Here is a 113,882-nt window from a genome sequence, read left to right as displayed (position 1 = left end):
GTCCAGATAGGAAATCATCACATCCGCGCCCTCGCGGGCAAAGGCCAGCGCGACGGCACGGCCGATGCCACTGTCGGCACCGGTAATCAGCGCAGCCTTACCTGTCAGCTTGCCGGATCCCTGGTAGCTGTCTTCGCCGTGGTCAGGCTTTGGCTCCATCTGATCCGTATCGCCGGGCAGGTTTTGAGGCTGTTCGGGGAATGGCGGTTTCGGGTGGTTCATCTCGGACCTCCTGACGTGGTTGGGTTGTTGAAGGAGCCACTCAGACAGGGGGCGTGTTCCCGACAGAGGCAGTCGCGCCGCTCCTGTGCGCCGGGTGTGAGCGGTTCATAGCGCAAGCTGTCCCTGAAACGGGCAGGCCATCGCCTACGCGCGATGTCCCATCGATTGGGGTGCGGTCGTGACGGGCAGAAAGGGGTGCGGATCACCGCACCCCTTGCGCCTGGCGGGATGTATTCCCGATCATTGGATCGACGATCTTAACTCTCGTCCCAAGCTTTCATCGATTCCAGTTGCTCCTCGGTGGCGTTCACATAGGCCCGCAGGTCATCGCCGCCAACGCGGACAATTTCGACCTGGCTAGGCTTTATGGCCACGGCTTTTTCGCCAATCCCGAGGAAGCCACCGACGTCAAGAATGATGGCGTCCATCTTGCCATCTTCGCTCAGGGACAGGTCGCTGACTTCGCCGACCCACTCCTCGTTGGACCCATAGGCGGCTGCGCCGAGCAGCTCATCCGTGGTCAACTGCGCCAGCTCGACGTCGCGGGTCTGGCTGGTGCGCTCTTCTTCCCACATCCGGGCCTCTTCGGTTTCGCTTGCGCGGCGCCAACCTTCGTCCCGGGCGCGGGCTTCGTCAAAGGTCTCGGACTGACCGAAGGTGGATTTGTCACCGGAGTAAACCAAGACGAATTCGCCTTCATCGTCAGAATCCTCAACGAAGCGGATCTGGTTTATCGAAATCTGTTTTTCGGTCTCTCCCATGCCCAAGAAACCCCCGGCGTCGACGATCAGACCCTGGACCTCACCGTCGCGGCTCAGCAGGACATCATCGACCTCACCGACCATCTGCCAGTCGTCCTGAACATCAGAGACGGCACCGATGTGCCCGGCAACAGTGGTATCTTGGCTGCGGTGCTCGATGGTTTCGCCGTCGGTGGCCGTGTTGGACGCGGTATCGGTTGGCAGATTGGTGCCGTAGTCCGCGGTGTCATTGTCAGACATTGCGCCTGCGGAGTCAGAGTGTGGCATGTAGATCTGGTGATCCAGAAGGTTGCTTACCTTGATCTCCATTTGTTGCATCTGTTCATAGCCATTGGTCTCTGCCGTGGACATCGTGTCCTGTGCGGCCACGGGCAGTGCGATCATCGTGGCGAGAGCGGTGGTTGTGAAAAGATGTTTCATAAGTGTCTCCTCGTATAGAGTTACTCGGATACAGGGCGTGCGCCTGTCGATAGGCCAACGCATCAATCCGTCTCCTGTTTCATCGCGACGAAATTTTTTTGCCTCTCCAGCACAACTACCTGAATCCTTTCATCTATTTTCCTTTGTGAAACCTGTCGCCGCATCCCTGATTGCGTCCAGGCGTGACGTTTTTCGGATTGAGACGCAGGACTACTCAACGAAATATGGTTGGAGACTTATTTTCATCCCGCTCTCGGCGCGTGGCATCGCCAGGGCCGCTTTGACGGCGTTCCGGGTGGCACGCTGGATCGACGGGCAAGGCATTGCCGCCGTTGCAACCGAAAGAGGGGGCGGGGAAGCGCCACGGCGGACGGCCAGCGGCTCATCAGCATCATCCAGCCGCGGGCCGGATTGCGACGGGCAAAAAATGTGGAACCTTTTAGGACCAGCGGCGTTTTCACACATGTGCCCTTCTGTGTCGGCAGGGGGAACCCGTTGTTTCGAACATGGAGCCGATTTGCGCAGTCGTTTTCTCCCCCTTCTGGCGCTTGCAGGCTGCGGCCGTGCGCAATCCTCTCTGAACATTGCCGGGGAGGATGCGGCCGCGATTGGGCAGCTGTTCCTGGTCATGCTTGTCGGAGCCTGTGTGCTTTGGCTCCTGCTCAATGGTGCGTTTTTCTATGTGTCTCGCGTTGCGCCAGGGCGCTTTGGTGCTCATCTCGCCCGGCCACTGCTGATCGGGGGCGGGATTGTTCTGCCTTCAATCATCCTGACTGTGCTTCTCATATGGGGGCTGTCGCTTCTACCCGATCCGCGCCAGCCGGGCGATGGGTTGGTGGTGCATGTCACCGGCGAGCAATGGTGGTGGCGGGTGGAATACTGGCCCGAAGGGGCTGAGACACCTATCGTCTCGGCCAATGAGATACGCCTGGCTGCCGTTTCTAGTCGCATTTGTCGTCGCAGCGCTGACCGCCTGCAGTTATCTCGAACTGGTCACCAAATATCCCAAGGCAGCAGGGGCCGCACTCTATACGCAAAAGGCCTTTGGTCTTCATTTCGTGACCTTCCTGGTGGCTTTTGCGGTGATGGCCTCGGGGTTGACCTCGTCCTCGACCGCGGCGCGGGCCTTTGCGGAGAACCTCTCAACTGGTTTCGCACTGGAGCTCGGGAGTTGGGCCATTACCCTGATCGGCCTCGGTTTTGTTGCGATAATTGCATTGATCAACATGCGCGGTGTCGGGGAAAGCGTTCTTGTCAACGCCGTCTTCACCTGCATCGAGCTGACCGGCCTGATCATCATTCTCGGCATCGGCTTGTTGTTGTTTGGCGCTGGCGAGGCCGACATCGGTCGGGCCTTCACCTTTGACAGCAGCGATGGCGGCACATTCTGGCCCGTCATTGCCGGGACAACGCTGGCATTCTTCGCCATGGTCGGGTTCGAAGACTCCGTGAACATGGCCGAAGAAACCACAAATCCAAGCCGCAACTTCCCCAAGATGCTCTTTGCCGGCCTGGGCATCGCCGCAGTGCTTTATGTGCTGGTCTCGATCGTCGCGATCTCCATCGTTCCGGTTGAAGAACTCGCCGAGGGTGACACCCCGCTGCTGAAGGTCGTGGAGGCAGGCGCGCCTGGATTTCCCTCGTGGATCTTCGGGCTGATCACGATGATCGCCGTCGGCAACTCTGCTTTGATCAACCTCTTGATGGCAAGCCGGCTGGTTTACGGCATGAGCCAGGAAGCTGTGCTGCCCTCCGTGCTTGGAAAGGTCAACCGCCGTCGGCAGACGCCGGTAACCGCGATCCTGTTCACCACTGCGCTGGCCGCAGGTCTGATCACCTTTGTCGGAGCTGTTCCACAACTTGGCGGCACCACGGCGTTGTTGCTTCTGGCGGTTTTCGCCGTGGTCAACATCGCGGCCCTTGTCCTGAAGAAAGACAAGGTCGAGCACATACATTTTCGCACGCCGGTCTGGGTGGCTGTGGCCGGTGCGGCGACCTGCGCCTTCCTGGTGGGGCCGTGGACAGGCCGCGATCCGGCTCAGTACGGGATTGCCACGGCACTGATCGGCATTGGCCTTCTGCTCTGGATCGTGACGCGGATCTGGATGCGATCTGAATAGCCTTTGCCACCGTGCGCGCGATGACACGCAAAAGGCGGGGACCACCGGATGGCCCCCGCCCGCGCGCCGCAAAGTCCCGGCTGTTTCTGCTCGGGCAACGCCCATGCGATCACGATGACCTTTGCACCGCTGTTGAACCGGTAGAACAACTGATACTGTTGGAAGAATTTCGCCCGGAACCAGTGCTTGCGGTGATCGCCGAGTGTGCCGCCTTGCCGGAAGGTCGCGGCACCCGGATCCGCCGGTATGGCCTCGGTCACCAGCTTGAAGAGACCGGCCAGCCGTTTTGTGCAATTTTTGTTGCGCCAGGTCTTGGGGTCGCGCACCTTACGTGCCTCGACCTCCAGGGTCAGCCCTTCGAACTGGTCCAGAAAGAGTGGATGCCCATAAATCGACCATCCATTCACGACGAGTGACGCTGGGGTGGGCGCGGGATCGCCAGTCATTCATCCTCAAGCGTAAGCGGCGCATCGAGATCGACGTCAACGTCACCGACCAGTGCTGCAAGACGGTCATGCAATGCCCCGTCGAACGCCCGAATACGGTTCGGATGCGCCTTGATACCGATCTGTGAGTTTCGATGCATCTTGTGCGACCGCTGTCATGGCAGTCTCCTGATAGAGAAGGGTCTTTGCTGGCTGCTTATTTTCACTGCCCTGTCAAAATTGGCCGCGAGATCTGCTGTCGCAGGACCGAGTCACACCCGGCGCCCTAGAGCGGGAACGATGAACCTTTCCAGTCGAGGCGGGCGCTTTTAGCGGTTTGGTGGGCGAAGCGCCACGGCAGCGGAAAGACGCTCCGTGAAAGCCTGTTTTGTGCGGACCGCGTTGGTACACCCACAGGCCGGAGGGGCGGAGAGCGGGAATTTCTGCGATCCGCGTGAAGGTCCGCTTTGCGGATGAAACAGGGGGGTATCTCAAACGTATGGGTCTCAGCTTTCAACATCAGCGTTGCGACTGCGGCTGTTTGGACGCTGATCATCCACTGTGATTTGAGAGCTGCAACAATCAGGTTACTGCGGCAGGGCGGCCAATCGACGCTCCAAAAAAAGTGCCTCCGCCTGCCCCGGGGCCGTCGCTATGGCATGTCGATAGGCGGCGGCAGATTGCGTGTATCGGCCCGTCTTGGCGAGCAATGCTGCGCGTGTGGCGTGCCATGGTTGAAAATTTGATAGCTGATCGGCAAGGCTTTCGACCCAATCAAGCGCATGCTCTGCCTGCCCTGCTTCCGCCATTGCAACCGCCGAATTGAGAGCGACGACAGAGGTCGGTTCATACTGCCAAAGCGCGCGATAAAGGGCCGCTATTTGCGGCCAGTCAGGAGCGGGGTCGACCATTTGGCAATCGGCGATTGCGGCCTTGATCTGAAAAGGCCCTACGTTGCGCCTCTTTGCTGCGCGCGCCAGTAGAGCGCGGCCTTCAGTGATCCGCGCGCTATCCCAAAGAGTGCGATCTTGTTCCGTCGGCGGCAGGCTTGCACCATCGTCGCCGATACGCGCCGCTCGACGCGCTGCCGTCAACAGCATCATGGCCATCGCCCCCTCGATCTCGGCGTCATCGGGGTGTAGCTGATCGATCAATCGCATTAGATATTCGGCTTCAAGACACAAATCGCGCGGCTCATTGGGTCCTGCGATGTATCCGGTGGTGAAAATCAAATAGACGGTCGTCAACACAGCATCTAGGCGGGCTGGCCAAATTTCGGGGTCCGGTACGGCAAAAGGGATACCTGCCGCCGAGATCTTTGCTTTGGCTCGGCTCAATCGTTGGCCCATCGTCGTGTCATTGTCCAAAAAGGCGCAGCCGATTTCGACTGTGGTCAGACCGCAAACGGTGCGAAGGGTCAATGCGACACGCGATTTGGGCTCCAATGCAGGGTGACAGCAGGCGAAGATCAAGCGCAACCGGTGATCGGGAATAACGTCAGCATCAGGGGCGGTCCCACCCTCAGTCAAAATCGCCAGCGCTTCAGTTTGAAGCTTACTGCGTTTCGCACTGCGCAGTCGGTCGATGGCCTTGCGCCGCGCCACCTGCAGCAGCCAGCCTTGCGGCGATCTGGGCAAACCTGATCGCCCCCAATGCTTAAGCGCCGAAACGGCAGCCTCTTGCAAGACATCTTCGGCAAGACTGAGGTCGCGCAAGCCTGCCGCCAGCGCCGCTATCAACCGTCCCCGATCCAGCCGCATCACGCGGTCGAGCTCTTTTGACACCGCGATGGTACGGCTTGTGGAACCGGGGACGGTGTTGGTCATCAATCGCCTGCCGGATTGTAGTCCATCATAGGCCGCACTTCGACCGTGCCATAGAGCGCTGCGGGCACCATGGCCGCATAGGTCAGCGCCGTATCCAGATCAGGCACGTTAATTATATAGTATCCGCCCAGATGCTCGCGGGTTTCGGCAAAGGGACCGTCCATGGTTTCCACACGACCGGCACGCACGCGCAGCGACGTCGCCGTTTCGACGCCTTGTAAGCCTTCGCCACCTTTCAAGACACCATCGGTCTTAAGTCTCGCGCTCAGCGTGGCATATCCCGACATCATCTCGTCAAATTCAGGCGTCCCGTATGCGGGTTCTTTCATCGGATCACCGTAGAGAAGTAGCATATAGTCCATTGGGTTAGTCCTTTTTGAGAAAGCTGTGTTGGCCTATTGGCCGAGGATTTGATGACAGATACATAACAACGCAGTGAGAGCGGCAAGGATGTTGGTGCCGTTGCCGACATAGCGCAGCGGATGACTTACCGTGTCCGGCGTCAGTCCAAAGGGATGCACGATGCGGCCAACCAGCAGCAGCGCGCCTGAGATGTGCAGCCAGACTGCGGGCGTTCCCATGCCTTCGGCCAGGATCATCATGATCAGCACAAAAGCCGACCATTCCGCGCAATTGCTGTGCTGCCGGATGCGCTGCAACAGCATCGGATTGCCGCCATCGCCAAAGGACACGCCAGTGCTGCCACGTGCTGCCGAAACGCGAAACCATAAGACAAGATAAATCACGGCCACCGGCAGTGCGTAGAGGGGGGTAATAGCAAAAACCATTCTTGCTCCTTCGAGTTTGAAGTTTGATACCCCAAGGACGCTTCACGTTTGCAGTTTTCGACATTTCCAAAAATTATTTTGGTAGTCAGCCTGATCTTTTTGCACAGCCGCAAAACACCACGTCTGATGCTTCCACAGCTTCCGTTCAAATTCCCAGGAGTTGTTAGGAGGTTTGGCATCGCACGGCCAAGCGGACATTTGGGTATCACAGCGCTGTGCGAAAGCCTCCGCGCCTCAATGCGCACTCCGTGGCAGTCTGTGGGGCAGAGTGATAGCCTAGCTTTTGCGGCTACACAGATCAAAGTCTCGTAAGATAGATTATGTTAATTATTGACGGATGACGCTCCTGTTCTGAGAGGACCTCTCCAAACAGGATGCTGGTGAGCCCCCCTCGAGCTTGTCCGCAGGGAACACAAACTGCGCGGAAAGATGGTCGATATGGACGGATTTCACCCCACTGCCTGAATAGGCCCCGGACAGTTCGGCGACGAAATCATCCGAAACCGCCGTCGCGCGCAGAGTTCCATTGGGTGTCGCGCCACCGCAAGACGCCCGCCCGTGAGGCCATCAAATCCGTGTCGCACTCCGAGGTTGGTATTGACAGGTCTCATGATCGATACTTAATTATACTACAATTACTGAGGAATCATCGTGCAGATAACCAGGATCTCGGCGATCGTCTGCAATGCCGAAATGCGCAACTGGGTGTTTATCCGAGTTGAAACAGACGTGCCCGGTCTGATCGGCTGGGGGGAAGCCACGCTGGAATGGAAAACACGTGCGGTGACCGGAGCCATTGCGGATATCGAGCCACTGCTTATCGGGCAGGACCCACGCGATATTGAACAGTGCTACCAGATCATGACCCGCCATGGATTCTGGCGCATGGGTGTGATCGGGATGTCCGCGATCAGTGGGATCGAGATCGCGCTTTGGGACATCCTCGGCAAATCTCTGGACACGCCGGTCTGGCGATTGCTTGGGGGTAAAGTGCGCAACCATCTGCGCACTTACACGCATCTTGGCATGGGCAACATGACCTCAGTTTACGAAACGGATGGCGCGCAGGAACTGGCAGAGCGCGGCCGCGCCGTTGTTCAGGCCGGGTATGACGCGGTCAAGGTCGTCTCGATCCCCTATGTGCACTATATCGCTCCGAACCGCGCCATCGACCGTGTGGGCGAGGCTGTCGATACCTTGCGCGCCGAAGTTGGGCCGGAGGTCGACATAATGGTCGATTTTCATGGCCGCCCCAGCTCCGCCTCTCTCGCACGCGAATTCCTCAAGGTTCTTGAACCCGCCCGGATCCTCTTTGCCGAAGAACCTGTGCCGCCAGAAAATACCGCTGCAATGGCCGACCTTACGCGGTCATCGCCGGTGACCATCGCGGGGGGCGAACGGCTCATTGGTCGGGCAGATTTTGATGCGGCGCTCAGGGCTGGGGCCTTTCACATCGCGCAGCCGGATATCGTGCATGTCGGCGGTCTGTGGGAGGCAAAGAAGATCGCGGCCATGTGCGAAACCGCAGGGGTCGGGGTGGCGCCGCATAATCCGCTGGGACCCATCGCCGGGGTCGCGGCACTGCACTTCGGGGTGTCGACCCCCAACCATATCATCCAGGAAGAAATGGTTGGCGCGGTGCCCTGGTATGACAGCGTCGTCAAATGGCCCATCGATAAAGTCGCCGGGCGCTGGGAGCTGCCGGAGAAACCGGGCTTGGGGCTGGAGGTCGACGAGGCGGAAGTCGCCGGCCACCCTTTTCAGCAGGAAGTGCTTCATACCCGCAACGCGGTGTTGCCTGACGGCACCGTCGTGGATTGGTGAGCGTCATGACGGGACGCTTGCAGGACAAGATCGCCATCGTCACCGGGGCTGGCCGGGGCATCGGCGCGGCAATCGCCCGGGCCTTCGTCTCCGAAGGGGCACAGGTCGTGGTCGCCGAACTGGACGCGGCGACAGGGACAGCCGTCGCCACAGAGGTCGGCGGGTACTTTTGCCGCTGTGACGTGACAGTGCAGACGGATGTCGACAGGACGATCCGCGAGACTCTGGATCGCTTCGGACGGATCGACGTGCTTGTGAACAACGCCGGGGCCAACGTGTTTCACCGCCCCCACGAAATGCCGCGGTCCGAATGGGCGCGGTGCATGGCTCTGGATCTCGAAGCTTGCTGGGCCATGGCAGAGGCAGTGCTGCCCGACATGCGCAGCCGCCGCGCGGGGGCGATCATCAACATCGCCAGCACCCACGGCTTCAAGATCATCCCCCACACCTTCCCCTATCCGGTGGCCAAACACGGGCTGATTGGGCTGACCCGGTCGCTGGGGATCGAATACGCCGCAGAGGGGCTGCGCGTGAACGCGATTGCCCCGGGCTATGTCGATACCGAAATCGCCCGAAACTATTGGGCGGGTTTCGCCGATCCCGCCGCCGAACGACAGCGCGCCGAGGATCTGCATCCGCCACGCCGGATCGGCCGACCAGAGGAGGTCGCCATGACAGCCGTGTTCCTGGCGTCAGACGAAGCCCCATTCATCAACGCCGAGACAATCACAATCGACGGAGGCCGCTCGGCGTTGTTCCACGACTGAACCACACTTTCATTGGGAGGAGAAACCATGAAACACCTGAAATTGACCGCTGCCTGCATTGCCGGGCTGATCGGTCCGCTTGGAGGCGCTGCGCAGGCAGAGGCCCTCAAGATCGGCTACATCAACAAGATGGGCGATCACCCCTGGTTTGTGGCCGAGGTTTCGGGCGCGGCTGAGGCCGCCGAGGCAGGCGGCGCAGAGTTCGTCAGCCAGGACGTTCAATTCAACGCCGACCTTGCGATCACCACGCTGGATACCATGATCGGTGACGGTGTCGACGGCATCGCCATCGTGGTGCCCGACCGGGCGCTTGGCCCGGTGGTCGCCGCGCGCGCCGCAGAGGCCGGCGTTCCGCTGATCGCGGTGGATGACGACATCCAGGACCAAGACGGCAACCCAGTGCCCTATGTTGGCCTCAACGCCTTTGCCATCGGGGAACGCGTCGGCGAAAACCTTGCGAAGTTCTACGAGGACAGCGGCTGGGACAAGGGCTCGGTCGGGATTGTGTCGATCGAGGACCGCAAGGCCGACACCTGCATGCAGCGCAACGGCGGGGCCGAGAAGGCGCTGCTGGCGCAGTCGGACCTGACGGAAGAGCAAATCGTGCGCGCAGCCTATGACAACACCATGGTCAACGCCATCGACGTGATGACCACCACTCTGACCGCAAACCCGCAGTACGATCACTGGATTTTCTTTGCCTGCAACGATGACGGGGTGCTGGGAGCGGCTCGGGCGATGGAGAACTCAGGCTATGCGGCAGAGGCCGGCATTGGCATCGGCATCGACGGCAGCCGCGCCTGCGACGCCTTCGGCAATGCGCGCAGCTCGGCGTTCAGGGGGACCATGTGGCTGAACTCCGCGAACCACGGGCGCGACGCGGTAAACCTGCTCCTGGCGTCGATCAAGGACGGCACGCCGCTGCCGATGGCGACCTATTCCGATCCGGAATTTGTCACCCTGTCCAACTTCGACGACTACTCTGACCGGCTCTGCAACTGACCGGCGCGGGCGGGCGGCCTTGCGCCGCCCGCAACGACCTGACCCTGAAGGAGAGCCTCATGACGACCCCCTTTTTGCGGATCGACGGGCTGAGCCGGCATTTTGACCCGGTGCAGGCCCTCACCGACATCACCCTTGAGTTTCATCTCGGCGAAGTCCTGGCGCTGGTGGGCGAGAACGGCGCCGGTAAATCCACCATGATGCGCCTGCTTGAAGGCGTGTTCCCTCCGACCCGTGGCAGCATCCATATCGACGGGCGCCCGGTCAGCTTTACACAGCCCCGCGAGGCCCATGCGGCCGGGATCCGGGTGATCCATCAGGAGCCCGAGATCGTGCCCGATCTGACCGTGGCCGAGAACATTTTTGCCGGCGACTTGCCGCGTAAGGGCCGCCATTTCCTTGACTGGTCCCGGCTCTATGCGGACACCGAGGCGCGGCTCACGTCCTTTGGTATGGCAAAGGAACTCCGCCCCCGGCAGCTCTGCGCCGGTCTCGGCCCTGCCCAGCGTCAGATGATCGAAATCATGCGCGCGGTGCAGGCGGGCGGCAAGTTGATCGCCTTTGACGAGCCGACGTCTTCGTTGACCGACGAAGAGACCGGCCGCCTGTTCACCCTGATCCGGCGCCTGCGCCGGGAAGGCGTCGCGGTGATCTATATCTCGCATCGGTTGGCAGAGATTACCGAACTGGCCGACCGTGTGGCGGTGCTGCGGGACGGCAGATTGGTCGACGACCTGTCGGCTGATGGGATCACGGAGGCGCAGATCACCCGGCTGATGGTCGGGCGGCCTCTGTCGGATATGTTCCCTGCCCGCGCCCCCGCGACCGGCGATGTCATTCTCGATGTTGCGGGCATGAGCACCGACCACGTCTCTGATGTCACCCTGCAACTGCGCGCGGGTGAGGTCCTGGGCATTGGCGGGCTGATCGGAGCCGGGCGGTCCGAACTGGCCAAGGGTATCTTTGGCTTTCACCGCCGCACTGCCGGGGCGGTCCGCGTTGGCGGCAAAGATCTGCCCGCGGGCGATACCGCAGCGGCCATCGCCGCCGGTATCGGTTTTGCCCCCGAGGACCGCAAAGAAGAAGCCCTGCTGCTGATGCAGACCATCCTTGAAAACGCCGTGCTTTGCGTACCAAAAAAGGTATCAACCGGTGGCTTCTTCAGTCGGGCCAAGGCGCTGTAGCTGATTTCCGGTATCTCGAAACAGATGCGGCTCAAGGCGTCATCACTGGACGCCCCGATCACCTCGCTGTCGGGCGGCAACCAGCAGAAGGTGGTCCTGACCCGCTGGCTGGCGAGCGATCTCAAAGTGCTGATCCTGGATGAGCCGACCCGAGGCATCGACGTGGGCGCGCGGTCTGAAATCTATGACCTGATCCGCAGCCTGACCGACACTCAGGGGCTGGGCGTCATCGTCATTTCGTCAGAACTGCCGGAACTGCTCGGCCTTTCCGACCGCGTGCTCGTGATGGCCGAGGGCGGCATTCGTGCGGCATTCGACCGCAGCCAAGCGACCGAACAAAACATCATGGCCGCGGCCATCCCCCTTGGGCAGCGCACTGCCGGGGCACAACTCGAAGGAGCGGACCAATGACCGACCACACCACCAACACCCCAAACGAAGGGATCAGCATGCACCGTGTCATTGAACGTATCGGCATCCACAACATCAGCCTGCTGGTGGCTCTTGTCGGGCTTCTGGTCATCTTTGGCGTGCTGCGCGGCGATGTTTTCTTTTCGACGCGCAACCTCTTGAACATCGGCATGGGCGTGGCGATCCTTGGCGTTCTGGCGATCTCGCAGACCGGGGTGATCGTTTCCGGCGGACTTGATATCTCGGTCGGTTCGATCGTCGGCTTGACGACCGTCGCCACCGCGATGACGATCCAGGCGACCGATATGGCGGGGCTGGGCCTGTTGGCGGGCATCGTGATCGGCGGACTGGCCGGTCTGGTGAACGGGCTGCTGATTACCTACGGGCGGATCAACGCGGTCATCGTGACGCTGGGCACCATGGCGATCTTTCGCGGCGTCGCTTTCATCCTGTCGAACGGCCAGTCGATCTCGATCTTCAACGACTCGTTCCGCTGGATCGGAACCGGTCGCATCCTTGGCCTGCCTGCTCCGATCTGGGTCCTGATCGCGGTTGCCATCGGGTTTTATACCTTCATGCACAAGAGCATCGTCGGCCGGAACTACTATGCCATCGGCGGCAACCCCATCGTGGCGCGTCTGTCCGGCCTGAAGATCCCAAATTACCGCGTTGCCATCTACGTCGTGTCAGGCGTCATGGCGGGCGTGGGTGGCATCCTGCTGGCCGCGCGCACCGGGTCGGGCCAGCCGATTTCCGGTTCCGACGGCCTGGAACTGGAGGCAATCACGGCAGCGTTCCTTGGTGGATGCGCGATGCAGGGCGGCCGGGGGACCGTGGTCGGTGCGCTGCTTGGGGTTGCCATCATCGGCGTTCTCAACAATGGCATGATCCTGACTGCGGTTCCCACCTTCTACCAGATGCTGGCAAAGGGAACGCTTCTCATCCTTGCCGTTTTTCTGGCAGAGTACCGTTTGAACAAGAACTGAGGACGCATGGCGATCAACAAGGCGAAACCTGCCCCCCCGCGCCAACGCGAAATGGTGACCAGTACGCTGGCGCAAAGGATCCTGTCGGGCGAGTTTTCGCCCGGCAGTCGGTTGCCGACTGAAGCAGAGATGAGCGAGGAGATGGCCGTCAGCCGCACGGCGCTGCGCGAAAGCGTGCGGACCCTGGCCGGCAAGGGCCTGATCGAGAGCCGTCCCCGCATCGGCACTGTCGTCCTGCCGTCAGAGCAGTGGAACCACCTGGACAGCGACATCCTTGCCTGGCGCGAACGATTGCCACCAGACGTCAATTTCATCCGCGCGCTGACCGAGGCCCGGCAAGTCATCGAACCGGCCGCCGCAGAAATGGCCGCGCTACGGGCGGACGGGACCGACCTTGGCCGGATCCAGACCGCCTATGACCGCATGTGTGCCGGCCAGACCGACGACATCGAGAGCACGGTCGAAGCGGACGAAGATTTTCACCTGTCCATTCTCATGGCCTCCAAGAACGAGATTTTCGCCAACTTTGGCGCGGTGATCGGCTCCGCCTTGCGCATGAGCTTTCGCCTAACCACCCCCTCGGCGCAGAACTTTTCGGCGTCTCTGGACACGCACGGTGCTGTGCTCGAAGCGATCCGGATGCGCGACAGCGCCAAGTCGCGCGACCTTATGGCCGGGTTGATCGCCCTCGCCGCCCGTGAATTAAATACTCTTGCTGCCCGCACCACATCGGCGCCGAAACCCGACCCATGAGACCGGCAGCGGCGCGGCTCTGGAACAGTCAGGACATGAGCCAATCCGGGTCGAAAACCAGTCAAGACTTTCGGTGAATTCAGAACTGATCGGCCACCTCAGAGCGGCTTGGGCTGGCTCCCCAAAAGTCTGATCCAGTATTTATGAAACGTTTCATATTGACAGGATGTGAGCTTCATGGTCACGTTCAGCATGCTTTGAGGGCGGGTTGATTCCCGCAGGGAAGCTGAATTCTTGGGAGGAAAACATGAAATTTTACAATATCGTAGCCTCGGCTGCGACCGCTCTTTCTTTGCTTGCCGCACCGGCAATTGCTGAGGACAAGCCGGTCGTTGGGCTGGTCATGAAATCACTGGCGAATGAATTTTTCCAAAACATGCTGGAGGGTGCAGAAGCTCATGCAGCGGAACGGGGTGATTACGAGCTGCGCGCCGTTGGGATGCAGAATGAAACCGACTTTGAAAGCCAGATCAACGCAGTCGAAAACTTTATCACCCAAGGCGTTGATGCCATCGTGATCGCGCCCGCAGATTCCAAGGCAATGGTGCGACCGATCAAAAAGGCCATCGCCGCCGGGATCACAGTTGTGAACTTCGACGTCTCACTGGATGCGGATGCAAAAAAGGAACAGGGGCTTGAGCTGGCCTTTGTTGGTCCTGACAATCGCGGAGGGGCAAAGATGGCCGGCGATGCGTTGGCTCAGGCATTGGGCGAAGGTGCCAAGGTGGTCATCATCGAAGGCAACCCCGGGGCGGATAACGCAACCCAGCGCCGACTTGGATTTGAGGATTCTGTCGCAGAATACAAACTCGATTTGCTGGATAGCCGCACGGCCCATTGGGAAACCGAAGAGGCAAATCAGGTGTTTTCCACGATGCTGACCGCCCACCCCGATCTTCAGGGCGTGATGGCTGCCAATGATTCCATGGCCATCGGTGTGGTCAAAGCGCTGGAAAATGCGGGACGTGACGACATTCTGGTTGTCGGGTTCGACAATGTGCCTGCCGTTGGTCCGATGATTGAAGATGGCCGGATGTTGGCCACAGTGGACCAGTTCGGTCAGAAAATGGCGGCAGATGCAATTGATCTGGCGCTTGAAGTGGTTGCAGGCGGACCCGAGCTGGAAGGCTGGGTGAAGACCAACATCGAGCTGGTCACTAAGAAGTAGATCGTCGTGCAAGGGGCGTGATCGCCGCTCGTGCGGTCACGCCCAATCGCAGCACCTTCGGAAAATCAGCAAAGTGATACCTAAAATGAACGCAGCCCAGAAAGCAGCGCCGGAGAGGCCGATGCCACAGAATATCCTGACGGTCAGTGAGCTGAAAAAGCACTTTGGCGGGGTGCGGGCATTGGATGGGGTCAGTTTTTCGCTGACGCGCGGGGAAACACACGCACTTGTCGGTGAGAACGGCGCGGGCAAATCGACATTGATCAAGACACTGTCTGGCGCGTTTCCCTTCGATTCAGGTGACATTGTTTTGGACGATGCGCCCTACCGCCCCGATAGCCCGCATGAGGCAAAAGCCCGTGGGCTCCAAGTGGTGCATCAAGAATTTAATCTGCTGAACCATTTGAGTGTCGCAGAAAATATCTCAATCGAGGCGATGCCCCGCACCCGTTTTGGCATATTGGACCGCGCCGAGATGAATCGTCGCGCCCGTGCTGCGCTGGATGCGATCGGTCTGGGCGACATTGATGTCCGCGCCACGGTGCAGTCATTGGGAATTGCACATCGGCAATTGGTCGAAATCGCCCGCGCATTGCAATCGGACAGTTCAATTCTGATCCTGGACGAACCGACAGCGACCTTGACCGAACGGGAAACCAAGCGGCTGTTTGACATCGTCGCCGATATCAAAAGCCGGGGTGTCACGGTGGTTTTTGTCACCCACCATCTGAATGAAGTCTTTGCCATTTGTGACCGGGTGACGATCTTTCGCAATGGAAAGACGATCGCGACCGAAGTGATCGCCGAGACCACCCCCGCCGCCGTCGTCCGTCATATGGTGGGCCGTGAACTGGCCACAGAGCGCAACACCTATCAGAACAGGGACATCAGCGGTAAATGTGCACTGTCGACGCACAACCTGAAGGTCGCCAGCAACCCACATCCGGAGGGGCTGGATATTGCTGTCCACTATGGCGAAATCGTCGGGATCGCCGGTCTGGTCGGCGCCGGGCGGACTGAATTTCTACGCGGCATTTTTGCCGCCGATCCGATTGTGTCAGGCCACCTGGCTCGCAACGGGACTCCCATGGTGTTCCGGTCGCCACGCGACGCCATCTCCGCGGGCATCGCCTTTGTCACGGAGGACCGTAAAGAAGAAGGCTTGATCCTGGATATGCCGATATCGGCAAATGTCTCGCTCGCCAATATGGCATCGGTGTCCGGGCACGGGCTGATGCGTTTTGGACTGGAACGGCAACGGGCCGAGGATCATCGGGCCAAGCTACAGATCAAGTGCGGCAGTGTCTCCGACGCCGCTAGCAGCATGTCGGGCGGCAATCAGCAAAAGGTCGTTCTTGCCAAATGGCTGGCCCGAACCCCCGAGGTGTTGATCCTTGACGAACCCACCCGCGGCGTCGACGTCGGAGCCAAAGCAGAGATCTACGGCATCCTGCGCAAGCTCGCGCAGGAGGGTGCCGGGTTGCTGATCGTGTCGTCGGAATTGCCCGAACTGATGACCCTATGTGACAGGATTCTCGTCATGGCAAACCACCGGATCGTCGGCAGCGTTTCAAGGGACGATTTCACAGAAGAACATATTCTCAAGCTGGCGTATGGCCAGAATGGAACCGAAGAAGGAACAATCGCATGACCACCGAAACCCGGATGCTTTCAGCCCCGTCGCGCCGCGCGGTCTCGGTGCGCGCAATCATCAATAACGCCGGGATCGGACTGGCATTGTTGGCGCTGATACTGTTCTTCTCGCTCGCGTCAGAGTTCTTTTTGACGGCCAATAATATTACCAACATCCTGACCCAGATTACGATCAACCTGATCCTCGCAGTGGGTATGACCTTTGTGATCCTGATCGGAGGCATTGATCTGTCGGTTGGTTCGGTCATGGCTTTTGCGGCCGTGGTCGCGGGCAAGGCCATCACATTGCCCGGGTTGGGTGTTGTCGAATTGATCGCGCTGGCCTGTGTGGCGGGATTGCTGACCGGCCTGATATCCGGGCTGCTGAACGGGGTTATCAGCGCCTATTGGGGGTTGCCGTCCTTCATCATCACGCTGGGAATGCTGAACATCGCCCGCGGGGCAGCGCTGCATGTGTCGGATGCCCAGACAATCTATTCCTTTCCCTTTGCCTTCGAAGAATTCGGGTCGGCGCTGATCTACGGTGTGCCGGTGGTGTTCCTGGTGGCACTGCTGATTACCCTGCTGGCGTGGTTTGTCCTGAACTGGACGGTATTTGGCCGGCTTTTGTATGGGATCGGCAACAACGAAGAAGCCGTACGACTGGCGGGGCATCATGTGTTCTGGCTAAAGGTCGCCGCGTTTACGATCTGTGGTTTCACAGCGGGCATTGCTGCCATCATCTATATGGCGCGGCTGAGCATCTCGAGCCCCATTGCCGGGATCGGATTTGAGCTGAACGCGATTGCTGCTGTCATCATCGGCGGCACCAGCCTTGCCGGTGGGCGTGGGTCGGTGATCGGGACGCTGTTGGGAGCCTTTATCATTGGCGTGCTGGCCAATGGTCTGATCCTGATCGGATTGAACGATTTCATGCGCCAAATGATCACCGGTGTGGTTATTATCGTGGCCGTTATCCTGGACCACTACCGTGCAAAGTATTCGGCGACATGAAACGTACACCTTTGTTGAACCGTCACCTGAGCGCGTTGATTGCCTCATTGGGGCATCTGGATGAAATCGTGATAGCGGATGCCGGGCTGCCAACTCCCAGGGATGTCCCTGTCATTGATCTGGCACTGGTCGCCGGGACGCCCGGGTTCCTGGATGTCCTGCGGGCCCTGAAACACGAACTGTGTGTCGAGGGGGCCATATTGGCGCAAGAGGCGGCGCCCGCACTGGTGGCCGAAGTGCAGTCGGAAATGGACGGTTGGGGCGGACCGACCCCAATTGCGATCAGCCGCCTACCGCATGCCGCCTTCAAGGCCCGAACCCCCACGGCCCGGGCCATCATCCGCAGCGGCGAGACCACGCCTTATGCCAATATTATCCTGATTTGCGGAGTGGCTTTTTGACCGTCGTTGTCGTGGGCAGTATCAACATTGACCTGACAATGTATCTGGATCGCTGGCCCGGGATCGGCGAGACGCTGACAGCGCGTGACAGTGCCGTTTCGCTGGGCGGCAAGGGGGCCAATCAATGTGTCGCGGCGACGCGGCTTGGTGCGCAAACGGCGATGCTTGGCGCGATTGGTGACGACAGCTATGGACGCGAAGCCGTGGCGGCGCTGCAGCGCGCCCATATTACCCTTGGTCTGAAAACTGTCACTGAGAGTGCGACAGGCATGGCCTGTATCGACGTCGGCCCGGAGGGGGACAATATGATCCGGCTGGCTGCGGGGGCAAATGCGACGCTAAGCTCCGCAGATGTGAGGGAGCAGGCCGCTCTTTTTAAGGACGCGCGGGTGGTGTTGCTGCAAAACGAAACCCCGCTGAACGCCGCCTTGGAGGCCGCTCGTCTTGGCCGCGAAGCTGGGGCCTGCGTGATCATGGACCCGGCACCGGTGCCTGTTCCGGTCTGGGAGACATCCGTCTTCGCTGCTTTTGATATCTTGACCCCGAACGCGGCCGAGGCCGAACACATCCTGCAAACCCCACTGAGAAGTACACAGGCCGCTTTGACGGGCGCACGGGCGTTGGCGGCCTTTGCACGCCGTGGGGCCATCCTCACCATGGGCGGCGCGGGTGTTGCATGGTGCGTGGATGGCAGCACCGGCTATTTGCCTGCTGCGGCGGTCAAGGTTGTGGATACCGTTGCCGCCGGTGACTGTTTTAATGGTGCGCTGGCATCTGGTCTGGCCCAAGGCTGGGATGTGGCCACGGCGATTGGTTTTGCGGTGCGGGCGGCAGCGCTGTCGGCCAGCCGAAAGGGCGCGCAGATATCCCTGCCCTCTCGCGCTGAAGTCGAGGCCTTCGGCACGGTGGCACTTGCGAGCGAAAATAACTCGACAGTATAAGGATCGGCACGCAGTACGGACTATCTTGGCAGGGGCCGAACATGTCGACGATCAAAGATGTGGCGAAACTCGCCGAGGTTTCGGTGGGCACGGTCTCAAAAGTGATCTCCCGCGACCCCACTGTAAAGGCTGCCTTGCGCGAAAGGGTCTTGGCCGCGATCGAGACCCTTGGGTACCGGCCAAACCATTCCGCGCGCGCCCTGCGCACCAATCGCATTGATGTGATTGGCCTCGTCGTGCCTGATATCACAAACCCGTTTTTTGCCCAGCTTGCCAAATGTATCGAAGCCGAGGCCGCGATGCGCAACCTGACCGTGATGCTGGCCAACTCCCACGACGATGAAGCCACTGAGCGGCGGCAATTGTCCACGCTGCTTGACCGCGCCCCGCGCGGCGTGATCATCGTCGCCTCGTCAGAAAGTGGCAGGTTAGAATATCAAACCGACATTCCCATTGTGTCGGTGGACCGGCGATTTCAGACCTATCCATTGATTTCGACCCACCACGCGGAGGGATCGGCGCAATTGGCAAAACACCTGATTGGCTTGGGTCATCGGCGGATCGCTTACATTGCCGGTCCGCAAAACACTCGGGTGGGGCGGGCGCGAAAAGAAGGCTTTGCGACTTTTTTCACCCGCGAGCTGGCCGCCGATCCCAACGCGTCGTTGCGTTTTTATGACGGGCATTATGACTATCAGTCGGGAGAGGATATCGGCCGTGAGATATTGGCAGAGGACCCGGCTGTGCGCCCAACCGCCATTGCCGCTGCCAGCGACCAGATCGCGATTGGGGTGATGCGTGCCGCGCGCGATCTGGATATTTCGATACCTGATCAACTGTCAGTTACGGGGTTTGACGATATTGATCTTGCCGCGTTGATCGTGCCACGGCTGACGACGCTGAAACAGCCAACGGCCGAGATTGGCGCCGCGGCGGTGTCTGTCTTGATCGCTGAGGACGAAAGTGCCGAGGATATCAAACTGCGCGGTGAAATCGTCGTGCGCGGGTCGACCGGACCGGTGAATGCTCTGCTGACCGGAAAATCTCAACGCGTCTGACATTCGCGTATCTATCCCCTCATCAAAGACCAGAAATTTCCCCCTGACTAGGGCCAGGATGGCCTTGGTGAGATATCGTTGCAGCCCCCTGAGCGGTATAGATTCACATGTCGAAACCATGCGGGTGGACGGGACAGTTGCGCAAGCCCGCCCCTGCCCGCGACCGTCCGACGAATTGGTCCAGCTACAACAATGCACTTTGAAAGCGCGGATCGCGTCTGATCTGGCTGGACAAAGAGATTACCTGGCTCGCGCTGCATGTTGGCCGCCTCGGTCGCTGACGACGAACCGAAGCATGTTCCCAAAGAGCTTCATCCAGACCCCGCTGGACGCGATCTGATCGACTGAGCCAACGCAGTCATGAGCCTGGATGTATAGCGTCGTTGATGATGTGCTGGACCGGGCCCACCGTGCCCTTCTGGATGTGCAGGCATATGGCGCTGTGGTGCGAGGCGAGGTGTGACTTGGCGAGGGCGGGCGCGTCTGGTAGCTCTGCGCCATGGACAGCAGCACTCCGAATCGTCAGGCATCTCGGTCGCGTGATCCGGAGCGCACCAAGGGAGAGATCCTGGCGGCCGCGCTGGCGGTCTTTGCGGAGAATGGCTACGACGGGGCCAGGATTCAGCAAATCTCGCACCGCGCTGGATGCAATCCCCGGCTGATCTACCATTATTTTGGCAGCAAGGACGACCTCTACCTCGCTGCGCTACGCAAGATCTATGCGGAGATCCGCTCTCGGGAGGAGGACCTCAATCTTGCGGCCCTCGCGCCGCGGGAGGCCATACTTCGGCTGGCCGAATTCACCTTCGATTTCTTTGATGGAAATGCACCATTTGTGTCCATCACCCGCAGCGAAAACCTGCTCGGTGGGCAGTACATTCGCCAGTTGCCTGAAATCAATCGGCTGTCGAATCCGCTGATTGAGAAGATTGCGGAGGTGCTGAAGCGGGGCGAGGGTACGGGAGAGATCCGGCCCGGGATCGACCCGATGCAGCTGTACATCAGCATCGTCGCACTGAGCGCTCATCACATCAACGCCGCGCATACGCTTTCAGCGACCTTCGGAACGGATCTGACAGACCCGAAGTGGCGGCAGACTCGGCGCGCCCATGTCGTGACGCTGGTCGCCGCAGCCGTGTCGAAAGAGAAATCGCAAAGTTAGCGCAGCGAAAGCGCGCAGTCTGTGCTGTGGCATATGGGGAGGTTGCATGCATTTGCCCCATTTCCTGCACAAAAAACGTGCACCTTCAATTATAATTCAACGAGCGTTTACTTATTTGTTTCGGAGGACATGCGCTGTCGCGCAAAGCTGTCTCCATGAACATGACATCCAATATTCCCGCACCGACCTTGCCCATCGCGACACCGGAAACGACCCCGGCCTCCGTCCGAGCCAGGTCGGCGATCGAGCTTCAGGCCGCCTCTGTTGTCTTTGGCACCGGTGAGACGGCCGTCACCGCGCTCTCCCCGACCACGCTCAAGATGGCATCCGGCGAATTCCTCGCCCTTGTCGGGCCATCGGGCTGCGGCAAATCGACGATCCTCAAGCTGGTCAGCAACCTGATCCGACCCTCTGCGGGCGTCGTGCTTGTCGGAGGACGGGAGGCCGCGGCCCGCAAGCTGCGGATCGGCATGGCGTTCCAGAACCCGACCATGCTGCCCTGGCTGACCATCGAGCAGAACGTCATGATGCCGCTCAAGATCGTCGAGCCGTTCAAGCGCAGCTACCGGCAGGACAAGAAAGGGGCCTTCCGCGACCGGGTGCACGCATTGCTAAAGCAGGTGGGTCTGGGTGACTTCGCCAATCACTTTCCGTGGCAGCTCTCGGGCGGCATGTTGCAACGCTCCAACCTGTGCCGTGCGCTGATCCATGAGCCGGACCTGCTGCTGCTCGACGAGCCCTTCGGAGCGCTCGACCAGTTCACCCGCGAGGAACTCTGGCAGATCATGCAGGATCTCTACCTCGACCGCGCGCCGACCGTGTTGCTTGTCACCCACGACCTGCGCGAGGCGGGTTTCCTTGCCAGCCGCATCTGCGTGATGAGCGCACGGCCCGGGCGGGTGATCTCTGACGAGCCGGTAACGCTGCCACAGCCGCGCGATATCGCCACGATCTATAGCCCTGAATTCGTCGAAATGACCCAGAACCTGCGCGAGATGATCGCGCAAGCCCGTAGCTCCTGAGGGCCGCCCAATGTCAGATAACCTACGCACCCGCTTCCTCTCCACCTCTCTCATCGTCGGGTTTTTCCTGCTGTGGGAGGTGCTTTGCATCATCCTCAATGTCTCGGACCTCGTTTTGCCGCGTCCGTCCGAGATCCTCGTCACGATGTACAACCGCTTCCCGGTCCTGTGGCCGCATATCCTGCAAACGCTCTCCACGACGTTGATCGGTTTCGCATTCGGCGTGACCATCGGTGTCGCGCTTGGGGTGATCGTCGGCACCTCCAAGGTGGCCTACGCCGTGGCGTATCCGCTGCTGGTGGGTTTCTCTTCGATCCCCAAGGTCGCTGTCGTGCCCATTTTTGTGCTGTGGTTCGGCTCCGGAACGACGCCGGCGATCCTGACGGCCATGGTGATCTGCGTCTTCCCGATCGTGGTGAACATCGCGACCGGCTTGGCCACGACCGAGCCCGAGCTTGAGGACGTGCTCAAAACCATGGGTGCCTCCCGGTCCGAGATCCTGTGGAACGTCGGGCTGCCACGCGCGATGCCCTATTTTTTCGCGTCGCTGAAGGTGGCGATTACGCTCTCCTTTGTCGGGGCGGTCCTGTCGGAAACCGTGGCCTCCAATATGGGGATCGGCTTCGTGATGATGACGGCCTCGTCAAATTTCCAGGTCTCCCTGGTCTTTGCCGGGCTGATCCTGCTCGCGCTGATGGGGGTCATTCTTTACGCGATATTTTCGCTGCTCGAACGCCGGATCACCGGTTGGGCCACCCGTGGCAACGACATCGCGATCACCTGACCCAGAGAACCGTCGGGGACAAGGCCCCCCGAGCGGAACTGCAACTGAAAACAACCAAAAAGGGATGACAATTATGAAACATACAATGATCTCGGCCGTGCTTGGCGTCATGCTCAGTGCCGTCCCGGCTTTCGCCGAGATGACGGACATCCGGTTCACGCTGGGCTGGAAGACGCAAGGCTCCGACGCGCCCTTTCTCGTGGCGCTCAACAAGGGCTATTTCGAAGAAGAAGGCCTCAACGTTACAATCGACCAGGGCGAAGGCTCTGCCGCGACAATCACACGCATCATGGGTGGGGCCTATGACGCGGGCTTTGGCGATATTAACGCGATCATCCAAAATGCCGCCGCCCGCCCGGGGGAGGCACCGGTCATGGTCTTCCAGATGTGGAACCGCCCCCCCTTCGCCATTGCCGTTTCCAAAGAAAGCGGCATCACCAAGCCGAAAGATCTGGAAGGCCTGACGCTGGGCGGTGCGCAGGGCACGCCGACGACCCGGCTCTTCCCGGTCTTCGCGCGCCTGAATGACATCGACATTGATACCGTCGCCTACGAATCCCTCGCGCCGAACCTGCAAGAACCTATGCTGATCCGCGGCGACATCGACGGTGCCTATACCTTCACCGTGTCGAGCTGGTTCAACCTGATTGCCAACCGCAAGGACCCGGCCAAGGACTTCACCTGGCTGAACTACGAAGATTACGGGATGGATCTTTATTCCAACGGTATGATGGTCTCGCGCGCGCTTCTGACGGAGAATCCTGACGCTGTTGCCGGCCTTGTGCGCGCAGTGACCAAGGCGACGATGGAAATCACCAAGGACCAGGACGTGGCGGTCGAGGCGATCGTGGCTTTTGATAATCTCGTGGATCCCGAACTTGAGCGCGCCCGTCTTGAGTTCGCCCTGACCAAGCTGATGAACCACAGCGAAACCGCCGAGACCGGTATCGGCGGCCTCGTGGAGGCCCGTCTGGCGCGCTCGATCGACCTGATCGTCGAGGGTTATGGCCTCGAGGCGACGCCTGCCGCTTCCGAGATCTTTGACGGCTCGTTCCTGCCGCCGGTGGCCGAGCGCACGCTCGACGTCGCACTCAACTGATCCTGCCTGAACCGGGAGATGAATGCGCGCCGGACCTGTCCGGGGCGCATTTTGCTCTCTGTCGCCCGCCGAAAGGAAAGACACTATGGACATCCGCACCGATTCCGCAGCCGCAGCCAAGGCCCTCGTCGAGGCCTATCTCGAACGCTCGATGGTTCCCGATCCCGAAGGGGCCGCGCAATATACGGCCGCCGACCTCAGCATAACCTTCACCGGAGGTCGGCGGTTTTCCGCACCTGCCGAATGCACCGCTTTCAACGCCAAGCGCTATGCCTGGGTGAAGAAGAAATTCCTGCGCACCGATGCGGCGCTAGACGCCGAGACCGGTGACGTGCATGTTTACAACACCGGCTACCTCTACGGGGAGTGGAAGGATGGCAGCGCTTTTGAGACCAACCGCTACATTGACATCTTCGTCGTGCGCGACGGCAAGATCGTCAGCACACAGGTCTGGAACGACAGCGCAGAAATCCTGCTCGACAAGGCCGGTATTGCGGAGGCCCCTCTTTGATGCAACTGAAGACACATGGACGCTATGACTACAGCGCCATAACAAAGCGCCCGGTCTATGATTGGCCGGGCGGCAAGCGCCTGGCGGTCTACATTGGGCTCAACCTTGAGCATTTCGCTTTTGGCGAGGGACTTGGGGCGGAGCTGGCTCCGGGCGGGCCGCAGCCCGATGTGCTCAACTATGCGTGGCGCGACTACGGCAACCGGGTCGGCGCATGGCGGCTGCTGGAGATGTTCGACGCGCTGGACATGCCCGTCAGCGTGCTTACCAATTCCGTTATGTACGACTATGCTCCGGCGCTGATGGACGCACACCGGGCGCGCGGCGACGAGATCGTCGGCCATGGCCGCACCAATTCCGAACGTCAAAGCGTGTTGTCGGAGGCGGAAGAGGCCGCACTGATCGCTGAAGCAACCGATGTCCTGACCCGTGCGGAAGGCGTCGCGCCGCGCGGCTGGCTCTCTCCCTGGATCGCGGAAAGCCCCGTGACGCCGGACCTGCTGAAGGCGGCAGGCTATGACTACACCCTCAATTGGGCGATGGACGACCAGCCGGTTTGGATGCGCACGGCGCATGGCCCGCTGTTGTCGATCCCCTATCCGCAGGAAGCCAACGACATCCCCTCCATCGTCGGGCGCAAGGACGGGGCGGATGCTTTTGCTCAAATAGTGCAGGAGAATTTCGACGAGATGCGCGCGCAATCGGTTGCGCAGCCACTCGTCATGGGCATCGCCCTGCACCCCTATCTTGTCGGTCAACCCTTCCGCCTGCGCGCCCTGCGCCGCGTGTTGCAGCATATCTGCGCGCATCGCGACGAGATCTGGCTGACCCGCGCCGGCGACATCTTCGACTTCTGCCAAACCTGTGACGCAATCCCCAGGCCTGAGTGAGACTGCAACGCACAGGCCGTCCGCCTGCTCAGGGCACTTCTTGCGCTCGACCATGGTATGCAACTGACCCCAACACGGGGCCATGCGCTGTTATGTCCTGACGATCTCGGCAACGGTGAAAGCGGTCAGACGCGCTTCGAAGACCTGGCGCGCCGCGTGAAGTGCGTCGTTTGTTGCGCTGTTTGCCGCCCGCGCCAGCAGGCAACTGGGTTGGCCCTCATCGGGAGAGATCGCAAAGAGCTCCGGCGAGCCGAGCGCCCTGTACAGATCCAGCAGAGATATGTCCTCTAACGGCCGCGACAGGCTCCACCCGCCGCCATGCCCCTTGGTGGAGCTGAGCAGCCCAGCATTTCGTAACCCGGCAAGCGTGCGCCGCACCACTGTGGCATTTGTCTCCAGCATGCCGGCGATCTCCTCCGATGTCGCGGGACGATCCATTTCCGCCAAATGCAACAACGCGTGCAAAACGCGGGGAAGTCGGCTGTCGGTTCGCATGGCACCTCTCATGATACTTTTGATGATACGAGAGTTGACCTCTCGTCCTTATACGTGTCATATGATGTTACGAAAGATTCGCCCCAAATACCAGAGTTTCCAGATGACCGTGACCGTTTCTCGGACCCGATGGCTTGCCATGGGTTTCCTTTGCCTTGGCAGTTTTATGAATCTGCTAGATGTGACCATTGTCACTGTCGCCCTGCCGCGCATCCAGACCGATTTGGGCGCGACGCCGACCCAGTTGGAATGGGTGGCTGTGATCTATGTTCTGGCGCTGGCGGTCGGGCTGTTGCCGATGGGCCGGTTCGGGGACAGTTGGGGGCGCAAGCCTCTGTTCATCTGGGGGATGCTCGGCTTTACTCTCGCCTCCGCGGCCTGCGCCGGGGCCACGAGCATCACCATGCTGATCGGTGCACGCTTGGTGCAGGGTCTGTCTGCGGCCCTGATGGTGCCGCAGGTGCTGGCGATCTTGCACGTCACCTTTCCGCCCGAAGAAAAGACCCGAATTATCGGCCTGTTTGCCGCGCTGTCGAGCCTCGCCGCGGTTGCCGGGCCGGTTGTCGGAGGCGGATTGATCGCCCTCGACCCCTGGGGGCTGCATTGGCGGGTGATCTTCCTTGTCAATGTGCCATTGGGGGCCGTGGCCATCATTGGCGCAGGGCTTACGGTTCCGGCCGACAGGGGTGTTTCGCGTCAGGTCGATTGGGTCGGCACACTGCTGTTTGCGCTGACGACGGTCTGCCTCGTGCTGCCGTTGATCGAGGGGCGCGCCTTGGATTGGCCGTGGCAGATGATGGCGCTTCTGGTCGCCGCGATACCGCTGGCGGGACTGACGGTCAGCCATATGCTGCGCCGGGGGCGCCACGGTGCGGCCGTCCTCATCCCCACCAGTCTGTTGCGCAATTCGGCGTTTTTGCAGGGCCTGGTCCGGGTCGTATTTGTCTTTTCCGGGATCCCGGGCTTCTTTCTCGTGTTGAGCGTTTACCTCCAATCGGGTCTCGGTCTGACACCACTGCAAAGCGGCCTTGCGACGGCAGCGTTTCCGGTTGGGGTCATGGTGGCCTCGATGAATGCCGCCCGCCTGGGCGATTGGCCCCTGTCCGGGCGGATTGGTCTTGGCACGGGGGCGCTGGCGACAGGCCTGGCGCTGACGGCGCTGGTGCTCTGGCAGGCCGGCGCGGGCATCGCGTCATGGCACCTGACGGCGCCGCTGCTGATCTGTGGACTCGGCATGGGAACGGTGGTGGTGGCGCTGTTCCAGTCGGTGATGGCCACCGCCCCGGCGGCGGAATCCGGTGCCGCTTCGGGCGCGGTGCAGGCCTTCCAGCAAATCGGCGCCGCACTTGGCATCGCCATCGTTGGCAGCGTCTACTTCGGCTTTTTGACAACCGCAGCGCCGCTGTTGGCCTTGATGGCGGCCTGCATCTATCCGTTCACCCTCTTTACCCTTCTCGGCCTTGGCAGCCTGCTCAACCACAGAAAGGAAACCGCATGAGACCTCCTGTCCTCGACACCGACACCCCTGAAAGTTTCTGGGATCGCCATTGGACCGGGATGACCCGGCCCAGCAGCGGCACGCCCACCGCCGTGCTGGCGCGTCTGGTCGCGGGGCGTCTTGCCGGTCGGGCCGTGGATCTTGGCTGCGGGCGCGGCGACGATGTGGTCTGGCTTGCCCGGCAAGGGTGGCAGGGGGTCGCCGTCGATGTCTCGCCCGCCGCCCTGAAGGCAGTGGAGCAAAATGCCCAGGCCGCTGGCGTCGCGGAGAAAATCACCTGCGCGCGCCATGACCTGTCCCAAAGCCTGCCCGATGGTGCCTTCGACCTTGTCCTGTCGATGTTCACCCACTCGCCACTGGATTTCGACCGCGCCGCCGTGCTGCGTGCTGCTGCAACCCTCGTCGCGCCAGGTGGACTGCTGCTGATCGCGGGACATGGAAGCCTTGCCCCCTGGGCCTGGACCGATCCGGAGATCCAGATTCCGACGGCGCAGGACGTGGCTGACGCTCTTGCCCTGCACGATTGGAAGGTGGTTGAAATCGCCGACTACCCCCGCGAGGTGCGTGGGCCCGACGGGCAAATGGTGGAGGTGCTCGACTGTGTTACCGCTTTGGAACGACCCGGAGACTAAGCGCACCGGATCCGGTCGGCGGGCTTGCGGAGGGGTTCGCAGTGGAAATCACGCTGTCGCGCTGAACAATGTCCTGCAGGGGGCGCTGGTCTCTTTCGTCAATCCTCCATGAAATTGACTGCGGCCTTCGCACCACCCCTTTATTTGTACGTAATATTGTACATCTTGTGCGTATGCTATACGTATAGAGGGGCAAAGGAGAGTCGACATGGATGTTGTGACCTATTCAGACGCGCGCGCTCAACTGAAGAGCGTCATGGATCGGGCGATCCACGACAAACAAGAAGTCGTGGTGACGCGCAAAAAAGGTGAATCGGTGGTGGTCGTATCCTTGGAAACCTGGAACGCCGTCAACGAGACGCTGCATCTGTTGTCGACACCGAACAACGCATCTCGGTTGCGCGCGTCGATCGCGCAACTTGATGCTGGTACAGGCGAAGAGCGTGAGCTGCCCGAGTGAAGCTGGTTTTTTCTGATCAGGCCTGGGAAGACTATCAGTACTGGGTCAGCACCAACGACAAGGTGCGTGAGCGGATCAACGAGCTGATCAAGCAATGCAAGCGGACCCCTTTTAAAGGAACCGGCAAGCCGGAACCTTTGAAGGGCGACCTGACCGGCTGGTGGTCCCGGCGCATTTCGCAGCAAGATCGCATGGTTTACCGGGTCACCGGGACCGGCGACAGCCAAAGGCTGGAGATTGCACAACTGCGGTTCCATTACTGAATTTCCGGCCTGTTGCTCCCTTGAACAGGTTGCCCATTCCAGAAGTCGTCGCCAGTTCAGCGGACTTTGCTTCATGTTTGCGGGCCTCTGAAACACGGCCGCGATCTCGTAGATGCGTGGCCAAGTCGATCTCAATTGAATAGCTTAAGGCGGTCGCCCCCAGGCGTTCCGCCTCGTTGCAGAGCACGGCAAGCTCTTCTGGGGCGGCCTCCCCGGTCAACAGTCGAACCAAAAGGCGCTCGCGCGCCACAGCCAGCAGGCCAGGCCTATGGCGGGTTGCTTCGAAACCTTTCTGCGCGTGCTCCAGCGCTTGCAGGATTGTTGAGATCGGTCGGAGTGCATTTCGCGCTTTTTGAGCCGCCACGATCCAGGTGTCGGCTCCAAGGTGGGGGAACCCGGCAAGGCGGGCAAAGTGGGCGCTGCGTTCGGCGCAGGCCAGGACCTCAGATGTGGTGGTGGCGGTTGCCGCAAGCCAACGTTCGGCGGTCGCCGCGCGATACGGCGACACAACGGCCAGGTCAGGGATGAGGGACTGAAGTTCTGACCGCGCCGCCTGTGGCGGGATCATCCAAGTCATGCCAGCCAGCAATTCAACACGTAGGAAAAGGACCCGCAGAACGATGGAGTCAGAGATGCCGCTGGTCATGAGGGCGCCAGCATGCGCGCGGGCTTGGGCGACATCACCCGTCGATTGGGCCTCAAGGCCAATCAGCTGCATTCGAAAGAGCTGTTTCTCGGACGGATCGGCGGCAACGAGACTGGCCCGTTCGAGCATGTGCCGAGCGGCGTTGAAGTCCCCCTGTTCGAGCTTCAGGCGCGCCAGCCATTCATATTCTGCGGGGGAGAGCCCCTCAGGAAGTTCGCTCAGCCAGGCAGCCAGGTAGTCACCGCATGAAACTGCCGATTTGAGTTGTTCTAACGTGTCCAATGTCCCAACATCTGATGCACCAGGCTAAGTCTTTGCGACGTCGAAAACCCGCGCCAAATTCGGACGGCGGATCGAGTGCAGAACGGCCAGGCGCGCGACATCACGAAGGCCATGGTCAGCACTTCTACTTTCTAATCCAGGCAAATTCTCAAATCTATGCTGCAAAGCGCGTGTTGGGGGAAACGGCGGTTGGCGGGCCAGGGTCCCCTGTTCGGGCCGTCAGGCACTGCTGGCAACGTCGATCCCGGCGATCAATGCGGTGTTGCGGATGTGTTCGCGCATCGCTTCTGCGGCCGCTTCGCCCTCGCGGCGCTGCAGGGCTGACAGGATCGACCGGTGTTCCTTGATCGACGCTTCCATTCGGGCGACTTCGGTTCTGGGGATGGGGGCGCGTTGGCTTTCGGTCAGGACATCGTTGATTGATTTGTAAAACCCGCGCAGCATCCCATTCGGGCAGGCCTCGGCGATCAACGCGTGAAAGGTCAGGTCCGCCTGGACATGGGTTATCAGGTCTCCGCTGCGCCAGGAGGTTTCAAAGGCCTGACAGGCCTCACTGAGCTCTGCCAGTTGGGCGCCGTTCAGAACCGGCGTCGCAAGTCGGCACAGTTCGGATTCCACCAGCATCCGGGTTTCGAAAACCTCCGACAGGGAGAAACTGCCATCAAACCGCCAGGCCAGCGGCGGCTTTGCTTCGGCGCGGGAGCTGTCGACAACAAAGGTGCCGCGCGCAGGCAGGGTGCGCAACAGGCCCAGCGTTTCCAGGGTCATCAGCGCCTCACGCAAGGAGGCGCGCGACACGCCGAGCTGTTCTGCCAGCAGGCGCTGCGACGGAAGTTTGGTGTCCGGAGGGAAGGCGCCTTCACGAATCATCGCTTGAATCCGTCGGCTGACGACCTCGGTCACGGGCAGTTTTCCGTAGTCTTCTTGCATTCCTACCGTCCATTTTCTGAGCGTTGCCGGATCTTTGGCACACATGTGTTGAAATAACGATTGCATAAAACGCCAACTCGCGCCAGCTTGTTCATACCGGTCCGACTGGTCAGACCACTCAAGATAAATAATGCCGGAAAAGCACAGGGAGATCATGAAAATGAACAAGCTCATCCAAGGTACCGCGCTCGCCGCCGCGCTTTTTGCAACGACCGCCACCGCCCAGGACGTCCTGGAAGTCGGCGCCAACATCGGCAATGTGCCGTGGGAATTCCAGGACGCCGAAGGCAATTTCACCGGCTTTGAAGTTGAACTGGCCAATGCTGTTGCCGACAAGCTCGGCCGCGAGATCGAGATCATCAACATCCCATTCAACGGATTGTTTTCAGCTGTTCAGTCCGGCCGCATTGACATGGCAATGTCGTCGATCACCATCACCGACGAGCGTCTGAAATCCGTCACCTTCGCGCAGCCCTATTATGACAGCGACCAGTCCCTGACGGTGACAGCCGAAGGCCCTGCCTCGCTCGACGACATGAAAGACAAGGTCGTGGGCGTCGATACCGGTTCCACCGGCGATATGTGGGCAACGGAGCATGCCGAGGACCACGGCTTTGCCAATATCCTGCGCTACGAAGGCCTCGCCCCGGCGATGCTGGATCTGCAGGCCGGGCGTATCGACGGTTACATCTCTGACATTCCGGCGCTGCAGTATTACGTCAAGGACAAGCCGGCGCTGAAAGTGGTTCAACGCATCACCACCGGCGAGAAATATTCCTTTATGTTCGACAAGGACGCTGCGCTTGCAAGCGACGTGAACGAGATCCTCACCGGCCTCAAGGAAGACGGCACCCTGGCGGCGCTGCATGAAAAATGGTTCGGCGCTGCGCCCGAGGCAGATACCTCTACCGTGACTGTCCTGGACATGCCGGCCGCGAAATAACCGCAAAACCTCATCGCTTGGAACCCGGCCGTGGGTCGGGTTCCGGCAAGGAAATACCATGGATCTGTTTGAGACTTTCTTCAATCTCGAGGTGCTGCAGCAAAGCTGGCCGATGCTCATCAAAGGGCTGTGGCTGACGCTGAAACTGGGCATCGCGAGCATCATTGCCGGGCTCGTGCTGGGGCTGTTCCTGTGCCTGTTGCGGCTCTATAGCGTGGCCCCGGTCCGGTTTCTGACCCGTTGCTACATCAATGTGTTCCGCTCGATCCCGCTGCTCGTTCTGTTGATCATCGTTTATTACGCGCTGCCCTTTGTCGGCATTCGCCTGTCTTCCTTTGCCTCGGCGATGGCCGCACTGACCCTGGTCTCTGGCGCCTATACGGCAGAGATCTTTCGTGCCGGCATCGAAGCAGTGCCAAAGGGACAGTTCGAAGCCGCCGCCGCCCTTGGCCTGAGCCCGCGCCAGACGATGGCGGATGTGATCCTGCCGCAATCGGTGCGCATCGTCATTCCGCCGCTGACCAACAATTCGATCAATGTGATCAAGGACACCGCGCTGGCCTCGGTGGTGGCAATGCCAGATCTGCTGAAACAGGCCACACAGGCCCAGGCGCTGGCCGCCAATCCGACGCCACTGATCGGCGCGGCTGCGATTTACCTGGCCTTCCTGCTGCCGGCGGTCTTGTTGGTCGGTCAGCTGGAAAACCGCATGAACCGGGGGAAATCGTGATGACCGGCTACATCAGCATCAGAAACCTGCACAAATACTACGGTCCGTTTCACGCGCTGACCGGCATCGACCTGGACATTGCCGAAGGCGAGGTGGTTTGCGTTGTCGGCCCGTCCGGGTCCGGCAAATCAACCCTGATCCGCTGCATCAACATGCTGGAACCTTTCAGCGAGGACAGCGAAATCCTTGTCGATGGCGTGCGGGTCAAACCCGGCGCCAATCTGGCCAAGGTGCGCACGGAGGTGGGCATGGTGTTCCAGAGCTTCAACCTCTTTCCGCATCTGACCGTGCGGGAAAACATCATGCTGGCACCACGCCGGGTGCGCCGGACGCGCAAATCCGAAGCCTCGGCCGAAGCGGACCGGCTGTTGGCGCGGGTCGGGTTGACCGACCATGCCGATAAATATCCAAGCGGTCTGTCCGGCGGCCAGCAACAGCGCGTGGCCATTGCCCGCGCGTTGGCGATGGAGCCGCGCGCCTTGCTGTTTGATGAACCGACATCGGCGCTTGACCCCGAAATGGTCGGCGAAGTGCTGGACGTGATGCGCGATCTGGCCCGCTCTGGCGTCACGATGATCGTGGTCACGCACGAAATGGGATTTGCCCGGCAGGTCGCAGACCGCGTGATTTTCATGGATGGCGGCGCCGTCGTCGAAAGCGGCGATCCCGCCGACATCTTTGCCGCCCCAAAAGAAGCCCGCACCCGCGATTTTCTGCAGGCCGTGCTGGACCATTGATTCAAGAATGAGGACAACAGGATGCCCGAGCATCAAGACCAACTGAACATGGCGCAGCTGCGCGGAAAATTCCCGGCGCTGGCCAAGGACTGGACCTTTTTCGACAATGCGGGCGGGTCCCAGACCCTGCAGGGGGCGATTGACCGGATCGTCGAGTTTCTGACCCACCGGGATGTGCAGATTGGCGGCAGCTACGAGATTTCACTGGCCGCTGCCGATGCGCTGATGCAGGGCCGCAAGGCCGCGCAGCTGTTGGTCAATGCCGACCGCCCCGAAGAGATCGTGTTTGGCCCGTCGACAACCGTGCTGACCCAGACCCTGGCCGCCGCGATGCGCAGCCAGTTCAGCCCCGGCGACGAGGTCATCGTCACCCATGCCGATCACGAATCCAACATCGGCCCCTGGGACCGGCTGCAGGAATTCGGGGTCGTCATCAAGGTCTGGCCCTTTGATCCGGACACCGGACAACTGTCGCTCGACCAGCTTGCCCCGCTGATGACCGAGCGCACAAAACTGGTCTGTATCCATCACGTGTCCAACATCCTCGGGCAGATCAATCCGGTTGCGGAGATCACCGATTTTGTTCATGCGCGCGGTGCGAAAATCTGCGTGGATGGGGTCGCCTATGCGCCGCACCGGGCCATCGACGTGACCGGTTGGGACGTGGATTACTACATCTTCAGCCTCTACAAATGCTACGGTCCGCACACGGCGATCATGTATGGAAAATATGATCTTCTGGCCGATCTCGACGGGCTCTATCACTACTTTTACGGCAAGGACAAAGTGCCGGGCAAACTGGAACCCGGCAACCCGAACTACGAGCTGGCCTATGCCACCACGGCCGTGGTGGAGTACCTGCAGGAGCTCGGCGCCGGATCTGGCCGGGCCGCGCTGGAGGCCGGATTTGCCGCGATCGCCCGACAGGAACAGGTGCTGACAGACAAGCTCCTGGCCTGGCTCAACACGCGCAACGATTGCACGGTCATCGGCCCCGCAGAAAACCCCGACAACAGCCGCGTGCCGACGATTGCCTTCCGCTTTGACGGATTGAATTCCGGCGCTGTCGCCCGGGCGATGGACGCTCACCGGGTTGCGATCCGGTTTGGCGATTTCCATTCCCGCCGCCTGGTCGAGGGTCTGGGCGAAACCCATGGCGACGGCGTGCTGCGGGTTTCCATGGTGCACTACAACACCGTCGCCGAAATCGACAAGCTGACGGCCGGGCTCGACCAGGTGGTGCGCAGTCTGCGTGAGGAGGTGTCGGCATGAGCCTGCCCGATCTTGTCATTCGCGGCGGCACCCTTGTGACGGCCAGCGACCGCTTCCAGGCCGACCTTGCCGTCACCGATGGCAAGATCACCCAGATCGCCAGCCGGATCGAGGGCGGCCATGAAGAGATCGACGCCAGCGGTCTTCTGGTGCTGCCCGGCGGCGTCGATGCCCATGTGCATCTTGCCCAGGAGCAGGGCGACGGCACCGTGATGGCGGATGATTTCGCCTCTGGCACCCGTTCGGCGGTGGCGGGCGGCAATACCACCGTCCTGCCCTTTGCGTTGCAACGCAAGGGCCAGTCCCTGCGCGAGGCGGTGCGCGACTACCACGCACAGGCCGAGGGGCAGAGCTGGTGCGATGTATCGTTTCACATGATCATCACCGACCCGACGCCGCAGGTGCTGGGTCAGGAACTCCCGGCGCTGGTGCGCGAAGGCTATACCTCCTTCAAGGTGTTCATGACCTATGACGACATGGTGCTGAACGACGCCGAACTGCTGGATGTCTTTGACGTGGCACGACGCGAAAACGCGCTGGTGATGGTCCATGCCGAGGGCCACGACGCCATCAAATACATGACCCGCAAGCTGGAGGAGCAGGGCAAGACCGCGCCCTATTATCACGCCGAGGCCCACGCCCAGATCGCCGAGCGCGAAGCGACCCACCGCGCGATCTCGCATGCGCAACTGGTGGATGTGCCAATTGTCATCGTGCATGTCTCGGGCCGGGACCCGATGGAGCAGATCCAATGGGCCCGGGCGCGCGGTCTGCAGGTCTTTGCCGAGACCTGCCCGCAATATGTCGCGATGACGGCCGAGGACCTCAAGGGTCTGAACATGGACTTTGAGGGTGCCAAATACGTCTGCTCGCCGCCGCCCCGCGACAGCGACAGCCAGGCGGCGATCTGGCAGGGGCTGCGCGACGGCACCTTTGACATCTTTTCCTCTGATCACTGCCCGTTCTATTTCGACGGCGAGAACGGCACCGGCAAGGATAACCCGCGCGCACGGACCTCGTTCAAATGGGTGCCAAACGGCATCCCCGGCGTCGAAACCCGGCTGCCGATCCTGTTTTCCGAAGGTGTGAGCAAGGGCCGGATCACGCTGGAACGCTTTGTGGCACTGACCTCGACCAACCCGGCCAAGCTCTATGGCATGTATCCCCAGAAAGGCGCGCTGATCATCGGCGCCGATGCGGATATCACCCTGTGGGACGCCAATCGTCGCGCTCCGGTGCGCCAGGTGGACCTGCACCACGGGGCGGACTACACCCCCTATGAGGGGATGGAGATCACCGGCTGGCCGGTGCGGACCATCCTGGGTGGCCGCACGGTGTTCGCGGCGGGCACCTTCACCGAGGCCGCGCCGACCGGGCGATATCTGCCGCGCGGCTATTCGCCCAAGCAGCTCTAGACACGACAAATAGGGGGGGCGTATCGAAAGCCCCCCACGAGGCTCCTGTCGGCCCGTTCCCCGCCGGACGACACCCGAATTGGAGCCTCGCAGGATGGGTGTTGTCTTGCGGGGCCGCCCCTTTTGGCATTGCCCCAGCAAAAGAACCTAAAAGCACCCCTGCATTACAGCGATGGCCTGCTTGCAATCACGTTGCCATTGATCGCCGGTGCGCAGCATTTCAATCGACGCCCAGACAGCTGTGTTGGCCACGTCGTCAAGCGCTTGGCCCAAAGACGTGTAATCGGCTGACAGCCTGTCGAAAGAGGCAAGATTTGGTTCCGACAGATGAAGATGTGCGATATCCGCCTGATGATCGCGGATCTCGGTGGTCGGGTCGTTGCCTGCGCTGATTGAGCGTGCTGTATCAAGCATCGTGAATAGGTTTTGCGCGCCAATTGCGCGTAGGGCGTCAATGACCTTCTGGCATGTGTTCAGATAGTCGCAGCCCATGTTTCGGGTTAGCGGTTCGATGCACAAATTGAAGCGGTAGGCTTTTAATGCGGCATCCAGACGGGTCAGACGCTCTGGTCCCAAATCGGCAATGGCGCTGCTATCTATCGGTAGTTTCCTAAGCGATGGCGCGCCAAAAACCCCTAAGGGAACGCCGAGATCGTCTGCGAGATCGGCAACCCGGTGGGTCTGGTCCAAGAGCCGCGCAAACTCCTCCTCTGGCCCCAAAAGAGACGCCCCATCGAGGCCATAATAGATGGCCTGAAAGGCAACCGGCGATAGTCCGTGATCAGTGAGGCGCGCCCGATACCCCTCAATACCCCACTCGGATTTCCAGATGCGGGGCGGCAACAGCTCAATTCCGCGTACCGCGTGCGCGTTCAAAAGGGCAAACCCGTCTGCCTCCTCCAGATCGGACCACGCCAGAGCTGAAACGCTGAGCCGACTTTGCGACCTCATGTGATCCCTGCTTCGTCGGCCACGAACGTCTGAAGCGCCGCAATCACCTCCTCCTTGCCCATGATGTAGCCATCGGTCCGCTCAAAGAGGGCATCGTGGCAGGTCCGGAAATCATAGCGCGGTGCAAGACCTTCTGGTGCGCCGATGGGGGATCCCTTGAACACCCTCTCAACCAACTCCTCGGTGGCCAAAGGCTCCGGTGCCAGATGCAACAAAGAGAGATCGTTTGAAACTGCGCGCGCCATATCCTCAGCCAACCTGTCAAGCGGGTACCACTGAAATGCGCTGTTTGGATTGATGTTCTCCAGCAAGCGCTGATGCATCAGGTCGAAGATGATGTTCTTTTTCAAGCCTCGGCCAAAAAGTCCGGGTAGCCGCAGAGTCGTGACTTTTGGGAAATCTGTGGCGATGAACCGTTCCAGCTCCAAACGATGCAGGCCATAGGCATGCAACCCTTGTTGGATCGGGTCCGTGGTTTCATCCACGTTCACGGGGGTTTTAAAGACATCAATCGTCGAGATCTGCACAAACCGCCTTGCCGAAATGGTGGACAGCACCTCCATCAGACTGGCGATATTGGCTCGATCTTGGTCGGGCTCTTTGTTCGCGCGCCATTTTTCTGCCGGCACACCACAGTTCACTACGAGATCAAACGTCTGCCCCCGTATTTCATTGATGGTTGTGCTGTTGACCGTCCGGTCGAAGTCTCGCGCTCTTGCCAGTGTTGACCCGACAAAGCCGGTGTGTCCGATGAGTAGGTCCACGACAATTCCTCCGTCCTGGAAATTTCGCTCAGTATTCTCTCTGAGGCGTAGAAGATGGTGTCGATTTTTCCCGACATAACCTTGAAGACACGATCATCGCGTTCGATACGGCAGGCGCGGTTGTCCTGCAGGCCATGTGGCTTTGTCTTGATCGACAACTGTGGTGCCAGATACCGGGTGTTGCTCATGAAATCCGGCCAGTAGAGGGCAATCTACTCCTCCATGCGGAACCGGATATCGTCCAGTTCTTCGCGACTGACGCTGTTCAGCCTGTGCTCTGCTTCGGTTGCGGTCGCGAATTGCCCCAATGGCGTGTGGGTGACGCTCGACAAGGTGTAAAGCCCGGGCTGGCCGGTTGGATACATCGAGGCAAGCGGGCCATCGACAAGTGTGAGCGCGAAGGGGGGAAGCGAAAATTCGTAATAAAACAACACCGTTGGTTCAAAAAAAACGGAGGACTTGAGAGGCAGAAATTTCGACCAGGAGGCATCGATCAGAAAGTCATAGCAATCGCCGTGCAAGAGGACGCCATGCCGTCGATATTGAAGGTCTGACTGCCGGATCGACGTGCCCAAGACGAGATCATCTTGCAGCTCAGTCCGAAAAAAGGATCGGGCCAAATCCACATCGATTGCCCGCTCTGCCGTATCCATGACCCCCGAAATGTTGGTCAGGTTCAACGCGCAGGCCGACGGGGGAACCTCGGTGAATTCGATGCCGCTGCTGGCCATAATCGCTTTGTACGTGCGGTAGTCGATCAGCGATTGGTCAGCCGCCACCGCGTACAGATTTGGAGAGACATCAACTGTCAGATGGCCATACCGCTCCAGAAATCGATTGAAGCCGTCTCTTGATTGCATGCGGGTTTCATAGTCGCGCGCATAGTGAAACCCTTGGTGCAAGCGGTTTTGATTGAAGCCTGACGCTTCTGTCATGATGTCTTCGCGACGATCAAAGATCGTGACGGAATACCCCAGGGATTTTAGGAAGCGCGCGATGTGGCAGCCATACCAGCCCGCTCCAATAATCGCGACTCTCATTCTAAAACCCGCATATTGACGATTTACATCTCTTGTTCGGCGCCTGAGACGTTCCGTAGCTCCAGACTCCTACAGCTAGGTTTTAGAATGACTGATTCTCGCTGAACGCGTAGGAGGAATAGATGCGTAAAGCTGAGCGACCGATCACGCTTTTGTTGGGGTTTACCCACCCCTCCTTCGTTGTAGAGAATTTTTTGGAGCAAATGGCAGGCGGCCTCACCTGCCTGAACTACCAACCGCATCTCCTTTACATTGATCAGGACATCAACGCCCAAATCGCGGGGCTTGATATAGGTAAAGTGGAGTTGGTGCTGAGCCTCGGTGGGCTCCCCCTGAAGCTCAACATCAATCAACAGCCCATCTAAGAGGCATTCTCGTGCCCCTTCGTTCTGTATCTGATCGACAACATCCTCTACGAATTCAATAATATCAAATCTGTTGGTGAATTTTTTAACGCCGCGGTCGACCGGCCGAATCTACACGTTGCCTGTTGCGAACGCACGTCGGCGGCCATGCTGACAGAAATCTGGAGCGCGCGCGGGTGCGACAAGCCGGTGCACTTCATGCCGATGGCGGGCTTCTTTCAGGGTGGGGGCATCAGCAGCAACAAGAAAGACGCGATTGCTGTCGTCGGCAACCTCGGCGCATTGCCCGCAGTCGGCGCCAAGGCGGCGAATTCGTTGCAGGACCTGGTGGCCGCGAATTGTCCAGATGGCACCTCGGAAGCGCAAATTTCAGATATAGTTTCAAGGGTTACCAGCGAAACTTTCAAAGGGAACGTCGCCAAAGACGTGCTGGCCGCGCTGTCATTGCCCGCGACATCCCTGCTGGACCCGACGATCCTCCGTTTGGCAACAGCAGTCGATCGTATGCTGCGTCTCATTTCCCGCTACAGTAAAGTGAACAGCCTGCGCGGTTTGCCCGTGGACCTATATGGCACGGGTTGGAAAGAAGCCTTCCCTGACCATGAAGGATTCACTTTTTGCGGCCAGGTTGCGCATCCCGAAGTTGTCAATGTGTTGGGCCGCTACAAGGCGACTTTGAACTTTGATCCTGGTTTCGAGGACGGCCAGCATGACCGTGTCCTTTCAGCGCTCGCGCAGGGCACCCATGTGATCACGAATGAAAACAGATTTCCGAGTGAAATTCCCAGCGCCGCCGAAGGGATACATACCTTTCCTTACGCTGCCGTCGATATTTGTGAGGCAGCAGAAAATGCGCTTTTGCGTGCCAGGGGCGAAGATCTTGAGCTCGATAGCAAAGACCTGATCTTACGACACGGGTGGATTGAGCGATTTTATGAGCTGACGAAGCGCATAAATGAAATCGAGCCTGCCTCTGCGAATTAATAATTTTTTGATCCGATTGAAGTAATTTAACTCAACCCGTTGTAATTATTATACAGCCTAAGAGGAACACAGGACGGTCTCATTGCTATTGTTCAGCCGCGTCCACCAGGATATCAACATGCCGCAGCTTTTAACGAAATTGCATTGGGGTTGAAGGCGGGGTTTTCGGAGCTTGGATATTCGGCAATCCTCGCAGAAGACAACCTCTTTCCCAATGCGCGCCATATTGTGCTTGGCGGCCATCTGCTCAGTTCGGGTGCTCTGATGAATTTGCCCGAGGACACTGTGCTTTTCAATCTTGAACAGCTAAGTGAGACCAACTGGGCGGTCAAGCCAGCCTACAAGCAGGCGCTCTCCCAATTTGAGGTGTGGGATTACAGTGAGCGGAATATTGAGTTTCTCAAAGCTCTGCGCGGTGATGAAAAGGTAAAACATGTCCGGCTTGGCTACGCTGACGAGCTGTGCCGCATCCCTCAACGTGACGAGCAGGAAACCGATGTCCTGTTCTACGGCATGTTGAATGTTCGGCGCCAGAAAATTGTCGACGACCTGCGCGCTGCCGGACTGAATGTCACCGCGGTTACTGGCGTCTACGGTGCGAAGCGGGATGGCATGATTTCTCGATCAAAAGTCGTTCTGAATATGCACTTTTACGAGACACAGATCTTTGAGATCGCTCGGGTGTCCTACCTGCTGGCCAACAAAAAAGCAGTCGTCTCGGAAATTGGCGAGAACACTCAGATCGACCCTGATCTGTTGAACTGCATACAGCCGTCGACCTACGAAGACCTCGTTGAGACTTGCAAGTCGCTTGTGGCCGACACGCCACGGCGTCAGGAATTGGCAAATCGTGGATACGAGATCTTCAGAAACATGAAGCAGTCTGAATACTTGAAGCACGTACTTCACTGAGGAGAATGAAATGGAAATGTCCAATCCGGTAGAAGACCGGAGCGAAGCGGTTCTGCCAGTCAAACTTAATATCGGCAGTGGCAAGGACTTTCGAAGCGATTGCCTGAACCTGGACTACTCTGATTATTGGAGTCCGGACATTCAGGTGGATCTCAGCAGGAAGGATCTCGTTGGGTCATGTTTCCCGACGGACCGGTTCGGCGAGGTTGAAATTAAGCACGAAATGTTCGACGAGATCATTTGCAATGATGTGATCGAGCATATTCCCGACCTCGTGTCTGCGATGACGAACTGTCTCAATGTTCTGAAGTTTGGTGGGAAATTCAACATCTTGGTCCCGTAAGATCTGTCCTTCGGGGCCTGGCAGGATCCAACACACATCCGCGCATTTAACGAGCGCAGCTGGCTATACTATACCGACTGGCATTGGTACCTTGGATGGGACCAAGCCCGGTTTGACATGGAGAGCATGAAGTACAACATCTCCCCGATTGGGCAGCAGCTTTTATCTGCGGGCACTCCACAAGATGTCTTGATCCGGACGCCTCGTGCCGTGGATTCGATGGCCGTTGTTTTGGTTAAGCGAGAGCTGAACGAAAAAGACCGGCGGACGTTGGAGCACTTCCGAAGCCGCGGCACAGAAGCCAGCTGAGTCCCGTCCCCAACGCAAATGGTGGAAGCGGCCGCCCTGTTCTTTTGGGGGCCGACGCCCTGTGATCTGGATGCCCGAACCCGCCCCGATGCCTAAAGGCTGATGTTGGGGCGGGGGAATTGAGCCATTGCTTGGGACAGGGGATCCCCCTTGGTTGCGAAGGCCTCAATCGGGATGCCTTGCTGGGCGGCCTCGGCGGCCAGTCTGAGGCTTTCGACGCCCGCCGCCGGGCCGCTTGGGTGGCTCATGATCCCGCCCCCGGCACAAAAGATGAAATCGTCGTTGCCCAGGACCCGCCGCGCCGGGTCGATTTGCCAGATGGTCTGACCCGAAGAATAGACTGGCATGCTTGTGTGGGCGGGACCTCCGTGATCGGACACCGGGGTTTGCACGGCGCGGGCGGCCTCGGCGACAGTGGCATCATCTTCGGTGAATTTGTTGGCCAAGCCGTTCACATGCAGGTGGTCGACACCTGCCAGGCGCCAGAGTTTCTGCATCACCTCGAAGCTGATCCCAACATCGGGCGACCGCGAATACACCCCCCAACCGGCCCGGTGCCCGTGGATCAGCGCGGCACTGTGGTCGCGTACGGATCGCACACCCGCCTGCCCGGCCGATGAAACGCAAACCATGGCGCAGGACGCACCAAGCCGTTGCATCTTGTCGAGGTTGCGTTTCATCTGATCGATTTCATCGGTGATATTGGCCGCATACAGAACGGTTTTGCCGGTCTTGTCGGCATGATCGTTGATGACCCGCATCACCGCCTCCAGGCGGGCGTCGAACGGGCAATCCGGACCATTGGCCTGCAATTCGTCGTCTTTGATAAAGTCGATACCGGCCGCGACCAGGCTGCGCACAAGATCCGCGGTGTCTTGTGCGGTCAGGCCGATGCTCGGCTTGATGATGGTGCCAATGAGCGGCCCGTCGTGACCGCCCATAAAGCGCCGCGTGCCCGTCGCGCCGAATTGCGGACCTGGGTGCGCCCTGGCAAAGTCTGCGGGCAGATCCATGCGGACCAGGCGGATGGCCGAGAGTTCGGCCAGTTCAAAGAGGTTCCCCGCCAGCGTCGACAGAAGCGTCGGCAAGGAGGTGCCAAAATTTCCCAGCGGCCAGCTGACGGTGACCAGGCCACGGTCGTAGGTGGCGCCGGTCTTGCGCGTCGGCAGCGCGGGCTTTGATGCGGAGCCGGTGGCGGTAATGCTTTCAATCACCGCTGCGGATCGGGCGCGCAGTTCATCGGTTTCCGCCGCAAGTCGCACAAAGGTTCCGGTTGATTGCTCGCCGGCCAGCACACTGGCCGCGCGGTCAAGCCCGACGGGTGTTTCGATATCGTAGGTTGCGTAAATGCGGGTCATCGTTGGCCGCCTCCGTCCCGTATCCAGCCGAAATAATCGGGGCTTCCCATCTGGCCGCCCTTCAATGCGAGTTCCAACCCGTCCCGCGGCCCATCGGCATGAGCCCGGAACAGAGCCGCACCCGGAATTGTGGGCGCCAGCGCGGACAGGGCAAATACCCCCAGTCGCGCCATCGCATAGCCGGAGGTGTCGCCCCCCGACACAATGGCGCGTGTCACATCGGACCGGCGCAATATCGCGTCGAGCACCCGACCCAAAGCGTCGCCCAGACGCCGGTTCACCACCTCCATGCCAAGGCCGGCAAGGCGCGCCTGTTCTGTCAGCGATTTGACGGCGGGATCCTTCGGACCCTCGGCAGTATAGATCAGTGGGTCCTTGCCATCGCGCAATGCAGCCAGTGCCGCCTCGACCATCTGTTCGATTTCCGTCTGCAGCTGGGCGTCGTCCTGACAGGCCGCCAGTGCATTGAACCGTATCGTTGCAAACCCATTGACGCGCGACCAGGCGATTTGCTCTGCCGTCACCGGAGAGACAGACCCCGACACGGTAACCATGCCCTTGGCGCGCCCGATCCCGGCAGGCAAGGGGCACGGCTCCAGCAGGCCGGCCGCGATCCAATGACGCACCAGCGCATATTCGACCCCTTGCGAGCCGACCACAAAGGGGGCTTCTGCGCGATCTTGCCATATCGCTTCGCCCACTGCGCGCTCTTCATTATCAGTGGAGCAATCTATTGAAATCAGGGTGATATCTGCCCCGTCCTGTGGTGCAATGCGGCGAGATTGCAGCGCGATATGGCGCGCCGGGCGGGGCTCTGTCATCGGGGTCACAGGGTGACACGACATCACCGGATGCTGATCCAATCGATACATCTCTCCTTTGAACTCGGCGAATAGCTCTCCGGCTATCTGGATGCGGCCCATCTGCGGGGCCGCGACGAGGACCGGCACTGTTTTGACACCGGCAAGGTCCGCACCGATTTCAATCGCACATCCGATCGAGCCGACGTCAGGCGCGGAATCCAACGTCGAGCAAATCTTATAGTGCAGGAGCTGTGGTGCCAGATCGGCCAGCGCCCGAAATGCGGCCGGCAGGTGGCGGCGCATCCAGTCCGGTGACCGGGCCCGCGCCGTCGAGGCCACGCCGACCGCCTGAAGATCCGGATAGGCCGCCAAAAGCTGCTGCGTTGGCGGTTCGAAGAACAGCATCGCCTTAACCCCGGCAAAGGCCAGGACCTCCATCACGGCAGCGGCGCCGGTGAAGTCATCGCCATACCAGGCGACCGCGATCCCTGTCGGTAATCTATTCAACGCAGCACCTTCATTTTGTTCGCTGTCCTCTTGACTTGGTGGAATACTTAGTAGCTTATCATACCAGTTGTCAATTCTTCGATGAATGGGCATCCGAGATACCTTTGGGAGAACGAACGTGACCAAAATCGCATTATTCGGGGCTGGCGGAAAAATGGGTGTTCGCCTTTCACGCAACCTTGTGAATACGGACTTCGAAACCGCACATGTCGAAGTGTCGGAGATCGGCAAACAGCGCCTGAAGGCCGAGCTGGGGTTCGAATGCCAGGCCACGGATGACGCCCTGAAAGACGCCGATGTCATCGTTCTGGCGGTGCCGGACACCGCTATCGGCAAGGTCGCGGAAGGTATCATCGACAAGGTGAAATCCGGCGCAATGATCATCTGTCTTGATGCGGCGGCGCCATTTGCGGGGCATCTGCCGAAGCGCGCCGATGTCACCTATTTCGTCAGCCATCCGTGCCATCCGCCGATCTTTAACGACGAGACGACCGAAGCAGGACGCAAGGATCATTTCGGCGGTGTGGCGGCGCAACAAGGCATCGTAAACGCACTGATGCAAGGGCCGGAGACCGATTATGCCTTGGGGGAATCCGTTGGCAAAGCCATCTACGCCCCGGTCGCGCGGTCCCACCGTGTCACCGTCGAACAGATGGCGCTGCTTGAGCCGGGGCTGTCTGAAACGGTCTGCGCCTCGCTGCTGGACATCATGCGCGAGGCCATGGACGAAGTTGTCAGTCGTGGCGTCCCGAAAGAAGCGGCACGCGATTTTCTGCTGGGCCATATGAACATCCTGGGAGCGGTGATTTTTGGCGAAATTGACGGCGTCTTTTCCGATGCCTGCAACAAGGCGATGGAATTCGGCAAACCCGTCCTGATGCGCGATGACTGGAAACGCGTCTTTGAACCCGAAGAGATCGCGGCAAGCATCGAGCGGATCACATGAGACCCGGCGCCAAGCCACTTGTAGGACCAGTGAACAAGTTCTAGTATCGCATCAGATCTGCAAGGGACCTGACGCAACATGAACGAACAAAGCCCGCAAGATAACAAAATTGTCCGGCTGAAACTGTCCGATCAGGTTTTTGAACGTTTGCGTGAAATGGTCGCCAGTGGGGAGCTTGCCCCCGGCGATGTGGTCCCCTCTGAACGGGTCCTGATGGAGCGGTTCGGCGTCGGTCGCCCTGCGGTGCGCGAGGCCTTGCAGGCGATGCAAAGCAAGGGGCTGATCACGATCACTCATGGCGGCCGCAGCCGCGTGAACGCACTGACCGCGGGGGTAGCGTTTAGCCAGCTCGACGATATCGCAAAATTGCTGTTGTCGAGCGAGCCGGCCAATATCGACCACCTCAAGGTCATCCGTCACATTCTGGAGCGCGGCACGGCGCGGCTTGCGGCGCAAAAATGCACAGCCAAGGATGCGGCCGAGCTTTTGGCGCTGATCGACGCGCAGCGCGCCCAGCTTGGCAATGCAGAGCTGTTCATGAAAGCGGATATTGCCTTTCACACGCGGTTGGCGCAGATCACGGCAAACCCGCTTATCCAGGCGATTACCGAGATGATGCTGACCTGGCTGTTTGAATATCACTCATCGTTGCTGTTGTGGTCGGGACGCGAGGAAACAACGCTGAGCGAGCACGCTGAAATCGTCAAATACCTGGCTGCCAATGACGCGGACGCCACTGAACAGGCGCTGGAAGCCCACCTGAGCCGGGCGGACTCCCGGTTCAAGGTTGCGCCGTCCTAGGGCGCGTCGCGCCTGTCAGACGCGCCATTCATAGGGACCCAGATCGCCGCGCCGTTCTGGGGTCAGATTGGCGATGATCAACGTCTCGCCGACGGATAGCTCTGCCATGCCATTGGCAATTTGGGCGGTTTTGACAGGCTGCCCGGCCAGGGCCGCCAAGGTCGACAGGGCCTGCGCAATCGGGAGCTGTCCAGTCACACCACGTGGTCCGAAAACCGCTGCCGGAGTCCAAACGGCGATGTTTGCGGGCGCGAGCGCGGTGGCGAGGCCAATCGCATAGGCCGCCCCGAACGTGCCGCGATGGCGCGGGTCATCGTCGGTCATGCATAGCCGCTGCGCATCGGGGTTCGGGATCGTGCGCGTGCCATATGGGTTTTGGCGCATCGCAATGGTGGCAGGCCCGATCCGGTAGGGCAAGTCGCCAAAAATGGCGCGGGCGGAGCCTGTGATATGCGGGATCGCTTCCAGGGTTTCCATTACGGACATATCGTCAGCCGCATGCACGATCGGGCACAGCCCGTGCCCGACGAAATCCAAGGTGTCCAGCGGCGGACGTTTGCGGTTCAGCTCGGGGAAAAAGCTGACCATGCCGCCGCCCCGGACGAGGTCGGCAAAGACCTCGGCGGCGGCTCTGTGGATGTCTGTCAACGGTGGGCAGTCAGGCCACTGCGCGCCCGGCGGGGTCGACTGGCGATCCACCGAAGGGCAAATCATCACGCTAGCGGGATGAAACTGCGCCGCGCGCATCCGCTTTGCCACATCAGTCATTTCGGTGGCGGGACTGGCGTTGCAGGCCAAAATCAGCTCCAGATCAAAAATGCGGGTCGGGCACGCGGCCTGGGCGGCGGCAAAGGCGTGGAGCTGACGGTCGAGATCCCCAAGATCCATATCAACATGGCACAACAGTCGCTGCGGGTTGACGGATGTGAGCACATCGGGCGCGGCGGCCAGCTGCACTGCTTCGTCCGGTGTCAGCGCCAGCGCCATCTCGGGGAAACGGGCGGAAATCGCGTGTCTCGCGGCGGCGGGCGTCGTATCCGGCAGCGGCTTTGACAGGGTCAGCGCCACGGATTGCACCAGTTTTTCCTGATCTTCCAGCACGTAAGGCCAGGGTTTTGCCAATGGGCGGTTGTAGGTCTTGAACGACGCATCCCCCCATTGACGCTGGTCTTCCATTTCGAAGGTATCGCCAGAAAACTGGCAGGTCACACTATGCTCGCCCAGGGTATGGGTCAGCGAAACGATGTCCTTAAACGGCTGCCAGGGGTCGATCAGCAGAGGAAAACGAGCGGTTTCAACGCGGCCATCGCTGTGCCCGACCCGCACCGGCTGTCCTGCGACCCCGTCAATCGGGTGCAGGACGGTAAAGCCGGCGCGGTTGGTTTCAAAATCGCCGCGCGCGCGGCCCTGGGCAGAGATCGACAGGGTCTCAGGCGAGATGTCGATGGTGATGTCAACGATCAGCTGCGCCGCGCCGCTGTCATATGTCGCTGTGAAAGCCATTGTCAGGTGGTCGCCGTCCTGGGTTTCGACCTTCTGTTCGATCCGCGGCGATAGTGTGCCCCAATCGCGATCCCGGACCAGAAAGGCAATGCCGCGGATCGCCTCGACCCCCTGATGTTTCACATAGCGCAGCGCGCCGCCTTCCAGCATGAAGGACCATGGCCCGGCAACATGGGCGGTTGCTGCAACCGCGCGATGGTCGGTCCCGTAGAGCGCGCGATGATCGCTCACAGGTCGGCCAGGGACACAGTGCGCCCCTCCGCTGCGGACAGATAGGCCGCCTCGACCAGGGCCAGGGTCTGCAAGTTGTCGGCGCCGGATGTGGCCGGGATCTGCCCGTTGGCGAGGCAGGTGACAAAGTGCTGCTGGATCGTCAGCACGCTTTCCTGAATGTTGTGCCATGGTCGTTGCGCCCAGGGCAGAACCGGCGGCGCGACGTCGCGCGACTGGCTGATCTGGCCGGTCACCGTCAGCCGATACCCGGCATCCAGCACCAGCGTGCCTTCGGTGCCGTCGATCTCGATCAGGGTTTGCGGAAAGGTCTCCGGCGTGCGGCGGGTCGCATAGGAGCAATCCACAACGCTTGTGGCGCCGCCCTTGTGGGTCAGCAGCATGGTGGCCACATCTTCCCCTTTGATGTTCGGATTGACCCGCCTTGTGGTGGCGGAAATCTGGTGCGCATCGCCCAGAAAGGCCCGCGCGATGTCGAGAATATGAATGCCGAGATCCTCGATGATGAACCGGGACCCTTCGGCCAGATAGGGCTGGCCAGAGAATACATCATAGCCGGATCGGAAACTGAACCGCCCAAAAAACGGATCACCAATGGCCCCGGAGGCGACAACCTGCAATGCGGCCTGGATCGGCGATTGCCAGCGGAAATTTTCATGCACCATCAGGGTCTTGCCGGCGCTGGCCGCGGCAGAAACCATCGCCCGCGCATCCGCAAGAGTTTCGGCAAAGGGTTTTTGGCAGATGATGTGGACACCCGCCTCGGCTGCCAGGGTGACCAAAGGACGGTGTGAGGGCGCGGTGGTAGCGATATCGACGAAATCGAACCCACCGGCTGCAAACATCTCGGCGGCATCGGTATAGGTTCGGGAGATGGCGAAATCATCCGCACACTGGCGCAATCGCTCGTCGTTCTGATCACAGAGCGCGACAATTTCGACCCCGTCCATGTCGCGCCAGGCGTGAAGTTGGTTCTGCGCGAAGAACCCGCAGCCAATCAATGCTCCTTTCATGACAGCCCCCCTATTTATCCAACGCCGCTTGCGCCCGCAGGACGACGCGAGCCTGAACCTTTTGCTGGGCTTGATCAATGACCACCGCGGCAATGATGACAAGCCCCTTGATGACGGTCTGCCAGAAGGAGGACACGCCCATCATGACCAAGCCGTCCGAGAGCACACCGATCACAAAGGCACCGATGATGGTGCCGATGATCCGGCCCCGTCCGCCCGACATGGAGGTGCCGCCCAGCACCGCCGCCGCAATCGCGTTGAGTTCAAACGTGTCGCCCGTCGCTGGATGGGCGGCCACCAGTTGCGACGAAATGATCAGCCCGACCAATGCGGCGCAAAAGCCGGAAAAGATATAGACGAAATACTTGGTGCGATTGACCTTGATCCCCGACAGTCCCGCCGCCCGTTCGTTGCCCCCGACCGCATAGATATGCCGCCCCAGCGGCGTGCGCGCGGCGATATACCCGGCAAGGCAGCCGACAACGATCAACAGTGCAATCGAAAACGGGATCCCGAGGACATGTCCGGTTCCGATCCAGCGGAAGGTCTCGGACCCGTATTCGGCATTGCCGTTGAGGTTGGGAAACGTGCGGCCATCCGAGCTGAGCATGGCAGCGCCCCGCGCCACGTAAAGCGTGCCCAAGGTCGCGATAAACGGCGCCACATTCAGCTGCGTGATCAAGAACCCGTTGATGGCGCCGATCAGCACCCCGACAAGGATCACCAGCAGACAGATTTCAACCGTGTTGAAATGCATGGTCCAGCCCAGCCCGATATCAAGGCCGTTCAACAACAGATAGCCCGCAACCATGCCGCATAGCCCGACGATCGAGCCGACGGACAAATCAATACCGCCGGAGACGATCACAAAGGTCATGCCGATAGCCAAAAACGCATTCAGCGCCACATGTTTTGACATGATCACCATGTTTGCGGTGGACATGAAATTGGGGGCGTTCAGTGCAAAGAACACAAAGACGAGGATCAGCGCGATAAACGTCCGCGCCTTGAGCAGGATCAGCAATGCGTCCGAGCTGGAAAAAGACGACGCGGCGGTGTTTTGTTCAGCCATCAGGCGGGTTCCTCGGTGGTTTGTTCTTTCTTGTGCCCAATCGCAGAGGCTTCGACCAACTTGGCATTTGTGGCCTCTTGCTGGGTGAATGCGCCGGTGATGCGGCCGTTGGACATGACCAGAATCCGGTCTGACAGCGAAATAACCTCGTCCAGATCCGAGGTGACAAAGATGATCCCAAGGCCATCTGCCGCCAGTTGGCGCATGACACGAAACACTTCGGCCTTGGCACCGATGTCGATCCCGCGCGACGGTTCGTCCATCAGCAGAACCTTGGGGTCTGTCATCAACGCCTTGGCAATGACCACCTTTTGCTGGTTGCCTCCGGACAGAGAGGAGACTTCATGCTCGGGCGAGGCGATCTTGATCGTCATCCGTTTGACGAAGTCAGCGACGGTTTTCTTTTCGAGCCGAAGGCTGAGGTGGAACGCTTTGGTGAAACGCGCCAGACTGGACATCGTCATGTTTTCTCGGATCGACAGGATCTGCACCAGGCCGTCGTTCTTGCGGTCTTCGGGGATCAGTGCGAGCCCGCGCCGAATACGCCCGGCCACGCTTTTTTCGCCGAGCGGCTGACCGTCAATCGACACCGTGCCGGTCGCATGGCCATGCCGTCCGATCACGCATTCCAGGAACTCGGACCGACCTGCCCCCATCAGCCCGTAAACGCCAAGAATTTCACCTTTGCGCAGGGATAGGGACACGTCATTGACCGCCAGGCCGCCGCCCGGTCCGGGAAGCGAAATATGGCTGGCCCGGAACACTTCGTCGCCGAACGGATGGTGGATTTCCTTTGGAAAATCCTTGCCGCTTTCGCCGATCATGTTGCGCACGATCCAATCCACATCGACGCCGTCCATGGATCGCGCGCCGGTAATGACGCCGTCGCGCAGCACCGTGATGTAATCCCCGATCTTGATCAGCTCTTCGAGCCGGTGCGAGATGTAGACCAGGCCGACACCACGTTTTTTCAGGTCCGCGATCACCCGGAACAGGATGTCGACCTCGGCCGCAGACAGGGCGGAGGTTGGTTCATCCAGGATCAGAATGCGCGCGTCATGGGCCAGAGACTTGGCAATCTCGACAATCTGTTGCTGGCCCACGCGCAGGTCGCCAACAAGGTCATCGGGATCAATGTCCTGTTCCAGCTGCGCCATCAGCGCGCGGGTTCGGCTGCGTTGGGTCGCCTTGTCAATATCAATGCCGCCGCGGGTCTTTTCCCGCGCGATAAAGATGTTCTCGGCCACCGTCATATTGGGAAACAAGTTTAATTCCTGGAACACAATGCCGATGCCATGGCGCACGGCCTCATCCGTGTTGCGAAACGTAACCTCCTGATCATCAATGATGATCTTTCCTTGGGTCAATTGTTCCACCCCTGCGATGACTTTCATCATCGTGGATTTTCCGGCGCCATTTTCGCCAACGAGGACATTGACCGCCCCCATGTGCAGGTCAAAATCGGCGGCTTTCAGCGCGATTGTACCTGGATAGACTTTGGTGCCGCCACGAATGGACAGGCCGATCTCATGCGCGCTCATGGGGCACCGAATGTGACAGAGGTGGGAACGATTTCTGGCCGGCTTTCGAGGTCTTTGAAGGTATAGACGCCCTCAAAGGTGACGGTTTGCCCAATCGGATCCTCTGTCGGGATCTCGATGGTTTCGTGGGCCATCTTGTTCAGCCCGCCGGCCAGTTTTGCAAATTCGATCTGGTCCCGGAAATCACTGAAGCTGAGGAAGGGCATCGCATCGCGCAGCGCGGTGCCACGAATGATCGGGCCGAGCTGAAGCGTCACATCCGCCGCGCCATCGCCATCGGTGTCGACCTCAACCTTGGCGGCGCGGCTTTTCATCTTGGTCTCGACGACACGGCCGGACCCTGCCACCGCGAAATTCCAGGGGCTGGCTTCCCCTTCGGGTTTGTAGCCATATTGCGCGCTGGCTGCATCGACGTCCTCTGCTAGGGCCGCGCGAAGATCCGGCAATGGCGCCAAAAGCTGGGCGACCGCCGGCAGCACCTTCGGCTCCCAGATCTGGCGCGACAGCAGAGCCATACGCGCCTCGTCTGTTTGCGCCTCTTCCGCCTGGCCCGCCTCGGCAGGATCGGCATTTTTAACGATTTTGCAGGCGTTCAGGGCCGCAAAACACATCAGGAACAAGACAGATAGATGTAGCGTGCGATGCATGCAGACCCCTCCCGCGAAGAGCCCGCAATCTGCGGCGGGCTCCTGTGTTTCAGTCAGAACTCTTGTCAGATCAGGAGCTTAGAGCGAAGGTTTCGAGATCAGCCGCATTGTCGGCATTGATCAGAACACAATCCATCAGTTGCTTTTCCTCAAGCCCGGTGGATCCGGTTTGAATGTACTGATCGGCCTGTTCGACCGCGATCTGCGCCTGGCGGAAGGCCGGCTGCAACACGGTTGCCTTGATCCCGCCCGCAAGAATGCTGTCGCGCACATCGTTGGAGCCGTCAAACCCGACAACGATCACTTCGTTGCGGCCAGCGGCCTCCAATGCGGCCCAGGCGCCCATGGCCATTGTGTCGTTGCCACAGATCACGCCTTTCATGTCAGGGTTCGCCTGAAGGATGGATTCCATCTTTTCAAAGGCTTCGGTTTGCGACCAGTTCGCGGACTGCTGCGCCACCATCACGAGATCGGGGTATTGGTCGATGATATCGTGGTAGCCCGACGACCGGATGCCCGCGTTGGTGTCTGCCTCACGGCCGAGCAGCTCCACATAGTTGCCTTCCTCGCCCATGATGGTCACGAACTCCTCGGCTCCCAACTGCGCGCCCTGGTAGTTGTTGGACACGATCTGGCTGATCGCAATGCCGGATTCCTTGATTTCGCGGTCGATCAGAAAAGACGGAATGCCCGCATCGAGGGCGCGTTTTACCACCGCCACAGTCGCATCCGCGCCTGCGTTGTCGAGGATGATCGCATTGGCGCCACGGGCAATTGCCGTGTCGAACAGCTCAGACTGCTTGTTTGGGTCGTCGTCATGGACCAGCACGATGGTTTCATAGCCCAGCTCCTGAGCGCGGGCCTCGGCGCCGACTGCTTCGGCCTTGAAGAACGGATTGTCATGGCTGGGCGTGATGATGGCAATCAAACCCTTGTCCTGAGCGCGCCCCATGGTCGTGGATGCCACTGTCACTGCGGCAGCGAGCCCGGATACAAAAACGCGGCGGTTCGTATTCATGTTTTTCTCCTCCCAAAGAAAGCAGCCCGGACATTGCCCGCTGCTCGACCGTCACTCTTTTGCACTTTCGTCATATTGTCAACAGGTATGATGAGTATGTAAAAATCGGGCTGAGCCTGGTGTTTCCCCAGCTGGCGCGGGACCGGGGCCGCGATCCATCTGGAACAGGCAGAGCACATCGCGTTCGGGGGCAGCGGTTTCGGGCGTCTCCTGACCCGCCTTTCAGACCGCGATGCGGTTGATCAGCGCCATCGACGGCGGGGTCCATAGAGCCAAATCGGATGACAGCCGAGGGTCCCCGTGCCCCATCGCCCCCGAGGTGGATCTCTTGCGTAACGCTCGCCGCTTTGAGCAGCGGTAGGGGATGTTGAGGGCCACGAATTCCAGTCGGCACGACATCCCAGTTCGTCTTTGGGCCGAACCAGATCACAGCGAGCGGCGGGGCTTGGTGCTTGATGATATGCTGGCCCGTTCATGGTCTTGCCGCTTGAGTGCGATGCTCTTGCAGACCAGCGGCCATGCTGGTTTCACAAGCTGGATCCATAGCGGGATTGGTGTATCAGAGCCGCCCCACCGACGAGGGGTTCAAAAATTTGCCTGAGTCAAAAAGCCCGCTCACATCCCTGAGCCACGCCAGCAGACACTCCATGGCAATGCTCAAACCGACGCTTCAAACCTTAAGGACGCGCGCCAGCAGCATGTAAAAATCGTTGCTCAGCTCTGCGGTGCGTCGCGGGTGACTTACAAGCTGACGTTCGAGCAGATGTCGGAAAACGCCGTCCACCGCGCCATACAGCACGCCGAGGGGGGGGGCTTCCTTGCGTTCTTCTGCAAGATGCGCGACGAGCCCGGTCAGGGAGATTTCAATCTCCGCCACCACCGGTTGAAAAACCGGATCGAACAAAGCCTGATTGCGGATATCGTACCAGAGCCGATGCGTCTCGGCCTCTTCGACGATGGAGGCGGCAAGCCCCTCAGCAAAGGCGTGAAACAGATCTTCGCGTGTCTTGGCGCCTGCAATGCGCGCACCGATGTCGGCCGCGAAGGCCTCTTTGTATAGGCGGACGCAATAGATCAGCAGTTGCTCTTTGTTCTCGAAGTAGTAGTGCAGCATCCCCAGCGACAGCTCGGATTGCGCCGCAATGTCCCGCAGGGTGGTATTGGCGTAGCCATACCGCTTCATCGCTTCGATGGCACTCTGCGCCAACTGGCGTTTTTTCGCTTCGCGTTTTGCGCCCTTGCTGGCGGCGCGGGCCGCCAGCTTGCCGATCGGTTTCTGGTCTGTCATCTGCGCGCCACTACCCTCTTTATGCTAGCCTAGCAACGCGTTTACAAAAATGCGCGGCAGTTTCAACCAACCGGGTTTGTACTGGAAATGCGTCAGCAGGCGCCCGATCTTGTGCTGGCGTCTGTTGGTCACAAACCAGGGCGGGCGCGGCAGCAGGGTGAACCGCCCGGACAAGAGGTTGCCGGGAAACGGGCTCCAGGGTGCTTCGATCACAGTGCGTTCCGTGTTTTCGAGCATGAAGCAATTGTGGACCGTGCCGATCCCGGAGTCCACATTGTCCAGCGTCGCCCCGGCAAAGCCGCCCCACGGCACTGGCGCCAGCAGGAAGCCAAGGCCGCTCCAGGCATTGATCGCGATGGTGCCATAGCGGAAATCGGCGATGATTTCCTCAAAGCGTTTGCGACCGATCTTGCGGATCGTGGCGGGGTGGATCAGGATATTGCCACCCAGGGTGCCATAGAGGTTGTCGTTGGCCCAGGCGATGGCCGCGCGCAGATAGGTTTCCGCATCTGCTCCGTCCAGATGCTTGACCCCCAATGCGGGGGCAAAGACCTCTTGCTGCTTGAGCCATTCGGTATCGCCACGCTCCATATCCGCAACAAAACAAGGCGGAACCTGCGGGCCACGGGAAAAGCGTTGTTCTCCTTCGGCATGCTCGGCAAACTCCGCCATCCGGGCTTCGGCGCCGGGATAGTAGGCTTCGCGACGGGCATGGGTTTCCATCACGCGGGCGACTTCTGTCATCAAGCGGTCGCCTTTGTCCCAGCCACGCGGCAGGATCAGCGATTGCACCGCGATACAGTTGAAGCCGGAATTGTGCAGCTTCTGCGTGACGATATGCTCGGCCTGAAAACGGATGTCCGCCGCAGACCAGGGCCCCGGCACCACGATGGTAGGACACACCGCCCCCAGCTCAGAGGTGATATGGCGTGTGTTCCTGGGCGTCCCGGCCGCCTTGTTGCGCGCCCCCTCGTCGCCAGTGCCCCAGACGATGGCGTCATGGGTCGCCCGTGCGCCGGTGATATGGATCTCTTCAACCAGCGGATGATCGGTCAGATACGCCCCGGCGGCGCCGTCGCCCTTGACGATGCGCAGCGCATCGCGGTCGATCAACGGTTTCAGGGCGGCGCGCAGGTAGTCGGTCAAGTAGTCGTTGACCGGGTTCATCTTGAGCAGCACGACCTGATTTTCCAGAAACAGCTTCTGGAAGGCGTCCAATGGCGAAATGGCGGCGATGTTGCCCGCCCCCAGCACCAGTGCCACCTTGCCCACGCGCTTGTCCGGCGCGATGTCATAGGCGCGTGCGGCGTGGCGTTTGAGGTTGGCCGGCGTCACGCCCCGCTGCATCCAGATATCGGCCTTGACGCCGGACAAGAGCAAGCGATCCCAGATCGAATGGGGCACCACCCGCACGGCGGTCTGCCCATTGGGCAACTCGCGGGGGGAGAGATGTTTGAGAAAGTCTTTGTTTTCAATCTGCGCCAAGGTCTGCATCAGCCCATTGCACATGCCCATCAATGCGTAGGGTCCGCTTGTCCATTCCTCGCCCACCAGCGGCGAATCCGGTGGGAGGCGCTTTTTGCGCGCCGCCGTCGTGGCCCAACCCTCCGCCACCGGCATGAGGGCATCCTTGACCGCATTGAGCAGCGCGATGCGCTCGGCAACCGGGGTGCGCGCCCAGGTGTGCTTGGCGGCCTCCAATGCGGCGAGGTCCGCATCATAGCCCGCCTGCAAGCCGGGTGTGAAACGATTGTGATGCGTCATCTCAAGCGTCCTCTTCCTGCAACAGGATATTGCCATACTCTTCGCGCAGCTTGGCCTTGATGACCTTGCCGGTGCCGCCGAGCGGCAGCGCCTCGACGAAAACCACCTTGTCGGGCACCTGCCAGCTGGCGACCTTGCCGTCGTAGAAGGCGCGCAGCTCTTCTTCGCTTACATCCGCGCCTTCGGCCCTGAGCACCACAAGTACGGGGCGTTCGTCCCATTTGACATGTTGTGCGGCGATGGCGGCCGCATTTGCAACCGCTGGATGGCCGATCGCGATGTTTTCAAGCTCTACCGTCGAAATCCACTCGCCGCCGGATTTGATAATGTCCTTGGCGCGGTCGCGGATAACCATATAGCCGTTGGCGTCGATCGTCACCACGTCGCCGGTGTCAAACCATCCGTCCCGGTTCAGCGCGCTTTTGTCCGCCTTGAAGTAGGTGTCGACGATCCAATGCCCCCGGATTTGCAATTCGCCCTGCGTTTCGCCGTCCTGCGGCAGGGCCTTGCCCGCGTCGTCGACAAGGCGCAACTCAACCCCGTAGGGCGGACGCCCCTGCCCCAACCGGATGGCGGCCTTTTCGTCGTCTGGCAGGTCCTGATGGTGTTGCAGGAGCTGGTTGAGCGTACCCAGCGGCGAGGTTTCGGTCATGCCCCAGGCGTGGATCAGCTCCACCCCGTAGGTATCGCGGAATGCAGGGATCATCGAGGGCGGCAAGGCCGAGCCCCCGACCACGGTACGCACAAGGCTTTCGGCCTTGCTCCCGGTTTTTTCCAATGCGGCCAGAAGGCCCATCCAGATTGTCGGAACGCCAAGCGCCAGCGTTACGCGCTCGCCATCGATCAGCTTGACGAGACTGTCTCCGTCCAGGCCCGGTCCGGGCAGAACCAGCTTGGCCCCGTTCGCGGCCGCCATATAGGGCACGCCCCAGGCGTTGACGTGAAACATGGGCACCACCGGCAGAACCGTGTCCTTGGCCGAGATCGCCAAACCGTCGGGCTGGTTGCCGGCCAAAGTGTGCAGCAGGGTTGAGCGGTGGCTGTAAAGCACGCCCTTGGGATTGCCTGTCGTCCCCGAGGTGTAGCAAAGCGAGGAGGCACGGGTCTCTTCGAATTGCGGCCAGGCGTAGCTGGCATCACCCGTCTCCAGAAGCTCGTCATAAAAGACCAGCCCGTCCAGGATCTTGGACGCCTCGTCGTCCCGCGGCCCCATCAGAACGAAATGCTCGACGGTCTTGAAATGGGCCTTGAGTTTGGCCACAGCGGGCAGGAATGTGCTGTCAAAGAACAACACCTTGTCCTCGGCGTGGTTGACGATGAATATCAGCTGATCAGGGTGCAGGCGCGGGTTGATGGTGTGGCACACGAGACCAGCGCCCGCCACGCCGAAATAGATTTCCATGTGCCGCCGGTTGTTCCAGGCGATTGTGGCGCAACGCGCCTCGGGCTCTTGCCCAAGCGCTTCCAACGCCGACGCCAGCCGCCGGGCATTCGCATCCAACGTGGCCCAATTCGATCGCTCGACGGCGCCTGTGGTTTCAACCGAAACGACTTCTGTCGTCCCATGATACCGGGCCGAATGGGCGATCAGGGTCGAGATCAGCAAAGGCTGATCCATCATTTTTCCAAGCATATCTATGTCTTCCTATTCGGCCGCCATGGCTGCCTGATGCGTGTTGCGGATCATTTCGGCTGCCTTTTCGGCAATCATGATCGTGGGTGCGTTGGTGTTTCCGCCGATGAGTGTGGGCATCACCGAGGCATCGACAACGCGCAGCCCCTCCAGCCCGCGCACCCGCAGTTCAGGATCAACGACAGCCATGTCATCGGTGCCCATCTTACAGGTGCCGACTGGGTGATAGATCGTATCGGCGCGGGCCCGGATATGTGTTTCCCACTCGGTGTCGCTCATACCGTCGCTGACGCCAAACAGCTCTTTGTGGCGGTATGTGTTCATCGGTTCCTGCATGAGAATATCGCGGGTGATCTTCGCGCCTGCGATCATTGTTTTCAGGTCCCGATCATCAGAAAGAAAATTCGGGTCGATCCCCGGATCGGCCATCGGGTCGCCCGACTGAAGGAACACTTCACCGCGTGAATGTGGCCGCAGCGCACAGACATGGCACGAGAAACCATAGCCGGGGTGCAGCCTGCGCGCATGATCGTCCACGATGGAAATGACGAAATGGAGCTGCACATCTGGCTTGTCCATCGTCGGATCGGTCTTGAAAAAGCCCGCCCCTTCGGCGAAGGGAGTCGCGATCATGCCGGTTCCGTTCTTGCGCCACGTGAGAATATGCCTGAGCAGATTGAACGTTCCTGTCGCCCCGATGCCGAAATTGTCGGTGTCTCGTGATTTCCACGCGAGGATAAAATCCAGATGATCCTGAAGGTTCTGGCCGACGCCGGGCAGCTCGTGGACCATCTCGATCCCGTGGCGTGTGATGTCTTCCGGGCGCCCCACACCGGAGAGCTGCAAGAGCTGGGGGGAGCCGAAGGCACCGCCGCAGACGATCACTTCGCGTTTAGCGCGCACCTCATGCCGCTGGCCTGTCTTGCGGTAGACAACGCCGGTGGCGCGTTTGCCGTCAAAGGTGATGCGCTCGGCCCGCACCTTGGTCAGAACCGTCAGGTTGGCGCGCGTGCCCATCACCGGATGCAAATACGCCGCAGCAGCCGAGCAGCGCTCGCCATTGCGTTTTTCATCGTGAAACTGGGTCACGGCGTAGGGTGCGAAACCCTCGTTGTCACCGGTATTGAAATCGTCGCTGCGGCGGTACTGCAAACGTGTCGCGGCTTCGACAAAGGCTTCGGTGATCGGTCGGGAGCTCTTTTGACGACAGACATGCAGCGGGCCGTTTGCCCCATGATGCGCGGTTTCGCCGTCTTCGTTGTTCTCGGAGCGCTTGAAATAGGGCAGCACACTCTGCCAATCCCAGCCATCGCAGCCCAGATCGGCCCAATGGTCATAGTCGTCGCGATGGCCGCGCACATAGAGCATCGCGTTGATCGCGCTTGATCCACCAAGGGCGCGACCGCGCGGTTGATACCCCCTGCGCCCGTTCAAACCCGGCTGTGGCACGGTATGGAACGCCCAATTGTTGATCTTGCCGTGCCCTGGCAGCATCGCCACCACACCGGCGGGGGCGCGCACAAGAATGCCATCGCCGCGCCCGCCGGCCTCCAGGAGGCAAACGGTCGTCTCCGCGTCCTCGCTCAGCCGCGCAGCCAGCGTTGCGCCCGCCGATCCGCCGCCGCCGATCACATAATCGTAGTCCATTTCCAAGCTCCTCCCTGGAGTCCCGAGGCGATTCTCCCGGTCGCCTCACTTTTAATCAAACAAAAAAACTGGACGTCTGTCCAGATAAAATGATTAAATCCGATTCGGACATGATGCGGAGCAGGAGGACCTCACGGCGCAAGTCATCCGCGGCCCGGCGATGGCCGCATCGATTGCCTGTTCGGAGGTTGCCCTTGGGCCAAAACCGGTTCGAAACCAGCATTTGGCGGGCTGTCGACCTCGCCGCGAAGCAAACCGTTTGCCGGTAACGTGCAGCAAACAGACCGGAAATCTGATGGAGGTCTGAAGCGCAGACGGGCGGCCGACAAACGCACCGTGCGTTTTGCCTGCGACGGGCAATTTGGGGCGAACGTCGCAATCGTCACACCTTCAAGATCGGAAGGTTCCGCACGGCATATCGGCGCGGCGCGACTGTCCCGACCGTCGGCCACGTAGCCGTGCCGCAAATTGAAAGCTCACATACTTGATTGATCACTGGAGAGGAGACCAACAGATGGCAGATGAAACAAAAGGGGCAACGCACCTCTCGCACGGGCCGACGCGCAGGCAGATGCTGGGGGGTGCGCTGACATCGGGGGCGGCTTTTGCGATTGCAGGACAGGCCGCCGCCCAGAGCAGCGACGTGCAAGACGTTGATGTCGTTGTCATCGGCGCGGGCGCCTCGGGCTGCTATGCCGCCCGAGAACTCAGCAATGCAGGCCATAGTGTCGCTCTGCTTGAAGCCGACGACCGCGTCGGCGGGCGGCTCCGCCGCGGCGAAGTGAACGGCGAGCCGGTAGACCTGGGCGGCCAGTGGTGGGGCCCCGGACAAACATTGCTGGACGAGGCCACGCAAGAGCTTGGCCTTACACGGCTCCAACAGAACATCAAGGGCCGCAGCATCATCGATCTCGCCGGGCTGAAGTTCGAATATGAAGGCGAAGTGCCCGCGCTGCCGGATGCGGAAATGGCCGCCTTCGTGCAGGGCGTCGAGACGATTGAAACATGGGCGAGCGAGATCGACCCTGACGCACCCTGGACCCACCCGCGCGCCAAAGAATGGGATTCAATCACCTGCACGACCTGGATGAACCAAAACCTCGGAACGGAGTTCATCACCGCGTTTTTCAAGTTCGCGGTCAAAGGCGTTTGCGTTGTCGACCCCTCCCAGATTTCGCTGCTGCAATTCCTGTTCTACTGCCGTTCGGGGCAAGGCTTTGTCACGCTCATCTCTACGGATGGCGGTGCCCAGCAGGAGGTCGTCAAGGGCGGGCTGTTTCAGGTTCCGCAATTGATGGCCGATGGTTTGGGGGATGCGCTGCACCTGTCAAGCCCGGTCCGCAATATCGAACAGGACGAGGATGGTGTCACCGTGACCGCCGAGACCGGCGTCTGGCGTGCCAGCCGTGTGATCGTCGCGGTGCCACCCGCGATGGCGCAGCGTATTCACTACGAGCCACCCCTGCCCGCGATGCGCGATGTCTACACCCAGCGCGCGCCGATGGGGGCGGTGATCAAGTGCTACGTCGCCTATGATACCCCTTTCTGGCGCGACATGGGCTACACTGGGCAGGTGTTCTTTGAAGGCGACGCGAATGTGTTCTTCGAGCATAGCCTCAACGACAGCGGCAAATTCGCGCTGGTCGCATTTATGGACGGGGAGGCCGTGCTGCGTTGGGCAGACCGGACCGAGAATGAGCGGCGCGACTACGTCGTAGGCGAGATTGTCCGCGTGTTCGGCGAAGCGGGCGCGAACCCTGTCGATTATACCGACAAAGCCTGGTCCGCCGACCAGTGGCGTCGCGGTGGCTACGGAACGCAGCCCACACCAGGCGCATGGACTGTCGCGGGCGAAGCCTGGAACCGTCCCGTTGACCGCATTCACTGGGCTGGCAGCGATACCTCGGCAGTCTGGAACGGCTATGTCGAAGGGGCCCTGCAGGCGGGCAAACGCGCGGCACAAGAAGTGATCGCGCAGCTTTGACAGACATGCGGTGGCGGTGCAGCTCTGCACTGCCACCGCTCTGTGAGCGGATGGGGGAACGGCCTTCCGACCATGCAGAAGCGTCTCCGCCGGACCTCGCCTTGGGGTCCGGCCGCATCACATGAAACCGCTTCGGGCCCGTCGCGATCCGGGCACAGAACCCTAGGGGCTAGTGCTTGTCCGAGAGGGACGCTGCGCGCCAGTCAGGGGCTTCCTCGAACGGGTTCGAGGTATAGCCCGCGTCGCGAATGGCGTGGATGGCGCAATATTCGTCGCGTTCCGACGCATCGCCGCTGACGCCGACGGCACCAATGGTCATGCCGTTCTCGTCTTCGATCAGCACACCGCCGGGCACCGGAATAAACCGCCCCTCGGATGCCGCTGCGATGGCATTCTGGAAGGCCGGGCGCGCCGACAGGTAGTCGCGGATTGTGCGGCTGGAGAACCCCATGCCAAGCGATCCATAAGCCTTGCCGAGCGCGATGTTGAAGCGCAGCAATCCGCATCCATCGGACATTTTCATGCACACCATGCGCCCGCCGCTGTCGAGTGCCACGACGGTGAGGGGTTTCATCCCCTCCCGCTTGCCGATGGCCAGAACGGTGTCGACGATGGTTTCCGCTACGGCGAGCGAAAGTGAAGAGGCAAGTTTCATTTGATTTCCTTTCAGCGCATGAGGTCGGGCAGCCAGGTGACGATTCCGGGGAAGGCCAGCAGCACGATGATGGTGACGACGTCGGCCACAAAGAACCAGGTGATGCCCTTGAACACATCCGGCAGCGAGATATCCGGCCTGACCGCAGCGACGACAAAACAGTTGAGCCCGATGGGCGGGGTGACAAGGCAGATTTCGGCCATCTTCACCACGATGATGCCGAACCAGATGGAATCAAACCCCAGCGCCATGACCGCCGGATAGACCACCGGCAGCGTCAGCAGAAGCATGCCGATTGCATCCATGAACATGCCCAGCACCGCATAGGCCAGCAGGATGCACACCATGATGACCATGGGAGGGGCGTCTATGCCGACCACCAGGCTGGTGAAGGCTTCGGCCAGCCCCGAAAACCCGAGGAAGCGCACGAACACCGTAACCCCCCAGATCAGCGAGAAGATCATCACCGTCAGTTTGGCGGTTTCCATCAGGCTTTCGGTGATCGGCTTCAGACCGGTGCCGCGGGCCAGCGCGACCACGAAGATGATGCCAGCGCCAAGCGCGCCCGCTTCGGTCGGGGTGGCCCAGCCCTGGTAGATCGCCGAGATGATGATGAACACCACCGCCATGATCGGCAGCAGCGGAGGCAGAGAGGTCAGCCGCTCGGTCCATGTGGCGCGGTCCGATTGCGGGATGCGGGGTGCTTGTTCCGGTTTCATCAGCGCCCAGATCACGATGATGGCCGCATAGACGATGGCCGAAACCAGGCCCGGCAGGAAACCCGCCAGCAGCAATCGACCCACGGATTCCTCGACGATGATGGCATAGATCACAAGGATCGCCGAGGGCGGGATCAGCGTCGCGAGGGTGCCGCCGGCGGCAACGACGCCTGCCGACAGGCGCTTGTCATAGCCGTGGCGCAGCATTTCGGGGATTGCAACGCGGGCAAACACCGCCGATGTCGCGGTCGAGGCCCCGGAGACAGCGGCAAAGCCTGCGGTCGCAAATACCGTCGCCACCGCCAGCCCGCCGGGCATCCAGCCAAGCCATTTGCGCGCGGCGTCGAACAGCTGCGAGGTCATGCCCGCGTGAAAGGCGACGAAGCCGATGAAGATGAACATCGGCAGTACCGACAGCGCATAGGTCGTGGCCTTCGCGTGGGGCACGATGCCGACGATGCCTGCCGCCGGGCCCCAGCCGATCAGTTCGACCAGCCCGACGAGGCCAATAATGGCGGCGGCAAACACCACGCGCACGCCCAGGAGCACAAGCAGGATCAACAATCCGACGCCGATCAGGCCGACAGCAAGCGGATGTTCGAAACCAAGTCCGATAAGCATGTCAGTGTTCCTCCGTGGCGGCGTCCGCCTCTTCGCGGGCGGTTTCCGCCACATCTTTTATCAACGCGACGCCCTCTGGCTCGCGGCTTGGGTCGATGACCATGCGGATGGCACCGGCGAGCTGCACCGACAGCCGCAGGAACCAGATCGAAAATGCCACCGGCACCAGTAATTTGGACGGCCAGACCGAAAATTCCGCATCGATCGTGGTGTCGCCAAGTTCGTAGGAACGCCAAAAATGCGCTCCGGTGTACCAGATCAGCACCGCGATGATCGCCATGCCGACGGCCGCGCCGATGATCTCGGCGGCCCAGTACCGGCGCCCTGTCAGTGCGCCCAACAGCAGTTCCATGCGGATATGCGCACCCATGCGCTGCGTGTAGGCGGCGCCGAGGAAGGCCATGCCCGCCATCGACAGTTCGACAAGATCGACATAGCCGGTCAGTGGCATGTCAAAGAGGGTGCGCATCACGATCTGCGCGATGCCGAGGCACATCAGCGCAAAGACGAACAGCGCGGCGATCAGGTTCGTGGCGTCTTCGACCGGGGACAGCAACCGGTCAGCGCGGGCCACGAGGCCACGCGTGTCGGGGGGATGGGACATCAGGGGGATTCCGTCTGGTAAAGGGGTGGCGCCGCATCTGGCGCCACCGATGCGTTTCAGTCCTTCGGGGCCTCTGCCGCATAGCCGAGATAGGCATCAAGCACGCCCTGCGCATCGAACCCGGGGTTGTCGGCAACCCATTTGTCCCAGATCGGCTTGCCCGCACGGGCGCGGAATGCGTCGAGCGCCGCCTCGTCATACTCGATCTTGGTCAGGGTTTGCTCGAACATGGGAATGTTCTTTTCATCCTGCGCCGCATAGGCTTCGAGCTCGGTTTCAAGTACAAGATCGCGGTTGTCCCAGATCAGCGCCTGATACTGTTCGGGCAGGGCCTCGAAGGCAGTCTTGTTCAGCACCCAGCCGCATTCGGACGATCCCGGCGACAGATTGGCGGTGTACCAGTCGGCCTCTTCGTTGATCTTGAAGGCGACATGGGCGTAGGTGTACGGAAAGGCCGCCACATCCACGGTGCCGTTCTGAAAGGCGGTCAGGGTCTCGCCCGCTGACAGTGTCTGCTTGGTTGCGCCCAGCAGTTCCATCGCATCGCCAAGCCCGCCACCCGCGCGTACCTGAAGTCCGGCCCAGTCATCCAGCGTCAGCGGTGGTTCGCCCCGGCCCATCATCTCGTATTGCGGAAGCAGGCCCGAGGCATAAGGCAGGGCATTCCATTTTGCCATGTCCGCAACGATAGCGGGATGTTCAAACATCCGCTTGCGCACGTACATGTCAGCCTTGGCGCTGGGAACAGGCAGGAACGGCAGCGAGAACACCATCCACGCCGGGTTCTTGCCGGGGTGATAGAAATTGCAGATGCCGGCCCCCTCGACGGCGTTGAGCTTGATCGCGTCCAGCGCCTCGCGAGCCGGACCAAGCTGTTCGGCATAAAAGATGCGGATTTGAAACTTGCCGCCCGTCTCGGCGGCGACCTTTTCGGCCAGCGCCTCCATGCCCGAGGTCAGCGCCCGCGGATTGCCGTACATCGAGATCTTCCAGAACACCGACGGGCCGTCGATATTGGCCGCCGGGGCGGCGGTGCCGAGCGTCAGCACCGCCAGAGCCGATAGGGTGATGCGTTTTGTGATGGTCATGGTCTCTCCTCCCATTGATTGTTTCGGGTCGTATCAGGCCGGCGCGACAGCAAAGGCATCGCGCAGCAGGTTCTTCTGCACCTTGCCCATCGTGTTGCGCGGCAACTCTTCCAGGATGTGGATGGCGCGCGGATGCTTGAAACGGGCAAGCTGTGGGCGCAGCAGAGCCATCAGTGCATCCGGGTCGGGTGTGGCCCCCGGCTCTGGCACCACGGTAGCAATCACTGCCTCGCCGAAATCGGGATCGGGAATGCCGACAACGGCGGATTCGAGCACGCCGGGCAGATCGTCGAGAAGCACCTCGATTTCCTTGGGATAGATGTTGTAGCCGCCGGAGATGATCAGATCCTTCTGGCGGCCCACGATGGACAGGTAACCATCGGCATCGATGCGCCCCAGATCGCCGGTGTTGAAAAAGCCGTCGCCGCGCATGTCCTCGGCGGTTTTCTCGGGCATGCGCCAGTACCCTTTGAACACATTGGGGCCGCGCACCTCGATGATGCCGATCTCGCCATCGGGCAGGGTCGCGCCGGTGCTGGAACTGGTGATACGCAGGTCCACACCCGCGAGGGGGAAGCCAACCGTCCCGGCGCGGCGCTCGCCCACGTAGGGGTTGGACACATTCATGTTGGTTTCGGTCATGCCGTAGCGTTCGAGGATACGGTGGCCAGTCCGCTGTTCGAACCGCTCGTGGGTCTCTGCCAGCAGCGGGGCAGAGCCCGAGACGAAGAGCCTCATGTGCTGCGACAGCGACCGGGTGAAACGCGGATCGTCCAGCAGGCGGGTGTAGAACGTCGGAACGCCCATGAGCGAGGTGGCCTTCGGAAGGTCCGCGAGGATGTCGTCGAGGTTAAATCCAGGGTGAAACAGTATCGACGCGCCAGACAGCGCGCAGACATTCACCGCGACGAACAGCCCATGGGTGTGGAAGATCGGCAGCGCATGCAACAGGACGTCGTCGGCGCTGAATTGCCACAGTTCGGTGAGGGCACGGGCGTTGGACAGCAGGTTGTCGTGGGACAGCATGGCGCCTTTTGATCGACCCGTGGTGCCCGAGGTATAGAGGATGGCCGCAAGGTCGTCCGGCCCGCAATCCAGAGGTTCGTGCTGGTCATCGGCCTGCGCGACGGCCTCCATCAGGCTCCCTGCTCCGGCAGAATCGAGCGTCACCAGCGCCGCGCCCTTGGGCAGGATCGGGGTCAGCCCGTTGGCCTTGGACGGATCGCAGATCACCAGCGCGGGTTCCGCATCGCCGAGAAAATATGCGATTTCCGTCACGGTATAAGCGGTGTTGAGCGGTAGCAGCACCAGCCCGGCGCGCAAACAGGCAGCATAGATCACCAGTGCGGGCACCGATTTGGACACTTGCACCGCCACCCGGTCGCCCTTTTGCAGCCCCTGCGCATCAAACACGTTCGCCATGCGCGCCGAGAGCGCCAGGAATGCCTCATGGCTGAGTGCGTCGCCGCCCAGAGGCGTTACGAAGGTCTTTGCGCTGCCCGTGTGATATCCGAAAAGCGTATCGAAAAGATGGTTGGTCATGGTGCTCTCTCAAGTCTTGGCCGGGGCGGAGGTGGTTTTCAGAAGCGGCGTCAAGGCACGGGCATGGGCGATCGTCCCTTTGGTGGAATGGCCCTCGATGTTGGCGTCGATCTGATCGAGATCGTAGAGATAGTTCACCATCGCTCCGCAGGACTGCCGCAGCCCGTTGTCGGAAGTGTCCGCCCCCGCATGTACCTCGTAGATCAGCGCGCCGTTGCCGAGATGGAACCGTGCCACCGGGTCGAGCGGGCCGCCGCGGGGGTGGCGTTCGCACACCAGATAGTGCGCCACATAAGGGCGAAGGGCCGCGCCGCCATCTTGCAAGGCTTCGGCCAGCGGCGCGGTTTCAGCCTCGGGCAGCGCGGCGAGCCGCTGTTCCGCCCAGCGGCGAAAGCCCGGGATCGGCGAGAGCGTCACAAAGGTGGTCAGCTCAGGCATCGCCGATTTGAGATCCTCAACCACCTGCTTGATCAGCGAATTGCCGAAGGAAATGCCGCGCAGCCCTTTCTGGCAATTCGAGATCGAATAGAAGACGGCAGTATTGACGCGATTGGCCGGCAGCGCCGGGCGGCCTTCGGCGAGCACCGTCTGAATATTGCCCGCCACACCGTCGGTCAGCGCGACCTCGACAAAGATCAGCGGCTCGTCCGGCATGGCGGGATGGAAATAGGCGTAGCAGCGCCGGTCCTCGGGCAGCAGCCGGCGGCGCAGATCGTCCCAACTCTGGATCGCGTGAACCGCCTCATAGGCGATGATCTTTTCGAGGATGCTGGCCGGGCTGTCCCAGTTGATGTGGCGCAGCACCAGAAAGCCCTGATTGAACCACGACCGGAACAGATGCAGGAAATCCTGGTCGATGACAGCAAGGCGCGGGGCCACTTTGGCCATGCGCAGAAGATCGCAGCGCATAGCGACCAGCTCCGCCGTGGCGCCCGGCACGCGGTTCAGGCGGCGAAAGATCTCCTGTCGGCGCGGCTCTGCGGCTTCGGTGAGGGCGGCAAGCCTGTCGGGCTGGGGATCGTCTGCATAGGCGCGGGCCAGGTCGGCCAGCGCGGGGCCGTTGATGTCAAAATCGCTGGCAAGCATGTCGAAGAAGGCGTGTTTCTGGTCCTCGGTCATGTCGCGGTATTGCGCCAGCAGCGCGCGCGAGACCTTTGACGAGGACACATCCCCCAGATCGGTCAACAACAGTTCGGTCAGCTCACGCGGGCTGCGGCTGTCGCTGCCGCGCGGTGCGGCGCGGTTGCGCAGGGTGATCGTGGACAGCAGGTCGATCAGATAGGTCGATTGTATCAGTTGCATGGCTCTGTCTCCGTCACATCGTACGGGGGTTCGTTCAGGGGGCGCTCAGGGCACCGGGACCGCGGCAGGGGTCAGGCCAGGGTGATTGTCGCCGTGGACAGCCCCAACGAAAGCGTCAGGCTGCCTTCGTTCACCAGCCAGCGACGCAGGGTGTAACTGCGCGCGCCCAGGCTGTGCATCGGGTCGGCATCGGCCAGCGCGCGGGCGTGGTCCAGCGATTGCGCGCGCAGGATCACAAGCCCGGCGCCTTCGATCTGCGTGCCGGTGTCATCCGACAGCGGCCCGGCAAGAAACAGGCTGCCGTCCGATTCGAGCTGGCGCTGGTAGGCGAGGTGATCTGGCAGAATATCCGGCACCGCAGGCCCGCCCGGCACGGGCACGGTGTGCACCATGAACAGGTCGAGTGCGAGCGCACCACGCGCTTTGGCGGCGTCTTTGTAGCTGGTCCAGTCCGGCATCTTTCTCCTCCAAGAAAATCGATATTTATTGACGTACACCTTTTTTGTCGGCAAAAGAAAGGAAAATTTGAGAGGAGAAGCTATGAAACTTCTGGTTGGGACGATGGGTGGGAAGGCGCAGGTTTTCCGCGTCGAAGGCGATACCGCTATCAATTTGACGGCGGCCCTGCCGCAGATCGGCAACGACTTGCAGGCGCTGATCGAACATGACGCGCTGATGGCGCAGGCGGCCGATGTCACGGGTGAGGCGGTCGCGCTGGACGACATCACGCCGGCCCTGCCCGTCGATGCGCCGGGAAAGATACTGTGCCTGGGATTGAACTACATCGAACATATCAAGGAAGGCGGCTACGACATCCCAGACTACCCAGCGATGTTTCTGCGCACGCGCCAGTCGATCATGGCCGCTGGCGCGCCGCTGGTGCGCCCGACCTGTTCCGACCAACTCGACTACGAGGCCGAGCTGATGCTGATCGTCGGCAAGGGCGGGCGGCACATTTCCGAGGCGGATGCGCTGGATCACGTGTTCGGCTATACCGTGTTCAACGATGGCTCGGTCCGCAACTACCAGCGCAAGACGCACCAGTGGACGCCGGGCAAGAACTTCGACCAGACCGGCGCCATCGGCCCCTATGTGGTGACCCCCGAGGACCTTCCCGAAGGCGCCAAGGGGCTGAAGATAGAAAGCCGCGTGGGCGACGAGATCCTGCAAAGCTCGAACACCGGCAACATGATCTGGGGCGTGGCACAAACCATTGCCATCATGTCCGAATTCACCACGCTTGAGCCCGGCGATCTGATTGCGCTCGGCACGCCTCCCGGGGTCGGGCACGCAAAGAAGCCGGCGCCGCGCTGGCTGAAACCCGGTGAGGTCGTCGAGATCGAGATCGAAGGCATCGGCATCTGTGCCAGCCCTGTCAGGGACGAGGCGGATCTGGCAAAGGCGGCAGAATGACAGCGTTCGCCGATCCCCGCGAGCAAGCGCAGGCGGCCGTGCGGTCGCTGCGCCAGCGCATCGGCGCGCTGGATGCGGCATCGATCGACCTGATCCTGCGCGATGCCCGTTCCCATTACGCCTGGACCGATCGTGAGGTGCCCGATGCGTTGCTGCGCGAGCTGCACGACATCACCATCGCCGGGCCGACCAGCATGAATACGCTGCCGGCGCGCTTCGTCCATGTGCGCAGTGCGGCGGCGAAGGATCGGCTGGCCAAGGCGCTTAAGGACAAGAACATCGCCAAAATGCGGCAGGCTCCGGTAACGACGATCATCGCCTATGATCCGGCTTTCTGGACCCGGCTGCCGGAAACCTTTCCACACGAGGACCGCCGCCCGCTGTTTCAAGGCAAGCGTGAACATTGCGATCTGACGGCGCTGCGCAACTCATCGCTGCAGGGGGCGTATTTCATGATCGCGGCACGGGCGCTGGGGCTGGATGTCGGGGCGATGTCGGGCTTTTCAAATGCCACCGTGGACGCGGAGTTCTTTTCCGAAACTGGCTGGAAATCGAATTTCCTGTGCAACATCGGCTACGCGGACGAGTCCGCCCTGTTCGGCAAATTGCCGCGCCTGGCTTTCGACGAGGTGTGCACCGTGATCTGACGACAATTGTTCCGGGCGCGGAAGAGGAGCCACGCCCGGAGCGGAACGACCGCCGGACCCTGTCCGGCATTTCAAAACACTTGGGAGGAGGACCCTAAAATGCGTTTCATGACTGTAACAGCACTGCTGTTCGCGGGGGCGGCCACATCGGCGCTCGCGCAGGAATCCATCACCATCAACGTGATTGACGGCTACCCGGCCCGCGCCATGTGGGTGCAGGAGATGACGGATTTCTTTATTCCCGAGGTCGACAAGCGCCTGGCGGAGACCGGAAATTACACCATCGACTGGCGGGAAAGCTATGGCGGCACCGTTGTGAAACCCGGCGGCGTGCTCGAAGGGCTGCAACTCGGTCTTGGCGACATCGGCATCGTGACGACGATTTTTCACAGCTCGAAGCTACCCAGCCAGGCGATTTCCGCCGTGACGCCCTTCGTGTCGTCGGATGCCCGCGTGGTGGCAAAGGCCGTGGACGAGATCGCACTGGAATTTCCGACCATGCAGGCGGAATTCGACGCGCAGAACCAAGTCTACCTGACAACCGGCGTGGTGTTGGACACCTATCAGCTGTTCTCGGCGAAACGGGTCGAGACGCTGTCTGACCTGCACGGCGCCAAGATAGCGGGCGCCGGTATGAACCTGCGCTATGTCGAGGGCATCTCCGATGCGGCGGGCGTGCGGGGCGGGCTGACCGATTTCTACAACATGTTGCAGACCGGGTTGGCCGAACACGCGATGCTTTGGCCCGAGGCCGCGGCGACCTTCAAGATTTCCGAGGTGGGGCCGTTCATGCTGGCCGCCGATCTGGGCGCGGTGAACACCAAAACCCTCTCAGCCAACAAGGATTTCTGGAACGCCCTGCCCGAAGAGGTCCAGACCGCGATCCGGGAAAGCGCCACCGCCTACCGCGACCACGTGGCCGAGGTTGCCATGGACCGTGCCGCCGAAGCCCGAGAGGCCTTTACTGCCGCAGGCGGCGAGATCGTGCAGATGAGCACGGAAGAGCGCGGTGCATGGGCGGCCTCGCTGCCCGATATTGCGGCGGAATGGGCGGCGGAGCTTGATGCCAAGGGCGAGCCGGGCTCGGAAATGCTGGCGGCCTATCTTGCCAGGGTTACCGGCGATGACGCCCCGCTGCGCGACTGGACTGCGGGCCTCGGTCAGTGACAGGCGCCGATGATCAACGCGGCGCGCCGGTGGTGAAAAGCTACCGGTGCCTGCACCGCGCCGCATCCCGGCCGGTGCACATCGCGGCGCTCGGGGCGAATGCGACGGGCACGCTGATGGTGCTCGCGCTGGTGGGGATCGTGAACTACGACATGCTGGCGCGGACATTGGCCAACCAGCCCCTGCGTGGGACCATCGAGCTGGTGCAGTTTGCCATGGTGCTGATCGTGTTCCTGCAACTGCCGGACGTGATCCGGGCGGGGCGGCTGACGCGCTCTGACGGCTTCCTTGGGCTGCTTGCGACCCGCGCACCGCGCGCGGCAGGCCTGCTGCAGCGGTTGATTGACCTGCTGTCCTTTGCCGTCATGGCCTTGCTCGCCGTTGCGTCGTTCCCGGTATTCATCGAGATGTGGCATTCACAGGATTATTTCGGCATCCCGGGCGTGTTTACCGCCCCATGGTGGCCGATCAAGCTGACCGTTCTTGCCAGCGCGGCCCTGTGCGCGATCATCTTTGCCCTCAAAGTCCTCGGACCCGGCCAGGAGCAAAAAAATTGACCCCTATTGAAGTCGGCGGCATTTCGGTTGGAGCCATCGTGCTTCTGATCTATCTCGGCGTCTATATTCCCATCGCCCTGACCGCTGTTTCCTTCGTGTCCATCTGGCTGATGCGCGACAACTTCACCTTGGCGATGAACCTCCTGAAGATCACCATCGGCGAAAGCGCGATGGAATATCCCTTTGCCACGATCCCGTTGTTCAGCTTCATGGGGCTGGTGGTGTCGAAAGCCGGCCTGGGCACGGACATTTATGCGGTCATGTCGTCGGGATTCCGGCGGGTCAAGGGCGGCATTGGCATGGCCACGGTCGGTGCAAACGCAGGCTTTGCCGCTGTCACGGGCAGCTCGATCGCCTCGGCCTCCGTGTTCTCCAAGGTGGCCGTGCCGGAAATGCTGAAATACGACTACAACCCGCGCTTTGCGGTCGGGGTTGTGGCCGGGTCGTCGGTGCTTGGCATGATCATCCCGCCCTCAGCCATGCTGATCATCTATTCGTTTGTGGCCGAGCAATCGGTGGGCGAGATGTTCATCGCTGGCGTGATCCCCGGGCTTTTGCTGACCGTCGCCTATATCGGGGCAATCTGGCTGATGGGCTACTTCACGCCGGGCTTTGTCGGGGGGCGGCCTGCGGATGATTACGAGCCCATGCCCATGGCCGAGGTCCTGCGCCGCACGCTGCCCATGCTGTTGCTGATCGCCACGGTGATCGGCGGCATCTACCTGGGCTGGATGACCCCGGTCGAAGCCGGGGCCGCAGGTGCGGCACTTGGGCTGATCATCGCGGCCGTGCGCCGCACCATGTCCTGGCGCAGCCTGTGGGACACGTTGATCGAAACCGGCCATATCACGGCGTCCATCCTGTTCCTGATCACCGCAGCGTCGATCTACAGCCGGATGCTGGGCCTTGCGGGGTTGCCGCGCGAGCTCGAGGCGATCCTCGCCGCCAGTGATCTGAGCTTTGTCATGATCATGCTGTTCTACGTCCTCCTGATGTTGTTCCTGGGCACCATCCTGGATACCTCGTCGATCATCCTGATCGTGGTGCCGCTGTTCCTTCCGCTGATCGAACCAATGGGCCTGAGCCTTGTCTGGTTCGGCATCATCACCGTCATCGGGGCCGAGATCGGGCTTTTGACGCCGCCTTTGGGGATTTCCTGTTTCGTCATCAAGGCGACGCTGGACGACCCGCGCATCACGCTCAAGGACGTGTTCCTGGGGGCGTTGCCCTTTGCGGGCGTCATGTTGGTGGTTCTGAGCCTGCTGATCGCTTTTCCCTCTCTTTCTCTTGTCCTTCTGTAAGGAGCTGACATGCGTAATGTAACGCCTGACAACATCACCGACGTCTTTACCGGCTATTTTGGCCCAGAGACCGATCCGCGCTTTGCCGAGATCATGAGCGCCCTCGCCCGCCACCTGCACGCCTTCACCAAGGAGGTCGGCCTGACCCATGACGAATGGCGCGCCGGGCTGAAGGCGGTGGAATGGGCGGGCCGGATCACAACGCCCGAACGCAACGAATTCGTGCTGATGTCCGATGTGTTGGGGCTGTCGTCACTGGTCGACATGATCAATTCCCACCCCGGTGCGACCAGTTCCAGCGTGTTGGGGCCGTTCCATGTATCGAACGCGCCGCCGATGGCGATTGGTGACGATCTGCGCGCCGGTTTCGCGGGCGAGGTGGTGCTGGTGCAGGGCCATGTGCGTGATCTCGATGGCAAGCCGATCCCCCATGCGGAGCTGGACATCTGGCAGACCGCGCCCAATGGGCTTTATTCAAGCCAGGACCCGGACCAGGACATCATGTCCTTCCACGGGCTGATGACCACGGACGAAAACGGCTATTATGCATTCACCACCGTACGTCCCGTTGAATACACAGTGCCCACGGACGGGCCGGTGGGTCAGATCCTGGATGCTGCCGGACGTCACCCATGGCGACCCTCGCATCTGCATTTCATCATCAAGGCGCCGGGCTACCGCGACCTCGTGACCGAGGTCTTCCCCGCCGATGATCCCTACCTTGATCAGGACACGGTGTTCGGAGTGCGCGAGGACCTGGTGATGCATTACACGCCGCAACCCGAGGGTGAATTCCCCGACGGCTTCGTTTTGTCGGGCAAGGTCGACGGACCCTGGTCGCGGGTGGATTTCGATTTCAGGCTCGTGGCCTGCTGACCCATCTGGCTTCGGGCGGCGGGTCGCCGTCGCCCCAAAACGCTTTTGACGCGGGGGCGTCGCGTTGTGCCTTGGGGGGGGACGTGTTGGCCGTTGGATTTCTTTGCCCGGCGGCTGTGGCCGTGCAGGCGCACACGGCCATCGCGCCTTTTCGAGAGCGTGGTGACTAGGAGGGCGCTTTGCCCTCTGTCAGGTCGGGCGTTTCGCGCAGGAACGTGCCAGTCTGCTGATAGTGGTGCAACAGCCGCGACGTCGCCAGTGGCACATCGCGGGCCACCGCCGCCGCAAGGATCTCGCGGTGCTCGGCCGGCACGTCACGGGTGCCGTAATGGCGCGAGCGCCCCGCAAGATAGCGATAGCGCACATTCAGATCATAGAGCTGGCTGCAATAGCCCAGCAGGATCGGTGAGGAACAGCGAGCCAGCAGCGCCATGTGAAAGGTCTTGTGGGCATCCTCAAAGGTCGCGACATCCGCGCCCCCGACCCGCGCCATACGGTGATGGGCCAGCACCAGCGCCTCTTCCCACGCCTCGTCACCGGCGGCGATGGACTCGCGCAGGGCCATGTCCTCGAGCGCACAGCGAAGGCGTAAAATCTCTGCGAAATTGTCCTGACTAACCGGAGAGGCACGAAAGCCGCGCTGGTCGATACGTTCGACCAGCTTGTCGGCGACCAACAGGGTCAACGCCTCACGAATGGGGGAGGCACCAACCTGGATGCGCTCTTTGAGGGTCTCGATCTTGAGCTTTTCGCCGGGCGCAAGAACGCCGGTGATGATCATGCGCCGGATCGCCTGGTAGGTCGTCTGCGTGGTAGATGTCGAGGGCGTCGGATCGCCCCCCGCATCGAAATTCTGCACACTCATTTCGCTTTCATACCCCTTGGTTCCGGCAGACCGGGCAGGCACCATCACGACACGGGGCGGGCTGGGATGCCCGTGCGCGCATGACCGGTCGCTTCACGCGTGGTGACCCCATCGTTCAGGACAAACATTATAATACAGGTTTCCGTACCCCTATTCGACCAGGCGTGATTGGTGCCACGCTGAATGCAGATATCGCCCGCCTTGAGCAGCACGTCATCGGCAGGATCGTCCATCAGCATCCAGATTTCGCCGGTAATTACCATTGCATAATCGACACTGTCGGTGCGATGCATAAACGGGTGACGCGCGTTTTGCACAATATTTTCAGCCGCGCCCATTTCCGCGAATGCCGAGGGGCCGTCAAGCGTCGCCATGACCTCCGGGTCTTCGGGCTGGAACTCCACGCAGCGGAATACGCTGCCCATGGCGGGTGGGTGCAGGGTGAAATCGCCGGTGCAGGTTTCGGTGGCGCCGTCATATTCGGCGGGGGTTCCGTCAGAGATCCAGAAATTCGTCAACCTCACGCCGGGCCGGTTGGGCCGTTCGAGGAACTGGTCAGCGGTTTGATCACTCTCGATGATGGCCTTGCCCTTGGTATCGTGGCCTGTGACCACGCGGCGGAATTGGGTCATATTCATGAGAAACGTCCTTTTCAGTTTGCTTGGTTTTTGCCGGCACGCAGTTCAGCTGCGGCATAGAGCCCGCCCAGCAGGGCCAGCCCAAGCGCAGCGCTGAGCAGGCCCTGAAACAGCAGGAGCACGCCGGCAATCGCCGCTGTGAACCGCCCCATCGCATTGATCCGGTGACGCAGGACCCCGATCACAGCGACGGCTATGGCAAACACCCCGAGCATCCCGGTGCCGGCCGCCTCGATGTTCTCGATCCAGCTGCCCTGCAGCATCAGACCGGGGCCAAAGCACAGGGCAAATGGCAAAAGGAAGCTTGGCGCGGCGTAGGCGGCGGCGGTCCAGCCGCATTTGTTGATGTCGGCCTTGGCGATGCCCCCGGCGACATAGGCAGCCAGCGCCACGGGCGGCGTGATGGTCGAAATGCAGCCAAAGTAGAAGACGAAGAAATGCGCAGTCAGCACCGGCACCTCCATCTTGACCAGCGCCGGGGCGACCACGGTCGCAAGGATCAGGTAGGCCGCCGTCGTCGGCAGTCCCATGCCGAGGATGATCGACACCAGCATGGTCAGGATCAGCGCGATGACAAGGCTGCCGCCAGAGCTCATGTCGATCAACACGGCGATCTTGGAACCCAGGCCCGACAGCCCCAGAACGCCCGCGATGATCCCTGCCGCCGCACAGGCCGCAGAGATCGTCACCACCCCCTGCGCGCCTTCGGTGACGGCGCCGGAAATGCGGCGCAGCAGGTCCATGTCGATCCCGCGTTTCCAGATCACGGTGCAGGCGATCATCGCCCCCATCGCCCAGAGCGAAGCCTTGAAGGGCGAATAGCCCACCAGCATCATGCCCAGCAGCAACGCAAAGGCGATGACGAAGGGCATTCCGTCCCAGAGCACCCGCACGGAGCTGCGCGGATCGGTCGTCGGTGTGGTGACGGGCGCGATGCCGCTGCGTTGGGCGCGCAGATGCACCACCGCGAAGGCCATGCCGAAGAACAGCAACGCCGGCAGCAGGCCGGTCTTCATGATCTCGGTGTAGCTTACGCCGACCACCTCGGCCATGATAAAGGCGGCGGCGCCCATGACGGGCGGCATGATCTGCCCGCCAGTCGATGCAACCGCCTCGACCGCGGCGGCCTGGTGGGGGGCATAGCCTTCGCGCTTCATCAGCGGGATGGTCAGCGTGCCGGTGACGGCGACATTGCCCGCCGCCGAGCCCGACACCATGCCGATCAGCGCCGAGAACAACACCGCCGATTTCGCCGATGCGGCGCGCATTCCACGGGTCAGACGGAACGAGATCTCGAAGAAGAATTCTCCCGCGCCAAGCCGTGACAGCAGCGCGCCGAAGATGGTGAAGGTGATGATATAGGTCGCCGCCACGCCGACAGGGATGCCGTAGATGCCCTGCGTGTCGGTGGTCAGGAAGGTCACGACTCGTTCCAACCCATAGCCGCGTCCGTTCAGCACGCCGGGCAGGTAGGGACTCAGGAACGGATAGACCAGAAAAACCGCCGTGATCCCGGCAAGGATGCTGCCGATGCCGCGCCGCGCCGCCTCGATGACTAGCGCGACGATGACCAGCCCCGCCCAGAAATCTTGCGCGGTGGTCATGCCACCGCTCATGGCGATTGCCTTCCAGCGCGAGAGCAGCCAGACGCTTGCGATAATGCCCGACAGGATCAGCACGCCATCGATCCCCATTGATGCAGGGCTTCGGGGCGCGGTCGTCATCGCCGGCCTGCGCGCGAACAGCAGGGTCAGCGCGAGCATCAGATGGGTCAGCCGCATTTCCATTGTCGACATGGACACGAGGCCAGACACGATCAGAAGATGATAGGCGCCGAAGCCGAAGGCCACAACGGCCAGCACCCGGGCAGGGATCGTCATCTCGCGCAGCGCGGTCATGGCGCGTCCTTTCGTGACAAAACGGAGGTGGGCAGGAGCCTTGCCCCTGCCGCACGGGCCTGTTTATCGGGCGAAGTAGGCCGCCGCGCCGGGGTGCAGATCGATGGCCAGCGCGCTGGCACGGGCTTTATCGATCTGGCGCGCATTGGCGTTTTCGGCTGCGAACTCGTCGAGGTGATCGTAGATTGCCCCGGCGATCCTTTCGACGATGCCTGCGTCCATCTCTGTTGGGACAATCAGCATGTTGGTTACGCCCAGGACCTGCGCGTCCTCGTCCATACCATAGACATCGGCGGGAATGTTAAAAATGCTGTAGGCCGGATTGCCGGACAGGATCGCGTCCTTCTTGTCGGCTTCCATGCCGATCATCCTCAGCTTGCCCGAAGCCGCCGCCTGCATCACGGCTGCCGCAGGGTAGCCAGACAGGGCCAGCGCGGCATCGACATTGCCGTCCGAAAGCTGGCTGAAACCGTCGCCGTAGCTGAGGAAGCTGGGCGTAATGTCATCAAGGTTGAGCCCGTAGATCGGCAGCATGTTGTTGAGGAAACCCATCGTGCCGCCGCCGGCCGGGCCGACAGCTACGCGCTTGCCCTTGAGGTCGGCAAAGGTTCGGATGTCCGAGCCATCAGGCACAACCATGTGAAGTACGCTGGGGTGCAAAGGACCAAGCGCGCTCAGTGCCATCGGGGTGCCATCATAGGCGCCATTTCCTGCCACCGCGTCGGCGGCAAGGTTGGCGCTGGTGATGCCAAGCTCCACCTCGCCCTGCGCAACAAGACGGGGGTTTTGCACCGACCCCTGCGTGACGATGGGCACCATGTCGATCCCATCACCTGCGTATGTGTTGACGAGGTTGGAGATCCCCTGGCCCATCGGAAAGAACGCGCCGCCAAGACTGGCGGTCCCAATTCGATATTCTTCGGCCCGCACCGACGGGGCAAATGCAGAAAAAGATGCGGCCAGAAGCGCCACGCAAACGATGTGTTTCATGTTGAACCTCCCTGATACCCCATAGGTATTACCGATGTTATTTTGCATCAACCACAAATATCGATTTTTATTGTGGTGATTCTGTCGCGTCGAATGCGCATGCCGCAACGATCCGACAATCGCGACGGCCCCCGTCACGACCATCGGCCCGGTCAACAAGATGGCAGGTATCGCCATGGTCCGTGTTGACGAAAGTGGCGATTGTTATCGATGCTGATCGATCAGGATCTGGTTCCCGTCGGGGTCGGTTAGCTGGATATGTGCCGGGCCGGAGCTGTCTGTCTGACAGGTGTGATCGAGGGGTAGGCCCCTGCTCAGAAGCATGGATTGAATGGCGCGGACATCGTCGAACTCTTCGATCTCCGTCGCGTCCTGATCCCAGCCGGGGTTGAAGGTCAAGATATTGGCATCAAACATGCCTTGGAAGAGGCCGATGAGCGTATCGCCATTCTTCATGATCAGGTATCCCATGTCCGCGTCGCCACCCATTGCGGAGAAGCCAAGCTGACTGTAAAATGCCCGCGATTTTTCAAGGTCTTTTACGTTCAGGCTGATTGAGAAGGCCCCGAGTTGCATTTTCGCGCTCCCTGTTTGTCGGTCGTTTGGGGTCCGGGCCGGGGATATTGGCGGGCCTCTGCGCGCCTCGCTACCAGATGAGCAGCGCTGCCGCACCGATCACAAGGAGCAGTGCAGTGCCGGCAGCAGAAACAAACCTGCCCGCCTTCTTCCACATCGGCGCGGTCAAGTTGTCGAACAAAACGGCTGGGTGTATGATACGGAGCATGAGCAGCGCGATCCCGTAGGCGTGAAGATAGCGGCCATCAACTCCTCGCATTTCCATCAATAGCAGCAGCAGGATTGCCATCGCCGCGTATTCCGACAGGTTGCCGAAACGGCGGATCGCCAGCGCCATGGCGCTGTTTCCCCCATCCCCGAGGGCCACACCGGTCTTGCCGCGCATGATGCCGGTCCATGTTGAGAGCACAGCCATAAGGATCGCGATGGCTGCGGCGTAAAACGGGGTTACTGAAATCAGGGTCATTCAAGGCCTTTCTATTGCTGTCCGGTAGGCAAATTCCGCGATCTCATGCCAGCGGGCGTGGTCACGGATGCCGATGACGATCCAGTCTTTCATGGGAGGCTTGGTTTTGAACGGGGCGAGGTGCTGCCAGTCAGATATCCCAAAGGCGTCGATGTCGGCGTCGCGCCCGACGCGCGCCCCCAGCCCGACGCCTCCGCCCCGTTTGGAAAAGAAGGCAAAAACCTTCTCGCGGCAAAGCAGAGCGTCGGCAGACATCATCTGCCCGCGCGCCATGCCCGCATGTCGGGACATCATGGTCAAGACGAGGTCTTGCCAGGCCTGTTCGGGGTCACTGATCGTGGTTTCTCCTTGCATGTCTACCGATAATCGAATTTATGCATGTCAGTCAACATGGATAAATTGATGCGGCTGACAGCAGATGACAAAAAGAGACTGGTCCGAAAAATTCGAAACGGGGCCGCGCAGGTCTTTCGCGCCAAAGGCTATGCCGGCGTCAACTTGAACGATTTGATGAAAGCGTCCGGCCTGACCCGGGGCGCGTTTTATGCGCATTTCCAAAGCAAGACGGCGCTGTTTTCCGAAGTTGTGTGCCACGAACATCCGCTTCTCAGGATGCTTGAAGATCGGACCGGTAAAGAAGGCGCGGCACTTCACGCCGAAATGCGTGCGATTTTCACGGCCTATATGGACCCGAAGAACCTGAAGGAGGTATTTGGCGGCTGTTCCTTCGCGGCGCTGCTCGGCGATGTGACCCGTGCGACGCCAGAGGTGAAGGCATCTTTCGACCTCGCCTTGCGCAGAACCTGCGCCGCGATGGCCCACAAACAGGGCCGGGAGGGCGAGGCGTATCTTCCGGCATTGATCCTGGCGACGGCTGCGGTCCGAACCGCCTATGCGGCCGCGGACCCAGAGCTACAATCCGACATCCTGCGAAACGCCTATGCATCGTTTCTGAAGGTGCTGCCGGATCCCAGGGAACCCGGTGCATGACAGGTTTTGCCCAAAGAACCTGCCCCGGTCCGGCCGATCTGCGGGCAACGCGGCAGGGGCCGGGTTTTTCGGTGGCAAACATTGCGGCGCGCGTGCCAAACGGCGACTGGACGGTCCAGCCGCCGCTTGGGCTCACACATAGCAGTATACTTGGCTCTCAGGGTGAGAGGTAGGCGATCCCCTCAGCGGCCCATCCACCCACCGTCGACGGTCAGAATTTCGCCATTCACATAGTCGGCTGCTGCGGATGACAGGAAGACGGCCGGGCCACCGAAATCTTCCGGTGTGCCCCAGCGGCCGGTTGGAATCCGCTCCAGGATGGCCTTGTAGCGGTCCGGATCATTGCGCAGGGCCTCCGTGTTGTCGGTGGCGATATAGCCGGGTGCAATCGCGTTTACGTTGACCCCCTGCCCTGCCCATTCGTTGGCCAATGCTTTGGTCAGCTGCCCGATGCCGCCCTTGGACGCGGCGTATCCCGGCACGGTTATGCCCCCCTGGAAGGTCAGCAGGGAGGCGGTGAAAACGATCTTACCCGCGCCGCGCTCAACCATACCGCGCCCGATTTCGCGGCTCAGGACGAATTGCGCCGACAGGTTCACTTCGATCACTTCGTCCCAGATGTCATCTCCATGAGACGCCGCAGGGGCACGCCGAATGGTGCCTGCATTGTTGATCAGAATGTCAGGGGCGACCCCGTCTGCCTTCAGCTGGCCGATGAACCGGGTCAATGCAGAGCGGTCGCTGAAATCGCATTGGTAGGGCGTGAACGATCTGCCCGTGGCGGCGATGGCCTCGCCGACTGCGCTGCCCTCAAGTTCGAGCGAGGCGCTGACGCCGACAATATCCGCGCCGGCCCCTGCCAGCGCTTCGGCGATACCGCGTCCGATGCCCCGTTTGCACCCGGTAACAAGGGCTGTTTTTCCCGACAGATCGAAGAGATCTTTGATGGCCATGGTCATGCTCCTACCTTGATGAGACTTTTGAGGGCCGTGGGCGATGCATCCAGCGCCTCAAAGGCCTGCTGAATATCGGTCAGCGGGCTGACATCTGTGATGATGGTTTCGGCGTCGATTTCGCCCCGCGCGACCAGCTGAATCGCCTTTTCGTAGTCGGCAGGCTCATAGACTCGCGCGCCTTTCAGCTCCAGCTCGCGCCAGAAAAACCGAAACAGATCGATCTGAGGTTTCTGGGCGTGGATCGCGACCATGACCAACCGGGCCCGTACCGCAGCAACCGCCGTCATCGCGTCGACGCCAGGTTGTGTGCCCGACACTTCGAATACGACGTCCGCGCCCTTGCCGCCCGTGCGTTTCTGGATGCTGTCAACGAGGTCGGATTTGGCGGGATTGATGGTGTCGAACCCCATCTTTGCCGCGATGGCCAGCCGGTTTTCGTTGACCTCGGAAATCAATACATTTCCGCCCGCCGCGCGGGCGACAGCCGCCACCAGAACACCGATCGGTCCGCCGCCAATGACGACGACGTCCTCCCCTTTGGCCAAACCTGACAGGCGCACATCATGGCAGGCCACGGCAACCGGTTCGATCAGGGCAGCATGATCCAGCCGCATGTCGTCGGGCAGGATATGCAGCGTATGTGCGGGAACCGTCCAGATTTCCTGAAAGGCGCCTTCGGTGTCGAGGCCCAGAAACTTCAGGTTGTGGCAAATGTGCTGGTGCCCGGCGGTGCAGGCCGGGCATTCGCCGCAATGATCCAACGGCCGCACGACGACCTTTTGGCCCTTTGTCAGGCCCTCGACGCCCGCCCCCACAGCCTCGATGACGCCCGACATTTCATGGCCAATGACGCGCTCGAACCCCACGCGGGCATCCATGTTTCCATGAAAGACATGCATGTCGGTGCCGCAGATCCCGCAATAGGCAATCCGCACCGCCACTTCGCCCTCGCCGGGCGCGCGAACGTCAACGGTTTCGACCGAGAAGCGATGATCGCCTCGATAGAATGCAGCCAGAATACTTTGTGACATCGCGACTTCCTTTTCCAAGTTTCCATGCATGCTTGTTAGTTTGGTAAGACCAAAAAACCGAACATGAGTCAATACTGCGCTAAGTTTCAAGATATTTGCCCTGTATTTTGGATGTGTGCCACGTATGGACCGACCAAAAATAGGCAACTCATCTGACAAAATTCACGACGCGACGCGAATCAGATGCGTCCTGAGCTGCACCAGAGGGGGGATGGCGAACGCGAATACCCCCTCGGAAGCGGCAGGTCGCAGCGCCGATACACCCGCACCAGGCAGGCCTGCACCCTATGGGGACAGCACATCAATCCACATATATGGACTTACCAAAAAGTCAGTGGTTCGAAGTTTATTGACATATCCCAAATTTTACGCCTTCTTTGGTCGGACCAAAAAGCCGACCTTGGCTCAGGAGAGAACCATGACGACGATCACCAAGCTGGACAGCCACCTTTTCGCCTTGCCATTGAAGGAAGTGCTGAGCGACGCCATGCATGGCGATCACACCTTTTTCGAACTGGTGATCGTGACGCTCGAACTCTCTGACGGCACCACCGGAACAGGCTACACCTATACCGGCGGCAAGGGAGGGCACGCGATCAAGGCGATGATCGACCACGATTTCAAGCCCTGGCTGTTGGGTCATGACGGGACGGATATCGCAGCGCTTTATGGCAAGATGGGGCGGCATATCCACTATGTTGGTCGGGGCGGGATCGACAGTTTCGCCATCGCAGCGATCGACATTGCCCTGTGGGATGCCAGGTGCCGCAAGCTGGGTCAGCCCCTATGGCAGGGCGCCGGCGGCGCCTCTGATCGGTGTCGCGCCTATCGCGGCGGGATTGATCTGAACTACCCGCTGCCCAAACTGCTGGACAGTGTGCGCGGCTATATCGCCGAGGGGTTCAACGGCGTGAAAATCAAAGTCGGCAAACCCGACCTCGCCGAAGATCTCGAACGCGCGCAGGCGGTGATTGACCTGATCGGTCCCGATGTGGATTTCATGGTTGATGCCAACTATTCGATGACCCGGACACAGGCGATCAAAGCCGCCCATGCCTTCAAAGAACTTGGTGTGCTTTGGTTCGAAGAACCCATCGAACCCGATGATTATGCCGGATACGGGCACATTGCCGAGGTCACCGGATGCCCGCTCGCCATGGGGGAAAACCTGCATACAGAACAAGAATTCCGCCACGCCTTTGACAATTCAGGACTGGCTTATGTCCAGCCTGACGCGTCCAATTGCCGTGGCATCACTGGCTGGCTGGCCGTTGCCGAAATGTCCCGCGAGGCAGGCATCCCGATCTGCAGCCACGGCATGCAGGAACTTCATGTCAGCCTTGTTTCGGCGCAATCCAACGCCGGTCAGATCGAAGTTCACAGCTTTCCGATCGATGAATACACGCTCCGCCCGCTTGTGCTTGAAAATCACATGGCCGTAGCACCATCCACGCCGGGGATCGGCGTAGAATTTGACTGGGAAAAACTGCGCCGTACCCATGCACAAAAGACATAGGGCAGCCGACATTCCCGGTTCAACAACCGCCCTGTCTGGGCAAACAACGTGGAGGAAATCATGAAAATTACCACTCTTCTGGGCGCGGCGACGCTTGCAGCGGCCGGCCTGATGGGGTCAACCGTCACCGCCGATGAACTGAAATTCGCGCATGTCTACGAAGTCAGTCATCCGCTTCACACGGCAGCCGTGAAAGCCGCAGAGCTATTCGAAGAGCGCACAGAAGGTCGCCACACCATCGCTGTTTTCCCCGCCTCCTCCCTTGGAAAAGAAGCGGATCTGAACGAAGGGCTTTCGCTGGGCACAGTCGATATCATCTATACCGGCGCCGGTTTTGCCGGGGCGGTCTACGGTCCCGCCTCGATGACGGATTTTCCGTTCACATTGCGTAACCTTGCGCATTGGTCCGCCTATTATGACAGCGACGTTTTCGCCGAGGTCGCCAAAGGCTACGCCGACGCAACCGGCGGCAATGAAATCGCCGCGGTTGGCTACTACGGTGCCCGCCACGTGACGGCGAACAAGCCAATCCTGTCGCCGGACGACATGAAGAACCTCAAGATCCGCGTGCCCAATGCGCCCGCTTATGTGTTGTTCCCGCAGGCAACTGGCGCGAACCCGACCCCGATGGCCTTTGCCGAAGTGTACCTTGCCCTGCAACAGGGCGTTGTTGACGCGCAGGAAAACCCGCTCACAACCATCAAGGCAAAGCGCTTTCACGAGGTGCAGGACCACATCAACCTGACAGGTCACATCATCAACTCAATCTTCACCGTGGTCTCAAGCGTGCGCCTGAGCATGCTGACCGATGCGGATCGTGCCATTCTCGAAGAGGTGCTTGCCGAAACCATCGATACCGCCACGGACGAAATCGTTGCCGCGGAACTGGAACTGGTGGAATGGTTCCGCAGCGAGGGCATCACCGTCAACGAAGTGGACCGTGCTCCATTCATCGAGGCGGTCGCCCCCGCATTGACGGCTGGCAACCTGCCCTTCCCCGACGATCTCTACGAAAAGCTTCAGTCCATTCCTGACGCCAATTAAGCTATCAGCAGGCCACCGTCTGGCGATCCCAGCGGTGGCCTTTCATGAAGGGGAGGGAGGAACCATGCAGGACAAGGACAAAATTGATGAGCTGCTGGAGGCCGTTGAGGAGGTCACCAATGACATCTCCGATGTGGGCTGGCTGGATGTGCCCGCTCTGGTCATTTTTGCGGCGCTGTTTATCATCGTCGCGCTACAGTTTTTCACGCGCTACGTCTTGAACGACAGCTTGGGCTGGACCGAAGAAATCGCGCGCTACTTTCTGATCCTTCTGGGTTTCGTCGGTGCCGTCAGCTGCACCCGTCGCGGCAAACACATCTTTCTGGAATTCGCCTATCACTACGTCCCGGTGCGCGCGATCAAACCGATCATCTTGCTGGTTGAAATAATCACCATCGCCTTTTGGGCCTATGCCAGCGTGCTGGCGGTCGAACTGGCACAAAAAACCAACTCGAACATGGTGTCGGTCGATCTGCCCAAGGCGTATCTCTACTATGTGGTGAGCTTTGCTTGTGCCTGTATGTCGTTGTTTTCGTTCGCCGCTCTCGTCCGGCAGGTTTTGCGCCCCGCACAGGACATCATCAACGAGAAAATCCCTTTCGCCGTAAAGGCCGGATAACATGGCACTCACCTTACTCTTCATAATTCTTGCGGTTTTTCTGATCCTGGGCGTTCCCGTGGCGGTTGCCCTGGGCGGTGCCTCCCTCGCTTACATCATGGTCAAAGGCCTGCCCGACGTGCTGCTGATCCATCGCATGATCGGGGGCATTGACAGCTTTCCGCTGCTGGCGATCCCGTTTTTCATTCTTGCCGGGCATTTGATGAACACCGGCGGGATTACGACCAAGATCTTTGCCTTCGCACGGTCTTTGGTCGGCTGGCTGCCGGGCGGTCTGGGGCACGTGAATGTCGGGGCAAGTGTGATCTTTGCCGGCATGTCCGGCGCCGCCGTTGCCGACGCGGGCGGGCTGGGCAGCGTCGAAATCAAGGCCATGCGCGAAAGCGGCTATGACGTCGATTTTTCGGTCGGCGTCACGGCGGCCTCATCCACCATCGGACCGATCATTCCGCCGTCGCTACCGCTGGTGATCTATGGCGTGATGGCCTCCGTTTCCATCGGAGAGCTTTTTGCGGCCGGCCTCGTGCCCGGCCTGCTCATGGCGCTGTCTCTCATGATAATGGTCGCCTGGTATTCGTGGAAACGCGACTACCCCCGCGATGGACCAATCAACCCCTGTTGGATCTGGACGACGTTCAAGGACGCCTTTCTGCCACTGTTGACACCGGTCATAATCGTCGGTGGCATCGCAACAGGCGTTTTCACCCCGACCGAGGCCGCCGTTGCCGCCGTGTGCTACGCGCTGGTGTTGGGTCTGATTGTCTACCGCTCCCTGACCTGGCGCCATCTTGTCCGCGTCTCGATGGACACAATCACCACTTCAGCCGCAATCCTGATGATTATTGCCTCAGCGGCTGTATTTGCGTGGATTTTGACCTCTGAACAGGTTGCGACCAAACTTGGCGGGCTGTTGTTGGGCATCACGGACAACAAACAGGTCCTGCTGGTGATCATGATGGTCATCGTCTTGCTGATCGGTCTCTTTATGGAAACGATCGCTGCGATTACCATTCTTGTTCCGGTCTTGATGCCCATCGCAGTGTCCGCAGGGATTGACCCGGTTCACCTTGGGATTTTGCTGATCCTGAATTTGATGCTTGGCCTTTTGACACCACCCATCGGCATGGTGCTCTTTGTGTTGTCCGAGGTGTCAGGGGTCCGGTTTGAGCAATGCGTCAAGGCCACGATGCCGTTTCTGGTGCCGCTGATCCTTGTGCTGCTCTTGATCACCTTCATTCCCGAAATCGCGCTCTGGCTGCCCTCGCAAGTCTACAGATGACCTCTTCCCAGACTGGGGGCGGTCAGCGATGATCGCCCCTGGCTTGGTCACAAGGCCTGAACCCACACCGATTGCCGTTAAAGATAGCCCGGGCGCAACATGCGTGCCGGGTATCCCGGTCTTCAGGGATACCTCCAGCGTCACATCGGGGTGGCTGCCGACCCAGGGTCCAGCACATACATGTGCGACAGCCTCCCGGCGGAACGGCCTTGATCCCGACCGCTGTGTGCCAGGCATTCAAAGTCTTTGAAATGCACCCGACCTGCAAAGCACGCCCGCACCGGGTGGCGCGGACATTCCTCTGGTGGCCAGATATGCAGGTGACGCGCCATGGCCGAATAGGCCACGCGCGTCACAGGTATTGCACTTATCAGGAAGAGGTCCGCCGCGATCCAGATCGCGCACCAGGTTGACCAGGAACGTGCGCGGTTGCGCAAGCGCGCCCGGTCAGCCTTGCGGCCCTTTCGGTTGCCGTGACAGTTGGCTTTGCAGCAGGATCACCGCAAACAGGAACCCGCCGCGGATGACCATCTGCCAATAGGCGCTGAGGCTGATCACGCCGCGCCCGTTCTCAAAGTTCAGGATATTGAAGACGAGACCAAGCAGCAGCGCCCCCGCCACGGTCGCCCCCACGCTGCCAACCCCACCGGTCAACAGGGTGCCACCCACCACAACTGATGCAATCGCCGACAGCTCCCAGCCAATACCTTCCAGCGGCTGACCCGCGCCGAAACCAGAGGCCAGAAACACCCCCGCCAGACCCGCGCAGCCGCCGCTGAGGATATAAACAAAGACCTTGGCGCGATTGACATGCAGGCCCATCATGCCCGCTGCATCCTCGCCCCCGCCAACAGCCAGCACTGTCCGGCCGATCGATGTGCGCTCCAGCACGATCCAAAGCGCGATGACCACCGCAGCGGTGATGAAAATGCTCCATGGCAGCAGGTCAAAAGCCTTTTCCATGCCCAGTTTTGTAAAGTTCGACCCCCAGTCGATAGCAATCGTCTGGGCCCCCGAAATGACCAGGGCGCCGCCCTTTGCACCCAGCATGGTTGCCAGCGTCGCGATGAAGGGCGGAATGCGCAAGGCCACGACAAAGAGCGCGTTGATGCCACCGATGGCCAGCCCCGCCAGCACCGCGCCCGGCAGCGCGACCTGGATACCAAAAGGCGACAGATAGGCGGCCACCACCGAGGTAAAGGCCGCGACCGACCCCACTGACAGGTCGACCCCTCCCGTCAGGATCACGAAACACATGCCGACCGCGATCACGATGAACATCGCGTTGTAGTTGAGAAAGGACGAGATGTTATAGGCCCCGCCAAAGTTCTCATAGCGCATCAGGCCAAAGACGATCACAACCACCAGCGCCACCCAGACGCCGAAGGAATGGCCCCCACCACGCAGATAGCGGCGCAGGTCGATAGAAAACGTGTCAGACATGGCTTATTCCTTGCGCGCTTGTTGCAGATAGACGGCGGCGATGATGATGCCTGCCTTGGCGATCAGGGCGACTTCATCCGCGACACCGTTTGCAAGCAGCGTGTATTTCACGAGCTGGATGATGACCGCTCCAAGAAGCGCGCCAAAGATCGGAGCCCGCCCGCCTTGTAAAAGAGTGCCCCCCACGACAGCCGCCGCAATCGCGTCCAGCTCCATCAGGTTGCCAATCCGGGCCGCGTCAGAGGCGGAATTGATGGCGACCACAATCAACCCGGCCAGACCGGCCAAGCCAGAACAGATGACATAGGCGCCAATCTTGACCCGATGCACCGGGATCCCTGCCAGTCGCGCCGCCCGTTCGTTGCCGCCGACCGCCAGCAGTTGCCGTCCAAAGACCGACCGCGCCACGATCCAGGTCAGCACCGCCCCGATGGCAAGCACCAGCCAGCCCTGAAACGGCAGCCCCAGAACCCGGCCGGTGCCAAGATAGCTAAAGGAGGGATGCGTGAAGGTTTGCAGATTGCCATTGGTCAGCACCTGCGCCAATCCGCGCCCCGAGATGAAAAAGATCAGCGTGGCGACGATGGGCTGCACCCCCAGCAAACTGACAAGCACCCCGTTGAACACCCCGCAGCAAAGCGCCAGCAGGATCGGCACCACGATGGCCGCAACCAGGCCGAGTGTCGGATGAGCCGCAGCAAAATTTGACAAGAAAATCAGCGGCGCAAGCGCCCCGGCCAGGGCCATGACAGCGCCGACACTCAGGTCGATCCCGCCGGTGGCAATGACCAGCGTCATGCCCATGGCGACAATGGCGATGGTTGCAACCTGACTGATGTTCACAAAAAGCGTCTGCGGCTGCAGAAAATACGGTGTGACCATCAGGTTGAACAGAAGGATCACGACAAGCGCCAGGGGCGCGCCGTGGCGCGCGGGATCGAACCGCGCGCAAAAGCTCGTGAGAGTCCGCGTCACAATGGGCTCCTTTTGGTGTCAGGGGCGTCTGCGTGGTGCGCCATCGCCCCGATCAACGCGCTTTCGGTCACGCCGGGATTATGAAGCTCGGTGACGGAGCGCCCGTCCTGAAGAACCACAATGCGGTCGGCGCCCTCTACCAGCTCCTCGAATTCGGAACTTATCAGCAGCACCGACAGGCCATCGGCCACTTGTTTGCGGATGATTGACTGGATTTCGAATTTTGCGCCCACATCGACGCCGCGTGTGGGCTCGTCGAGGATCAGGATCTCGGGTTCCAGCGCCAGCCAGCGGGCCAGCAGAACCTTTTGCTGGTTCCCGCCCGACAGCTCGCGGATCGGTTGCTCCATTCCGGCGGTCTTGATCTGAAGCGCATCGATGTAGTGCTGAACCAGTTTGCGTTCCCGCTCGCGGTCGACCGCTCCCAGCCGTTTGAGACGTGGCAACATCGCCAGCGTGATGTTCTCGCGGACCGACATGTCGGGAATGATCCCGTCCGCCTTGCGATCCTCGGTCAAAAATCCGATGCCCATGGCGATAGCCGCAGCAGGGGTGTCAAGCGGCGCGCCATTGCTGAGACGGACCGTGCCCCCGGTCAACGGATCAAGCCCGAAGACGGCGCGCGCCGCTTCGGTGCGCCCAGAGCCGAGCAAGCCGCCAAGCCCCACGATCTCGCGCCGCCGCAGGGTAAAGGACGCGCCGCGCAGACCGGTTTTTGACCGGATCTCCGTCGCCTCCAGCAGCACCTCGCCGGGCTCTCCATGGCCACCTGACAACGCGGTCAACCCCGCCGCCTGTATCTCCGATGCGTCGCGGCCCAGCATTTCCGAAACCAGCCCGAGTTTCGTCGTCTCGGCAACCCGATGCGTGTTGACCGTCTGACCATCCCGCATGATCGTCACGCGGTCGCAGATGCGGTAAAGCTCATCAAGGAAATGCGAAATATAAAGCACCGCAACACCGGTCGCCTTCAGCGTGTTTATCACCGCAAAAAGCGTTTCGATCTCCTGATCATCGAGCGAAGACGTCGCTTCGTCCATGATGACGAGCTTGGCATCCAGGGACACCGCCCGCGCGATGGCGACAAGCTGCTGAACGGCCGTGGAATAGCTGCCAAGTTGCCGCGTCACGTCGATATCAACGCCAAAACGGGCAAGGATTTCGCGGGTGCGGGCGTGGGCGGCGGTCCAGTCAATCAGTCCAAACCGGGTGCGTGGCTCGTAGCCCATCACAACATTTTCCGTCACCGAGCGCAGCGGTACGAGGCTGAGTTCCTGATAGATCGTGGCGATGCCGGCATCCTGGGCCTCGCGCGGCGTCGATATTGCCAGCGGCGCGCCATTCATACGCACATCGCCGGCGCTGCGGCGGTAAACACCTGTCAAGATCTTGATCAGCGTGGATTTTCCGGCGCCGTTCTGACCGATAATGGCGTGCACTTCGCCGGGGCGGATGCTGAGGCGGGCATCATTGAGGGCAACAATCCCAGCAAAGGTCTTGCCGATGCCCTCCATCTCAATGAGGTCAGTCATGTCATTTCCGATCGTGAGGAACCGGAGGGCGTTCAAGCCACCCTCCGGTGAAGGCCTCAATAGGCTTCGTCGATGTGATCGGCCGCGTTGTCCACGGTGAAGACACGGTCCTTCACCTGCACCCAGCCGGGGATCTCTTCACCTGCGGCGTATTTCTGCATCACTTCGCAGGCCAGCGGCCCAAAGAAGGGGGAGCTTTCCACCGTTACGCCCATCTTGCCGTCAATGATCGCCTGCAGCGCATCGCGCGTGCCGTCAATCGAAACGATGGTGACATCTTCCCCGGGTTTGCGACCGGCAAGCTCCAGCGCCTGAATTGCACCAATCGCCATCTCGTCGTTATGCGCATAGACCACGTTCACCTCGGGATGCGCCTGCAGCAGGGTCTCCATCACCTGACGCCCCATGTCGCGGGCGAAATCGCCCGTCTGGCTTGCGACAATTTCAAATCGGTCGTCCGTCGCGATCTGGTCATCAAACCCCTTCTTGCGGTCATTCGCAGGCGAGGAACCGGTGGTGCCTTCCAGCTCCACGATCACGCCCTTGTCGCCCTCAAAATTCGCAATCAGCCAGTCTGCCGCGCGTTCGCCCTGATCGATAAAGTCCGATCCGAGGAAGGCCACGAAATGCTCGCCCGGCTTGGCAACGTTCGGATCGACTGATCGGTCGACCAGAAAGGTCGGAATGCCGGCCGCCTTGGCCTTCATCACGGCCGGGATCAACGGTTTTTCCTCGCGCGGGGGCAGGAACAGGACATCGATCCCCTGGGCAATCATGCTGTCCACATCCGCGACCTGCTTGGCCGCCGATCCCGCAGCATCGGTGGCAATCAGATCCCAATTGCAGGTCTTGGCGGTATCATGGAACGATTTGGTTTCCGCAATACGCCAGGGGTTGTTGCTTTCCATCTGTGCAAAGCCGACCTTGTAGCGGTCCTTCTGTTCCAGCGGCGGCGTTTCTGCCCCCGCGATCCCCGTACTCAGGGCCATCAGGCCGGTCAGCGCCGTGCCGAGAATGATACGTCGTTTCATGTCTTCTCCTCCCAATGAGCGGCCAAACCTCCCTGGCCGCGGCGAACCGGGTAGCCCCAGTTCATGTAAAGGGTCTGCTTGCGCAGATACCCGTCGAACCCGTATTTGCCATCCTCGCCGCCAAGGCCCGAATGGCCCCAGCCGTTGTGAAAGGCCTGAAATTGCTCACCATTGGCGCGATTGACGTAGATTTCGCCAAACTTCAGCCGATAAGGCGTCTGCATCAGGCGCCGGTGATCTTGTGTGAACACATATGCCGACAGCCCAAAGGCGGTGTCGTTTGCCATCGCCAGCGCCGTGTCGAAATCGGGCACCCGCATCACCGGGGCGACAGGGCCGAACACTTCCTGCCCCATCACGGGCGAGGCATTGTCCCGCACCTCAAGTATGGTCGGTGCGATCCAGTGCCCCTTGGCGTAGGGGCCGTCATTCAGCGGCCCGCCTTGCAGCAGCACCTCTGCCCCCTGCGCCACGGCCGCATCGACGATGGACTGGACTTTGGCCACTTCCCCGGCCGAAACTTTGGGCCCCATGTCCGGGTCACCCATCGGATCACCGATGCGCAGCGCCTTGGACGCGGCGACAAATTTTTCCAGAAACTCGTCGGCAATGTCCTGGTGCAGATACATTCGCTCATTGCAGGTGCAGATCTGGCCGCAGTTGGTGTAGCGCGCCGTGACGGCGGCAGCGACAGCGCGGTCGATCTCGGCATCTTCCATGACGATGAAAGGGGCCTTGCCGCCAAGCTCCAGCCGCAGCACCTTCATGCCCTCCGCAGCCGACCGGAAAATCTGCTGCCCCGCGCGATTGCTGCCGGTCATGGTGACCAGCGCGGTTTCAGGGTGTTCGACCAATGCCTGGCCCACCACTGCCCCCCGGCCCGTCACAACATTGATGACACCGCGGGGAATACCTGCCTTCTCGGCCAGGGCGGCAATAAACAATCCCGAAAACGGGGTGATCTCATGCCCAAGCAAGACAAAGCTATTGCCCGCCACCAGCGCAGGGCCGATCTTGCGTGCCGCCAACGCGGCAGGATAGTTCCACGCCGTCAGTCCGACCACGACCCCATAGGGATGCCGACGGATATGGATCTCTTCGTCGCGATTGTCAGAGGCGACGATATCGCCCTCGATCCGGCGCGCATTTTCGGCGGCATGTTCGAGAAAGCCGACAACCGCGCCCACCTCGCCGCGCGCCTGGCCGATGGGTTTGCCCTGCTCGCGGGTGATCAGCCTGGCCAGCTCCTCGGTGCGTTCTGCCACCAGCGCCGCCAATTTGCGCACTGCGCGGCCCCGGTCCACCGCCGGGAGGGCGGCCCATGCGGGTTGCGCCCGGTGTGCCGCGTCGATTGCGCGCGCAGCATCCTGTGCCGTGCCCTCGGGGATCGTGCCGATGACCGTTTCATCGGCCGGGTTGTCGACCGCGATCACGGCGCCCGCACGGGGCGCGATCCACTGGCCGTCAATCAGCATATGAGCAGCGATGCCACCGGTAGCAGAGAAATCCATTTTCTTTCTTTTGGTATGACCAAATTAAAAGAAACATCGACTCAAACTGATTACCTGTCAACTATAGTTCTTCTATATTGCCTATATTTGCCACATCTGCCTTTATGGCATCATAATTTGGTACGCTCAAATAGGAGGCCCCGTGGAGGAATTCGATCACATCGTCATCGGCGGAGGTGCCGCAGGTTGCGTCGCCGCCGGTCGGCTTTCCTCGGACGGAGGGGCGCGCGTGTTGCTGCTGGAAGCAGGCCATTCCAATCGGCATCCCCTGCTCGACATGCCGCCCGGTATCTTCAAGATGATCAACGGCACCCGTTTCATGCGCTACCACAAGACTGTGCCGCAGGCGCATCTGGGCGGGCGGGTGCATGACATCCCCCAGGGCCATGTGCTGGGCGGCGGATCATCGGTGAACGCGCAGGTCTATATGCGCGGCCGACCCGCGGATTTTGATGCGTGGCAGGATCTCCTGCACGGCGCCAACGATACCATCGACTGGAGCTGGGCAGCGGTTCTGCCGCATTTTCGACGGATGGAAGGCAACAACCGCCTGCTGGACGACCGGCACGGTGCGGAGGGGCCTCTGCTGGTGTCGGATCCCGGTCATATCGACAACCTGTCCCGCCTGTTCGTTCAGGCGGTGCAAGGGCTCGGTCTGCCATACAACCACGACTTCAACGGCGCGCAGCAGCGCGGTGTCGGCTTCTACCAGTTCATGAATCGCAACGGTCGCCGGTCTTCGGCGGCATATGCCTATCTGACGCCGCAGGCGGATAACCCCAGGCTGACAGTCCGGTTGCAGGCCGAGGTCACGCGCATCGACATTGAAAACAGCCGCGCGGTGGGGGTCACCTATCGCGACAAGACGGGCCTGCATCAGGTGCGCTGCACCGGCGAGGTGATCCTGTCCGCCGGAGCGCTGGTCACGCCCAAGATCCTGATGCTGTCGGGCATTGGGCCTGCACAGCATCTGGCCGAACATGGCATCCGCTGTATCGCCGATCTCGCTGGTGTCGGACAGAACCTGGTCGATCACCCTGAGGTGCCGATCACCGCGCGGGTCAACGGCCCGTATGGCTACTACAAACAAGGCGACGGCTGGCGCATGTTGCGCAACGGGCTGCAGTTCAAGCTTTTTGGAACCGGCCCCGTGACCTCGGCAGGTGTGGAAGCCGGCGCCTTCGTCAACCCCACCGATCCACAGGCCCCTCCGACGATCCAGGCGTTCTGCGTGCCCATCGTCTATGTCGACCGCGATTCCCGCGACCTGGTGGACGACGGCCACGGCCTGACCGTAACCACCGTCGTGGTCAAACCGCGCTCCCGTGGCGAGGTCAGGCTTGCCTCGGCCGATCCTGCGGCGATGCCGCTGGTCTCGCCCAATCTGCTGAAAGATCCCGCCGACATGGCGGAGATGGTCGCAGGCCAGCGCTATTTCCTGCGCGCCTTTGAACAGGCCCCGCTCGCGCAACAGATCGACCGCGTGATGTTGCCCGCGCCCGATCACCGCGACGACGCCGCCCTGCGCGCGCATTGCCGCCGTTTCGTCAAGACGAACTACCACCCCGCCGGCACCGCGCGCATGGGGCGCGACGGCGATCCGATGGCGGTTCTTGACCCCAGAATGCGGGTGCGCGGGATCGAAGGCTTGCGAATTTGCGATCTTTCAGCGATGCCCGACATTAATGCCGGAAACACACAGGCCCCCGCAATGATGCTCGGGGACAGGTGCGCCGATCTGGTAATGGGTGTAGAGTAAGGACCAGCCGATGACGGAGACCCTTATGTCAGAGACAAGCGAAAGCAAAACAGGGCGCGCTGCCGATGCCGTCGTGCGCCAGCTATCTGCAAAGATCCAGTCTGGTGAATATTCTGACGGCGCCCCCCTGCCCCCCGAACGCCTGCTGATGGAGGAATTCGGGATCAGTCGCACGGTCGTGCGCGAAGCGGTACAAAGCCTGTCCAAACAGGGCTTGCTCGAAGCGCGCCCGCGCCACCGCCCGATCGTCCGCAAGCCCGGATATGACGCGGCGCTCTCTGCGATGGAATCCGTGGTCAGCCACCTGTTGAACGATTCCGGTGGTGTGAAGAACCTGTTTGATACCCGGATCCTGGTCGAAGTCGCGCTGGTACGGCTGGCCGCGCAAAAGGCAGGGCGCGAGGATATCGCCGCCCTGAAATCCGCTCTGGACGCCAACCACGCCGCAATCGAAGACAGCGAAGAGTTTTACCGGACCGACCGTGCGTTCCACGCATTGCTCTACGATATCCCGCGCAACCCCGTGTTGCCCGCCTTGCACAAGGCCTACGTCACCTGGCTGGCGCCGCAATGGTCGCAGATGCCCCGCCTGCCCGCCCGGAATCGCGACAATTACGACGCCCATCTCAAGATCTTCAACGGCATCCTCATGCGCGATCCAGACTCCGCCGAAGAGGCCCTGCGCGCGCATCTGGAATACGCCTGGGAACAGGTCTGCGAAACCTTTGGCAGCGATATCTGACCGGTCCTTCCGGGCGGCGGCCGCCCCTCCGCGCCTGACATCAGGTCTCGTGCCAAGCGGATCTCCCTCGCAGACACCAGCGTGACTCTCCATCAGCGCGCCTTGTGAACCCCTTTTGCCAACACGACCCAGCGCAGCAGCGCCATTTATTCAAATTCAGCTTCGATCCATCCCACAATCCGACGGATGCGCTGTTGGCCAAGATGGTCCCGTGACCAGGAAATGAACAACTTGTCACCTGACAATTCCGGCAGGTCGCAAATTTCGACCAGCCGCTTGGCCTGCAGGTCGGTTTGTATCATGTATCGCGGTGCGATGGCGATCCCATAGCCCGAAATGGCCGCATCCAGCGCAAGGGCCGACCGGTCGAAGTTGAGCACTCTGGTGACCTTGCCCTGACCGGTTGCCTTCATCAGCGTCTCCCAGCGGCGGTGCGAATCCTGAAGCAGCGGCAGATCGAAAAGCGTTTCCAGACCCAGCGGCAAGTCTGGCATTGCGAACGCCGGGGCGCAGACCGCGACCAGGCGGATTTCTGTCAAGCAGCGGCAATGATGCGCCGGATTGGTGTCCGGTGCCTTCCCCGGCCAGATCGCAATTTCATTGCGGCCCAGGCTGCGCGGCAAGATGCGCTCATGCACCTCGGTCGTCAGCGAGATGTTTGGAAACTTTGCCGCAAAGGCCGCCATTCGTGGCATCAACCATTTGGCTGCGGTCGACGACCCAAGGTGAAGAACAAGGCGATCACCGCCGTCCTTGAGGCCGACAAATGCTGTTTCCAGGATCGCCAGAGCCTCCTCGACCGCCCGGTGACAGCGCGCGCCTTCTGCCGTCAAAGACACGCCCCGCCCGCCCCGGACGAACAAGGTCACGCCAAGGTCGAGTTCAAGCTGCTTGATCCGTTGCGAGACGGCACCCCGTGACAGGTTCAGCGCGTCTGCGGCCCGTTGCAGGTTGCCAGTTGAAGCGGCGACCGCGAACACCCGAAGCGCATTGAGATTCACATGTTTCATTCCGCCCCCTGAAGCCGTTAGATTTTCTGAACGCTCGTCAAGTTCTTCTGCTTTGTCAAATTCAAGTCGCGGCGAGATACAGGATGTGACACCCCGGCCCAGCCCAAGAGGGAGACAACGACATGTCCCAGATCATTCGACCGGCAACACCGGAGGACATCCCGCAACTGGTGAAGCTTCTGCTGCAGGATGCCAAGCAGCGACAGGCCGCAGATGGCGTGTTGTGGAAATTAGCGCCCGATGCGTCGGCGCAGATTGAAACCGCGCTGATCGCCGCGTTGACATCCGAGCAGCAACCGTTTCGGCAAATCTGGCAAGTCGCGGATGAGGCGGGGCGGATTTCCGGCGTTGTCCATTCGATGCTCCTGCCGGTGCCGCCGATCTACGCCGGGGCAGATGGCGCGCCGGGGCTGATCCTGCCCGACAGTTTCGCGGCCCCGGAGGCCTGTGATGGCACCGTCGATGCGCTGATCGCCGCAGCAGAAGCGGCCCTTCGCGACGCGGGGGCGCGGATCATCCTGTCATCCTATGTGACCGGCGAGGACTGGCGGCAGGCCTTGCAGCGACGCGGCTACGCTCCCTTGACGCTCTACCTGTCCCGCACCGGACTGGACAAGGCGGGACCCGCAGCCGGTGTTCGACCGGCCTTGGAGACAGATGTTGCGGATATCGTTCGGCTCAGTGCGGAAAACAGGCAGATCCTGTTCGAGATTGACCCCTTCTGGGCCCCACACCCGGATGCGGATCGCAGGTTTGCAGGCTGGATGCGGCGCAGCCTGACCTTTGACGATCGCGACATGATGGTCATGGGGCCGCCCGAGGAGCTGACGGGTTACACGATCGCCCAGCCGGCCTCGCGGCTTCATTTTCCGCCTGCGCATGACATCTCGGGGACCGGCGTCCTTGACGACTACGTCCACCGGGAGCTGGCCAATCCGGCCGCGCTTGCCAACGGCGGCAGGGGCGCAACCCTGCTGCTGCGCGCCGCCGAGGCCGCCTTTGCGAAGCGGGGCATCGACGCGGCGTTTGTCGTCTGCCCAGCCCACTGGCAATCCAAGGTCGAGATGCTGCAGGCGGCAGGGTACGAGACCGCAATGGTCTGGTCCATCAAACGCTGATGCGGGGCAAAACCCTGGGCCGTCCAGCCAGCGCGGTCCCTGCCCCAGCCCTTTACCCGGGCCCTCCGCGATCCTGGAGCCGCAGCTACCAGAGCGTCGTTTTGTAAGCCTCTGCCAGCGCCGCGTCGAGGTCGGCGGCTGGGGCATCGATGTCAAGCTGGTCACGCACCATTTCCCCCAATGTGGGCAGTTCAGAGCGGTGCGGCCAGTGTTCGTGAGCCCAAAATCCAGACCGCAGAAAGGCCTTGGCACAGTGCAAAAAAACCTCCTGGATTTCAACGATCAGGACCGATCTGGCCGGGTTCTCGTTGATGCTGAACCGGGCACACAGGTCCGCATCTGCCGTGATCCGACCGGCGCCATTGATCCTCAGGGTTTCATTGACGCCGGGGATCAGAAACAAGAGGCCAACAGTGGGGTCGTCAAGGATGTTCTCGAAGGTATCCAGCCTGTTGTTGCCCGGGCGATCCGGCAGCGCGATCCGGCGGTCATCCAGCGGCAAAACAAAGCCGGGCTTGTCGCCGCGCGGCGTCACATCGGCCCGCCCCTGCGCGTCCTGAGAGCCGATCATCACCATCGGTGACAGCTCCAGAAACCGGCGCGCATGGCGGTCGAGCTGCCGCATCTGCTTGCGGATCGCATCCGGCCATGCCTGTCCATAGACCTCCCTGAGCTGCGCCTTGGTCTCTATGTATTGCATCAGATGTCCTTTTTCTGATCTTCGTTCAAAAGGGGCGGCCTGCGCTGCATGTATCTGCTTGCAGGGGGCGCCGGTGGCCGTGTAAATTCGCCCCTGCGAGCTCGGATCCGCGTCCTGACGATGCCCGTCGATCCAGGATGGCCTGCCCCCGCCAGCACCAGAACCCCATCCCTTCGGGCCCTTCGAGGTGCAACGACATGAGCTACCATCACCAATTCACCGGAGAGACCCAGGGCATCCGTGCCACCGCGCCGGTCAAATGGCGACAGCTCGACGGTGTGTTGGGCGCGTTCTGGGAGGCCGAAGGCGATGTCGGAGGCCAGGGCTACTACGTGTCGGCGAACCCGCGGATCAGCATCTTTTTCAATGATGTCTCCTCGATCCGCATGGCCAATGCGGACCGGGTGGCGGCGCGCAAGGGACGGCCGTTGGCCCGCGCGATCTATGTGCCGGCGGGCACGCCAATGTGGACCCGCTTTACCGACAGGCTGCAGTTTTCGCATCTTGATGTGCATCTGCAAAACGAACGGCTGGTGAAATTCCTCAGCCCCGCCATAGGCCGGGCCGCCGCCTGTGCCGTTGCGCAGCGGCCAACCGAAATCACCCAGACCGAGGACCTGCAGATCCTTGCCGGGCTGCTGGTCCGTGAGCTGGAGCGCCCCAGCCGCCACAGCCACTATGCCGAAAGCCTGGTGGGCAGTCTTGTTGCCGGTGTTCTTGATATGGATGATCTGCGACCGAACCGCAGCGACGGCCGCCTGACCGACGCGCAGATGCGCAAACTTGTCCATTATGTTCAGGCCAACGCCGACCATCGGCTGAGCGTCGCTGAAATGGCCGACACGGTGAAATTGTCGGAGAGCTGGTTTCATCACGCCTTCAAATGCACCACGGGCACAACACCGATGCAGTGGCAAACCCGACAGCGGGTGGCGCTGGCACAACGGTTGCTGACCGAAACAGAAATGTCGCTTGCGGATGTGGCCAATCGTCTCGGTTTTGCGGATCAGGCGCATTTGTCCAAGGTCTTTCGCCGCGTTGTCGGGCAGACACCGGCACAATGGCGGCGCACGCCGGTGTTGCGATAAGGCAGGGGAAGCTGGCCTGAGGCGACCCCGCGCCGACCGATGTAGGGCGGCACGGGGAATGACAGGTGTTACCAGCTGCGACGCAGGGTTGCGGTAACCGTCCGACCGGGATTGTAATAATCCGCCGTTCCGCGCCCCACCACATGCTGGTTGTCCAGCAGGTTGCTGACATTCACCGAGAACTGCGTGTTGTCAGAGACCTGATAGTTGAACGCGGCATCAAGCAGCGTCGTGGCCTCCGCGCGGCCATTGTCATTGGCCAGCGTGTAGTAATACGACCCGGTGTAGCGCGCGCCCAGACCAAAGGTCATATCGCCCCGACGGCCCGTGCCGGGCAGAAGGTAGCTCAGCCAGACCGAGGCCATGTGTTCGGGCGACGCCGCGAATTTGTTGCCCTCGACATCGACCCCGCGCACCGGCGCCGAGCGCACCACTTCGGAGTCGTTGTAGGAATAGGCCGCCATCAGGCTGATGTTGTTGCCCAGCTCCGCCTTGCCTTCCAGTTCAAAACCCCGCACGCGGTTTTCACCGATCAGCTCGCGGGTGATATTGCCACCGGGCTGCACCACCGCAACGGTGACGTTGTTTTTGGTCAGATCAAAGATCGACGCCGAAAACAGCGCGTTGAAATCGAAGGGACGGTATTTGACGCCAACCTCGATCTGCTCGCCGCGCTCCGGGTCGACGCCAACGCTGGGGGGCGCCACGGATTCGACATAGCTGGCATAGGCCGACACCGCGCCGTTGATCTTGTAGGTCAGCGCCGCGCGCATGGAGGTTTCGGCAAAGCTGGAGCTGTTGTCGAAGGTTGTCGGCGTGCTGTAGAGATTATAGCCCGCGCTTGTCAGATCCATCCAGTCCCGGCGCAGCCCGACGGTCGCGACGACCGTGTCGTTGAACGACAGGTTTTGCTGGATGAACAGCGATTTTGTTTCGCTGGTGCGGGTTTCTTCGGTGTAGGGCGACAGCCCCGTCGGCGCGCCGGTCGAGACCGGATTGGCAAGATCAATGGGTCCGGCGCCGGCATAGATCGACGCATCTGTGGCCTTGGCGTCGCGATACTCGAACCCCACGAGGGTGCTGCTGTCGAGGGTGCCAAACTGGGCGTCATATTGCACGATGGCGTTGCCAATCAGCTCCTCAGCGGTGCTGTCGCTGCCAAAAGCATACCGGCTGAGGGTGGTTCCCGTGCGACCGGGGAAATCATAGAGATAGATATACCCGAAGTTGTCCGACAGATCGCTGTAGCGCAGATTCGCGCTGACCTTCAGGCCATTGTCGAATTCATGCCGCAGCATCGCGGTGACGGTGTTGCGCTCTACGTCGTGAAAGTTGTAATCGGATTCGCCGAAAAACAGGCTCCGGTCATAGTCCTGATCCATCGGGTAACCGCCGCTATTGGGGGTTCCGTCCTGGTTCAGCTGGTCAAACAACACCGTGACCGAGGTGCGGTCGGTCGGGGCCCAGGTCAGCCCGCCCATCAAGAACAGCGCGTCGGATCTGGAGGAGTCGTATTCCAGCGCACCGTCTCGGACCTTGGCCGTCAAGCGATACGCCAGGGTCTGCTGGGCGTTGAGGGAATCGCCGAAATCAATGCCCACCTCACCGGTGCCAAAAGACCCGCCACTGACATAGGCCTCACCGAAACGGTCAAACCGCGGCAGTTTAGAGACATAGTTGACCGAGCCGCCGGGATCCGACGGCCCGAAAAGAGTGGAGTTGGCGCCGCGGATCACCTCAACCCGCTGATAGGCAAACGGCTCTTCGCGGACGCCGCGCATGTTGCCAAGGGTCAAACCGTCGCGGTAGGTCGAGGCCTGAAATCCGCGCAGCAGATAATAATCGTTGCGGTCATCGCTGCCATAGTAATCGGTGATCGCACCGGCCGTGTAGGACAGCACCTCTTCAACGGTGCTGGTGTTGCGTTGCTGCATTTCTTTTTCGGTAATGACCGAAACCGAGGCAGGCGTATCCAGCAAACTGGTCGCCACCTTGCCGCCCACCCAGAGTTCCTGCGCCACAATCGAATTCGCATCGTCATCCATGGTGCTGTCGCCGGTGACGATGATCGGTGACAGGCGGATGACGCCCTCTTCCGCAGTATATTCGGTGTCGGCTTGCTGCGCGTGGAGAAAGGAGGGGGCGGACATCAGCGCCGTGCAGCCCAGCATCAGGCTCTTCAGCCCCTGGCTGCCCAATGTGCCGGTGCGCGATTTGGGTGTGGTCGTGTTCATTTTGCTGTCCCGATCGTCAGAGGTTATCTGCGCGCCGGGGCTTTGGTTTTTGCCTTTGTCCCGACTCGAAAGCGGCAATGAGTCTGGCGAGACAGAACACCGGTCACCTGACGGGGAGGGAATACCCGCCGGACCGGTCCGTCGATCTTGCTGGTTGCGCTTGCCGCTGCTCTAACGAGGATGGCGGGATCCTGTCTTGTGAATTCCTCCTGTTTTTGTCAGAAACTCCGGCTATCTGCAATCCTGGGGGAGAACTGGCCCCATTTCAGTGGCTTGGCCGTTGACGCACAGGGTTGGGACTGTCTAGCGATGCGGGTAAATCCCCGCCTCCCTTGCCAATGGAGTTCCCATGTTCCTGCTGCATCTGCCGCTTCGCCTCTGCCACATCGCGGTGGGCTACGTCCTTTGGCTGGGGCTGGTGCTGGCTGGGCAGGGCGCCGTTGCGCAGAGTTTTCCGCTCACGATCGACCATGCCTTTGGCGCCACCACGATCATGGCGCGACCAGAGCGGGTCGCGACAGTGGCCTGGGCCAATCACGAGGTGCCCCTGGCCCTCGGCATCGTTCCGGTCGGAATGGCGCGGGCGAACTTCGGGGATGACGATGGCGATGGCCTGTTGCCATGGGTCTCGCAACGGCTGGCGGAGCTGGACGCCAAACCGCCCGTATTGTTCGACGAAGGCGACGGAATTGATTTTGAAGCCGTGGCGGAGACCCGGCCAGATGTGATCCTGGCAGCCTATTCCGGGCTGACCCAGGCAGACTACGAGATGCTGAGCCGCATCGCACCGGTTGTTCCCTATCGCCGCGCCCCCTGGGCCACCGATTGGCGCGAGATGATCACCCTGAACGGCACCGCCCTGGGTCTGGCGTCTGAAACCAGCGCCCTGATTGCCGAAATCGAGGCGCAGATCGCGGACACCATGGCGCGTTACCCTGAACTGGTCGGCAAGACCGCGATGTTCGTGACCCATCTCGACATCCGCGACCTGAGCATGATCCGTTTCTACACCGCCCATGACACGCGGGTGAAATTCTTCGCCGACCTTGGGCTGGCCACGCCGCAAAGCGTTGTGGAGGCCGGGACCGACGGCAGCTATTCCGGCCAGATCAGCGCCGAGCGGATCGATGAACTGGCGGATGTGGACATTCTTGTCAGCTATGGCGGGGCGGCCCTGCTCGACCGGATCCGCAAGAACCTGCTGACCGCTCATATGAAAAGCATCCGCAACGACGCCGTGGTGCTGTTGTCAAATGATCCGCTGGGCACGGCGGCAAACCCGACGCCGCTTTCCATCCCCTATGTGCTGGAGAGCTATGTCGCACTGCTGGCGGATGCGGCCCGCAAAACCCAATGACCGCGCCGCGCCGCGCGGCGGCCCCACCCCGGCGCCGAGACCGCTCCGTCAGCACCCGGCTCGGCTGGCTCTGCCTGGTGGTATTGGGCTTGGCCCTCATGGGGGGCGTGTCGATCACCCTCGGATCGCGAGTGGTGAGCTGGGAGGAGATTTCAGCCGGGCTGAACGGCGATGTTGAAAGCCTTGGCGCCGCTGTTGTGGCGGTGCGCGTGCCCCGGACCATTCTTGCGGCTCTGGCAGGCGCGGCGCTTGGTCTGTCTGGCGCAGTTATGCAGGGCATCACCCGCAACCCGCTTGCGGATCCGGGCATTCTTGGCGTCAATGCGGGGGCGTCCATGGCCGTCGTGATTGCCATGGCCTGGTTCGGGATCGAAAGCCTGAGGGCCTACATCTGGGTTGCGGTCGCCGGGGCCGGCGTCACCGGCGGTTTTGTCTATATGGTCGGCGCCTTGGGACATGGTCCCGCCACGCCGTTGCGGTTGGCGCTCGCAGGGGCCGCGACCGGCATTGCAGCCACCTCGCTGACTGTCGCCATTGTGTTGCCGCGCAACGATATTTCCGGCGCCGTCCGGGATTGGCAAATCGGCGGTGTGGGCGGGGCGACCTATGACGCCCTGTTGCCCATGCTGCCCTTTCTGGCGCTTGGGCTGCTCTTGTGTCTTGCCGCCGCGCGCAGCCTCAATCTGCTGGCCCTTGGCGACGAATTGGCGGCCGGGCTTGGCGCTCGGGTGGCCAGAGCCCGCGCGGCCGCCGCCCTTGGTGCGGCGCTTCTTTGTGGGGCGACCACGGCGGTCTGCGGGCCGATTGGGTTTGTCGGGCTGGTCATCCCGCACCTGTGCCGCCTGCTGGTCGGGGTCGATCACCGCTGGCTTTTGCCATTCTCTGCCCTGACCGGCGCCATACTGGTGATGTTTGCCGATGTTCTGGGCCGGCTGATCGCCCGCCCGGCAGAATTGCAGTTGGGCATCGTCACGGCCATCGTCGGCGCGCCGGTCTTTGTCTGGATCGTGCGTCGCCGCCGGATCCGGGAGCTCTGACCTGATGGCAAATCGGGATATCGCGCGCCGCATCGCCGCGCAACGCCAGAACCTTGGACGTCAAAGAATACGGCTGATGGCGACCCTCGGCGGGATCGTGATCGCAGGGGTTGGACTGACGTTGATGATGGGGCGCAGCTGGACGCCGCCGCTTGATGTTCTGCGGGTGCTATTGGGCCAAGAGGTGGCGGGGGCCAGTTTTGCCGTCGGTGAATTGCGCCTGCCCCGAGCAGTGCTGTCGGTGCTGACCGGATTCAGCTTCGGTCTGGCCGGAGCCTCGTTTCAGACGATGCTGCGCAATCCGCTGGCCAGCCCTGATATCATCGGCATCAGTTCCGGGGCCAGCGCGGCGGCGGTCTTTGCCATCGTGGTGCTGGGCTGGAATGGTCTTTCCGTTTCGATCCTTGCGGTGGGCGCGGGGCTGGGTGTGGCGTTGCTGATCTACCTGTTGTCCTGGCGCGATGGAGTCGCAGGCGCGCGGTTGATCCTTGTCGGGATCGGCCTTTCCGCCCTGCTTGAAAGCCTGATCGCCTATATCCTGTCCAATGCCCCGGCCTGGGTGCTGCAGGATGCGACCCGCTGGCTGACCGGCAGTGTCAACGGCGCGGCGCTGAACGATTCTCTGCCGCTTCTGCTGGCGTTAGTGGTCTTTGGCGGCGGGCTTTTGCTGCGCGGGCGGGATCTGGCAATGATGTGCCTTGGCGATGACAGCGCCGCCGCCCTGGGCGTGCCCGTGACGCAAAGCCGGGCCTTGGTGGTGGTCTGCGCCGTGGGTTTGATCTCTGTTGCCACCGCCACCTCCGGGCCGGTGGCCTTTGTCGCCTTTCTGTCCGGTCCGATTGCCACGCGGATTTGCGGTGCGGTGCATGGGTCGGCGGTGTTTGCCGGCCTCATCGGCGCCCTCCTCGTCCTGTTCGGAGATTTCGCCGGACAGTTTCTGCTGCCCGCCCGCTATCCGGTTGGCATTGTGACGGGCGCCTTGGGTGCGCCCTATCTTCTTTATCTGATCCTCAGGATCAACCGAAACGGAGGCACCGCGTGACGACAGTCGAGTTGCAGGCCAAGGGATTGATGGCGGGCTATGGTGCCAAGGCCATTCTAAACGGCGTCGATCTGAACATCTCAAAGGGCCAGATTACCGGAATTGTCGGCGCCAATGCCTGTGGGAAATCCACCTTGCTGCGTTGCCTGTCGCGTTTGTTGCGCCCCTCCGCCGGGCAAGTGCTTCTTGATGGGCGTCCGATCCGCGCAACACCCTCGCGCGAGGTGGCGCGCCGCATCGGCTTGTTGCCACAATCGCCGGTGGCGCCGGACGGGATCACGGTTCTGGATCTGGTGAGCCGGGGCCGCCATCCGCATCAGGGCATTTTTGCCCGCTGGGGGCGCGAGGACGATGCCGCCGTTGCAGCCGCGCTAGAGGCCACCGGCACCGATGATCTGGTGGATCAAACATTGCAGGACCTGTCAGGTGGCCAGCGCCAGCGTGTCTGGATCGCCATGGTTCTGGCGCAGCAGACGGGAATTTTGTTGCTGGACGAGCCCACCACCTTTCTGGACATCAGCCATCAGATCGACGTGCTGGATCTGCTGATCGACCTCAACCGCGCGCGTGGTACAACCATTGTGATGGTGCTGCACGACCTCAACCTGGCTGCCCGCTGCTGCGACCGGCTGGTTGCGATGCGGTCCGGCCGGATCCACAGTTTCGGCCCACCGGAGCAGGTGCTGAGCACAAAGATGGTCAAAGAGGTCTTTGGCCTCTCCTCCCGGATCATGCAGGACCCCATTTCGCACAAACCCATGATGCTGCCGATCAGCAAACACGATGTCCTCTCTGACCCGGTGCGGTAACAGGGCGGACGCGCGCCGCCAAACCGATGCGCGACACCACCCGGCCAGACCCTAGATCAACGCGGTCGACAGACCGGCAAAATAGCTGAGCAGGACCAGCACACAGGCCACCGCAAGCAGGAAGGGCCACAGCGATTTCAGGATGGTGCCGGGGGTGGTGCCGCTCATCGAGGACGCGATGTAAAGACCGATCCCAACCGGCGGCGTCAACAAGCCAAGCGCGAGGTTCAGACACATCACGACGCCAAATTGATAGGGGCTGATGTCATAAGACCCGGTGGCGATCGGCAATAGGATGGGGGTGATCAGGATGATCGCCGCGATGCCGTCCACCACCATTCCGACACAGAGCAAGGCAACATTGACGATCAACAGGAACATGAACGGGTCAGAGGTGACGGCGGTGATCAGCGCCGCCATTTTCTGCGGCACTTCTTCGTAGATGATGACCCAGCCAAACACGCTGGCGGCGCTGATCATGAAGATGATCATCGACGCATTCACCGCAGTTCGGATGAACATCTGACCCAGCTGCGATGGCCGCAGATCACGGTAGATGAGCCAGCCAACCAAAAAGGCAATCAGCGAGGCGATGGCGGCGGATTCCGTGGGTGTCGCAATCCCGAACAGGATGCCGCCGATGATGGCAAAGGGGATCAGCATTGCGGGCAGGGATTGCAGCAAGGTGCGGCCTGCCTCCGGTGCGGTCATCCATGCACCCCTGGGAAACTCCACGCGCCAGCCGATCACGGTAATCACCAGCGCAAAGCTGCCCGCCAGCAGCAGCCCCGGCAGGATCCCGGCGATGAACATCTCGCCGATGGGCACCTGTGCCAGCACGCCGAAGATCACGAACATCATCGAAGGAGGGATCACCGGCGCAAGCAGCCCGCCTGCCGCCGTCGTCGCGGCGGCAAATCCCTTGTCATAGCCCTCGGCCTGCATCGCGGGAACCATAGCCCGCGACATCACAGCGATCTGCGCCGTGGCCGATCCGATGATGGCGGCCATGAACATATTGGCAAGCAGGTTTATATAGGCCAGCCCGCCGCGAAATCCGCCGACAAAGATCCGCGCCGTATTGATCAGGCGTTTGGTCATGCCGCCTTCGTTCATCAACTCTCCGGTCAGCATGAACAGTGGGATCGCCAACAGCCCATAGTTTTCAAGCCCGGAGAACATCTTTTGGGCAAAGCTGTCGAACAGCACGGTATTGCCGCTTTCCCAGATGTACCAGATGGCGGTCACCACCAGGACGATGGCCACCGGCACCGACAGGAACAGCGTCAGAAGAAAGACAACCGGGCTCATGCCGCGCCCCCTTTGTCGTTCGCCGTCACCAGATGCATCAGCGAATGCAGGGTCGCGCCCAGGGCAAAGAACCACATCACCAGCCAGAACAGATACTTTGGCAGGCCCAATGTGGTGGTTGGTTCGGCATAGATGAAATTGAAGGTCTCAGCCTGGAACGCGGACACCACAAACCCCGCGCGTACAAGCTCCAGCGGCAGGAACCAACGCCAGCAGAACCAGAGCATCGCCAGCGCGAAGAGAAACACGACCACATCGACGCCTTTGCAGATCAGGGCGCGGTATTTCGGCGCCAGAGCATTGGGCAAAAGGGTGATATTGACCGAACTGCGATAATGCAGCGCGGCGGATGCGCCGAGGAACGTCATCCAGGCCATGGCATAGATCGCCAGCTCATCCACCCAGAACAGCGCATTTCCCATCGTTCGGGTCACCACGTTCAACAGAATGAGCAATGTGACCGTCAGCGCCAGTGCCCCCGCCCCCCAAAGTTCCAGCCGCGCCCAAGCCGCCGATATCCGAAACAACATGCAGACCTCTCCAAAAGAAATCAGCGCAGGCCAGACACCCGCGCTGTTTGATCCTTATTTCAGCGGCTTACTGCGTGTCAGCCGCGACCGCCCGCAGATCGTCCAGCGATGCGGCCTTTTGGGACCAGATCGCGTTCCATTGGTCAATCGCCTCGCCAAAAAACGCAGCGTCGACCTTGGTATAGGTGTGACCGGTATCGGCAATCTGCTCCAGCCAGACCGGGTCTTTTTCAATATAGCTGTCGATGGTGCTGTCGACATGTTTGGCCATCAGGTCCTTGATCATGGCGCGATCCGCCTCAGACAAACCGGCCCAGACCTTGGCTGAAACCAGCCCGACCATCGGGAACATCATATGATCGGATTGCACGATGGTGTCGGCGTTGTCGTAATACTTCAGCACCCAGATCAGTTCGGCATCCATGTCGATGGCATCCACCTGACCATTGGCCAGCGCATCATAGACATCCGGTAGCGGCATCGGCGTGGGCGCGGCGCCGACCAGCTTGTAAAAATCGAGGATTGGCGCAAAGGGCGTGATCCGCAGTTTCAGTCCCTGCAGATCCCCGGCCGAGGTGACCTCGCCCCGGCTGACAATCTGGCGCAGCCCGGCCATGCCGTAGCCGAGACCCACAACACCCACCTGACCCGGCAGTGGATCCAGCAATGCGGTGGCCGTGTCCGACCGCAGGATTCGCCCGGCATGGGCAATGTCATTGGCAAGATAAGGGGCATAAAAGGCGCCCAGGTCCGGGGCCCGGTTCGACACTTCGGCCACGGTCATGAACGCCATGTCAAGCGCCCCGGTTTGCAGCTGCTGCAACATCTCTGCCTCATTGCCAAGCTGCTGCGCGGGGAAGACCGAGACGCTATGAGCACCGTCGCTTTGATCGGCCAGCTCCGCGCCAAAGGCCTCGGCTGCCTTGGTCCAGATATGCGGCGGAGGGGTGATTAGCCCGAGGCGAAAATCCTTGGCCTGCGCCGCAAGACCCGAGGCCGCCACAATGGCCGCCGAAGCAAGAAGGGTAAGTGTATGTTTCATTTTCTATCCCTGTTGTGTTGGCAATTCAGAGGGTGACCCAACCTGCCGGGGGTTCTTTGCCCGGATGCACCGCTTTGCAGTCCGGACAGGTTCGGTCCTCTTCGGAGGCGTAGAATTTCTGGTAAACCGGCGGCAGGTCATCGACGATGGAGTTCAGCTGCAACTCGGCGCGATGAACCAAGGCGCCGCAGTCAAAGCAGTACCATTCCACCGCATCCAATTCGCCCTTTTGGCGTTTCGGTTCGACCACCAGCCCGACCGAGCCTTCTTCGGGGCGTTGCGGCGAATGACGCACATGCGGCGGCAGCAGGAAAATCTCGCCCTCGCGGATCGGCACATCATAGAATTCTTCGCCGTCATAGAGCTTGAGCACCATGTTGCCTTCAAGCTGGTAGAAGAATTCCTCGACCGGATCGTCGTGATAGTCGGTGCGTTGGTTTGGTCCACCAACCACGGTGACCATCAGATCGGCATCCTCCCAGATCTGCCGGTTGCCGACTGGCGGCTTGAGCAGATGCCGGTTTTCTTCAATCCAGGATTTGAAGTTAAAGGCCTTGAGCTTGGACATTTCGGTTCCCCTTTTGACAAGACTTGAGTCAGTTTGAATGCAACTGCAAAGTAATCCTCCGCATCTAGATATCGGAAATTTTTATATCAGACCCAGCCCCGACCCATGGTGTTTGCCGTCGGTCGTCTGCCTCCGACGACCGGCTGTCAGAGCCTGCGTCACCGCCGCAATCCGCAGCCATCAAACGCAGCCTTGATGGTTTCCTTTTCCGCGTCGGTCAGTTCGAGCATCGGTGCCCGAACCCGCCCCCCCACCTGGCCGAGCAATTCCTGCCAATATTTGCCGAAAGCCTGCGGTTTATCGGCGGGACGGGCCTTTTTCATCGCTGTCCGCACCGGTTCCAGGCTGTCACGCACCGCGCGGGCCTCGGTGAATTTGCCGTCAAAAGCCAGCCGGGTGTAGTCATGCATCCGTTTGTCGTTTGCGGTTTGCAGATGATAGGGCGGCGAAGAACACAGGTAGAGCTTCCAGCCGAGCTCTTCGATATTGTCGAGCCACTCCTCCTCGGCGGAGGTCGAGACATGGATTTTGTCCCCCAGCATATGGCTCAACCGGACGTACATTTCGCGAGGCACAGAATATTTGATTGCCACAATATTGGGCAATTCGGCGATGCGCGCGCAGGTTTCAGGCTGCATCAGATAGCCACTGTCTGGATGGCTCCACATTGCGATTCCAATGTCCAACCTGTCGCAAAACCGTTTGTAGTATTGATAGAGAACCTCGTCGCGATCCTGCACAAAGCTGAGCACAGGGGCATGAACGACGATGTAATCGGCGCCGCAGTCCTGGGCATGGCGGGCCAGATCCAGAGCCGTGTCCATATTCTGGTCCGACACCGAAACGATTACCCCGGCGTCGTCGGCGCATTCCTCCACCGCAATTTCAAAGTTGCGTTTGCGTTCCTCGATGGACATCGAGAAGAATTCGCCCTGTTTGCCGGCGATGAACAGGCCCTGGATCTCGAGATCGTCAATCCAGTGGCGGATGTTGGCGCGCAGGCCCGCTTCGTTCAGGGACATATCGTCGTTGAACGGATTGAGCGCCGCCGCCCAGATGCCGCGCATGTTCTCACGGGCATAGTCCTTGGCATCGTGTTTGGTATACTTCATCGGCGGTCACTTTCATCTCTGTACAGGCAGGTCAGTCCTGTCCAGATGGGCGCAAAACCCCACGCCATCCAATCTGAAATGTCTGATTTGGATATCCAAAAACGATATACCAAATTCGCCAGTCTTTAGGGTAATCAAGGATCAAAAGACAGGATATGCGATGAAAATTGGTTTGATTGGCCGGGGTGCGATTGCCGGATTCACTCGCAACGAGGCCGAGAAGCGCGGCCACAGCATCGAAGTCACACTGCTGCGCCCTGACCGTGCCGCGGCGGGGAGCGATGGCCCCTGCGGCAGGACGATAAATACAGTCGATGCCTTTCCCGACGATCTGGATCTGGTGATTGACTGCGCCGGTCACACCGCACTGGCGACCTATGGAGTTGATGTTCTGGCCCGCGGGTTTGATCTGATGACAGTCTCATTGGGCGCATTGGCGGACCCTGTTCTGCATGACGCGCTGGTGACGGCTGCGCAGCGGGGCGGGGCGCGCCTGCATCTGGCCAGCGGCGCGATTGGCGCATTGGACTGCCTGCAGGCGGCGCGGGTCGGGCCGTTGCACGCGGTCACCTATGTTGGACGCAAACCGCCACAGGGCTGGCGTGGATCACCGGCCGAGGCACAGGTCGATCTCGACACATTGACCAACGGTGCCGTGACGCATTTCACCGGCACCGCCCGCGAGGCAGCACTCGCCTATCCCAAGAACGCGAATGTAACGGCCGCCGTGGCCCTTGCCGGTATCGGATTTGACGATACCCGTGTTGTATTGATTGCAGATGCGGAGGTTTCAAGGAACATTCACCGGATTGAGGCGACAGGCGATTTTGGTGATTTGCGGTTTGAAATCAGTGGCAATGCCCTGCCCGACAACCCGCGCAGTTCGGCCTTGGCCGCGATGAGCGTGATCAGTAAGATTGAACAACTCTGCCAATCGGTCGTTATCTAAGGGGCCCGCGATGATTGCCCGTCATTCCCGCATCGTAGACCGGGCGCTGACCCGGCTCAAGCTACGGCAGTTGCGCCTGCTGGTGGCCGTCGGTCGCCATGGCAACATCCAGAACGCCGCCCGCGAGCTGAGCATTTCGCAACCCGCCGCCACCAAGATGATCCAGGATCTCGAGGTGGATTTCGAGGTCAAGCTGTTCCAGCGCACCAACCGGGGCGTGATCCCCACAGTCTTTGGCAAGACGCTGATCCGCCATGGCAAGCTGATCTTCGCCCAGGTGTCGAATGCGGCGCAGGAACTGGATGACCTGATCGAGGGCAGCAGCGGCCGGGTGGTGATCGGCACGCTGCTGGCGGCGTCACCGGAGCTGCTGCCTGCGGCGATCGAACTGCTGCTGGCGGAGCGGCCCAAGGTCGCGATCAGGATCAGCGAAGGCACCAATGAAGTCCTGATGCCGACGCTGCTGTCGGGTGAGATCGACATGGTGGTGGGCCGACTGCCCTCGCACCGCTACCGCGACAGGATCAAACAGGAAAAACTCTATGATGACAGTATCACTGCGGTGGTGGGCCGCCAGCACCCGCTGGCAGATGTCGCATCGGTGTCCTTTGCGCAGACCCGTGAGTTTGGCTGGATCTTGCCGCCACTGGACACAACCCTGCGGCGACAGGTGGATCAGTTTTTTATCCGGCAGCAACAATATTCGCCCCCGCTGGCCATTGAATCCGTCTCATACCTGGCCAACCGGTCGCTGTTGCAGTCCCGTGACCTGATTGGCCTGATGCCCAGCGATGTGGTGGCCAAGGATATTGAATATGGCATCCTATCCCGGCTGGATTGGGCCGTGCCCATCGGCCAAGGGCCGGTCGGTGTCTCCTATCGCACCGAGGACAGCCTGTCGCCAGCCGGACGGGCGTTTTTGCAGGCGTTGCATCGTGCGGCCGCGTCCTTGCGCTGATCTGATATACCGCAAAGCTATACCTGTATTTGTTCAATCCACTTGAGCTTGATGGCTGAATTGCATGATCTGAGCGGGACACGTTAAGGAGGCACAGCGCCCATGTATCCTGATCTCAACCTTTTCATTGCCGGTACGTGGCGCAAGACATCGCAGGATCTGGCTGTCGTTAATCCCGCGACCGAAGAAGAAATCGGACGCCTTCCCTGTGCCGCGCGTTCGGATCTGGATGATGCCCTGGCTGCGGCCCGCGAGGGGTTCCGGATCTGGCGCCGCACCTCTCCGCGTGAGCGATCCGATACGATCCTTCGCGCCGCGCGGCTGATGCGTGAACGCCAGGAAGAGATCGCCCAGTCAATCACCCTGGAACATGGTAAGCCGCTGCGACAAGCACGGCTGGAAGTGATCCGCGGTGCCGAATTCTTTGAATGGGATGCCGGCGAGGCGATGCGGACCTATGGGCGGATCATTCCCGCTGCGCCGGGCCATAAATTTGCCGTGCACCACCAGCCCATCGGGGTCGTGGCGGCCTTCTCGCCGTGGAATTTCCCGATGAGTCAACCCGCGCGCAAGATCGGCGGCGCGTTGGCTGCGGGCTGTTCCATCATCCTGAAGGCGGCCGAGGAAACCCCGGCTGGCGCCATTCACATTGCGCGGGCGTTTCAGGACGCAGGCCTGCCACCGGGCGTTCTGAACCTGGTTTTTGGCGATCCGGCAGAGATTTCCAGCTATCTGATTGCTCAGGATGCGGTTCGGCTGGTGGCGTTTACCGGCTCTACCGCCGTCGGCCAGCATCTGACAACAGTGGCCTCGGGTCATATGACCCCGGTCCTGATGGAGCTAGGCGGCCATGCGCCGGTGATTGTCTGCGAAGACACCGACGTAGAGGCCGCCGCCCTGTCCGGCGCGGTCCGAAAGATGCGCAACGCTGGTCAGGTCTGCACATCGCCGACCCGGTTCTTTGTGCATGAGGCCATCTTTGATGACTTCAGCAAAACCTTTGTCAAACGGGCCCGGGAAACCATTGTCGGCAATGGTCTGGACGACGCGACCGAAATGGGCCCCTGCGCCAATCACCGCCGCGTGCCGGTACTGACCGCCCTGGTTGACGACGCACGTGCCAAGGGCGCCACCGTCGCAACCGGCGGCGCGCGCCATGGTGAAACCGGCTATTTCTTTCAACCCACGGTGCTGCTGAACGTGCCAGACACCGCGCGCATCATGCAGGAGGAACCCTTTGGCCCCATCGCAGTGCTCAACCCGGTCAAGACCCTGGATCACGCCATCGAACAGGCCAATTCGGTGCCCTATGGTCTGGCGGGCTATGCTTTTACCAACCGCGCCGATTACATTGATCGACTGATTGACGAAGTCGCCGTCGGCAATTTGTCGATCAACACGCTGGAGGCGTCGATGCCAGAAACCCCCTTTGGAGGTGTCAAATCAAGCGGTTACGGGCGCGAAGGCGGCGCCGAGGGGCTGGACAACTACATGACCATCAAAAACGTCTGGCACTCTGCTAGAATTGACTAGGATCGCGCCCTGTCCGGAGGCTTTGGTACAGATGTCTTGTCCGGCGGTTTTCTGCGGACCCGAAATGGCGGCGTGAAATTCTGCAGGCCTCCGATCTACTTTGGGAAAGCCTGCCCATTGAACCGCTTGCGCGCTGTCTGCACGGTCCCGCTTCAAGAACTAACGCACAGATCGAAACATCCCAGCCGCGGACCCCAAACGCCTCCCCCAAAGACATCCAGGGGACGGTGACC

The 113,882-nt window shown here is 60.8% G+C and carries 110 protein-coding genes and 3 pseudogenes (1 of these 113 cut by a window edge); 59 read left to right on the top strand and 54 right to left on the bottom strand.

Annotated features, from left to right (window positions below; genetic code table 11):
- Nucleotides 1-222, bottom strand: the 5' end (the start) of a protein-coding gene (locus TRIHO_RS02895) for a glucose 1-dehydrogenase (protein WP_068240244.1). It extends 633 nt beyond the left edge of the window; 222 of the gene's 855 nt are visible here — the first part of the coding sequence; its start codon is at nt 220-222; the stop codon falls past the left edge of the window.
- Nucleotides 223-479: 257 nt separating this feature from the next.
- Nucleotides 480-1,403 (bottom strand): PRC-barrel domain-containing protein, encoded by a 924-nt coding sequence (locus TRIHO_RS02890; protein WP_068240242.1) that lies wholly within the window; start codon nt 1,401-1,403, stop codon nt 480-482.
- Nucleotides 1,404-2,320: 917 nt separating this feature from the next.
- On the opposite strand from TRIHO_RS02890, the gene TRIHO_RS02885 reads away from it, so the two are divergent.
- On the top strand, nt 2,321-3,523 hold the full coding sequence (locus TRIHO_RS02885) for an APC family permease (RefSeq protein ID WP_232367695.1): 1,203 nt from the start codon (nt 2,321-2,323) through the stop codon (nt 3,521-3,523).
- On the opposite strand, the gene TRIHO_RS02880 is transcribed toward TRIHO_RS02885, so the two are convergent.
- The 5 genes from TRIHO_RS02880 to TRIHO_RS02860 form a co-directional block, all read right to left on the bottom strand.
- Nucleotides 3,442-3,969, bottom strand: coding sequence for a type II toxin-antitoxin system YhaV family toxin (locus TRIHO_RS02880; RefSeq protein ID WP_068240240.1), 528 nt, complete (start codon nt 3,967-3,969; stop codon nt 3,442-3,444). The genes TRIHO_RS02885 and TRIHO_RS02880 overlap by 82 nt on opposite strands.
- Complete coding sequence (locus TRIHO_RS23790) at nt 3,966-4,109, bottom strand: AbrB/MazE/SpoVT family DNA-binding domain-containing protein (protein WP_165595873.1); 144 nt, start codon at nt 4,107-4,109, stop codon at nt 3,966-3,968. The genes TRIHO_RS02880 and TRIHO_RS23790 overlap by 4 nt, the downstream gene beginning before the upstream one ends.
- A gap of 426 nt (nt 4,110-4,535) precedes the next feature.
- Nucleotides 4,536-5,663 carry an RNA polymerase sigma factor gene (locus tag TRIHO_RS02870; RefSeq protein WP_232367694.1) on the bottom strand — a complete coding sequence of 376 codons (1,128 nt, stop codon included), beginning with the start codon at nt 5,661-5,663 and terminating at the stop codon, nt 4,536-4,538.
- 110 nt (nt 5,664-5,773) lie between these two features.
- Entirely contained in the window at nt 5,774-6,136 is a 363-nt protein-coding gene (locus TRIHO_RS02865) for a YciI family protein (protein WP_068240237.1), read from the bottom strand.
- 33 nt (nt 6,137-6,169) lie between these two features.
- A complete protein-coding gene (locus TRIHO_RS02860; protein ID WP_068240235.1) occupies nt 6,170-6,562 on the bottom strand; it encodes an MAPEG family protein in 393 nt (130 codons plus the stop codon).
- A 651-nt stretch (nt 6,563-7,213) separates the two neighbouring features.
- Here TRIHO_RS02860 and dgoD point away from each other — a divergent pair.
- The 19 genes and pseudogenes from dgoD to TRIHO_RS02765 all read left to right on the top strand — a co-directional run bounded on the left by dgoD (nt 7,214) and on the right by TRIHO_RS02765 (nt 25,171).
- The gene (gene dgoD / locus TRIHO_RS02855; protein ID WP_068240232.1) at nt 7,214-8,386 is read left to right on the top strand and encodes a galactonate dehydratase; all 1,173 of its coding nucleotides are present in this window, start codon (nt 7,214-7,216) and stop codon (nt 8,384-8,386) included.
- 5 nt (nt 8,387-8,391) lie between these two features.
- On the top strand, nt 8,392-9,153 hold the full coding sequence (locus TRIHO_RS02850; protein ID WP_068240230.1) for an SDR family oxidoreductase: 762 nt from the start codon (nt 8,392-8,394) through the stop codon (nt 9,151-9,153).
- A gap of 27 nt (nt 9,154-9,180) precedes the next feature.
- Nucleotides 9,181-10,155 (top strand): substrate-binding domain-containing protein, encoded by a 975-nt coding sequence (locus tag TRIHO_RS02845; protein ID WP_068240228.1) that lies wholly within the window; start codon nt 9,181-9,183, stop codon nt 10,153-10,155.
- Nucleotides 10,156-10,214: 59 nt separating this feature from the next.
- Nucleotides 10,215-11,750: pseudogene (locus TRIHO_RS02840) on the top strand (sugar ABC transporter ATP-binding protein).
- The gene (locus tag TRIHO_RS02830; protein WP_068240223.1) at nt 11,747-12,736 is read left to right on the top strand and encodes an ABC transporter permease; all 990 of its coding nucleotides are present in this window, start codon (nt 11,747-11,749) and stop codon (nt 12,734-12,736) included. The pseudogene TRIHO_RS02840 and the gene TRIHO_RS02830 overlap by 4 nt, the downstream one beginning before the upstream one ends.
- A 6-nt stretch (nt 12,737-12,742) precedes the next feature.
- On the top strand, nt 12,743-13,489 hold the full coding sequence (locus tag TRIHO_RS02825; protein WP_068240221.1) for a FadR/GntR family transcriptional regulator: 747 nt from the start codon (nt 12,743-12,745) through the stop codon (nt 13,487-13,489).
- 247 nt (nt 13,490-13,736) lie between these two features.
- Nucleotides 13,737-14,657, top strand: coding sequence for a sugar ABC transporter substrate-binding protein (locus TRIHO_RS02820; protein ID WP_068240219.1), 921 nt, complete (start codon nt 13,737-13,739; stop codon nt 14,655-14,657).
- Nucleotides 14,658-14,778: 121 nt separating this feature from the next.
- Nucleotides 14,779-16,308, top strand: a complete 1,530-nt coding sequence (locus TRIHO_RS02815; RefSeq protein ID WP_082704990.1) for a sugar ABC transporter ATP-binding protein — start codon at nt 14,779-14,781, stop codon at nt 16,306-16,308.
- Complete coding sequence (locus TRIHO_RS02810; RefSeq protein ID WP_068240215.1) at nt 16,305-17,303, top strand: ABC transporter permease; 999 nt, start codon at nt 16,305-16,307, stop codon at nt 17,301-17,303. Before TRIHO_RS02815 ends, TRIHO_RS02810 begins: the two co-directional genes overlap by 4 nt.
- Nucleotides 17,300-17,704: a D-ribose pyranase gene (gene rbsD / locus TRIHO_RS02805; RefSeq protein ID WP_068240214.1), complete on the top strand. Its 405-nt coding sequence runs from the start codon at nt 17,300-17,302 to the stop codon at nt 17,702-17,704. Before TRIHO_RS02810 ends, rbsD begins: the two co-directional genes overlap by 4 nt.
- Complete coding sequence (locus tag TRIHO_RS02800) at nt 17,701-18,645, top strand: ribokinase (RefSeq protein ID WP_232367693.1); 945 nt, start codon at nt 17,701-17,703, stop codon at nt 18,643-18,645. The genes rbsD and TRIHO_RS02800 overlap by 4 nt, the downstream gene beginning before the upstream one ends.
- Before the next feature lie 41 nt (nt 18,646-18,686).
- The gene (locus tag TRIHO_RS02795) at nt 18,687-19,703 is read left to right on the top strand and encodes a LacI family DNA-binding transcriptional regulator (protein ID WP_068240212.1); all 1,017 of its coding nucleotides are present in this window, start codon (nt 18,687-18,689) and stop codon (nt 19,701-19,703) included.
- A gap of 137 nt (nt 19,704-19,840) precedes the next feature.
- Nucleotides 19,841-19,981, top strand: a pseudogene (locus TRIHO_RS24385) (IS5/IS1182 family transposase); the annotation flags it as partial.
- Between the two features lie 221 nt (nt 19,982-20,202).
- Entirely contained in the window at nt 20,203-20,865 is a 663-nt protein-coding gene (locus tag TRIHO_RS02790; protein ID WP_068240210.1) for a TetR/AcrR family transcriptional regulator, read from the top strand.
- A gap of 155 nt (nt 20,866-21,020) precedes the next feature.
- A complete protein-coding gene (locus tag TRIHO_RS02785; protein ID WP_068240208.1) occupies nt 21,021-21,887 on the top strand; it encodes an ABC transporter ATP-binding protein in 867 nt (288 codons plus the stop codon).
- Between the two features lie 10 nt (nt 21,888-21,897).
- Nucleotides 21,898-22,671: an ABC transporter permease gene (locus TRIHO_RS02780; RefSeq protein ID WP_068240206.1), complete on the top strand. Its 774-nt coding sequence runs from the start codon at nt 21,898-21,900 to the stop codon at nt 22,669-22,671.
- Between the two features lie 73 nt (nt 22,672-22,744).
- Entirely contained in the window at nt 22,745-23,770 is a 1,026-nt protein-coding gene (locus tag TRIHO_RS02775) for an ABC transporter substrate-binding protein (RefSeq protein ID WP_068240205.1), read from the top strand.
- Nucleotides 23,771-23,855: 85 nt separating this feature from the next.
- Nucleotides 23,856-24,281: a hypothetical protein gene (locus TRIHO_RS02770; RefSeq protein WP_068240203.1), complete on the top strand. Its 426-nt coding sequence runs from the start codon at nt 23,856-23,858 to the stop codon at nt 24,279-24,281.
- Nucleotides 24,281-25,171 carry a polysaccharide deacetylase family protein gene (locus TRIHO_RS02765; RefSeq protein ID WP_068240201.1) on the top strand — a complete coding sequence of 297 codons (891 nt, stop codon included), beginning with the start codon at nt 24,281-24,283 and terminating at the stop codon, nt 25,169-25,171. The genes TRIHO_RS02770 and TRIHO_RS02765 overlap by 1 nt, the downstream gene beginning before the upstream one ends.
- 90 nt (nt 25,172-25,261) lie before the next feature.
- On the opposite strand, the gene TRIHO_RS02760 is transcribed toward TRIHO_RS02765, so the two are convergent.
- Nucleotides 25,262-25,666 (bottom strand): Rrf2 family transcriptional regulator, encoded by a 405-nt coding sequence (locus tag TRIHO_RS02760; protein ID WP_068240199.1) that lies wholly within the window; start codon nt 25,664-25,666, stop codon nt 25,262-25,264.
- A gap of 103 nt (nt 25,667-25,769) precedes the next feature.
- Here TRIHO_RS02760 and TRIHO_RS02755 point away from each other — a divergent pair, with 103 nt between their 5' ends.
- The 4 genes from TRIHO_RS02755 (at nt 25,770) to TRIHO_RS02740 (ending at nt 28,519) form a co-directional block, all read left to right on the top strand.
- Nucleotides 25,770-27,164, top strand: coding sequence for an MFS transporter (locus tag TRIHO_RS02755; protein ID WP_332307188.1), 1,395 nt, complete (start codon nt 25,770-25,772; stop codon nt 27,162-27,164).
- Nucleotides 27,161-27,796, top strand: a complete 636-nt coding sequence (locus tag TRIHO_RS02750) for an SAM-dependent methyltransferase (RefSeq protein ID WP_068240195.1) — start codon at nt 27,161-27,163, stop codon at nt 27,794-27,796. Before TRIHO_RS02755 ends, TRIHO_RS02750 begins: the two co-directional genes overlap by 4 nt.
- 208 nt (nt 27,797-28,004) lie before the next feature.
- Nucleotides 28,005-28,256: a type II toxin-antitoxin system Phd/YefM family antitoxin gene (locus TRIHO_RS02745; protein WP_068240193.1), complete on the top strand. Its 252-nt coding sequence runs from the start codon at nt 28,005-28,007 to the stop codon at nt 28,254-28,256.
- A complete protein-coding gene (locus TRIHO_RS02740) occupies nt 28,253-28,519 on the top strand; it encodes a Txe/YoeB family addiction module toxin (RefSeq protein ID WP_068240191.1) in 267 nt (88 codons plus the stop codon). Before TRIHO_RS02745 ends, TRIHO_RS02740 begins: the two co-directional genes overlap by 4 nt.
- Here the strand turns inward: TRIHO_RS02740 and TRIHO_RS02735 are convergent.
- The gene (locus TRIHO_RS02735; RefSeq protein WP_068240189.1) at nt 28,461-29,447 is read right to left on the bottom strand and encodes a hypothetical protein; all 987 of its coding nucleotides are present in this window, start codon (nt 29,445-29,447) and stop codon (nt 28,461-28,463) included. The genes TRIHO_RS02740 and TRIHO_RS02735 overlap by 59 nt on opposite strands.
- 219 nt (nt 29,448-29,666) lie before the next feature.
- Nucleotides 29,667-30,377, bottom strand: coding sequence for a FadR/GntR family transcriptional regulator (locus tag TRIHO_RS02730; protein ID WP_068240187.1), 711 nt, complete (start codon nt 30,375-30,377; stop codon nt 29,667-29,669).
- A 160-nt stretch (nt 30,378-30,537) separates the two neighbouring features.
- On the opposite strand from TRIHO_RS02730, the gene TRIHO_RS02725 reads away from it, so the two are divergent.
- From TRIHO_RS02725 to hydA, 5 genes are read left to right on the top strand one after another with little or no spacing between them, the layout of a single operon-like run.
- Nucleotides 30,538-31,320, top strand: a complete 783-nt coding sequence (locus TRIHO_RS02725; protein WP_232367691.1) for a transporter substrate-binding domain-containing protein — start codon at nt 30,538-30,540, stop codon at nt 31,318-31,320.
- A 58-nt stretch (nt 31,321-31,378) separates the two neighbouring features.
- Nucleotides 31,379-32,050: an amino acid ABC transporter permease gene (locus TRIHO_RS02720; RefSeq protein ID WP_068240183.1), complete on the top strand. Its 672-nt coding sequence runs from the start codon at nt 31,379-31,381 to the stop codon at nt 32,048-32,050.
- Nucleotides 32,050-32,787: an amino acid ABC transporter ATP-binding protein gene (locus TRIHO_RS02715; protein WP_068240180.1), complete on the top strand. Its 738-nt coding sequence runs from the start codon at nt 32,050-32,052 to the stop codon at nt 32,785-32,787. The genes TRIHO_RS02720 and TRIHO_RS02715 overlap by 1 nt, the downstream gene beginning before the upstream one ends.
- Before the next feature lie 21 nt (nt 32,788-32,808).
- Entirely contained in the window at nt 32,809-34,059 is a 1,251-nt protein-coding gene (locus TRIHO_RS02710) for a cysteine desulfurase-like protein (RefSeq protein WP_068240178.1), read from the top strand.
- The gene (gene hydA, locus TRIHO_RS02705) at nt 34,056-35,474 is read left to right on the top strand and encodes a dihydropyrimidinase (RefSeq protein WP_082704988.1); all 1,419 of its coding nucleotides are present in this window, start codon (nt 34,056-34,058) and stop codon (nt 35,472-35,474) included. The genes TRIHO_RS02710 and hydA overlap by 4 nt, the downstream gene beginning before the upstream one ends.
- A gap of 147 nt (nt 35,475-35,621) precedes the next feature.
- On the opposite strand, the gene TRIHO_RS02700 is transcribed toward hydA, so the two are convergent.
- The 3 genes and pseudogenes from TRIHO_RS02700 to TRIHO_RS02690 form a co-directional block, all read right to left on the bottom strand.
- Entirely contained in the window at nt 35,622-36,425 is an 804-nt protein-coding gene (locus tag TRIHO_RS02700) for a sugar phosphate isomerase/epimerase family protein (RefSeq protein ID WP_068240177.1), read from the bottom strand.
- Nucleotides 36,422-37,189 carry a sugar nucleotide-binding protein gene (locus tag TRIHO_RS02695; protein ID WP_165595877.1) on the bottom strand — a complete coding sequence of 256 codons (768 nt, stop codon included), beginning with the start codon at nt 37,187-37,189 and terminating at the stop codon, nt 36,422-36,424. Before TRIHO_RS02695 ends, TRIHO_RS02700 begins: the two co-directional genes overlap by 4 nt.
- A gap of 212 nt (nt 37,190-37,401) precedes the next feature.
- A pseudogene (locus tag TRIHO_RS02690) lies at nt 37,402-38,235 on the bottom strand (FAD-dependent oxidoreductase); the annotation flags it as partial.
- Nucleotides 38,236-38,351: 116 nt separating this feature from the next.
- On the opposite strand from TRIHO_RS02690, the gene TRIHO_RS02685 reads away from it, so the two are divergent.
- From TRIHO_RS02685 to TRIHO_RS02665, 5 genes are all read left to right on the top strand, one after another.
- On the top strand, nt 38,352-38,594 hold the full coding sequence (locus TRIHO_RS02685; RefSeq protein WP_068240171.1) for a hypothetical protein: 243 nt from the start codon (nt 38,352-38,354) through the stop codon (nt 38,592-38,594).
- 147 nt (nt 38,595-38,741) lie between these two features.
- Complete coding sequence (locus TRIHO_RS02680) at nt 38,742-39,578, top strand: glycosyltransferase family protein (protein ID WP_068240170.1); 837 nt, start codon at nt 38,742-38,744, stop codon at nt 39,576-39,578.
- Nucleotides 39,579-39,722: 144 nt separating this feature from the next.
- Complete coding sequence (locus TRIHO_RS02675; protein ID WP_068240169.1) at nt 39,723-40,490, top strand: CgeB family protein; 768 nt, start codon at nt 39,723-39,725, stop codon at nt 40,488-40,490.
- A 10-nt stretch (nt 40,491-40,500) separates the two neighbouring features.
- Nucleotides 40,501-40,833 (top strand): methyltransferase domain-containing protein, encoded by a 333-nt coding sequence (locus tag TRIHO_RS02670; RefSeq protein WP_068240168.1) that lies wholly within the window; start codon nt 40,501-40,503, stop codon nt 40,831-40,833.
- Between the two features lie 126 nt (nt 40,834-40,959).
- Nucleotides 40,960-41,142: a hypothetical protein gene (locus TRIHO_RS02665; RefSeq protein WP_068240167.1), complete on the top strand. Its 183-nt coding sequence runs from the start codon at nt 40,960-40,962 to the stop codon at nt 41,140-41,142.
- A gap of 92 nt (nt 41,143-41,234) precedes the next feature.
- Here TRIHO_RS02665 and TRIHO_RS02660 read toward each other — a convergent pair whose 3' ends face one another.
- The gene (locus TRIHO_RS02660; RefSeq protein WP_068240165.1) at nt 41,235-42,500 is read right to left on the bottom strand and encodes a ribulose-bisphosphate carboxylase large subunit family protein; all 1,266 of its coding nucleotides are present in this window, start codon (nt 42,498-42,500) and stop codon (nt 41,235-41,237) included.
- Nucleotides 42,497-43,810 (bottom strand): four-carbon acid sugar kinase family protein, encoded by a 1,314-nt coding sequence (locus tag TRIHO_RS02655; RefSeq protein ID WP_068240161.1) that lies wholly within the window; start codon nt 43,808-43,810, stop codon nt 42,497-42,499. The genes TRIHO_RS02660 and TRIHO_RS02655 overlap by 4 nt, the downstream gene beginning before the upstream one ends.
- A gap of 118 nt (nt 43,811-43,928) precedes the next feature.
- Here TRIHO_RS02655 and TRIHO_RS02650 point away from each other — a divergent pair, with 118 nt between their 5' ends.
- Together TRIHO_RS02650 and nanR are read left to right on the top strand one after the other, a co-directional pair.
- Complete coding sequence (locus TRIHO_RS02650) at nt 43,929-44,756, top strand: phosphogluconate dehydrogenase C-terminal domain-containing protein (protein ID WP_068240160.1); 828 nt, start codon at nt 43,929-43,931, stop codon at nt 44,754-44,756.
- Nucleotides 44,757-44,834: 78 nt separating this feature from the next.
- Complete coding sequence (gene nanR / locus TRIHO_RS02645; RefSeq protein WP_068240159.1) at nt 44,835-45,557, top strand: transcriptional regulator NanR; 723 nt, start codon at nt 44,835-44,837, stop codon at nt 45,555-45,557.
- 15 nt (nt 45,558-45,572) lie between these two features.
- On the opposite strand, the gene TRIHO_RS02640 is transcribed toward nanR, so the two are convergent.
- The 10 genes from TRIHO_RS02640 to TRIHO_RS02595 form a co-directional block, all read right to left on the bottom strand.
- Entirely contained in the window at nt 45,573-47,291 is a 1,719-nt protein-coding gene (locus TRIHO_RS02640) for a hypothetical protein (protein WP_068240157.1), read from the bottom strand.
- Nucleotides 47,288-48,304: a Gfo/Idh/MocA family protein gene (locus TRIHO_RS02635; protein WP_068240155.1), complete on the bottom strand. Its 1,017-nt coding sequence runs from the start codon at nt 48,302-48,304 to the stop codon at nt 47,288-47,290. The genes TRIHO_RS02640 and TRIHO_RS02635 overlap by 4 nt, the downstream gene beginning before the upstream one ends.
- 10 nt (nt 48,305-48,314) lie before the next feature.
- Nucleotides 48,315-49,376, bottom strand: coding sequence for an ABC transporter permease (locus tag TRIHO_RS02630; RefSeq protein ID WP_068240154.1), 1,062 nt, complete (start codon nt 49,374-49,376; stop codon nt 48,315-48,317).
- Entirely contained in the window at nt 49,376-50,917 is a 1,542-nt protein-coding gene (locus TRIHO_RS02625) for a sugar ABC transporter ATP-binding protein (protein WP_068240153.1), read from the bottom strand. Before TRIHO_RS02625 ends, TRIHO_RS02630 begins: the two co-directional genes overlap by 1 nt.
- Nucleotides 50,914-51,564, bottom strand: coding sequence for a DUF2291 family protein (locus tag TRIHO_RS02620; protein ID WP_068240152.1), 651 nt, complete (start codon nt 51,562-51,564; stop codon nt 50,914-50,916). Before TRIHO_RS02620 ends, TRIHO_RS02625 begins: the two co-directional genes overlap by 4 nt.
- 70 nt (nt 51,565-51,634) lie before the next feature.
- Nucleotides 51,635-52,582, bottom strand: coding sequence for a D-ribose ABC transporter substrate-binding protein (locus TRIHO_RS02615; protein WP_068240148.1), 948 nt, complete (start codon nt 52,580-52,582; stop codon nt 51,635-51,637).
- A 670-nt stretch (nt 52,583-53,252) separates the two neighbouring features.
- Nucleotides 53,253-53,870: a TetR/AcrR family transcriptional regulator gene (locus TRIHO_RS02610; RefSeq protein ID WP_068240147.1), complete on the bottom strand. Its 618-nt coding sequence runs from the start codon at nt 53,868-53,870 to the stop codon at nt 53,253-53,255.
- 24 nt (nt 53,871-53,894) lie between these two features.
- On the bottom strand, nt 53,895-55,634 hold the full coding sequence (locus TRIHO_RS02605) for an aldehyde dehydrogenase family protein (RefSeq protein WP_068240146.1): 1,740 nt from the start codon (nt 55,632-55,634) through the stop codon (nt 53,895-53,897).
- Between the two features lies 1 nt (nt 55,635).
- Nucleotides 55,636-57,267 (bottom strand): long-chain-fatty-acid--CoA ligase, encoded by a 1,632-nt coding sequence (locus tag TRIHO_RS02600; RefSeq protein WP_068240144.1) that lies wholly within the window; start codon nt 57,265-57,267, stop codon nt 55,636-55,638.
- Between the two features lie 12 nt (nt 57,268-57,279).
- The gene (locus TRIHO_RS02595; protein ID WP_068240143.1) at nt 57,280-58,914 is read right to left on the bottom strand and encodes a GMC family oxidoreductase; all 1,635 of its coding nucleotides are present in this window, start codon (nt 58,912-58,914) and stop codon (nt 57,280-57,282) included.
- Between the two features lie 514 nt (nt 58,915-59,428).
- On the opposite strand from TRIHO_RS02595, the gene TRIHO_RS02590 reads away from it, so the two are divergent.
- The gene (locus TRIHO_RS02590; protein WP_068240142.1) at nt 59,429-60,898 is read left to right on the top strand and encodes a flavin monoamine oxidase family protein; all 1,470 of its coding nucleotides are present in this window, start codon (nt 59,429-59,431) and stop codon (nt 60,896-60,898) included.
- Nucleotides 60,899-61,067: 169 nt separating this feature from the next.
- Here the strand turns inward: TRIHO_RS02590 and TRIHO_RS02585 are convergent, their stop codons facing one another.
- From TRIHO_RS02585 to TRIHO_RS02555, 7 genes are all read right to left on the bottom strand, one after another.
- The gene (locus TRIHO_RS02585) at nt 61,068-61,553 is read right to left on the bottom strand and encodes a GlcG/HbpS family heme-binding protein (protein WP_068240140.1); all 486 of its coding nucleotides are present in this window, start codon (nt 61,551-61,553) and stop codon (nt 61,068-61,070) included.
- An 11-nt stretch (nt 61,554-61,564) separates the two neighbouring features.
- Complete coding sequence (locus TRIHO_RS02580) at nt 61,565-62,893, bottom strand: TRAP transporter large permease (RefSeq protein ID WP_068240138.1); 1,329 nt, start codon at nt 62,891-62,893, stop codon at nt 61,565-61,567.
- 1 nt (nt 62,894) lies between these two features.
- Nucleotides 62,895-63,497, bottom strand: a complete 603-nt coding sequence (locus tag TRIHO_RS02575) for a TRAP transporter small permease subunit (protein ID WP_068240137.1) — start codon at nt 63,495-63,497, stop codon at nt 62,895-62,897.
- 56 nt (nt 63,498-63,553) lie between these two features.
- On the bottom strand, nt 63,554-64,585 hold the full coding sequence (dctP, locus tag TRIHO_RS02570; protein WP_068240135.1) for a TRAP transporter substrate-binding protein DctP: 1,032 nt from the start codon (nt 64,583-64,585) through the stop codon (nt 63,554-63,556).
- 33 nt (nt 64,586-64,618) lie between these two features.
- Nucleotides 64,619-66,127, bottom strand: coding sequence for a malonate--CoA ligase (locus tag TRIHO_RS02565; protein WP_068240134.1), 1,509 nt, complete (start codon nt 66,125-66,127; stop codon nt 64,619-64,621).
- Between the two features lie 9 nt (nt 66,128-66,136).
- Nucleotides 66,137-67,429, bottom strand: coding sequence for a malonyl-CoA decarboxylase (locus TRIHO_RS02560; RefSeq protein WP_068240133.1), 1,293 nt, complete (start codon nt 67,427-67,429; stop codon nt 66,137-66,139).
- A 71-nt stretch (nt 67,430-67,500) separates the two neighbouring features.
- The gene (locus TRIHO_RS02555) at nt 67,501-67,887 is read right to left on the bottom strand and encodes a YciI family protein (protein WP_068240131.1); all 387 of its coding nucleotides are present in this window, start codon (nt 67,885-67,887) and stop codon (nt 67,501-67,503) included.
- An 82-nt stretch (nt 67,888-67,969) separates the two neighbouring features.
- On the opposite strand from TRIHO_RS02555, the gene TRIHO_RS02550 reads away from it, so the two are divergent.
- The 6 genes from TRIHO_RS02550 (at nt 67,970) to TRIHO_RS02525 (ending at nt 73,390) form a co-directional block, all read left to right on the top strand.
- The gene (locus tag TRIHO_RS02550; protein WP_068240129.1) at nt 67,970-68,842 is read left to right on the top strand and encodes a fumarylacetoacetate hydrolase family protein; all 873 of its coding nucleotides are present in this window, start codon (nt 67,970-67,972) and stop codon (nt 68,840-68,842) included.
- Nucleotides 68,839-69,489, top strand: a complete 651-nt coding sequence (locus tag TRIHO_RS02545; RefSeq protein WP_082704986.1) for a malonic semialdehyde reductase — start codon at nt 68,839-68,841, stop codon at nt 69,487-69,489. The genes TRIHO_RS02550 and TRIHO_RS02545 overlap by 4 nt, the downstream gene beginning before the upstream one ends.
- A gap of 99 nt (nt 69,490-69,588) precedes the next feature.
- Nucleotides 69,589-70,656 (top strand): C4-dicarboxylate TRAP transporter substrate-binding protein, encoded by a 1,068-nt coding sequence (locus TRIHO_RS02540; RefSeq protein ID WP_068240127.1) that lies wholly within the window; start codon nt 69,589-69,591, stop codon nt 70,654-70,656.
- A complete protein-coding gene (locus TRIHO_RS02535) occupies nt 70,653-71,213 on the top strand; it encodes a TRAP transporter small permease subunit (protein WP_232367690.1) in 561 nt (186 codons plus the stop codon). The genes TRIHO_RS02540 and TRIHO_RS02535 overlap by 4 nt, the downstream gene beginning before the upstream one ends.
- Nucleotides 71,210-72,514 (top strand): TRAP transporter large permease, encoded by a 1,305-nt coding sequence (locus TRIHO_RS02530; RefSeq protein ID WP_068240125.1) that lies wholly within the window; start codon nt 71,210-71,212, stop codon nt 72,512-72,514. The genes TRIHO_RS02535 and TRIHO_RS02530 overlap by 4 nt, the downstream gene beginning before the upstream one ends.
- A gap of 9 nt (nt 72,515-72,523) precedes the next feature.
- Entirely contained in the window at nt 72,524-73,390 is an 867-nt protein-coding gene (locus TRIHO_RS02525; protein ID WP_068240123.1) for a dioxygenase family protein, read from the top strand.
- A gap of 166 nt (nt 73,391-73,556) precedes the next feature.
- Here the strand turns inward: TRIHO_RS02525 and TRIHO_RS02520 are convergent, their stop codons facing one another.
- From TRIHO_RS02520 to TRIHO_RS02490, 7 genes are all read right to left on the bottom strand, one after another.
- Nucleotides 73,557-74,255 carry a GntR family transcriptional regulator gene (locus tag TRIHO_RS02520; protein ID WP_068240121.1) on the bottom strand — a complete coding sequence of 233 codons (699 nt, stop codon included), beginning with the start codon at nt 74,253-74,255 and terminating at the stop codon, nt 73,557-73,559.
- A gap of 44 nt (nt 74,256-74,299) precedes the next feature.
- Nucleotides 74,300-74,893 (bottom strand): cupin domain-containing protein, encoded by a 594-nt coding sequence (locus TRIHO_RS02515; RefSeq protein WP_232367689.1) that lies wholly within the window; start codon nt 74,891-74,893, stop codon nt 74,300-74,302.
- Nucleotides 74,894-74,907: 14 nt separating this feature from the next.
- A complete protein-coding gene (locus TRIHO_RS02510) occupies nt 74,908-76,791 on the bottom strand; it encodes a TRAP transporter permease (RefSeq protein ID WP_068240119.1) in 1,884 nt (627 codons plus the stop codon).
- 63 nt (nt 76,792-76,854) lie between these two features.
- A complete protein-coding gene (locus tag TRIHO_RS02505; protein ID WP_082704998.1) occupies nt 76,855-77,781 on the bottom strand; it encodes a TAXI family TRAP transporter solute-binding subunit in 927 nt (308 codons plus the stop codon).
- A gap of 204 nt (nt 77,782-77,985) precedes the next feature.
- The gene (locus TRIHO_RS02500; protein WP_068240117.1) at nt 77,986-78,357 is read right to left on the bottom strand and encodes a VOC family protein; all 372 of its coding nucleotides are present in this window, start codon (nt 78,355-78,357) and stop codon (nt 77,986-77,988) included.
- Between the two features lie 70 nt (nt 78,358-78,427).
- Nucleotides 78,428-78,823: an MAPEG family protein gene (locus tag TRIHO_RS02495; protein ID WP_068240116.1), complete on the bottom strand. Its 396-nt coding sequence runs from the start codon at nt 78,821-78,823 to the stop codon at nt 78,428-78,430.
- Nucleotides 78,824-79,123: a hypothetical protein gene (locus tag TRIHO_RS02490; protein ID WP_165595876.1), complete on the bottom strand. Its 300-nt coding sequence runs from the start codon at nt 79,121-79,123 to the stop codon at nt 78,824-78,826.
- Nucleotides 79,124-79,225: 102 nt separating this feature from the next.
- On the opposite strand from TRIHO_RS02490, the gene TRIHO_RS02485 reads away from it, so the two are divergent.
- Nucleotides 79,226-79,813, top strand: a complete 588-nt coding sequence (locus TRIHO_RS02485) for a TetR/AcrR family transcriptional regulator (protein WP_165595875.1) — start codon at nt 79,226-79,228, stop codon at nt 79,811-79,813.
- A gap of 182 nt (nt 79,814-79,995) precedes the next feature.
- Here TRIHO_RS02485 and TRIHO_RS02480 read toward each other — a convergent pair whose 3' ends face one another.
- Together TRIHO_RS02480 and TRIHO_RS02475 are read right to left on the bottom strand one after the other, a co-directional pair.
- Entirely contained in the window at nt 79,996-80,766 is a 771-nt protein-coding gene (locus TRIHO_RS02480; protein WP_068240110.1) for an SDR family oxidoreductase, read from the bottom strand.
- Between the two features lie 2 nt (nt 80,767-80,768).
- Nucleotides 80,769-81,800 carry a zinc-dependent alcohol dehydrogenase gene (locus TRIHO_RS02475; protein ID WP_106406144.1) on the bottom strand — a complete coding sequence of 344 codons (1,032 nt, stop codon included), beginning with the start codon at nt 81,798-81,800 and terminating at the stop codon, nt 80,769-80,771.
- A 418-nt stretch (nt 81,801-82,218) separates the two neighbouring features.
- On the opposite strand from TRIHO_RS02475, the gene TRIHO_RS02470 reads away from it, so the two are divergent.
- The 4 genes from TRIHO_RS02470 to TRIHO_RS02455 all read left to right on the top strand — a co-directional run bounded on the left by TRIHO_RS02470 (nt 82,219) and on the right by TRIHO_RS02455 (nt 86,258).
- Entirely contained in the window at nt 82,219-83,316 is a 1,098-nt protein-coding gene (locus tag TRIHO_RS02470) for a mandelate racemase/muconate lactonizing enzyme family protein (protein WP_068240108.1), read from the top strand.
- 60 nt (nt 83,317-83,376) lie between these two features.
- Nucleotides 83,377-84,360 carry a sialic acid TRAP transporter substrate-binding protein SiaP gene (locus TRIHO_RS02465; RefSeq protein WP_068240106.1) on the top strand — a complete coding sequence of 328 codons (984 nt, stop codon included), beginning with the start codon at nt 83,377-83,379 and terminating at the stop codon, nt 84,358-84,360.
- Between the two features lie 64 nt (nt 84,361-84,424).
- Entirely contained in the window at nt 84,425-84,979 is a 555-nt protein-coding gene (locus TRIHO_RS02460; protein ID WP_068240104.1) for a TRAP transporter small permease, read from the top strand.
- Nucleotide 84,980: 1 nt separating this feature from the next.
- A complete protein-coding gene (locus tag TRIHO_RS02455) occupies nt 84,981-86,258 on the top strand; it encodes a TRAP transporter large permease (RefSeq protein WP_068240102.1) in 1,278 nt (425 codons plus the stop codon).
- A gap of 447 nt (nt 86,259-86,705) precedes the next feature.
- Here TRIHO_RS02455 and TRIHO_RS02445 read toward each other — a convergent pair whose 3' ends face one another.
- From TRIHO_RS02445 to TRIHO_RS02425, 5 genes are read right to left on the bottom strand one after another with little or no spacing between them, the layout of a single operon-like run.
- A complete protein-coding gene (locus TRIHO_RS02445; protein WP_068240099.1) occupies nt 86,706-87,701 on the bottom strand; it encodes an ABC transporter permease in 996 nt (331 codons plus the stop codon).
- A gap of 3 nt (nt 87,702-87,704) precedes the next feature.
- Complete coding sequence (locus TRIHO_RS02440; protein ID WP_232367688.1) at nt 87,705-88,676, bottom strand: ABC transporter permease; 972 nt, start codon at nt 88,674-88,676, stop codon at nt 87,705-87,707.
- Complete coding sequence (locus TRIHO_RS02435; RefSeq protein ID WP_068240097.1) at nt 88,673-90,208, bottom strand: sugar ABC transporter ATP-binding protein; 1,536 nt, start codon at nt 90,206-90,208, stop codon at nt 88,673-88,675. Before TRIHO_RS02435 ends, TRIHO_RS02440 begins: the two co-directional genes overlap by 4 nt.
- A 56-nt stretch (nt 90,209-90,264) precedes the next feature.
- Complete coding sequence (locus TRIHO_RS02430) at nt 90,265-91,239, bottom strand: ABC transporter substrate-binding protein (protein ID WP_068240096.1); 975 nt, start codon at nt 91,237-91,239, stop codon at nt 90,265-90,267.
- Nucleotides 91,236-92,750 (bottom strand): aldehyde dehydrogenase family protein, encoded by a 1,515-nt coding sequence (locus tag TRIHO_RS02425; protein WP_232367687.1) that lies wholly within the window; start codon nt 92,748-92,750, stop codon nt 91,236-91,238. The genes TRIHO_RS02430 and TRIHO_RS02425 overlap by 4 nt, the downstream gene beginning before the upstream one ends.
- A gap of 142 nt (nt 92,751-92,892) precedes the next feature.
- On the opposite strand from TRIHO_RS02425, the gene TRIHO_RS02420 reads away from it, so the two are divergent.
- Nucleotides 92,893-94,509: a GMC family oxidoreductase gene (locus TRIHO_RS02420; RefSeq protein WP_068240095.1), complete on the top strand. Its 1,617-nt coding sequence runs from the start codon at nt 92,893-92,895 to the stop codon at nt 94,507-94,509.
- 10 nt (nt 94,510-94,519) lie between these two features.
- Complete coding sequence (locus tag TRIHO_RS02415) at nt 94,520-95,251, top strand: FadR/GntR family transcriptional regulator (RefSeq protein WP_232367686.1); 732 nt, start codon at nt 94,520-94,522, stop codon at nt 95,249-95,251.
- Between the two features lie 146 nt (nt 95,252-95,397).
- On the opposite strand, the gene TRIHO_RS02410 is transcribed toward TRIHO_RS02415, so the two are convergent.
- A complete protein-coding gene (locus TRIHO_RS02410) occupies nt 95,398-96,261 on the bottom strand; it encodes a LysR substrate-binding domain-containing protein (protein ID WP_068240093.1) in 864 nt (287 codons plus the stop codon).
- Between the two features lie 122 nt (nt 96,262-96,383).
- Here TRIHO_RS02410 and TRIHO_RS02405 point away from each other — a divergent pair, with 122 nt between their 5' ends.
- Nucleotides 96,384-97,379, top strand: a complete 996-nt coding sequence (locus tag TRIHO_RS02405) for a GNAT family N-acetyltransferase (RefSeq protein WP_068240092.1) — start codon at nt 96,384-96,386, stop codon at nt 97,377-97,379.
- A gap of 85 nt (nt 97,380-97,464) precedes the next feature.
- Here the strand turns inward: TRIHO_RS02405 and TRIHO_RS02400 are convergent, their stop codons facing one another.
- Nucleotides 97,465-98,079, bottom strand: coding sequence for a pyridoxamine 5'-phosphate oxidase family protein (locus TRIHO_RS02400; RefSeq protein ID WP_068240091.1), 615 nt, complete (start codon nt 98,077-98,079; stop codon nt 97,465-97,467).
- A 197-nt stretch (nt 98,080-98,276) separates the two neighbouring features.
- Here TRIHO_RS02400 and TRIHO_RS02395 point away from each other — a divergent pair, with 197 nt between their 5' ends.
- Nucleotides 98,277-99,167 (top strand): AraC family transcriptional regulator, encoded by an 891-nt coding sequence (locus TRIHO_RS02395; protein WP_068240089.1) that lies wholly within the window; start codon nt 98,277-98,279, stop codon nt 99,165-99,167.
- Between the two features lie 68 nt (nt 99,168-99,235).
- Here TRIHO_RS02395 and TRIHO_RS02390 read toward each other — a convergent pair whose 3' ends face one another.
- Nucleotides 99,236-101,401 carry a TonB-dependent siderophore receptor gene (locus TRIHO_RS02390; RefSeq protein WP_068240087.1) on the bottom strand — a complete coding sequence of 722 codons (2,166 nt, stop codon included), beginning with the start codon at nt 101,399-101,401 and terminating at the stop codon, nt 99,236-99,238.
- A 349-nt stretch (nt 101,402-101,750) separates the two neighbouring features.
- Here TRIHO_RS02390 and TRIHO_RS02385 point away from each other — a divergent pair, with 349 nt between their 5' ends.
- From TRIHO_RS02385 to TRIHO_RS02370, 4 genes are read left to right on the top strand one after another with little or no spacing between them, the layout of a single operon-like run.
- Entirely contained in the window at nt 101,751-102,758 is a 1,008-nt protein-coding gene (locus tag TRIHO_RS02385; protein ID WP_082704985.1) for an iron-siderophore ABC transporter substrate-binding protein, read from the top strand.
- On the top strand, nt 102,755-103,795 hold the full coding sequence (locus TRIHO_RS02380; RefSeq protein ID WP_068240085.1) for a FecCD family ABC transporter permease: 1,041 nt from the start codon (nt 102,755-102,757) through the stop codon (nt 103,793-103,795). The genes TRIHO_RS02385 and TRIHO_RS02380 overlap by 4 nt, the downstream gene beginning before the upstream one ends.
- A gap of 4 nt (nt 103,796-103,799) precedes the next feature.
- The gene (locus TRIHO_RS02375) at nt 103,800-104,837 is read left to right on the top strand and encodes a FecCD family ABC transporter permease (protein ID WP_068240084.1); all 1,038 of its coding nucleotides are present in this window, start codon (nt 103,800-103,802) and stop codon (nt 104,835-104,837) included.
- The gene (locus tag TRIHO_RS02370; RefSeq protein ID WP_408646156.1) at nt 104,834-105,646 is read left to right on the top strand and encodes an ABC transporter ATP-binding protein; all 813 of its coding nucleotides are present in this window, start codon (nt 104,834-104,836) and stop codon (nt 105,644-105,646) included. Before TRIHO_RS02375 ends, TRIHO_RS02370 begins: the two co-directional genes overlap by 4 nt.
- Before the next feature lie 51 nt (nt 105,647-105,697).
- Here TRIHO_RS02370 and TRIHO_RS02365 read toward each other — a convergent pair whose 3' ends face one another.
- From TRIHO_RS02365 to TRIHO_RS02345, 5 genes are all read right to left on the bottom strand, one after another.
- Nucleotides 105,698-106,957 (bottom strand): TRAP transporter large permease, encoded by a 1,260-nt coding sequence (locus TRIHO_RS02365; RefSeq protein WP_068240080.1) that lies wholly within the window; start codon nt 106,955-106,957, stop codon nt 105,698-105,700.
- The gene (locus TRIHO_RS02360) at nt 106,954-107,487 is read right to left on the bottom strand and encodes a TRAP transporter small permease (RefSeq protein WP_068240078.1); all 534 of its coding nucleotides are present in this window, start codon (nt 107,485-107,487) and stop codon (nt 106,954-106,956) included. The genes TRIHO_RS02365 and TRIHO_RS02360 overlap by 4 nt, the downstream gene beginning before the upstream one ends.
- A 67-nt stretch (nt 107,488-107,554) precedes the next feature.
- Complete coding sequence (locus TRIHO_RS02355; RefSeq protein ID WP_068240076.1) at nt 107,555-108,529, bottom strand: TRAP transporter substrate-binding protein; 975 nt, start codon at nt 108,527-108,529, stop codon at nt 107,555-107,557.
- Nucleotides 108,530-108,554: 25 nt separating this feature from the next.
- Nucleotides 108,555-109,097 carry a 3-hydroxyanthranilate 3,4-dioxygenase gene (locus tag TRIHO_RS02350; protein ID WP_068240075.1) on the bottom strand — a complete coding sequence of 181 codons (543 nt, stop codon included), beginning with the start codon at nt 109,095-109,097 and terminating at the stop codon, nt 108,555-108,557.
- 158 nt (nt 109,098-109,255) lie between these two features.
- On the bottom strand, nt 109,256-110,209 hold the full coding sequence (locus tag TRIHO_RS02345) for a dihydrodipicolinate synthase family protein (protein ID WP_068240074.1): 954 nt from the start codon (nt 110,207-110,209) through the stop codon (nt 109,256-109,258).
- A 160-nt stretch (nt 110,210-110,369) separates the two neighbouring features.
- Here TRIHO_RS02345 and TRIHO_RS02340 point away from each other — a divergent pair, with 160 nt between their 5' ends.
- The 3 genes from TRIHO_RS02340 to TRIHO_RS02330 all read left to right on the top strand — a co-directional run bounded on the left by TRIHO_RS02340 (nt 110,370) and on the right by TRIHO_RS02330 (nt 113,649).
- Nucleotides 110,370-111,158, top strand: coding sequence for an aspartate dehydrogenase (locus tag TRIHO_RS02340; protein WP_068240071.1), 789 nt, complete (start codon nt 110,370-110,372; stop codon nt 111,156-111,158).
- A 10-nt stretch (nt 111,159-111,168) separates the two neighbouring features.
- Nucleotides 111,169-112,116 (top strand): LysR substrate-binding domain-containing protein, encoded by a 948-nt coding sequence (locus TRIHO_RS02335; RefSeq protein ID WP_068240069.1) that lies wholly within the window; start codon nt 111,169-111,171, stop codon nt 112,114-112,116.
- Between the two features lie 102 nt (nt 112,117-112,218).
- Nucleotides 112,219-113,649: an NAD-dependent succinate-semialdehyde dehydrogenase gene (locus TRIHO_RS02330; RefSeq protein ID WP_068240068.1), complete on the top strand. Its 1,431-nt coding sequence runs from the start codon at nt 112,219-112,221 to the stop codon at nt 113,647-113,649.
- The last annotated feature ends 233 nt before the right edge of the window (nt 113,650-113,882 follow it).

This window comes from Tritonibacter horizontis, assembly GCF_001518015.1.
GTDB classification, from domain to species: domain Bacteria; phylum Pseudomonadota; class Alphaproteobacteria; order Rhodobacterales; family Rhodobacteraceae; genus Epibacterium; species Epibacterium horizontis.
This window is presented reverse-complemented; position numbering and strand designations above follow the sequence as displayed.

Bases quoted from the DNA above. Each gene is read 5' to 3' on its own strand.
- TRIHO_RS02890 (WP_068240242.1), bottom strand. From the start codon at position 1,403: ATGAAACATCTTTTCACAACCACCGCTCTCGCCACGATGATCGCACTG.
- TRIHO_RS02885 (WP_232367695.1), top strand. From the start codon at position 2,321: ATGAGATACGCCTGGCTGCCGTTTCTAGTCGCATTTGTCGTCGCAGCG.
- TRIHO_RS02880 (WP_068240240.1), bottom strand. From the start codon at position 3,969: ATGACTGGCGATCCCGCGCCCACCCCAGCGTCACTCGTCGTGAATGGA.
- TRIHO_RS23790 (WP_165595873.1), bottom strand. From the start codon at position 4,109: ATGCATCGAAACTCACAGATCGGTATCAAGGCGCATCCGAACCGTATT.
- TRIHO_RS02865 (WP_068240237.1), bottom strand. From the start codon at position 6,136: ATGGACTATATGCTACTTCTCTACGGTGATCCGATGAAAGAACCCGCA.
- TRIHO_RS02860 (WP_068240235.1), bottom strand. From the start codon at position 6,562: ATGGTTTTTGCTATTACCCCCCTCTACGCACTGCCGGTGGCCGTGATT.
- TRIHO_RS02850 (WP_068240230.1), top strand. From the start codon at position 8,392: ATGACGGGACGCTTGCAGGACAAGATCGCCATCGTCACCGGGGCTGGC.
- TRIHO_RS02845 (WP_068240228.1), top strand. From the start codon at position 9,181: ATGAAACACCTGAAATTGACCGCTGCCTGCATTGCCGGGCTGATCGGT.
- TRIHO_RS02830 (WP_068240223.1), top strand. From the start codon at position 11,747: ATGACCGACCACACCACCAACACCCCAAACGAAGGGATCAGCATGCAC.
- TRIHO_RS02825 (WP_068240221.1), top strand. From the start codon at position 12,743: ATGGCGATCAACAAGGCGAAACCTGCCCCCCCGCGCCAACGCGAAATG.
- TRIHO_RS02820 (WP_068240219.1), top strand. From the start codon at position 13,737: ATGAAATTTTACAATATCGTAGCCTCGGCTGCGACCGCTCTTTCTTTG.
- TRIHO_RS02815 (WP_082704990.1), top strand. From the start codon at position 14,779: ATGCCACAGAATATCCTGACGGTCAGTGAGCTGAAAAAGCACTTTGGC.
- TRIHO_RS02810 (WP_068240215.1), top strand. From the start codon at position 16,305: ATGACCACCGAAACCCGGATGCTTTCAGCCCCGTCGCGCCGCGCGGTC.
- rbsD (WP_068240214.1), top strand. From the start codon at position 17,300: ATGAAACGTACACCTTTGTTGAACCGTCACCTGAGCGCGTTGATTGCC.
- TRIHO_RS02795 (WP_068240212.1), top strand. From the start codon at position 18,687: ATGTCGACGATCAAAGATGTGGCGAAACTCGCCGAGGTTTCGGTGGGC.
- TRIHO_RS02790 (WP_068240210.1), top strand. From the start codon at position 20,203: ATGGACAGCAGCACTCCGAATCGTCAGGCATCTCGGTCGCGTGATCCG.
- TRIHO_RS02785 (WP_068240208.1), top strand. From the start codon at position 21,021: ATGAACATGACATCCAATATTCCCGCACCGACCTTGCCCATCGCGACA.
- TRIHO_RS02780 (WP_068240206.1), top strand. From the start codon at position 21,898: ATGTCAGATAACCTACGCACCCGCTTCCTCTCCACCTCTCTCATCGTC.
- TRIHO_RS02775 (WP_068240205.1), top strand. From the start codon at position 22,745: ATGAAACATACAATGATCTCGGCCGTGCTTGGCGTCATGCTCAGTGCC.
- TRIHO_RS02770 (WP_068240203.1), top strand. From the start codon at position 23,856: ATGGACATCCGCACCGATTCCGCAGCCGCAGCCAAGGCCCTCGTCGAG.
- TRIHO_RS02765 (WP_068240201.1), top strand. From the start codon at position 24,281: ATGCAACTGAAGACACATGGACGCTATGACTACAGCGCCATAACAAAG.
- TRIHO_RS02760 (WP_068240199.1), bottom strand. From the start codon at position 25,666: ATGCGAACCGACAGCCGACTTCCCCGCGTTTTGCACGCGTTGTTGCAT.
- TRIHO_RS02755 (WP_332307188.1), top strand. From the start codon at position 25,770: ATGACCGTGACCGTTTCTCGGACCCGATGGCTTGCCATGGGTTTCCTT.
- TRIHO_RS02750 (WP_068240195.1), top strand. From the start codon at position 27,161: ATGAGACCTCCTGTCCTCGACACCGACACCCCTGAAAGTTTCTGGGAT.
- TRIHO_RS02745 (WP_068240193.1), top strand. From the start codon at position 28,005: ATGGATGTTGTGACCTATTCAGACGCGCGCGCTCAACTGAAGAGCGTC.
- TRIHO_RS02730 (WP_068240187.1), bottom strand. From the start codon at position 30,377: ATGCAAGAAGACTACGGAAAACTGCCCGTGACCGAGGTCGTCAGCCGA.
- TRIHO_RS02725 (WP_232367691.1), top strand. From the start codon at position 30,538: ATGAACAAGCTCATCCAAGGTACCGCGCTCGCCGCCGCGCTTTTTGCA.
- TRIHO_RS02720 (WP_068240183.1), top strand. From the start codon at position 31,379: ATGGATCTGTTTGAGACTTTCTTCAATCTCGAGGTGCTGCAGCAAAGC.
- TRIHO_RS02715 (WP_068240180.1), top strand. From the start codon at position 32,050: ATGACCGGCTACATCAGCATCAGAAACCTGCACAAATACTACGGTCCG.
- TRIHO_RS02710 (WP_068240178.1), top strand. From the start codon at position 32,809: ATGCCCGAGCATCAAGACCAACTGAACATGGCGCAGCTGCGCGGAAAA.
- hydA (WP_082704988.1), top strand. From the start codon at position 34,056: ATGAGCCTGCCCGATCTTGTCATTCGCGGCGGCACCCTTGTGACGGCC.
- TRIHO_RS02700 (WP_068240177.1), bottom strand. From the start codon at position 36,425: ATGAGGTCGCAAAGTCGGCTCAGCGTTTCAGCTCTGGCGTGGTCCGAT.
- TRIHO_RS02685 (WP_068240171.1), top strand. From the start codon at position 38,352: ATGCGTAAAGCTGAGCGACCGATCACGCTTTTGTTGGGGTTTACCCAC.
- TRIHO_RS02680 (WP_068240170.1), top strand. From the start codon at position 38,742: ATGCTGACAGAAATCTGGAGCGCGCGCGGGTGCGACAAGCCGGTGCAC.
- TRIHO_RS02670 (WP_068240168.1), top strand. From the start codon at position 40,501: ATGGAAATGTCCAATCCGGTAGAAGACCGGAGCGAAGCGGTTCTGCCA.
- TRIHO_RS02665 (WP_068240167.1), top strand. From the start codon at position 40,960: ATGAAGTACAACATCTCCCCGATTGGGCAGCAGCTTTTATCTGCGGGC.
- TRIHO_RS02660 (WP_068240165.1), bottom strand. From the start codon at position 42,500: ATGACCCGCATTTACGCAACCTACGATATCGAAACACCCGTCGGGCTT.
- nanR (WP_068240159.1), top strand. From the start codon at position 44,835: ATGAACGAACAAAGCCCGCAAGATAACAAAATTGTCCGGCTGAAACTG.
- TRIHO_RS02635 (WP_068240155.1), bottom strand. From the start codon at position 48,304: ATGAAAGGAGCATTGATTGGCTGCGGGTTCTTCGCGCAGAACCAACTT.
- TRIHO_RS02630 (WP_068240154.1), bottom strand. From the start codon at position 49,376: ATGGCTGAACAAAACACCGCCGCGTCGTCTTTTTCCAGCTCGGACGCA.
- TRIHO_RS02625 (WP_068240153.1), bottom strand. From the start codon at position 50,917: ATGAGCGCGCATGAGATCGGCCTGTCCATTCGTGGCGGCACCAAAGTC.
- TRIHO_RS02620 (WP_068240152.1), bottom strand. From the start codon at position 51,564: ATGCATCGCACGCTACATCTATCTGTCTTGTTCCTGATGTGTTTTGCG.
- TRIHO_RS02615 (WP_068240148.1), bottom strand. From the start codon at position 52,582: ATGAATACGAACCGCCGCGTTTTTGTATCCGGGCTCGCTGCCGCAGTG.
- TRIHO_RS02610 (WP_068240147.1), bottom strand. From the start codon at position 53,870: ATGACAGACCAGAAACCGATCGGCAAGCTGGCGGCCCGCGCCGCCAGC.
- TRIHO_RS02605 (WP_068240146.1), bottom strand. From the start codon at position 55,634: ATGACGCATCACAATCGTTTCACACCCGGCTTGCAGGCGGGCTATGAT.
- TRIHO_RS02600 (WP_068240144.1), bottom strand. From the start codon at position 57,267: ATGCTTGGAAAAATGATGGATCAGCCTTTGCTGATCTCGACCCTGATC.
- TRIHO_RS02595 (WP_068240143.1), bottom strand. From the start codon at position 58,914: ATGGACTACGATTATGTGATCGGCGGCGGCGGATCGGCGGGCGCAACG.
- TRIHO_RS02590 (WP_068240142.1), top strand. From the start codon at position 59,429: ATGGCAGATGAAACAAAAGGGGCAACGCACCTCTCGCACGGGCCGACG.
- TRIHO_RS02585 (WP_068240140.1), bottom strand. From the start codon at position 61,553: ATGAAACTTGCCTCTTCACTTTCGCTCGCCGTAGCGGAAACCATCGTC.
- TRIHO_RS02580 (WP_068240138.1), bottom strand. From the start codon at position 62,893: ATGCTTATCGGACTTGGTTTCGAACATCCGCTTGCTGTCGGCCTGATC.
- TRIHO_RS02575 (WP_068240137.1), bottom strand. From the start codon at position 63,497: ATGTCCCATCCCCCCGACACGCGTGGCCTCGTGGCCCGCGCTGACCGG.
- dctP (WP_068240135.1), bottom strand. From the start codon at position 64,585: ATGACCATCACAAAACGCATCACCCTATCGGCTCTGGCGGTGCTGACG.
- TRIHO_RS02565 (WP_068240134.1), bottom strand. From the start codon at position 66,127: ATGACCAACCATCTTTTCGATACGCTTTTCGGATATCACACGGGCAGC.
- TRIHO_RS02560 (WP_068240133.1), bottom strand. From the start codon at position 67,429: ATGCAACTGATACAATCGACCTATCTGATCGACCTGCTGTCCACGATC.
- TRIHO_RS02555 (WP_068240131.1), bottom strand. From the start codon at position 67,887: ATGCCGGACTGGACCAGCTACAAAGACGCCGCCAAAGCGCGTGGTGCG.
- TRIHO_RS02550 (WP_068240129.1), top strand. From the start codon at position 67,970: ATGAAACTTCTGGTTGGGACGATGGGTGGGAAGGCGCAGGTTTTCCGC.
- TRIHO_RS02545 (WP_082704986.1), top strand. From the start codon at position 68,839: ATGACAGCGTTCGCCGATCCCCGCGAGCAAGCGCAGGCGGCCGTGCGG.
- TRIHO_RS02540 (WP_068240127.1), top strand. From the start codon at position 69,589: ATGCGTTTCATGACTGTAACAGCACTGCTGTTCGCGGGGGCGGCCACA.
- TRIHO_RS02525 (WP_068240123.1), top strand. From the start codon at position 72,524: ATGCGTAATGTAACGCCTGACAACATCACCGACGTCTTTACCGGCTAT.
- TRIHO_RS02520 (WP_068240121.1), bottom strand. From the start codon at position 74,255: ATGAGTGTGCAGAATTTCGATGCGGGGGGCGATCCGACGCCCTCGACA.
- TRIHO_RS02515 (WP_232367689.1), bottom strand. From the start codon at position 74,893: ATGAATATGACCCAATTCCGCCGCGTGGTCACAGGCCACGATACCAAG.
- TRIHO_RS02510 (WP_068240119.1), bottom strand. From the start codon at position 76,791: ATGACCGCGCTGCGCGAGATGACGATCCCTGCCCGGGTGCTGGCCGTT.
- TRIHO_RS02505 (WP_082704998.1), bottom strand. From the start codon at position 77,781: ATGAAACACATCGTTTGCGTGGCGCTTCTGGCCGCATCTTTTTCTGCA.
- TRIHO_RS02500 (WP_068240117.1), bottom strand. From the start codon at position 78,357: ATGCAACTCGGGGCCTTCTCAATCAGCCTGAACGTAAAAGACCTTGAA.
- TRIHO_RS02495 (WP_068240116.1), bottom strand. From the start codon at position 78,823: ATGACCCTGATTTCAGTAACCCCGTTTTACGCCGCAGCCATCGCGATC.
- TRIHO_RS02485 (WP_165595875.1), top strand. From the start codon at position 79,226: ATGCGGCTGACAGCAGATGACAAAAAGAGACTGGTCCGAAAAATTCGA.
- TRIHO_RS02480 (WP_068240110.1), bottom strand. From the start codon at position 80,766: ATGGCCATCAAAGATCTCTTCGATCTGTCGGGAAAAACAGCCCTTGTT.
- TRIHO_RS02475 (WP_106406144.1), bottom strand. From the start codon at position 81,800: ATGTCACAAAGTATTCTGGCTGCATTCTATCGAGGCGATCATCGCTTC.
- TRIHO_RS02470 (WP_068240108.1), top strand. From the start codon at position 82,219: ATGACGACGATCACCAAGCTGGACAGCCACCTTTTCGCCTTGCCATTG.
- TRIHO_RS02465 (WP_068240106.1), top strand. From the start codon at position 83,377: ATGAAAATTACCACTCTTCTGGGCGCGGCGACGCTTGCAGCGGCCGGC.
- TRIHO_RS02460 (WP_068240104.1), top strand. From the start codon at position 84,425: ATGCAGGACAAGGACAAAATTGATGAGCTGCTGGAGGCCGTTGAGGAG.
- TRIHO_RS02455 (WP_068240102.1), top strand. From the start codon at position 84,981: ATGGCACTCACCTTACTCTTCATAATTCTTGCGGTTTTTCTGATCCTG.
- TRIHO_RS02445 (WP_068240099.1), bottom strand. From the start codon at position 87,701: ATGTCTGACACGTTTTCTATCGACCTGCGCCGCTATCTGCGTGGTGGG.
- TRIHO_RS02435 (WP_068240097.1), bottom strand. From the start codon at position 90,208: ATGACTGACCTCATTGAGATGGAGGGCATCGGCAAGACCTTTGCTGGG.
- TRIHO_RS02430 (WP_068240096.1), bottom strand. From the start codon at position 91,239: ATGAAACGACGTATCATTCTCGGCACGGCGCTGACCGGCCTGATGGCC.
- TRIHO_RS02425 (WP_232367687.1), bottom strand. From the start codon at position 92,750: ATGGATTTCTCTGCTACCGGTGGCATCGCTGCTCATATGCTGATTGAC.
- TRIHO_RS02415 (WP_232367686.1), top strand. From the start codon at position 94,520: ATGACGGAGACCCTTATGTCAGAGACAAGCGAAAGCAAAACAGGGCGC.
- TRIHO_RS02410 (WP_068240093.1), bottom strand. From the start codon at position 96,261: ATGAAACATGTGAATCTCAATGCGCTTCGGGTGTTCGCGGTCGCCGCT.
- TRIHO_RS02405 (WP_068240092.1), top strand. From the start codon at position 96,384: ATGTCCCAGATCATTCGACCGGCAACACCGGAGGACATCCCGCAACTG.
- TRIHO_RS02400 (WP_068240091.1), bottom strand. From the start codon at position 98,079: ATGCAATACATAGAGACCAAGGCGCAGCTCAGGGAGGTCTATGGACAG.
- TRIHO_RS02395 (WP_068240089.1), top strand. From the start codon at position 98,277: ATGAGCTACCATCACCAATTCACCGGAGAGACCCAGGGCATCCGTGCC.
- TRIHO_RS02390 (WP_068240087.1), bottom strand. From the start codon at position 101,401: ATGAACACGACCACACCCAAATCGCGCACCGGCACATTGGGCAGCCAG.
- TRIHO_RS02385 (WP_082704985.1), top strand. From the start codon at position 101,751: ATGTTCCTGCTGCATCTGCCGCTTCGCCTCTGCCACATCGCGGTGGGC.
- TRIHO_RS02380 (WP_068240085.1), top strand. From the start codon at position 102,755: ATGACCGCGCCGCGCCGCGCGGCGGCCCCACCCCGGCGCCGAGACCGC.
- TRIHO_RS02375 (WP_068240084.1), top strand. From the start codon at position 103,800: ATGGCAAATCGGGATATCGCGCGCCGCATCGCCGCGCAACGCCAGAAC.
- TRIHO_RS02365 (WP_068240080.1), bottom strand. From the start codon at position 106,957: ATGAGCCCGGTTGTCTTTCTTCTGACGCTGTTCCTGTCGGTGCCGGTG.
- TRIHO_RS02360 (WP_068240078.1), bottom strand. From the start codon at position 107,487: ATGTTGTTTCGGATATCGGCGGCTTGGGCGCGGCTGGAACTTTGGGGG.
- TRIHO_RS02355 (WP_068240076.1), bottom strand. From the start codon at position 108,529: ATGAAACATACACTTACCCTTCTTGCTTCGGCGGCCATTGTGGCGGCC.
- TRIHO_RS02350 (WP_068240075.1), bottom strand. From the start codon at position 109,097: ATGTCCAAGCTCAAGGCCTTTAACTTCAAATCCTGGATTGAAGAAAAC.
- TRIHO_RS02345 (WP_068240074.1), bottom strand. From the start codon at position 110,209: ATGAAGTATACCAAACACGATGCCAAGGACTATGCCCGTGAGAACATG.
- TRIHO_RS02340 (WP_068240071.1), top strand. From the start codon at position 110,370: ATGAAAATTGGTTTGATTGGCCGGGGTGCGATTGCCGGATTCACTCGC.
- TRIHO_RS02335 (WP_068240069.1), top strand. From the start codon at position 111,169: ATGATTGCCCGTCATTCCCGCATCGTAGACCGGGCGCTGACCCGGCTC.
- TRIHO_RS02330 (WP_068240068.1), top strand. From the start codon at position 112,219: ATGTATCCTGATCTCAACCTTTTCATTGCCGGTACGTGGCGCAAGACA.